The following is a 115,343-nucleotide window of genomic DNA, read 5'->3' on the forward strand; positions in this document are numbered from 1 at the left end:
GACGTCGAGCGCCTCTGCGCCACCTACCGGATCTCCGGGGTGCCGGTGACCGACGCGAGCGGCGTGCTCGTCGGCATCGTCACCAACCGTGACATGCGCTTCGAGAGCGACCACAGCCGTCCGGTGCGCGAGGTCATGACCCCGATGCCGCTGGTCACCGCGCCGGTCGGGGTCTCCACCGACGACGCGTTCGACCTGCTCAGGAAGAACAAGATCGAGAAGCTCCCGCTGGTCGACGCCGGGGGGCGGCTGCGCGGGCTCATCACCGTCAAGGACTTCACCAAGAGCGAGAAGTACCCGCTCTCGACCAAGGACGCCAACGGCCGGCTCGTCGTGGGGGCGGCCGTCGGCGTCGGCGGTGACGCGGATAAGCGGGCGAGCGCGCTGATCGAGGCCGGGGTCGACGTGATCGTGGTGGACGTCGCGCACGGCCACTCCAAGGGCCTCGCCGACATGATCGCCAAGATCAAGGCCAACAGCAAGGTCGACGTGATCGGCGGCAACATCGCCACTCGCGCGGGCGCCCAGATGCTGGTCGACGCGGGGGTCGACGCGGTCAAGGTCGGTGTCGGGCCCGGCTCCATCTGCACCACCCGGGTGGTCGCCGGCGTCGGTGCCCCGCAGGTGACGGCCATCCACGAGGCGTCCCTCGCCGCGGGCCCGGCCGGGGTTCCGGTGATCGGCGACGGCGGCCTGCAGTATTCGGGTGACATCGTCAAGGCCATCGCGGCCGGGGCCGACTCGGTCATGCTCGGATCGCTCCTGGCGGGCTGCGAGGAGTCCCCGGGTGAATTGATCTTCATCAACGGCAAGCAGTTCAAGTCGTACCGGGGGATGGGCTCGCTCGGCGCGGTCCGCAACCGGGAGCGCGGCGGCGCCTCGTTCAGCAAGGACCGCTACGCCCAGGCCGATGTCGGCACCGAGGACAAGTTCATCCCCGAGGGCATCGAGGGGCAGGTCCCCTACCGCGGCCCGGTCGCCGCGGTGGCCCACCAGCTCGTCGGCGGCCTGCGCCAGGGCATGTGGTACTCCGGATGCCGCACGATCCCCGAGATGCACGTACGGTGCGAGCTGATGCCGATCACGTCGGCGGGCCTCAAGGAGAGCCACCCGCACGACATCCAGATGACGGTCGAGGCCCCCAACTACCACGGTCGCTAGAGCGGCGCGTACCGCGCACGCGTGAAAACGTGGCGTGCGCCATGCACGCCACGGAACGGAAAAGACAGACATATGACTCAGGTGGAGATCGGCCGCGGCAAGAACGGCCGTCGTGCCTACGCGCTCGACGATATCGGCATCGTTCCGTCCCGTCGTACCCGCGACCCGGAGGAGGTCTCGATCGCCTGGCAGATCGACGCCTACCGCTTCGAGCTGCCCGTCGTGGTGAGCCCGATGGACAGCGTGGTCTCGCCGAAGACCGCCATCGAGGTCGGCAGGCTCGGCGGTCTCGCCGTGCTCGACCTCGAAGGGCTGTGGACCCGGTACGAGGACCCGATGCCGCTGCTGCAGGAGGTGGCCGAGCTCAAGGGAGAGCCCGCCACCAGGCGGCTGCAGGAGATCTACAACGCGCCGATCAAGGAAGAGCTGATCGGCCGCCGCATCGAGGAGATCCGCGCGGCCGGGGTGGCCACGGCGGTCCGGCTCTCCCCGCAGCGCACGGTCCAGTACCACAAGGCGGTCATCGACGCGGGCGTGGACATCTTCGTGATCCGCGGCACCACGGTCTCCGCCGAGCACGTCTCCGGCAGGGCCGAGCCGCTCAACCTCAAGCAGTTCATCTACGAGCTCGACGTCCCCGTGGTCGTCGGGGGGTGCGCCACCTACACCGCGGCGCTGCACCTGATGCGGACCGGCGCGGCCGGGGTGCTCGTCGGCTTCGGCGGCGGCGCCTCGCACACCACCCGCACGGTGCTGGGCGTGGCGGTGCCGATGGCCACCGCGATCTCCGACGTGGCCGCCGCCCGCCGCGACTACATGGACGAGTCCGGCGGCCGTTACGTCCACGTCATCGCCGACGGCGGCATGGGCACCTCCGGCGACATCGCCAAGGCGATCGCGGTGGGCGCGGACGCGGTCATGGTCGGCTCGCCGCTGGCGAGGGCCGTCGAGGCCCCCGGCCAGGGCTTCCACTGGGGGTCGGAGGCGCAGCACCCCGAGCTGCCCAGGGGCAAGCGGGTCGAGTTCGGCACGATCGGCACGCTGGAGCAGATCCTGCACGGCCCCTCCTCGGTGGCCGACGGTTCGATGAACCTGATGGGCGCGCTCAAGCGCACGATGGCCACCGCCGGATACTCCGACCTCAAGGAGTTCCAGCGGGTCGAGGTGGTCGTCGCCCCGCAGGCCGGCTGAGATCTCGCGCGAACGCCCGGCCCGGTGGCCGGGCGTTCGTCGTTTCTCAGCTGTCACCGGTCGCCGAGCCTCGGCTGCGGGACCGGCCTTCCGGCCGGATGGATCCGGGCGGTGGGGGGATTCAGCGGGGCTCGACGATCCAGGTGCCCCTGCGCATCACGCCGGAGACCTCCAGCTCCTCGGTGAGCACCACCAGGTCGGCCTGCTTGCCGACCGAGACGGACCCCAGGCGGTCGGCGAGGCCGAGCACCCTGGCGGGGGTCAGGGAGGCGATCTCGGACGCCTCGGCCAGTGACAGGCCCACCTCGCGCACGGCCCGCCGGAACGCGACGTCCATGGTCAGGGTGCTGCCGGCGATGGCGCCGCCCTCGGCCAGCCGGGCCACCCCGTCCACCACGTCCACCTTCATCGGGCCGAGCCCGTAGACGCCGTCGCCCATCCCGGCCGCCGCCATCGCGTCGGTGATCAGCGCGGTCCTGCCGGGACCGGCGACCTCGAAGGCCAGGCGGGTCATGGCCGGGTGCAGGTGCACGCCGTCGTTGATCAGCTCGACCGTGACGCGCTCGTCCTGGAGCAGTGCGGCGATCGGCCCCGGGTCGCGGTGGTGCAGCGGCGGCATCGCGTTGTAGAGATGGGTCGCGACGCTGCCGCCCGCCGCTATCCCGGCGATCGTCTGGGTGTAGGTGGCGTCGCTGTGGCCGAGGGCGGCGATCACGCCGCTCGCCGTCGCCTCCCGTACGGTGTCCAGCGCGCCGGGCAGTTCGGCGGCGATGGTGACCATCCGCACGTGGCCGCGCCCGGCCTTGATCAGTCCGGCGAGCTCCTGGGGCGAGGGGTCGCGGAGCAGCGCCGGGTTGTGCGCGCCGCACCGGGCCGCGGAGATGTAGGGGCCCTCGAAATGGATCCCGGCCAGCAGGCCGTCCTCGCACAGGTCGGCGAGGGCGGCGGCGGCCCCGGCCAGGTCGTCAAGGGAGGCGGTGACCAGGCTGGCCATCAGCGTGGTGGTGCCGTGCCTGGCGTGCAGCTCGATGGCCCGGCTCGCCTGCTCCGGATCGCCGGTGGGAAAGGAACCGCCCGCCCCGCCGTGGTTGTGGATGTCCACGAAACCCGGCACGACATACCGGCCGCCCAGCCCGAGTCCTGGCCCCGGCGCGGAGCCCTGGCCCACATGCGTGATGCGGCCGTCCTCAATGGTGAGCCAGCCCCCGTGGACACCTTCGGGGGTCACGATGCGTGCGTCAGCGAGTGTGATGCTCATGGTCCCCATCCTCTCGGGTCCCCGGCAGAAGCCGCCCCCGACGCGACCGTGGGGTGCCGTCGGTTCGCCGGTCCCCTGATTTATCGACGATGAGAGAAAGGCTCTCCGCTGATAAGGTAGTCGGTCAGTAACGGCGGAACGGAGCATGACATGGCAGGCGAAGAAGACATCTCCGGGTGATACCGGATCCCATCGCCATCGGTGACGCGCCCATCGCGGGGCCGCCGATCGGTGATGTCTTCGTGCCCTGACCATTTCGCCGGGCGGTCCTCACCGTGCCGGCCGAACGCGGAAGCGATTCGATGTCCGACGCCCTGATCGTGGTTTCCAACCTGTCCTTTTCCTGGCCCGACGACACCCCGGTGTTCGAGGACCTCTCGTTCACCGTCCCCGCCGGGCACACCGGCCTGGTGGCGCCCAACGGCGCCGGCAAGAGCACGCTGCTCAGGCTGATCGCCGGTGAACTTCGCCCGTCCGCGGGCTCGGTCACGGTACGGGGGATGCCGGGCTACCTGCCCCAGACGCTGCCCCTGGTCGGCGACCTGACCGTGGCCGAGGTCCTGGGGATCGCCCCGGTGATCAGCGCGCTGGACGCCATCGAGTCCGGGGACGCGAGCGAGGAGCACTTCACCACCGTCGGCGACGACTGGGACATCGAGGAGCGCACCCGCGCCCAGCTGGACCGGCTCGGCCTCGGGGACGTCTCCCTCACCCGGCGCCTGCACACCCTCAGCGGTGGCCAGGTCGTCTCCCTCGGCCTGGCGGCACAGCTGCTGAAGCGGCCCGACGTGCTGCTGCTCGACGAGCCGACCAACAACCTCGACCTCGACGCGCGCAGAAGGCTCTACGACGTGCTCGCCGACTGGAACGGCTGCCTGCTGCTGGTCAGCCACGACCGGGCACTGCTCGACCGGATGGACCGCATCGCCGAGCTCGACCGGGGTGAGATCCGCTCCTACGGCGGGAACTTCACCTTCTACGAGGAGGCCGTGCGCGCCGCACGGGAGGTCGCCGAGAAGAACGTCCGCAATGCCGAGCAGGAGGTCAAACGGGAGAAGCGGGAGATGCAGCAGGCCCGCGAGCGGGCCGCGCGCCGGGCCGGCAACGCCGCCCGCACCCTCAAGGACGCCGGTCTGCCGAAGATCGTCTCCGGCAGGATGAAGCGGAACGCCCAGGAGTCGGCGGGGAAGGCGGACGAGACGCACGCCGCGCGGGTCAGCGGGGCCAGGGCCCGGCTCGACGAGGCGGGCCGCGCCCTGCGCGACGAGCAGAGGATCTCGCTGGAGCTGCCCGGGACCAACGTCCCGGCCGGCCGTATGGTCTTCCTCGGCGAGCGGATGCAGGTCCGTCACGGTGAGCGGGCCCTTTTCGCCGGGCAGGGGGCCGACCTGACGATCCGGGGACCCGAGCGGATCGCGTTGACCGGCCCCAACGGCGCCGGCAAGTCCACCCTGCTGCGGGTGATCGGCGGCGAGCTGGAGTCGGAGGGCGGCGGGACCAAGCGGGCCGACGGCCGGGTCGCCTACCTGTCCCAGCGGCTGGACCTGCTGGATCTGGACCGCACCGTGGCGGAGAACCTGGCCGCGTTCGCGCCGGGACTGCCGGAGGCGGAGCGGATGAACCTGCTCGCCCGCTTCCTGTTCCGGGGCTCCCGCGTTCACCTTCCGGTCGGGGTGCTCTCCGGTGGCGAGCGGCTGCGCGCCACCCTGGCCTGCGTCCTGTGCGCCGAACCGGCGCCCCGGCTGCTGCTGCTGGACGAGCCGACCAACAACCTCGACCTGGTCAGCGTCGCCCAGCTGGAAGGCGCCCTGCGCTCGTACGAGGGCGCCTTCGTGGTGGTCAGCCATGACGAGCGGTTCCTCGCCGAGATCGGCGTGAACCGCTGGCTACGCCTGTCCGAGGGCCGCCTGCTCGAAACGAGCGCCCCTGACGTGTGAGGTGACGTCTCGGGCTGGGTGGTGAACCGCTGTCACCGAGGCCGACGGTCACGCGGACAGCGAAATATGGCAGTGTCCAGCTAATGTCCGGGATGCTAGCTTTTGATCACTTTGGTACCCGGCACGCTGGAGACGAGACAGGTGGGCTTGCAGCCAGACACGGCCGAGCGGGCGAGCCTCCGGTCGGCGATCCCCAGGGCGATCCCCACGGCGCTCCGGCTGGCGGCACGGAGGCGGCACGTGATCGCCCTGACCGCCATGGTCGTCTCGGCCACCGGGATCTACTGCCTGCTGGGGCTGGTCAGGTACGACCTGTTCCGGGCGACCAGCATGGACCTGACGCTGTTCGACCAGGCGGTGCGGGGTTTCGCCTCCTTCGGTGCCCCGACCAGCCCGGTACGCGGCGTCAACCTCGGTCTGGGCATGGACTTCGTGCAGCTGGGCGAGCACTTCTCACCGATCCTGGCGGTGCTGGCCCCGCTGTACTGGCTGCACGACGGCCCCGAGACGCTGATCGTGGCCCAGGCGGTGCTGTTCGCGCTGGCCATACCGCCGCTGTGGCTGTTCACCCGGCGGACGCTCGGCATCGGCCCCGCCTACCTGGTCGCCGTCGCCTACGCGCTGTCCTGGCCGATCGCGAGGGCGGTGAACTTCGACTTCCACGAGGCCGCGTTCGCCCCGCTGCTCACCGCCCTCATGATCGAACGCTTCAGCGCCGGCAGGCACGGCCACACCGCGCTGGCGGCGGCGGCACTGCTACTGGTCAAGGAGGACATGGGGCTGATGCTCGTCGGGTTCGGCGGGTACGTACTGCTCCAGATGCGACGCCGGCACGGGACCTTGCACGGGGTCGTGTACGGGGTCATGTACATGGGGGTCGGTCTGGCGTACACCGGTCTCGTCCTCGCCATCCTCATCCCGTCCGTGGGCGGCGACTCCACCATGTACTGGGCGTACGGCCACCTCGGTGGCAACATGTCCGCGGTGGTCGTGCACGTCCTCAGCGACCCGCTGGGCGTCCTCGGCAGCCTCTTCAGCCCGCAGGTCAAGCTCGACACGCTGGCCTTCCTGCTGTGGCCGACCCTGCTGGCCTGCCTGTTCTCCCCGCTGACGCTGATCGCCCTCCCCCAGTTGCTGGAGCGGATGCTCTCCGACCGCGCGCAGTGGTGGGTGACCGACTTCCATCACAGCGCCATCACGGTGGCCGTCCTGTTCTGCGCGGGGGTCGACGGAGCCGCCCGGGTGATCCGCTGGGCACGACGTCGCGAACCCGGCCTGAGCGAGCGCGGCGCGTCGCTGCTCTGGGCGGCCGCGGTCTGTGTCGTCGCGCTCACCCTCGTCCCACGATTCCCCTTCGACCAGCTCATCAGGCCCTCCTTCTACGAGAAACAGCCCGACGTGGTCGCGGCCGAGCAGGCGGTCGCGGCCGTGCCCTCCGGCGTGGTCGTCGAGGCCGTCAACCACGTGGGCCCCCGCCTGTCCGCCCGCACCACCGTCCTGCTGTGGGAGGACAGACCCCCTACCGCCCCCTGGATCGTCGCCGACACCGCCCGCGCCGCCTACCCCTGGGCCTCACTCGACCGCCAACGCCAGCACATCGACGAACTGAGGAGCCAGGGCTACCGGGTCGTCTACGACCGCGAAGGCTACGTGGTCCTGCACCGCGCCTGATCTTCTGGATGTCGCCCCCGAGGGTCTCCGCTCCCCGCGACGTCGCTACCGCGACCGCCTCCGAACGAATGACGGACACGGGTCGTGGCAGGACCCGCTGATCCGAAAATCGGATCCGGCCCAGAGCGTGTTCAGGAGGTGATCGCGGGTCTCGGCGAGCCCGTTCGAGGGGCGAGGTCCGGACCATTGACGCGCTCCCCGGCCCGAAGGTGTCGCGGCCGGGGCCGTAGCCGGCTCCGGTGACCGGAGCTCAAGCCCGAGTGAAAGTCCGGCGGGCCGGATAGGGGGCCGGAGTTCGGGGAAAGGCTTGTTCGAGGGCCCGCTCAGCGCCAGCCTGCCGGGCCGGAGCACTCACGTAGTGGGCACTGGTGGTCAGGGTGCGGGGAACGCCTTCACCGCCTGGTGCCCCTTCTGTCGGACCGGACATCGAAACAGGTCACCGCTTGTGGTCATCGCGATCTCGCTGGGTGCGGCGTGCCTTCTCGGCCTAGGCTTCGTCGCACAGCAGCATGCGGCGTACCGCCAGCCCCTGGAGGACATGCTGCGCCTGCGCCTGCTGCTGGACCTCATCCGCACGCCGTTGTGGCTGGCCGGGGTCGGGCTGATGCTCTGCGGCCAGATCCTCGGCGCCCTCGCGCTGCGGGAGGCGGACGTGGCGAAGGTGGTGCCGCTACTGGCGATGAACCTGCTGTTCGCGCTGACCGCGGCCCATGTCATCTACCAGGAGCCGTTCGGCCGCATGCTACAGCTGGGCGCGCTGCTGGTGGGCGGAGGAGTGGCGCTGTTCCTGTACGGCGGTCGGCCCCATGGCGGGACTCTGCCTGAACCGGGTTCCATGCGGTGGCTGGCGGTGCTTTCGGTGATCGTGGTGGCGGGCGGGCTGGTCCTGTTCGGTCTGCGGCGTTCCCTGCATGTCAAGGCGATGTTGCTGGCGGCAGCCGCCGGGGTGCTGTACGGGCTGCAGGACGTGCTGACGCGCAGCTCCCTGCTCACGCTGGCCAACGGGCTGAACCCGGCCGGTACCTGGCAGCTGTACCTGCTGCCCTGCGTCGCCGTGGTGGGGCTGCTGCTCAACCAGAGCGCGTTCGACGCCGCCCCGCTCCGGATCTCGTTGCCGGCCACCACGGCCGCCGAGCCGATCACCGGGATCGTGCTGGGCGTGGCGATCTTCTCCGAGCGTCTGCGGGTCACTCCGGAGGCGCTCGCGGCGGTGGTGGCCGGCTTGATCGCGTTGGTGACCGGCATCGTCATCCTCGGCCGCTCCTCGTTTCTGGCCAAGCCGACGCGGAATGCTCCTCGGCGCCCGGACGGGGAGCGGCAGTGATCTCCGCGGTCCCGGTGTCGCCCGCGGCGACCAGCGATGCTCTGGCCTCGGTGCTGCGGTGCCGCGCGGCACGATCGGCGCTCCAGCACAAGGCGTTCCGCCCGGCAGGGTGCCGTCCAGTAGCGCTCCTGATGGTGAACAGCCTTGCCGGGGTCGGTGATCCGGTGACGCTTTGGGATCATGATGGGATCTGCGCCGGCAGCGGCATTTTTGTCGGAGACGATCTCTAGTGTCCGGCCCATGACAAGTGCGACGCAGGCGTACAGTTACGCCGCGCCTTCCAGTTTGGTAGACGGGCGTCTGGGGTTGTCGACGTCCGGTGGCAGAGCCCTCAGCGGCCCCGCTCTCGCGCCCAGGTTCTTCAGCGGGATGGTGACGCAGGCGGCGCCCGCGGCCGCGGCCCTGCTGGGCATAGCCGACGTGGCCCTCACCCGCTACCACCAGCCGCGTCCGGGGTGGACCCGCGACCCGGTCGTGACGTGCGGCGGTGACCGGCTCCGGTTCGAGTCGTTCTCCGCCTGCGGCGGGGTCTACGCCCGGCTCGACGTGCTCGACGGTGCCCTGGACGGCGAGGTGTTCGACAGGGGGACGACCAACGTCGACGTCAACGGGCCGCTCCGCGAGGCGCTGGCCAGGGTGGGCGCGCGCGACCCGCTCCACCTCGGCGTCGGCGCCGACGAGCTGACGGTGACGACGCTCGACGGCGCGGTGGTGGAGAAGAAGGTGCCGCTGCCCGAGCGGTGGCTGCGGGGCTTCGCCGAGGTGCAGGTGATCGCGGCGGGTATGGACCTGAGGGCCGAGCTGGCGGGTATGAGCGCGGTGCGGTTCCTGCGCTCCCTGCCCAAGCGGGCGACGGCCGATCTCTGGGTCGTTCCCGCGGGCCGTGACCTGCGGGTCGGTGACCGGCCCGGCGCGGGAGCGGTGTGCCTGTCCGGCGTGGGACGCCTGGCGACGCTGCTGCCCCTGCTCCGCTTCGCCAAGAGCCTCAGGGTGTACGGTCCGGCCGAGACCGGCGACGCCGCGTCGAGCGCATGGGAGCTCGAACTGCCGGGGATGCGCTACACGCTCGCCCTGTCGCCGCAGCGCTGGCGCGGCTTCTCCGGAGAGGGCGCGGTGCTGGCCGATCTCGCGACCGACGAGGCCGAGGCCGACGCCGATCTGGTGGGCATGCTGCTCAACTTCGAGCCCGAGGTGGAGATCGGCCTGCTGGCCGACCGTGCCGGTCTGTCCACCACGCGGGTCCGCGCCGCGCTCACCCAGCTCGGTACGGCCGGCCGGGTCGGCTACGACTTGGCCGAGGCCGCGCACTTCCACCGCGAGCTGCCCTATGACAGGGAGCACGTGCAGCACCTCAACCCCCGGCTGACCGCCGCGAGGGCGCTGGTCGAGGCCGGTGCCGTACAGATCGACGGTGACTCGGCGCGGGTGCGGACCGAGGGGGGAGTGCGCGAGGTCGGTCTGGCCGAGGGGTCGTGCACCTGCCCGTGGTGGTGGGACCATCGCGGCTCGCGCGGGCCGTGCAAACACGTGCTGGCCGCCAGGATCGTCGCCCGCACCGCCGTAGAGGTGGCCCCGTGACCGCCTGGCAGGAGGTGCGTGACCTGGTCACCGAGCACAGGGCCGGGGCGCCGGTCGACCGCGTGGTCGCGGTCGGCCGGCGACTGCGGCAGCCGTTTCGCCCGTGAGTGCGCGCGCCTGCGCGACCGGCTCCGCTGACCGCGGTCCGGCCGAGCTTGTCCGCCTACTGAGGGAACAGGGCGTCAGCGGCCGGTTTCCATCAGGGCCAGGTAGCCGTCCTCCAGGGTCGGTTCGGCCGGGCGGGCATAGGGGTCGGGGGCGGTGGCGGCGATGAGCCGGTAGCGCATTCCGGTGCCCTCGGGGACGGCGGCCACGACCCTGCCGTGCGAGGGGGCGGGGCCGGGGGTGGTCAGGGTCCACACCCGGTGGTCGGCCTGGGAGACCAGTTCGCCGACGTCCCCGGTGAAGGCCAGGCGTCCCTTGGTGAGCACCGTGAGGTAGCGGCAGGTCTGGGCCACGTCCTCGACGATGTGTGTGCTGAGCAGGACCGTGCGGTCGCCGGCGAGCTGGGAGAGCAGGGTGCGGAAGCGGATTCGCTCCTCGGGGTCCAGGCCGGTGGTCGGCTCGTCCACGATGAGCAGTCGGGGGTCGGCGAGCAGCGCCTGGGCGATGCCGGCCCGGCGCAGCATGCCGCCGGAGTAGCCCTTGAGCCTGCGGTCGGCGTCCTGGGTGAGGGAGACCACCTCCAGCAGCTCGCCGATCCGGCGTCGCCGGGCGGGGCGGGAGTCGATCCCCTTGAGCAGGGCGATGTAGTCCAGGAACTGCCGTGCGGTCAGGTCGGGGTAGACGCCGAGGTCCTGGGGGAGATAGCCGAGCGTCCGCTGGACGGCGAGACGTCCGTCGGCGGTGGCGATGTCGTGCCCGCCGATACGGACCGTCCCCGAGGTGGGCTTGAGCAGCCCGGCCAGGATGCGCATGAGCGTGGTCTTGCCCGCCCCGTTGGAACCGAGCAGCCCGTACATGCCGGTCGGCACGTCGAGGTCGAGCCCGTCGAGGGCGTGCACGCCGCCCCTGTAGGTCTTGGTCAGGCGGGAGATCTCGATGCGCATGTCAGGACTCCGTCCGGGTGGCGTGGAGACGGGCGAGGGAGAGGACGAAGACCGCGAGCACGAGCATCACGCCTATCCACAGGAGGGCGACGGCCGCGTCGGCTTCGGGCCGCAGGAAGTTCAGCGCGGCTTCGGAAACGGGGCCGTAGGTGTAGTAGTCGGGTTCCACGAGGACGTTCGGTGGTTGCTGCGCCGGCCTGTAGCCGAGGAGGCCGTAGGCCACGTGCTGGCTGTTGGGCGAGAGGATGGTGTCGGCCAGGGTGGGCATCATCCTGGGAGGGATGAGGTTTCCCCAGAACCAGTAGACGACGAACAGCACCTGGAACAGCATCGGCGGCATCAACAGCGGACCGGCCAGGGCGAGCGCTCCGACGAAGAGCAGCGCGGGGACGGTGGTCGTCACGAAGACCGCCACCGCCCAGCCCAATGCGGAGGGCTCGCCCTCGACGATCGCGTAGACCACGGCCCGGCCGAAATAGGCGAGTGCGAACGGTACGGCGGTGGCCGCGCACGTGCCGAGATACTTGCCGATCAACCGGGCGGTGGGAGCGGTCGGGGTCGCGTCCAGGACCCCGACGACGCCGAGCCGCCGGTCACGGACGAGCCGGTCGGCGAGCAGGCATCCGTAGACGATGGGCAGCAGGAGCATGAGCAGGTCGGCCGACACGATCATGGCCGTCGTCGGGTCGTCCCTGTCGGCGCCCCGCTGCAGATCCACATACGCCGGGTTGAGGGTGATGACGATCACCGCGTAGGTCAGCCCGTAGACGATCCACAGGACGCGGCGGCGGATCTGCATGCGGAACTCGTAGCGGAAGGTCGCGATCATGCGGCCTCACCTCCGAGGATCCGTTCGGCGTCGCCGAGCAGCGGCCAGGCCGCGGCGGCGAGCAGCGGAGCGGTCGCCAGCAGAGTCAGCCGGTTGGGCAGCCAGTCGCCGGGCACTGTCCCGTACGTGGTGGCGAACATGTGGAGCAGCCGGAGCATCAGGTTCTCCTGGAAGAGATATGCGAGCATGTGTTCGAACAACCAGACGAACGAGATGATCGCGGTGGCGGCGGAGGCGCTGCGGAGCGTGGCCGAGGCGAGCAGGCCCAGGGCCGTCAGCCAGAGCATGGGGGACAGCCAGGCGAGCTGCCCGGCCAGGCCGTGGGACGCGGCGGGCAGCAGGTCCCACCAGCCGGTGACGATCAGCAGCGCCGAGGCGATCAGGGCGCAGAGGGCCGTCCAGCCGACCAGCACGGCCAGGCGGCGCAGCAGGGTCGAGCGGTATCCCCTGGGCAGGGTGAGCTGCAGCTCCACCGCGCGGTCCCGGCCGATCAGCGAGGCGGCGGCGATGCCGGGCAGGAGCGGGACCCCCGTTTCCAGGATCGTCATCAGGAACAGCACGGTGTTCCCCTCCCGGGACCCGAGCCGCGTGCCGAAGGCGACGAGAAGCACGATGAGCAGGACGAGGACCGGTGGGGCCAGCAGGGCCGCGGGACCGGCCCTTTTTATCTCGTGCGACCAGAGGTCGAGTGATCTCATGACCGGTGAGTAGCGTGGGTACGCCGGATCGGTTCATCTGATCTTCACCGTGAGCGTTTCCGCCGTGAGCGCGAAGGCGGGAAGTCATGGCCGGTGGGTCGCGCGGGCGCGGCGGATCGGCTCACCCGTGCCCGCCGCGATCACGGCGGCCAGGAGGAGGGCCAGGGCGAGGGCGACCGTGGCCGGGGTGGTCGTCCAGAGGGGTCGGAAGACGTCGATCACGGGAAGTTCGGTGGTGGTGCACAGGGCGTAGGCAGTCCACACGGCCAACCCGCTGCTCATCGCGCCGGTAGGGTTCCAGCACACCGAGAGTAACAGGGTGAACGCCGCGAGCAGCACCATGGGCCCCAGCCACGACATGATCAGCGACGTCAGCCCCGCGGGGGCGGCCCCCCGCGATGACAGCACCGTCGAGGCGGCCAGCGCCAGAACCAGGTCGTAGCCGAACACCAGTGTCACCCGGGCCAGCAGGATGACGCGCGGTGACGTCGGCGTGACGGCGACCAGTTCGAAGGCGTCGTCGTGCCCGGGGCCGTACGATGCGGCGGCGCCGACCATGGCGATCAGCGAGGCGGCGAGGGCGAGCAGGGGCCCCGCGTCCGGGCCCTTGGTCAGGGTGAAGAACACGCTGATCACCACGGTCACCACGGAGACCAGCCAGATCATCGGGTGCACGAGCCGGGCCTCCATCGCCAGCAGGGCCCGCGCCCTGTGCAGCCCCCGTACGGCCGCTTCCAGGTGTGGTGACGAGGTCCTCTGCGATGGCCGTGACGCCCGTGACACCCCTGACGGCTCCGGCGCGGCCGGGGCCTCCAAGCCGTCGAGAGCGGCCCTCATCAGGGCGGCGCGCACGATCTCGGGGCCGGGCGGCGGCGGGATGTCGTCGCGGATCTCCCGCAGCTCGGGCCAGTCGTGGATTTCCGCGAGCTGGGGCCGGTCGTGGGGTTCTGTTGGCTCAGGACGGTTGTTCATCGAGGCACCCCCTCAGGGTCGCTCGGGCGTGGTGCAGGCGGCTTTTCACCGTGCCGACCGGGATTTCCAGCACTTCGGCGATCTCCCGGTGGCTCAGGTCGTCGAGGAAGGCGAGTACTACCACCTCGCGTTGGGCCAGCGGCAGCCGGGCCAGCGCCGCCCGCACCCGGTCGTCGCCCACGGCCAGCTCCTCGGGGCCCGGCAGCGGATCGGCCCCGTCGGACGGTTCGGCCGCCAGGGGAGGCGGGACGCCGCGCAGTCGGTTGTGCGCCTGCCTGCGCGCCACCCCGAACAGCCAGGTGCTGACGCTGGAGCGGCTCTGGTAGGTGCCCGCCGAGCGCCACACGGCCAGCAGCGTGTCCTGGAGGATCTCCTCGGCCGTGCCCCGATCCCCGGCGAGCCGGTAGATGAAGGCGAACAGCGGCCTGGCGTACCGCTCGTACAGCTCGGTCAGCGCGCCCGCGTCGCCGTCGGCCACCCTGGCCAGCACGCAGGTGTCGTCCTCCCGCGTGCCGGCACGCCGACGTGCGGCGCCGAACCAGCGCGGTGCCATCCTCTCGGTTCCCCCGTCCACGCCAGGTGGGTAGCGTCGGCCTCGGCCCGGGGTTCAATCGAACTTTGAGGATCGTTTTCCCAATGTAAATGGGGATATAGCGTGAATCTCGTCCGCCGCTTCCTACTGGTCAGTAATGGTGCCTAGGGTAGATGGGTAGATATACCGCGTAAGGCGACAAGTCGCACCCCAGGGGGTTGCAGGATGACGGCGCGAATGGGCACCGCACGGCTCGGTCCTGCCGAGCGGTCCGCCGCACTGGCGCAGCTGAGCGCCGAGGAACTCGACGTGGTGGTGATCGGAGGCGGAGTCGTCGGAGCGGGGGTCGCGCTGGACGCGGCGACCCGGGGGTTGTCGGTCGGGCTGCTGGAGGCGCGCGACTTCGCCTCGGGCACCTCGTCCAGATCCTCCAAGCTCATCCACGGGGGGTTGCGCTACCTGGAACAGCTCAACTTCGAGCTGGTCAGGGAGGCGCTCCAGGAGCGGGCCCTGCTGCTGCAACGGATCGCCCCGCACCTGGTGCGGCCGGTGCCCTTCCTGTTCCCGCTCAAGCACACGGGCTGGGAGCGGCCCTATGTCGGCGCGGGCCTGGTGCTGTACGACACGATGGGCTTCTCCGCCGGCCTCACCCGGGGCGTGCCCGGCCATCGGCACCTGTCGCGTACCAGGGCGCTGCGGCTCGCGCCCGCGCTGCGGAAGTCGGCGTTCTCCGGCGCGGTGCAGTACTGGGACGCCCAGGTCGACGATGCCCGCTACGTCATGACCATGCTGCGGACCGCGTCCACCTACGGGGCCAACGTCGCCTCGCGGGCGCAGGTGGTGGGCTTCCTCCGCGAGGGGGAGCGGGTCACCGGCGTCCGGGTGCGTGATCTGGAAAGCGGCCGTGAGCTGGACGTACGGGCCCGCCAGGTGGTCAACGCCACCGGCGTGTGGACCGACGACATCCAGGAGTTGGTCGGCGGGCGCGGGCAGATCCACGTGCGCGCCTCCAAGGGCATCCATCTGGTGGTGCCGCGCGACCGGATCCACTCGCTCACTGGGATCATCCTGCGCACCGAGAAGTCGGTGCTGTTCGTCATCCCCTGGGGCCGTCACTGGATCATCGGCACCACCGACACCGCGTGGGAGCTGGACCGGGCACACCCGGCGGCGTCGCGGTCGGACATCGACTACATCCTCGACCACGTGAACGAGGTGCTCTCGGTCCCGCTCACCCACGAGGACGTCGAGGGCGTCTACGCGGGGCTGCGCCCGTTGCTGTCGGGGGAGTCCGAGGAGACCTCCAAGCTCTCCCGCGAGCACGTGGTGGCCCACCCGGTCCCGGGGCTGGTCATGGTGGCCGGAGGGAAATACACGACATATCGCGTTATGGCGAAGGATGCGGTGGACGCGGTGGCGCACGGCCTGGACCAGCGGGTCCCGCCCTCCTGCACCGACCGCGTTCCGCTGGCCGGGGCCGAGGGCTACCAGGCGCTGTGGAACTCCCGGCAGCGGCTGGCCCACTCCTCCGGGCTGCACGTGGCCAGGATCGAACACCTGCTCCAGCGGTACGGCTCGATGATCGACGAGGTGCTGGAGCTGATCGAGCGGGACCCGTCGCTGGCCAAACCGCTGGCCGGAGCGGACGACTACCTCCGGGCGGAGGTGGTCTACGCGGCCACCCACGAGGGGGCCAGGCACGTGAACGACGTGCTGACCCGGCGCACGCACATCTCGATCGAGACCTTCCACCGCGGCGTGGCCGTGGTCGAGGAGGCCGCCCAGCTGCTCGCCGGGCCGCTGGGCTGGGACGCCGAGCAGATCAAGCGTGAGGTGGAGTACTACACCAAGCGCGTCGAGTCGGAGCGACTCTCCCAGGAACAGGACACCGACCAGGAGGCCGACGCCATCCGCCTCGGCGCCCCGGAGATCGTGCCGGTGGCCGGACCGGACGTCCAGCCGGTCCACCCGATCTAGGCCCTGTCCTGCGGATCTTGCCGTGGCGAGGATCGGTCAGGTGGTGTCTCGCAAGGCGGAGGAGGGAGCCGCAGCGTGCTGCGGTGACCGACGACAACGCGGCGAGGCGCCGCCTGACCGACCGCAGTAGGCAAAAGGTCCGCAGGACAGGGCCTAAGCCGATGTGACCGTCCGGAGCGCGCCTCAACGCCGGACACCAGCCCGCGGACCGCGCGGTCACGCAAGCCGCCGTGTCGGGGCCAGGGTGGTCCCGGGCCGGCACGGGCGTAGATCGGGCGCAGCCCTCAGCAGATCGTCCACACGCACCTAGAGCACGGTTGCCAGGGTGTCCGTCTCGGCTGTCACGAACCGGGCGCGCACCCCCTCGTCCGCTCTCCGCGGCCATGCCTTTGTGCCACCACCTCTGAACATCGGTCACGGGGAGGGGTGCGGGCGAACCTCCGCGCGGGTGGTCGGCCTGGGCCGGCCGACACGGTTCCGGCGACGCCCACCGTGGCCGTCGCGGTCACCGCCGGACCCTATCCGGTCGTGATCCATGTCACAGTCCAACCAGATGAGAACCCACGGCGGTCCCGCCGGCTACTCACCGAGTAGATCCCGAAACGACAAGGGATCATCACGGCCGTACGGGCCGGAGAGACTTTCACAAAGGAGCCACCGTGAACAAGAAAATGATCGCTGCGATCGTCGGGGCGAGCTTGACGGTCGGGGTTCTCGGACTGGGTGCCGGCAGCGCGTTCGCCAGCGACAAGGTCGGCGCGACCGGCAAGATCGCAGCCGAGGCGGCGGCGCCGAAGCCGCCGAAGGGGGCCAGGGCCGTCGTCCAGGTCAGCCCCAACCCCACCGCCAAGCGAGGCGAGGAGCTGACGATCACCGGCCACTGCGGCGGGGGTAAGGGGCTCAAGGCCGTGGTCAGCGGCGCGTATGGCGGCGTGCCGTCGCTGGAGAACATCCGTATCATCGACGACAACCCGAAGGGATTCGTGGCCAAGGCGACCCTTTCCCACAAGATCGGCAATGGTGTCGGCCCCGTCTTCGTCGACTGCGGCGGCGAGGCCGGCGTGACCCTCCTGGTCACCCACGTCTGATCCGATCCTTCCCGCACGGGTCTGTGAGCAGGAGACGAACCATGGGCTCGTCGCGGCCTGGGTAGCCCCAGGACCTGGGCTTGTCCGCCGGCGCTCCGGCTTCTTCGGGGAGTGATCTGCCGCGGCCCGCCCGCGAGGACGAACCTTCGCGAGCGGGCCGCGGTCGTGCACACCGTTGCGTCAGGTCGAGTCGGTCGATCAGACCGTGAAGGGCCGACTCGACCTGGAACGCCACAGTGGTCGTACTCCTGAGGGAGTGATCATCCGCATCCCGCGATGTTTTCTCGCGCTGACCGCCGTTTCGTGGCACGACCACACCACCGGCCAGGCCGCACCGCGCTCACGGACCACCTACGATCACTGATTCCCCTTGGACTCGATCACTTAGCGGGTGAAGGCCTGGAACTCGGCGGCGCGCAGCTGGTCCCTGGCGGGGCTGGCGGTGCCGCAGTCGGTGGCGGAGTTGGGGTCGGCGTCCTGCTCACCGGCGTAGAGCGGGTTGCCGGTGCACTGGGTGGAGACGGCCCGCAGGGTCAGGTGGGTCGCGGTGGTCGTCGGGATCTTGAAGGACTTGATGAGCAGGTCGGCGCCCCGGGGGCGCGGCAGGCGGGTCTGGAAGGCGTCGGCGGGGCTGGTGTAGACGACCGAGAAGGACGCGGGCGAGGAACAGTCCTTCTTGGTGGCGTCGCAGGCCAGGACCTCGAAGGCGCGCAGGGCGCTGAAGCGGTTCTGGCCACCGGGGTCGGCCGAGTCGTTGACGCTGGGCCGGAGCATGGCGCTGACCTGCACCCGGCGGACCTTCACCGGGGCGGTCCCGGCCAGGTCCACGGTGACGGTCTTACCCTTGACCGGTCCGGTGAGCGAGGCCCAGTTCGTCGCCTCGGTCTCGTCGATCAGCTTGCCGTGGTTGACGCCGTCACCCGTCGCCGTGGCGCCGAGCGCCGCGGAGGCGACGTTCTTCGGCACCGCCAGCGGCAGCGGCAGCTTCACGCCGGGCAGCACCGCGTGCTTCACCCGGGTGTGCCCGAACCCGTTGCCCACGACCACGAAGTCGTAGACCCCCGGGGTCATCTCGACGGTGTCGCCGAGCTCGGTCGCCGGGTCGGTGTCGGCCACCGGCACGACGCGGCCCTCGTAGTCGCCGACGTACAGCCGAAGCGCCGCGTCCTTGGCCTCGGCCAACGGCTTGAGCTGGAGCTTCCCGTTCTTCCCGGTGGGGTCGACGAAGCTCGGCGTCGGATCGGGGTCGTTCGGCCCGGTGCTCGCCGCACCCTGGCCGAGGCCGTGCTCGGCGAACGCCCGCCACATGATCGCCTGGTTGGCGCCGCCGAACCGGATGGCGTCGGCCGCGAGCAGCGCGTCGCGGTGGTCGACGTAGCTGACCGCGCCGGAGGCCATCAGCAGCAGCGCGTCGAAGGAGACCTGCGCCCAGCGGCGGTTGCCCGGGCACTGGTCGAGCGGGGTCTGGCCGTCGGCGCACGCCTTCTGCTTGGCCGGGGTGCCCTCGCCGTACTTCTTCAGGAACGCCTTGCGCACGTCGTACTGGGTCGCCGACCAGATCTCGCCGTCGGCGTGCACCTGCTGGCCGACGAGGTCGTAGGCGATGTCGCTGTAGTTCAGCGGTGAGGTGGCCATGTCGTAGTTGCGGATGCCCGCCTTCTTGTCGCCGGTGACGTAGCCGCCGGTGACGGAAGGGGTGTCGCCCGCGGGGCGGAAGCCGTACTCGGCGAGATACTCCATCGCGAACAGGTCGGAGGTGCTCTCGTTCATGGCCCCGGCCTGGGCGCCGCTCCACCCGGCGTTCGGGCCGGCGATCATGCGGCCGGAGATCGCGTGGGTGTACTCGTGCCCGATCACCGACATGTCGTAGTCGCCGTCCACGCAGGGGGAGTAGAACGAGCCCGCGATCGGCTGCCACAGGTACATGTTGGTGATGGGGGCGATCCCGTCGGGACCGGTGATCTGGTTGGCGTTGTCGCGCACGCTGAGCACCCGGGCACCCGCCTGCGCGTTGCCCTGCTCGGGGTCGCCGCCGAGACCGCCGCGCCCGCCGTTGTCGTTCTGCATGTTCCAGGCGGTCTCGGTGAACCCGAGCCGGTAGGACCAGTCGTGCATGCGGTTGTGCATGACGTGCAGGTTGGTCATGGCGGCTTCGAGGTCGGCCTCGCCGGGCTCGTCCAGCGCCGCCGGGTCACACTTGGCGGTGTACCACCTGTTGGTCCACGGATAGGCGTACTGGCGGTTCGGCGTGGCCACGTTGCTCCGGGTGCCCACCGAGAACGCGTCGCCGCTGGCGCGGTTCTCCACGGTCTTGGCGGCGTTGCCGACGCTGGTGCTCGTCGAGGTGTCCGTGGCGTGGGTCAGGTCCCAGGCCTTGCCGGTGGCCGGGTCGGCCCCGACCAGGTCGCAGCCGGGGCCCGCGGCGGGGCACCAGGTCTTGCGGGTGTCGGTGGAGGAGTAGTCGCCCGGCGGGTTGGCGGGGAACGCCTTCCAGGTGGGGTCGTCGGGCGCGCTGTGGTGGTCCACCAGGTTCTCGCGGGTCAGGATCTCGCCGCTGACCGCGTCGACGTGTGTGGTGTACGCGGCCGGTTCACCCTCGCCGCCGCCGATCAGGACGACCTGGAACGCGTTGTGCGTCCCGTCGGGGGCGGGCACCGCCGTGGCGGTGGCCTTCTTGACGGTGGCCGTGGCCAGGTCGATCCCGCCGTCCCTGGCCGCGATCTCCAGCGCCTGCTGCTCGGTGAGCCTGGCGGCGGGAGGGGCCTCGGAGGAGCGGGAGAGCGTCGAGGTGACGTGCAGGACCTTGCCGTCCTTCACGCCGACCGCGACCTGCCCGTCCACGCCCGCGGGCAGGTCGCCGAACCTCTGCCTGAGCAGTACGGCGTACCCGTCCCCTATCGGGTTGACGGCGATCTTCTCCAGCGCGTCCACCGCCTCGCCGGAGAGGCCGAAGAGGTTCTCGTTCGCTTTGAGATAGGCCCGCGCGGCCTGTTCGGGGTCGGTGCCGAGGCCCTCGGCGAGGGGAGCGGAGCCGGTGACGACGGCGGGGGTGCCGAGGGCGTTCCACCGGATCGTCGCGGCGCTCGCCGCCGACCTGGAGAGCGAGGCCGGGGGCGCGACGCTGCCGCGCCGGTTGTCCAGGTCGGGCTTGGCGCCCTGTTCGGCCTGGAAGTCGTGGGCCTTGGGGGGCTGGGCGCCGGGTTCGCTCTGGGCGATTCCCGGCAGCGGAAGGGCGAGCGCCGCGGTCGCGGCGGCGATGACGGTGATGCGTAACCAGGGTCTGGTCGACACCGATCCTCCTGCGGAGAGATGGCCGTCGTTGGCCATGCCACACGCGGATCACGTGTGTTGCGCAAGAGGTAACACTTATTCAAGTGTCATGACAAGATCTTGTAAAGGCTGACATGTCGGTGTAATAGGGACGTTCAGCGCGCCCCCGCCGGTGGGGCGGGGGCGCGGGGCGGGTGCTTTCGAAAGGTCAGGAGAAGGGAATCCAGGCCTGGTCGGCCAGGTCCTTCAGGTCGCTGACCTTGAGGCCGAGGTCGGAGACCGTCCACAGGCTGTCGCCGATCACGACCGAGCGGCGGATGCCCGGGTCGTAGGGGGCGAAGCGGGTGTCGTTGACCGGCTTGGGCTTGGGGTGGACGATCGTGCCGGTCCTGGTGATCGCGGAATCACCGATGTTGAGGACCAGGGCGACCCCGTTGGTCTGCTCGGTGCCCGTCCAGGAGTTCAGCGGGAGGACCGCCGTCCCGGTCTTGGCCCAGTACAGGAAGGCGTGCGGGTCCCACTCGGCCTCGGAACCCGAGTCCTTCTGGAACATCTGCGACAGGCGGCGCGGGTCGGCCGGATCGCTGACGTCGAACAGGGAGACCTGGGTGCCGAGCGTGCGGCCCTTCTCGCTGGCCTCCTGGCCCACGCCGATCAGCCGCCCGTCACCCGCCGGGTGCAGGTAGGCCGAGTAGCCGGTGATCTTCAACTCGCCGGTCTTCCTCGGCGCCGCCGGGTCGCGCAGGTCGAGCGTGTAGAGCGGGTCCACCTGCTTGAACGTCACCACGTAGCCGACGGGGCCGATGAAGCGGACCGAGTAGATCCGCTCGCCCAGCCCCAGATCGCCGACCCTGCCGGTCTCGGCCAGGGTGCCGGCGTTGAGCACGTAGACGGCGCTGGAGCTGTCCTGCCCGACGGTCGAGGTGGTGGCGACCCGCAGGTGCCCCTCGTGCTCGGACAGGGAGTACTGGTTGAGCAGCCTGCCCGGCACCTTGCCCGAGGCGACGTAGCGGGGGGCTCCGGCCACGGTGATGTCGAACCGGTGGACCTCGGTCTCCTCCGGAGGCTCCTCCGGTGTCGCCGTCGGTGTCGGCGAGACGGTGTCACTCGGCGTGGGGGTCGGGGCCGGTTCCGGGAGCAGGGTCGGAGCGGGGTCCAGGCTCGAGACGGCGGCCGGGGTCGCGGCGACCGTGGGAGTGGCGGCCGGGGCCTCCTCGACGATCGCCGGTTCGATCGGCCTGGGCCACCACCAGTGCGGGTTGCTGGTCACGTACAGGCTGGAGCCCGTCCCGTAGACGGTGTCGCCGTCGGCGGCCACGCTGATCGGGGCCGTCTCGGCGAGCGCCTGCGACAGGTCGAGGGTGTGCACCGTCAGCATCGACGTCCCGGTGTACTCCGCGGGGTGGCTGACCCGCTCGCAGTCGACGGTGTGGTCCGAGGTGACGCCGGTCGCCGACGTCAGTTCGTACTTCGGCAGCCACGCCTCGATCGGTGCCCTGGCGACGACCTCCGTGTTCCGCCGGGTGCGCTCGTTGTCCGAGATGTCGGACCCGGTGTCGGGGAAGTCGATCCGCGGCTGGCTGCGGACCACGATCCGTACCGTCGAGCCGACCATCCTGGCATCCACGTGGGAGCCGTCCGGGGTGAGCGAGCCGATCACCTTCGGCTCCCCGGACAGGTCGACGAGGACGTAGCGCGGCCCCGGGCTCGGCGCGCGCTTGGCCACCGCGCCGTACGGGATGATTCCGCCGCCGGAGAAGAGCACCAGCGCCCTGTCCCCGCTGACCAGCAGGTCGGCCGGGGCCCACGCCTGCTCGGCGTCCACCAGCTTGAGCGTGCCGGTGACCTTCCTGGTCGCGCTGTCCACCACCCTGAGCACGCCGCGGTTCACGGTGATCACCCGGTCGCCGTCGGTCTTCACCAGGTCGGGCTCGTCGACCCCGGCCTCGTGCGTGTTCGTGGTGGAGTGCTCGGGCGGCGCCGCGCCGCCGACCTTGGCGGCGGCGGCGTCCGACCGCGCCTCCGCCTCCGCGTACAGGATCGGGGGGCCGCCGAGGCCCCACGGGCCGACGTTCTTCGCCGTCGCCGCGCGCAGCCCGGCCAGCATGTCGTCGCAGCCGCTGTAGGAGACCAGCCTGATGTTCCCCAACGTGACCGGTGCCGCGGGTCCGGCACCGCTCTTCGTCTCCGTAGAACTGCACGCCGTGGCGAGCAGGGCCGCGGCGAGGGTGACCGCGCCGGCTGTACGAATCGATGTCCTCATGCCACTACGACGGATCGGAAGGGGGTGTGGTTCAATGCTTCGCTACCCGTGAGTAGCCACGGCCCGCCTCCCGCGATTACCCTGCGAACATGGCCGTTCCCCCTGAAATGACACGGGCCCTCGACCCCCGCATGATCGAACGTGTCGTACCGCACGTGACCTCCGCCGGCAAGACGCAGGAGATCACGGCGCCGTTCACCGGCGAGGTGCTCGCCGAGTTGCCCATTTCCACAGCCGACGACGTCCGCGCCGCGCACGCCGCGGCGCGGGAGGCGCAGCGGGCGTGGGCGGCGCTGCCCGTGAGGGAGCGGGCCGAGCCCTTCCTCCGCCTGCACAACGCCATCCTCGACCGGCGCGAGGAGATCCTCGACGTGGTCCAGTGGGAGACCGGCAAGGCGCGCAGGCACGCCTTCGAGGAGGTGCTCGACGTCGCGGGCTGCTCCCTCTACTACGCGCGGCGGACCCCCGGCCTGCTGGAGACCAGATCGCGGGCCGGGATACTGCCGGTGGCCACCAGGACCGTCGAGGCGCGCCGGCCCCGGGGAACGGTGGCCCTGATCTCGCCGTGGAACTATCCGCTCTCGCTCGGTGTCACCGACGCCGTCCCCGCGCTGCTCGCGGGGAACGCGGTGGTCCACAAGCCCGACACCCAGACCGCGCTGTCCACGCTGTGGACCATCGACCTGCTGGTCTCCCTCGGCATGCCCCGCGAGATCTGGCAGGTCGTCCTCGGCGAACCCGCCGAGGTGAGCGACCCGCTGATCGACGGCGCCGACTACGTGGCGTTCACCGGCTCCACCCGGGCCGGCCGGAAGATCGCCGAGGAGGCCGCCAGGCGACTGATCGGCTGCTCGCTGGAGCTCGGCGGCAAGAACCCGATGCTGGTACTCGACGACGCCGACCTCGACACCGCGACCCAGGGCGCGCTGCGCGCCTGCTTCACCAACGCGGGGCAGCTCTGCCTGTCCATCGAGCGGCTCTACGTCCACGACTCGGTGCACGACGCCTTCGTGGAGAAGTTCGTCCGGCAGGTCAGGAACATGCGGCTCGGCGCGGGACTCGACTGGAGCGTGCAGATGGGCTCGCTCTCCTCGCTGCGGCAGCTGGAGGCGGTCGGCGCCCAGGTGGACGACGCCGTCGCCAAGGGCGCCAGGGTGCTGGCCGGCGGGAAGGCCCGCCCCGACCTCGGCCCGCTGTTCTACGAGCCCACCGTCCTGACCGGCGTCGACGAGAGCATGGAGCTCTGCCGCGCCGAGACCTTCGGCCCCGTGGTCGCGATCTACCGCTTCGGCGACGACGACGAGGCGGTCGAGAAGGCGAACGACACCTCCTACGGGCTCAACGCCTCCATCTGGACCCGCGACCTGTCACGCGGGCGCGCGCTGGCCTCCCGGATCAAGGCGGGCACCGTCAACATCAACGAGGGGTACGCCTCGGCCTACGCCTCCTACGACGCGCCCATGGGCGGGATGAAGGCCTCGGGGCTCGGCCGCCGGCACGGCGCCGAGGGGCTGCTGAGGTACACCGAGGCGCAGACCGTCTCCAGCCAGGCGTCCTGGCTGGGCTTCGAGCCGATCCTCGGCATGGCGTACGAGAAGTACGCCGACACCCTCGCGGGCGCGCTCAGGGTCATGAAGGCGCTCCACCTGAAGTGAGGCATGGATCGCGCGAGGCGTCCCCGGAGGTCGTCATCGAAGGCCGTCGTCTGAGAGGGAGTCGCCGTGTTCGACCATGACGTGCTGGTGATCGGCTCCGGCTTCGGCGGGAGTGTCTCCGCGCTGCGGCTGACCGAGAAGGGCTACCGGGTCGCGGTGCTGGAGGCGGGGCGCCGCTTCGACGAGGGCACGTTCCCCAAGACCTCCTGGCGGGCCCGCGACTTCCTGTGGGCGCCGGGGCTGGGCATGAAGGGCATCCAGCGCATCCACCTGCTCCGCGGCCAGAAGGGCACCGGCGTCATGGTCCTGGCGGGTGCCGGGGTCGGCGGGGGCTCCCTGGTCTACGCCAACACCCTCTACGAGCCGCCGGAGATGTTCTTCCAGGATGCCCAGTGGTCGGGCATCACCGACTGGAAGGCCGAGCTCGCCCCCTACTACGACCAGGCCAGGCGGATGCTGGGTGTGGTGCTCAACCCGACGGTCACCAGGGCCGACGAGGTGATGCGCACCGTCGCCGAGCGGATGGGCGTGGGCGACACCTTCCACCTGGCCCCGGTCGGCGTCTTCTTCGGCCCTCCGGGCGTCGAGGTGGACGACCCCTACTTCGGGGGCGCGGGGCCACGCCGCAGGGGCTGCACCGAGTGCGGCGAGTGCATGACGGGCTGCCGCCACGGGGCCAAGAACATGCTGGTCAAGAACTACCTCTACCTGGCGGAGGGGGCTGGGGCCACGGTCCTGCCCGAGACCACGGTCACCTCGGTCGTCCCGGCCGGCGGCGGCTACCGGGTCGAGACGCACCGGACGGGCGCGCCCTGGCGCCGCCGCGCGTTCACCGCCGAGCACGTGATCTTCGCGGCGGGGACGTACGGCACCCAGCGCCTGCTGCACCGGCTCAAGGCCACCGGGACCCTGCCCCGGCTCTCCGACCGGCTGGGCACCCTCACCAGGACCAACTCCGAGGCCCTGCTCGGCTTCGAGCGCCCGTCGGTCAAGGGGGAGAAGCTCAACCACGGGGTGGCGATCACCTCCTCCATCCATCCCGACGCCCACACGCACATCGAGCCGGTCCGCTACGGTGACGGTTCCAACGCGATGGGCCTGCTCCGCACCCTGCTCATCGACGGCGGCGGAGCGCCGCGCTGGCTCAAGTTCCTCGGCGAGGCCCTGCGCAGGCCCCACCTGGTGCCGAGGCTGTTCGACCACCGCCGCTGGTCCGAGCGCACGATCATCGCGCTGGTCATGCAGGCCAAGGACAACTCGATCACCCTGTCCATACGCAGGGGGCTCTTCGGCCGCAGGCTCCGCTCAGGGCGAGGCCACGGCGAGCCCAACCCCACCTGGCTGCCCGCCGGGCACGAGTTCGTCCGGCACGCGGCCGAGGAGATCGGCGGCATGCCGGGCGGCACCTGGCTCGACCTGTTCGACATCCCGGCCACCGCCCACTTCCTGGGCGGCTGCGCCATCGGCGCCGGGCCGGAGACCGGGGTGATCGACCCCTACCACCGCGTCCACGGCCATCCGGGCCTGCACGTCGTCGACGGCTCCGCGGTCTCCGCCAACCCCGGCGTCAATCCCTCCCTCACCATCACCGCCCAGGCCGAGCGCGCGATGGCCTTCTGGCCCAACCGGGGAGAGGCCGACCCCCGCCCCGCCCAGGGCTCCCCGTACGCCCGCCTCGCGCCCGTCGCCCCGGCGAACCCTGTCGTCCCGGCCGCCGCCCCAGGCGCCCTCCGCCTCCCCATCGTGGACATCACCTGAGGGCACTTGGTGAGGTGCGCGTTCGGCTCGGTTGGCGGGGGGTGGTGAATTCGAGCAGTATCCCGATGTGATGTGGAATGTCGAGGAGTTCGCGCGCGCGGCCGGGGTGACCGTCGATGAGCTGGCCGCCTACGTGGCGGAGAGCCAGGCGGGGGCGGCGCCGGTCATCCGGCGCAGGCCCCCGGGCGAGCTGGCCGAGCGGCTCGGGCTCGCCCGGTGGATCCGCGAGGGCGGGATGACGGCGGAGAGCCACGGGGAGTTCCTGCGCGGCTACCTCGCCGAGGGCACCCGGATGCATCACCCGGCCTACCTGGGACATCAGATCGCCGCGCCCGACTTCCCCGCCGCCCTCGCCGACTTCGTGCACGGCGCGACCAACAACCCGATGGCGGTCTACGAGATGGGCGCCTCGGCGGCGACCGTCGAGTTCGAGGTGCTGCGCTGGATGCTGGGCAAGGTCGGGTTCGGCGAGGCGGGCGGCGGGGTCCTCACCCACGGTGGCTCGCTGGCCAACCTCACCGCGCTGCTGGCCGCGCGGGCGGCGGTCGCCCCCGACGCGTGGACCGACGGCGTCCCCGGTGACCTCGCCCTGCTCGCCCCCGCCGCGGCGCACTACTCGCTCAGCCGCGCGGCCGCGATCCTCGGGCTGGGGGAGCGCGCGGTCATGCCACTGGACGTGGACGGGCTCGGCAGGGTCGACGTCGCCCGCCTGCCGGATGCCCTGGAACGGGTACGCGAGGCCGGGCGGCGGCCGATGGCCCTGGTGGCGAACGCCTGCGCGACCGGGACCGGGCTCTACGACGACCTGCGCGGGATCGGCGAGTTCTGCGCGGAGAGCGGTGTCTGGTTCCACGTGGACGGCGCCCACGGCGCCTCGGCGCTGCTGGCCGCCGAGCACCGCCACCTGCTCGACGGGATCGAACTCGCCGACTCGCTGATCTGGGACGCGCACAAGATGCTGCGTACCTCCAGCCTGGCCGCCGCGGTGCTGACCCGGCGTGAGGGCGACCTGGACGCGGCCTTCCAGCAGCGGGCCAGCTACCTGTTCTACGGGGAGCAGGGCTTCGACCTCATCGGCAGGACCGTGGAGTGCAGCAAGGCCGAGCTGGGCCTGAAGATCTTCCTCAACCTGGCCTGGCGGGGCGAGCGCGGCCTGGGCGAGCACGTCGCGCGGCAGTACGCCACCGCGCACCGCTTCTGGGAGCTGGCCCGCGAGCGGCCGGGCTTCGAGTGCCCGTACGAGCCGGAGAGCAACATCGTCTGCTTCAGGTACGGCACCGCCGACCCGGCGGACGTCCGCGAGCGCCTGATGGCGGACGGCGCCTTCCAACTGACCTCGGCGGAGATCGGCGGGGTCCGCCACCTGCGGGTGACCGTCATGGCCCCGGCCACGGACGACAAGACGCTGGAGGCACTGCTCGACCGGATCGCCGAACTGGGGAATCCCTGAATCCAGCAGGGCCGGTCCCCGGTGAACGGGTGAATCCCGGTGCGGACGCCGTGCCAGGTCCCCTGGAGCCCGTCCTGATATAGCGTCGCGACCATGACCGAACTCGACGGCCGCCTTCGGGCGGTGTGCGACCTCAATGTCTCCGGTGTCCGGGAAATGGCCGGGCGGCACGAGTACGACGGCCTGATCCAGGACCTGTCACCGGCGGGGGTGCGCGCCGGGCTGGCCGCGCTCGGTCAGGGGCCGCTGCCCGAGGATCCCTATGACGCGGCGCACCTGCAGATCTTCGAGGAGGCCGCGCGGGTGCAGTTCGCCGAGCTGGAGCTGCACCGGCGTAGCCCCATGGAGCACGTCGGCAACCTGGACCTGGCCACCTACGACCGTGAGTACGCCCCCGAGGCCGAGCGGAACGCCGCCAAGCAGGCCCACCTCGCCCGCTGGCCGGAGGCGGTGGACAACGCGGTCGCCTCGCTCGACCTGCTCAGCGCCCCCGTCGCGACCGCGCTGCTCGGGGCGGTACGCGGCCTGGCCGCCGGGGTGCCCCGCGACGCGAAGGAGAGCGTGCGCGAGGCGGCGTTCAGGGCGCACGCCCGGCTGGTGGAGCACGTCGAGAAGGCCGCGCACTCCGGCGACCCGGACGCCTCGCTCGGCGCCGAAGGTCTCGCCCGGCTGATGGGCGCGGGCGACGGCCTCCCGGTCGACCTGGGACGGCTGGCCGAGCGGGCCGACGCCGAGCGCGACCGGCTGATGGCCAGGCTGGCGGAGTCCTGCGCGGCGCTGGGATTCGGGGATCGGCCGCCGCTGGACGTGGCGCGCGAGCTCGTCAAGCAGCACCCCGGCCCGGAGGGCGTGATCGAGGCGGCCAGGATCGGCACCGAGAGCGCCATCGCCTTCACCAGGGAGAGGGACCTGGTGCCCTACCACGACGGGGAGTGCCTGGTCGGCATCGCGCCCGAGTCGCGCCGGTGGGCCATGGCCATGATCAGCTGGTCGGCGCCCGGCGAGCCCGACGGCCCCTCGTGGTACCACATCACCCCGCCCGACCCCTCGTGGCCGCAGGGCGACATCGAGGAGTGGCTGGAGGTCTTCAGCGAGACCACGCTCCCCGCGATCAACGTGCACGAGGTCGCCCCCGGGCACTTCTCGCACGGCCGAGCGCTCCGCCGCGCCCGCTCCGACGTGCGGCGGACGCTGATGTCGCTGGCCTTCGTCGAGGGCTGGGCGCACTACGCCGAGGAGCTCTGCGTCGAGGAGGGCTTCGCGCCGGAGGACCCGCGCTTCGAGATCGGCGTCTGGCTGGAGGCGCTGATCAGGGTGACCCGGCTGGCCTGCGCGATCGGCGTGCACTCCGGTGCGATGACCGTCGAGGAGGCCGCCCGCCGTTTCGCCGCCGACACCCACATCGTCGGCTCGGCGGCCGGCTCCGAGGCGGCGCGGGCCACCTTCGACCCCACCTACGGCCGCTACACCTGGGGCAAGCTGGAGATCCTCGACCTCCGCGACCGCGCCAGAACCGCCTGGGGCCCCGACTTCGGCCTTAAACGCTTCCACACCGCGATGTTCGACCTCGGCTCCCCACCCCTGGGCCTCCTCGACCACGCCCTTCACTCTCGCCCCGGCGATCGTCACTCGAAGCCGTCAACGACCCCCTCCTGAAGGAGGGGGCTTGAGGCGCAGCGATGCGCTTCGAAGCCCCGCGTTGACCAGCCCTAGCCATCACGAACTGGAGGTGTGATCCAGATGGCTACGTTTCATGTAGGTGAGCAGACCCACCGGCAGGTGCTTCCTCAGCCTGCCGCTCTGGAATCCGTGGGAGCAGACACGCCCGAGGGTGGGCACGAAACGGCTCACGGACTCCCGGCGACGCCGGGCACTGGCATGGAACCTGGGCGAGGGGAGATCGGTTCGGCCGCACCACCGGATCGGCGTCACCCCGAGGGCGCTTCGACGCCTGAGGGAGCGAACCGTGAGGTTCACCCGGCCGTGTTCGTCCTCGACCGCCACGGCCACCCGCTTGACCCCTGCCATCCTGCCCGTGCCCGTCGCCTGCTGGCGGCCGGGCGGGCGGTGGTGGTGCGTCACACCCCGTTCGTCATCCGCCTCAAAGACCGGTCGGCTGCCGACTCCGCCGTGGCAGGCGTACAGGTCGGTATCGACCCCGGCTCCAAGCACACCGGCCTGGCCGTGTTCACCGACCGCGACGGGAGCCGGACAGGGAGGTACTCAATCCGGCTCGACCACCGAGGCGGAGCGATCCGTGACAGGCTCGCCTCGCGGGCCGCACTGCGCCGGGGGCGCCGGGGGCGGAACCTGCGCTACCGTGCCCCCCGGTTTCTCAACCGCACCAGGCCGAAGGGGTGGCTGGCACCGTCGTTGCGACACCGCGTCGACACCACCATGTCGCAGGTGGTGCGGCTGGCCCGGTGGGCGCCCGTGGCCGCCGTCCACGTGGAGAAGGTCTCCTTCGACACCCACGCCCTGTCGGCCGGGCGGCCGCTCGAAGGAGCGGAGTACCAGCGGGGCACTCTCGCCGGGTACGAGGTCCGCGAATACCTGCTGGCCAAGTGGGGGCGCACCTGCGCCTACTGCGGCGCGAGCGGTGTGCCGCTCAACCTCGACCACATCCGCCCCCGCAGCCGGGGCGGCTCTGAGCGCGTCAGCAACCTGACCCTGGCCTGCATCGGCTGCAACCAGACCAAGAACGCCACCCCCATGGAGGATTTCCTCAAGGGCAAGCCCGCCCTCCTGGCAAAGATCCTCAAGCAGGCGAAGGCTCCGCTGCGCGACGCCGCCGCCGTCAACACCACCCGCTGGGCACTGTGGCAGGAGCTGAAGGCCACCGGCCTACCCGTGGCAGGCGCCTCCGGCGGGCGCACCAAATGGAACCGCTCCCGCACCGGCGCACCGAAGTCGCACACGTTGGACGCGCTGCACGTCGGCTCGCTCGACACCGTGACCACCTGGCCGTCCACCGTGCTCGTGGTCAAGGCGACCGGGCGCGGCACCTACTGCCGTACCCGCACCGACCGCTACGGCTTCCCCCGGCTACGACTCCCCCGGATCAAGCACGTCAAGGGGTTCGCCACCGGCGACCTGGTCCGCGCGACCGTCCCGACCGGCAAGAAGGCCGGAGTTCACACCGGGCGGGTCGCGGTCCGCTCCACCGGAAAATTCAACATCACCACCCGGCACGGCACCGTGCAGGGAATCGGCCACCGCCACGTCCGCCTGCTCCAGCGAGCCGACGGCTACGGCTACACCACCCACCCGGAAACGCGGCACCGTGCCGCGTTTCCTCCCCCGCCTGAAGGCGGGGGTCTCCACGCTGGAGGCATCGGATGACCTCGGTGCCACGGCCGGTTCCGGCGGGTCCTCGGCGCCGCGTCCGCCGGGCCGAACGGCGGATCGAACCGCGTCACCCGCGGGATCAGCGGTCGACGGCCGTGGCGCCGCCGTCGACGACCAGGTGGGTGCCGGTGATGAAGGACGCCTCGTCGCTCAGCAGGAACCGTACGGCCGCGGCGACCTCCCCGGGGCGGCCGAGACGGTGGAAGAGGGACTTGCGCTTGAAGGACTCCATGAAGCTCTGGTCGCCGCCGGTGGCTTTGACGAGCATGGGGGTGTCGATGTAGCCGGGGCAGACGGCGTTGATCCGGATCGGCGCCAGTTCGTGGGCCATGGAGCGGGTCAGGCCGAGCATGCCCGCCTTGGAAGAGCAGTAGGCCGGGATGAACGCCTGCCCGACCAGGCCCTCGACCGAGGAGATGCCGACGACCGCGGAGCCCTCCTGCTTGCGCAGGTCCGGAAGCAGGGCCTTGACCAGCAGGGCGTGGGCGCGCAGGTTGACGTTGAGCACCGCGTCCCAGGCAGCCTCGGTCAGCTCGCCGACGCCCAGGGGGGCCGCGATCCCGGCCGCGTGCACGAGGCCGCCGATCGCCCCCAGGGCGTCGCGGCTGGTGGCGACCGCGGCGGGAAAGGACGAGGCGTCGGTGACGTCGACGGTGACGGAGATCGCCGGGGCGCCGTTCATGGCGACGAAGGAGGCGGTCTCCTTGGCGCCCGTCTCGTCGAGATCCCAGATCGCGACCGGGCGCCCGGCCTCGGCGAGCGCGAGCGCGCAGGCCCTTCCGATCCCTGACGCTCCGCCGGTGACGATGACTCCGGTGCCGGTCATGGCCTGCCTCCTCGACTGGTGGTGAGCTTAACGTTAGTTTTGTGCCCAACTGGTCGCTAGGTAAGGCAGCAGGGGAGGCGGCGCGATGCGTGAACTGTCAGGCAAGGTCGCGGTTGTCACAGGGGCGGGCAGCGGGATAGGCCGGGCGCTCGCGCTGGGCCTGGCAGCGGAGGGGATGGCCCTCATGCTCGCCGACATCGATCCGGGCCCTCTCGCGGAGACCGCCTCGCTGGTGGAGGGGGCCAAGGTCATCACCGAGATCACCGACGTCTCCGACCAGGCGGCCGTGCAGCACCTCGCCGACCGGACCTTCGGCGAACTGGGCGCGGTCCACGTACTGTGCAACAACGCGGGGGTCTTCCAGGGCGGTCAGATGTGGACGAGAAGGCCCGAGGACTTCGCCTGGCTGCTCGGGGTGAACCTCTGGGGTGTGCTCCACGGGATCCGGGCCTTCGTCCCCCGTATGATCGCCCAGGACACCGAGGGTCACATCCTCAACACCGTCTCGGTGGCGGGGCTGTTCGCCGCGCCGTTCTCCGGCGCCTACTCGGTCTCGAAGTACGCCGCGTTCGCCGCCTCGCTGTCCCTCGCCCAGGACCTCGCGGTAGCCGGTTCCAAGCTCCGGGTGACCGCGCTCTGCCCGGGCGGGGTGCGGACCGGCATCAACCGCTCGGAACGGGTCCGGCCGGAGAATCTCGCGGTCGCCAGGCCCACCGAGGACGAGGCGGCCTCCGTCGGGATCATCGACGGCCTGGTGGAACGGGGCATCGACCCCGAACAGGTGGCGCTCGCCGCGGTGGCGGCCATCCGCGAGGAGCGTTTCCTGGTCTTCACCCATCCCGGCTACGCGGCGGGCCTGCGCGACCAGACCGAGGCCCTGCTCGCGGGGAAACTGCCCCCGTTTCCCATCCACGAGTAGCGCGCTGACGGGCGCCGATAGACTGGCAACACCGCTCTGTTCCTTTTGGGGGTCTTGGTGTCTGAGTTCGACACGGTCCTGGTCGTCGATTTCGGCGCGCAGTACGCGCAGCTGATCGCGCGAAGGGTGCGTGAATGCCACGTCTACTCCGAGATCGTCCCGTCGACGATGCCGGTGGCGGAGATGATGGCCAAGAAGCCCAAGGCCATCATCCTGTCCGGCGGTCCCTCGTCGGTGTACGCCGAGGGCGCCCCGGCCGCGCCCGAGGGCCTGTTCGACACCGGTGTGCCGACCTTCGGCATCTGCTACGGCTTCCAGGTCATGGCCCAGGAGCTGGGCGGAGAGGTGGCCAGGACCGGCACCGCCGAGTACGGCGGTACCCACCTGGAGGTGAGCGACCAGGGCGTGCTCTTCGCGGGGCTGCCCGCAAAGCAGTCGGTCTGGATGTCCCACGGGGACAGCGTCTCCGCCGCCCCCGAGGGCTTCACGGTCACCGCCGCGACCGCCGAGACGCCCGTCGCCGCCTTCGAGAACCCCGAACTGGGCCTGTACGGCGTCCAGTTCCACCCCGAGGTCCTGCACTCCGAGCACGGCCAGGCGGTGCTGAAGCACTTCCTGGACGCCGCGGGCTGCCGCCCCTCCTGGACGATGCTCAACATCGTCGAGGACGCGGTCGAGGCGATCCGCGCCCAGATCGGCCCCGAGGGCCGCGCCATCTGCGGGCTTTCCGGCGGCGTCGACTCCGCGGTGGCCGCCGCCATGGTCCAGCGGGCCATCGGTGACCGCCTGACCTGTGTCTTCGTCGACCACGGGCTGCTGCGCAAGGGGGAGGCCGAGCAGGTCGAGCGCGACTTCGTGGCCGTCACCGGGGTCAAGCTCCGGGTGGCCGACGCCCAGGAGCGCTTCCTGAAGGCGCTCGAAGGGGTCACCGACCCCGAGGAGAAGCGCAAGATCATCGGGCGCGAGTTCATCAGGGTCTTCGAGGACGAGCAGCGCGCCATCATCGCCGACGGCCCCGTCGACTTCCTCGTCCAGGGCACCCTCTACCCCGACGTGGTCGAGTCGGGCGGCGGCACCGGCACCGCCAACATCAAGTCCCACCACAACGTCGGAGGCCTCCCCGACGATCTTCAGTTCTCGCTGGTGGAGCCGCTCCGCGCGCTGTTCAAGGACGAGGTCCGCCGGGCCGGCGAGGAGCTGGGCCTGCCCGCCACCATGGTCTGGCGCCAGCCGTTCCCCGGCCCGGGGCTGGGCATCCGCATCGTCGGCGCGGTCAGCCGCGAGCGCCTGGAGATCCTCCGCGAGGCGGATGCCATCGCCCGCGAGGAGCTCTCCCGCGCAGGTCTCGACCGGGAGATCTGGCAGTGCCCGGTCGTGCTGCTCGCCGACGTCCGCTCGGTGGGCGTCCAGGGCGACGGCCGCACCTACGGCCACCCGATCGTGCTGCGCCCGGTCTCCAGCGAGGACGCCATGACCGCCGACTGGTCCCGCGTCCCCTACGACGTGCTCGCCCGCATCTCCACCCGCATCACCAACGAGGTCCGCGAGGTCAACAGGGTGGTGCTGGACGTGACCAGCAAGCCCCCGGGCACCATCGAGTGGGAGTAGGCGCTCTCGCCGGAACGTGGTCGATCGGCGGGCCGGTGTCCCCGGCCCGGAAGGCGCAGGTCTCGGCCTTCCCACGGTCGGGGACACGCGCGGGAACCGTGGCCGGTGCCGGGCTGACGGCGACCCGGCGGACGGGACGGTCGTCACGGGCCCACCGCTACGCCGTACGGGTTGCTGCCGACCGTGACGGTCGTGACGACCTTGAAGGTTCTCGGGTCGATGACCGCGAGGGTGCCCGCCCCCTGCTGCGTGACGTAGACCGCGCCGGGAGTGACCGCCACGTTGAACGGGTCGGTGCCCGGAGGCCCCACGGAAACCGTCGCCGAGACGCGGTGGCTACGGGTGTCGATCATGGATACCTGGCCGGGTCCGAGAGCGGTGACGTAGGCCGACCGGCCGTCCGGTCCGAGCGCCACGTCGAAAGGGCCCTCGCCGACCGGCACGGTAGCCGTGATCGTGCCGGTACGGGTTCCGACGACCGAGACGCTCGCCGCCACCTCGTCGGCGACGTAGACCGACCGGCCGTCCGGGGTGACGGCGACGCCCACCGGGGAGCGGCCTGCGGGAAGGACCCGGGTGGTCCGACGCGTACGGGTGTCGATGACCGACACGCTGCCCGATCCGGCGTTGGCGACGTAGGCCTCGGCGCCGTCGCGACTGACGGTCACGCTCACCGGGGAGATCCCGACCGGGACGGACGCGGTCACCCGGTTGGTCCGGGTGTCGAGCACCGAGACGCTGTTCGAACCGCCGTTGGCCACGTAGAGGAACCCGCCGTCCGGACTCAGCTCGACACCGCTGGGGGCCTTTCCGACCGGTACGGTGGCGACGATCTTTCTGGTCCGGGTGTCGAGCACCGAGACCTCGGCCGATCCGTTGTCGGCGATGTAGGCGTGCCTGCCGTCCGGGGCGACCGCGATGCCTTCGGGCGCCGTACCGGCCGGCACGGTCGCGATGACCTTGTTCGTTCGGGCGTCGATCACGGAGACCGTGTTGTCGAGCTGGTTGGTGACGTACACGTGGCCACCGGCGCCCGGGAGGACGACCGCGGGGGGCGCCGAGGCCGGACCGGCCGGCGCGGCGGGCAGGCCGGAGGCCGGCAGGAGCCCGAGGCCGACCCCCAGCGCCGTCCCGAGTGCCCTTCTTCGCCGCCGACCGGCGGTGCCGGCCCGGACTCGCCGGAGGAAACGCATCTTGCCTCCCGTGCGCATCGCAAAGGTTCGGTCTGTGGCCCGGACCGCCTCTCGCCGGAGGTGGCGATCAGGTCAGGAGTCCACGGGCGTAGTAGTCCCGGTCATCGCGCACGCCCGGAGGGGCGAAGAAGTAGCCCCCGCCCCGCGGGCTGATGAACGGCACCAGTGCCTCGCCCTCCAGCCGGGTCTGCATGGTGATGTAGGTGTTCAGCTCGCGCTGGAAGCAGCAGAACGCATGCCCCAGGTCAAGGCCACCGTGTACGCCGAGAGTCTGGTTGTAGTCGTAGCTGCGACGCAGGATGGTGCTGGTCGCCGCGGTCTGCGGGGTCTGCGGATTGGCCAGGCGGACATGCGAGTTCAGCGGGGTGATCAGCCCCTGCGGGTCGTTGGTGTAGACGGGATCGAGGAGGTCGGAGGCGTTCTCGGACATGGCGTACATCGGGGCGCCGCTGGCCTTGCGGCGGCCGAAGATCCGCTCCTGTTGGGCAAGGGGCAGCTTCTGCCAGGCTTCGAGGTTGAACCGGACGATGCGCAGCACCTGGTAGGTACCGCCCGCCGCCCAGGCGGGTTCGGCGGTGTGCGGCTGCACCCAGACCAGCCGGTCCATCTGGGCGGTGTTCGTGGTGTCCGGGTTGGCGATGCCGTCCTTGAAACCGAACCAGTCCCGCGGCGTACCGGCGGGGCGCGGCGGATTGCGCTGGCAGTCGATACGCCAGCGCGGCTTCATCACGCCGTCGGTGTGGGCAAGGATGTCGAGCAGCGCGTGCACCGTCGTGTCGCGGTGATCGGCGCACATCTGTACCAGCACGTCGCCCTGGGACAGCCCGGGGTCCAGGTCGTCGTGACGGAAGGGCTGCATGGTGATGAGCTGGATCGGCTTGCGCGCGCCCAGTCCGTAGCGGCCGTCGAAGAGGGTCGCGCCGAGGGCGACGGTGATGGTGAGGTTGTCCGGCACGATCCTGGGTCCCAGGATGTCGTTGTCCGGTGGCGGTGACCCCGGGGGCGCCTTCGGTGGCGTGCCGCCGGTGGTGAGGAAGCGGGCCCGCGCGGTCAGCGTGCGGAACAACTCGATGAGTTCTCCGCGGTCGGCGGCGGTCACGTCGAAGGAGGCGAAGCTCCCGACCGGTTGTGGAGGATCGGCGATGCCCGCCTGGTGGTAGCCGTGGAACGGAATCGCACCCGTGCTCGCGTTGCCGCCCGCCGATCTGTCGGCGAGGGGCGCGTCGCTGCCCGGTGGGCTTCTGTCCGCCGCTCCGACGAGGCCGGTGACGAGTGTGCCCTGAAGAAACGACCGCCGCCCAAAGGCACCTGCCGGACATTCTCCGCTGGGCCGGCTGTTTTCTGGGTTACGGGGTTTCTCGTCGGTCATGGTTTCTCTCCCGGAGCGAACCCGGTGGTGCCTTGCCGGTGCCGTGGCTTGATTTCCCCGGGCCGACCGGGGCGAGCGATTGCCACTGTTGGCGGTGATTTCCAAGCAGTGTCTGGGCTGCGGCCATAGATAATCGGACAAAGATCCTAATATCGCAATATAATGGACGCCCGGTCCGGTGAATACTTGATTCGCGCGCCATCGGCCGACTTTGGCGCATCCTTTACGGAGCGTTACAAATCACTACCTCTTGGTAGTCGGAGCGATGCCGGTCTCCGTCCACCGGGGACGGTTACCGCTGATGGCGGGGTTTCACGGGGTGCCGAACGGTAAGTTGGGGCGGGTGTCCTCCTCCACCCTGACCGGCGCAGGCTCCACCAAGACTTCCGTCCCCCGCCTGGCGTGGCTCGACGCGCTGCGTGGGATCGGCGCGGTCGCCGTGTTGCTGGAGCACATGCTGCCCTGGTTCATGCCCGCCCTGCGGCCGTACTGGTTCAACCTCGGGATGTACGGCGTCCTGGTGTTCTTCCTGGTCAGCGGGTACATCATCCCGGTTTCGCTGGAGCGGCGCGGTGATGTGCGGGCCTTCTGGATCAGCCGCGTGTTCCGGCTCTACCCGATCTACCTGCTGGTCGCGGTGGGAGTCCTGGTCATGGCGATCTGGATGCCCGTCCGCGAGCAGGTGCCCAGGGACCTGGCCTCGGTGTCCGCGCACGCCACGATGCTGCTGGACGTGGTGCACCTGGGCGGCCTGGCCGACACCATGTGGACGCTCTCGTACGAGATGGTCTTCTACCTGATCGTCACCGCGCTGTTCGTCGGCGGGGTGCACCGCGCGAGCGGTGCCTTCGCCATCGGCTTCGGGGCGGTCGCGGTCGTGGCGGGGCTGGTGTTGACGGGGCCGCTGCTGAAGGGCTCCGGGCCCGCGTACGTGTCCGGCGTGCTGTTCTTCGCGGGCCTGGCCTGCCTGATCGGCGGACGGTTCACGAAGATCGCCGCATATGTCCTCGGTGCGATGGCCGTGGTGCTGCTGATCTTCTCCGGTTTCGTCCCGTGGCTGGGGGCGGCGATTCTCGCGGTGATGTTCGCCGGGACCGCGATCCGCCGCTGGGAGCACGGGGAGGGAGCCCTCTGGCCGGTGGCGGCCGCGACGGTGTTCGTGGCGCTGGCCCCGGTCTGGTCGGAGCAGGCCGGCTGGTGGTGGGTGCAGCCGGGGCCGTGGTTCGTCACCATGGCGCTGGCCGGGGTGTCGTTCGCGGGCGCGATGGCCCTGCGCGAGCGCCGGCTGCCCAGGTTCCTCGTCTGGCTGGGGCTGGTCAGCTACTCGGTCTACCTGCTGCATCACCCGCTGCTGCGGATCGCGCACGCCGTTGTCGGGGACGTGCGGGCCGCGGGGCCGGTGGTGCAGCTCTCCCTGTCCGCGGCGTTCGTGCTGGTGGTGCTTGGCCTGAGCCTGCTCACCCACCGCTACGTGGAGCTTCCCATGCAGCGGCTGGGCAGGCGGCTGGCTCGGCGGCGGTCCGCGGACGAGATCACCGAGAGGACGCCCTCAGCTGAGATGGCCAAGAGGGCGTCCTCGGGTGAGGCGGCTCAGCTGCCGTCCGCGGGTGACTCCGCCCAGTCGCCCGGGTCGCCGGTGGGCGACTCGGAGGTCAGGTCCTCGTTCTTCTCGGAGCCGACGGGGTAGACCTCTCCGGCCTTTGTGGCCTTGGCACCGCGCAGCGAGGAGACCGCCACCACGTGGTAGCCCTGCTTCTGCAGCGCGGTCAGCAGCTTCGGCATCACCTTGACCGTCTGCTCGACCCAGTCGTGCATGAGGATGACCCCGTCACGCTTGGCGTTCTTGAGCACCTCGTCGTAGATGGCCTTCTCGTTCTTGGTCGCCCAGTCGCGGGAGCCGCCGTTCCACAGGACGATCGGCATGCCCATCTCGGTGGCGATCGCCGTGACCCGCTGGTCGAACTCGCCGTAGGGCGGCCGGATCGTCGTCGGGTACTTCCCGGTGGACTTCTTGACGATGTCCTGGGTCTTGGTCAGCTCTTCGCGGATCTTGTCCTCGGACAGCTCCCGCAGGTGCGGGTGGCTGTAGCTGTGGTTGCCGATGTCGTGGCCCTCGGCGACCATCCGCTTGGCGAACGCGGGGCGGGACTTCACGTACTGACCCTCAAGGAAGAACGTCGCCTTGGAGTTGTACTTCTTGAAGGTGTCGAGCAGCTTGTCGGCGTACTTGCCGGGGCCGTCGTCGAAGGTCAGCGCGATGCACTTGACCTTCGTGCAGTCCACCGGCACGGGCTTGGGGGCGGGCTTGGCCTTGTCCGCCGACTTGGCCGTTGTTTTTGGTTGTTCCGCACTCCACGCGGCGGTCGGGGTGGCGATCATGGCCAGCGCACAGGATGTGGCCAGCAACATTCGGACAGGAGACTTCATGAGGGGATCTCCGGGTCAAATCGACGTCGGTCGAGTGGGCATCCTATCGAGGCGCCTGATGGCTCCTGGGGCTGAAGCGTCACAATGTCCTGTGAAAGCCCATGTGTTCCGGTGACCGCGCCACGGTGCGCGCCCTACCGCAAACTTGACGTCTCCCCAGGTCATGGCTGTGTATAGCGGCATGGACGCGCCCCGCTGCTGCCCGATGATGGGCAACGGCCCCCTGCCGGAAAACGCTGGGGAGAGCATGACGATCGCTACGGTGGGGCCGCCCTCGGTCGAGAGGGAACGGGGCGATGTTCGCGACACCCGCGACCGGTGGTTCACGCTCGCCTGCTACGCGACCGGCCAGCTCGTGCTGCTCGGCTGGTGGCTCGCCTTCCACCCCGGGCTGATGAGCCCGGACTCCGTCACCTACGTCGCGCACGTCACGACGGGCCCCTGGGTGGCCGGCCAGTCGGTCGCCTACGACGCCCTGCTCGGCCTCTCGCTGAGGGTGACCGGCGACCTGTCCCCGGTCACCCTCGCGCAGACGGCGGCGATGGCCGCCGCGCTGGCCCACCTCGCGGGCGCGCTCAGGTCGCTGGGCGTGCGCGGGCGCGGGCTGCTCGCGGCGCTGGGATGCGCGGTGCTGTCACCGCCGCTCGGCGCCTTCACGGTGACGATGTGGAAGGACGTGCCGTTCACGGTGTGCGCGGTGCTGGCCGCGGGCACCGCCGTACGGCTCGCGACCGGGCCCGCCGCGGTACGGCGCGCGGCCGGGAGCGGGACGCGGGGCACGCTCAGGAACAGGGTGCTCAAGGGCGGGTGGACCTGGGATCCGCGGCTGGCCGCCCTCGGTGCCGAACTCGCCGGGCTGGGGTTGTTCAGGAACAACGGCTTCCTCGTCGCGCTGATCGCCGCGATCCTGCTGCTCCCGCTGCTGCCCGCGGCCCGCCGCCCGCTGGCGACGGTGGCCGCGGCGGCGGTGGCGGCGCCGCTGCTGTTGCTGGGCGTCGGCTACCCGGCGATGGGCATCGCGCCGCCGTCCCGCTCGTTCGCCTACCAGACGGTGTTCGGCGATCTCGCCGTGGCGTACGGGGAGCGCCCCCGGCTCTTCGACCGCGAGCAGCGGGCGCTCCTCGCCACGATCGCCCCGCTGCACGCCTGGCGGCGGGGCGCGACCTGTCAGACCATGGCGCGCGTCTTCTTCGACCCCGCCTTCAGCCACTCGCGGGCCGAGCAGCGGATCTCCGACGTGCTGGAACTCTGGCGCGGGCTGCTGGTCCGCGCGCCCGGCGTGATGCTGAGCGCCCGGATCTGCCGTGCCGCGCTCGCCTGGCAGGTCGGTTCGACCTCGGGCGAGCCGGGCGGCGAGCTCTATCGCTTCTCGCTGCGCGATCCCCGGCTCCCCGACGGCTGGGCGGGCACCCCGGCGGCCTCGGCGATGCGGCAGCGGCCGTTCTCCGCCGGTCTGCGGGCCGCCGGGCTTTCCGCGCTGGACGCGAGCACGGTCAGGCAGCTTGAGTGGCTGCTCTGGCGGGCGCCCTTCTGGTGCTACCTCGGTTACGCGGCGGCCGCGCTCGCGTGGCGGCGGACCGGGAGCGGGGCGGCGCTCGCGGGGGCGGCCGTGGTCGCGGGGCAGCAGCTCGGCGTGATCCTCACCAACACCGCGCCGGACTTCCGGTTCATGGTGGCGCCGATCTTCATCGGTGTCCTGTTCGTGCCGCTCCTGCTGCGGGAGGTACGAACCCTGCCGCCCCGGCGATGAGCGCCCGCGTCAGCGGTCGATCTCGTCGAACAGCGCCTCCCAGCGGTCCAGGACGCGGGGCAGCCGGTAGGCCCTCATCCGTTCCCTGCCCCTGGTCCCCATCCGCCGGCGCAGCTCGGCGTCGGACATGAGGCGCTCCAGGGCGGCGGCGAAGCTCCCCGCGTTCCCCGGTTCGGCCAGCACGCCGTTGTCACCGTCCGAGACCAGGGTCCTGACCCCGGCCGAGGCGTCGCAGGCCACGGCGGGCAGCCCGCAGGCCGCGCCCTCGGCGAGGACCAGCCCCCACCCCTCGAAGTCGCTGCTCAGAGTGACGATGGAGGCGTCGAGGTACTCGGCCTCGACGTTCTCGACCCGCCCGCGGAAGACGATCCGGCCGCCGAGTCCGGTCTCGGCGGCCTGCGCCTCCAGCGCCGCCCTGAGCGGCCCGTCGCCGATGATGTGCAGCTCCCACGGTTCGGCGACGGCGGGGGCCGCGGCGGCGAAGGCGTCGATCAGCAGGTCGATCCGCTTCACCCTGACCAGCCGTCCCGCCGAGACGATCCGCGGGTTGCGCAGCGCGGCGGCCTGCTCGGGAAAGACGCTGACCGGGTTCAGCATGGTCCCGCAGTTGGCGAGCCGGTGGTTGGTGAAGGACGCGGCGTAGTCGTCGCAGAGGAAGAGCGCCTTGTCGAGGGGCGCGTAGTGCTTCTTGATCAACCGAAGGTTCGGGGAGTCCACGGCCTCGGCGTACGACTGGTGGTACTGGCCGATCTTGGCGATGTGCGGCATGGGCAGGTCGGCGATCCAGTGGGCGGCCCAGGGTGAGGCGATGACCATATAGCCGCCGTCGATCCGGTCCGTCAGCCGGAGCAGCCGCTGCCTGGCGGTGGCGATCTCCTCCGGGGTCCGCCGCGCCTTCGCCCTGCGCCACGGGAGCGAGCGGGGGGCGGCCTCGGGGGCGGGTGTGTCGTACAGCGTGGCGTGCCGGTAGACCGGGTCGGCGAAGTAGGCCTGCGGCTGCCTGGAGGGGTTGATACTGACCAGGGTCACCCGGTGCCCGCGGGTGGCGAGGCCCTGGGCCAGGGTGTGGATGACCCGCTGGGACCCGCCCATCGAGTCGCCGTCGGTGCTGAGGAAGATGACGTTTCGCGCTCTCATCGCACGACCTCCGGGAAGAAGGAGTCCACGACCTTGCCGCTCGCCTGCCCGTCGTCGAGGCCGCACCAGCGGTCGCGGAACTCCGCGTAGCGCCGCCCGTACCGCTCGGTGATCTCACCGAGCTCCTCCAGCGCGGCGGCGAGCTCGCCCGGGTCGCGCAGCAGCGGCCCGGGGGCGACCTCGGCCAGGTCGAAGCAGACCCCCCGCTGGGCGGAGGCGTAGCGTTCGTGGTCGTCGACGTAGTAGAGGATCGGCCGGCCGAGGCAGGCATAGTCGAACATGATCGAGGAGTAGTCCGTCACCAGCGCGTCGGAGGCCAGCATCAGGTCGTTGACCTCGGGATACGCCGAGGCGTCCCGGGCCAGCCAGCCGAGCGGGTCGGGCACCGTGAAGCGGTCGTAGGGGTGGGCGCGGACGAGGACCACCCAGTCCGGGCGGAGCGTGGCGGCGAGGGCCGGCAGGTCGATCCGGAGTGATTCGCCGCTGAAACGCCCGTTGTCGCGGTACGTGGGCGCGTAGAGGACCACCCGTTTTCCGGCCGGGATCTCGAAGAACTCCCTGACCCGCCGCGCCCGCTCGCGTTGCGTCGGTTCGGCGTGCCGCACCAGCACGTCGGTACGCGGGTAGCCGGCGTGCAACAGCTCGCCCTTGAAGCCGCTGGCCTCGGCGAAGTCCCGGCGGAAGTCGCGGCCCGGGGTGAGCAGCATGTCCCAGCGCGCCACCGCCTCGGTGTACTTCCTGGCCAGGGCGGGCTGCGTCCGGTGGCGGGGCTCGTCCAGCCCCATCTTCTTGAACACCTGGCCGTGCCAGGTCTGCAGGTAGCGGGTGCCCTTGCGCTTGCGGTAGCAGTAGGGGAGGTTGTGGCTGTCCACCCAGTAGCCGGCGCGCGCCAGGGTCCAGGCGTAGCGGAAGGTGTCGCGCTGGACGAGGTCGACGTCCTCGGGAAAGCGCTCGGGGACGCCCGCGTGGGACCAGACCGCGCGCAGGCCGCCCGCGCGTCGCTGCAGCTCCTCGTAGACGTAGCGCGGGTTGCCGGTGTAGCCGCTCCCCTCGGCGGACTCGAAGAGCACCAGGCGGCGGTTGACCGGCACCGTCGCGCTGACCAGCCGGTAGAAGCGGCCCAGGTTGCGGGGGGTGGCCAGGTCGGACAGCAGGTGCTGCCAGAGCTCCGCCATGCTCGGCAGGCGTCGTGTGGGCACGTGGCCGAGCCTGCGCGCCACGAGCCGGAACGGGATGTCGGCGGACGCCTCCAGGACCAGGCGGCCCGTGCCCACCGTGCCCACGGAGGTGAACGACAGGCCGGGGGACGCCAGCAGGGGCCTGGCGTTGCGGCGCTCACCCTCGTGGAGCGAGATCGTGACCGCCTGCGGCCTGACGGCGTTGTCCGGCCAGTCCAGCTCGGGCAGGGAGATCGACACCGTCGCCTCCAGGATGCCCGTCCCCTCGGGGATCTGGGTGCCCTCCGCCTCCTCCGGGTCCCACTGCCCTTCCAGCCCCCGCCGCTTCCGCACTCCCTCAGGCGGCTCGGTCACGACGGGTGCCGGCTCGAAGGGGATCGAGGCGATCGTCTTCTTCCTGCCGCCGATGTGCAGCCAGGCGGTCAGCGAGCGGCCGTCGAGCACCCGGCCGGGGTCGTAGGTCCGCAGACGCAACCGGACCTCGTCCCTGGACGCCTGCAGGTCGACGAGCTCGTGCCGGAGCAGCGCGCCGGCCAGTGGTTGCTCCGCCAGGTGCAGCTCGGTGACGTCCAGCTCGCTCCTGCCCTGCTCGCTCAGCGGGAGCGTCGCCCCCCAGAACACCCGCCCGCCTGCCGTGGTGACCGCCCGGGGCGGCACCGAGTGCCTGGCCCCCAGCTCGACGGCGGCGAGCGCCGCCTCGGCGCCGCGCCGCTCGCGGACGAGCTGGAGGCAGACCCGCTCGGCCCTGCTCAGCCGCCCGATCGCCGCGGGTTCGAGCGTGTCCACGTACGGGATGACGAGGTCGGCGAACTCGGCGATCCACGCCGGGTCACGCTGGGGCAGGTCGCCCAGGTAGAGGCGGAGGTCGTGGGAGAGGAAGCGGAAGTCCTTGTCCTCCTTGAGATCGAGGGAGTGGGTGGCGGCCAGCACGCGATCGCTCAGCACGGCGGCCGTGACGCGCTGGCGCACGTTCTCCAGCTCGTGCCGCCGCGACGAGATCGACCTGGTCGCGGGCGTGGCGGCGAGCAGCCAGCGGTAGACGGGCCACGGTACGACGGCGAACAGCTTGCTGCGGCAGAACAGCTCCGTCGACCAGACGATGTCCTCGTGGTGGATGTCCTCGTGGAACCGGATGCCGGTGCCGTCCAGGAAGGTCCGCCGGTACAGCTTGTTGGTGGCCAGGCAGTTGAAGAGGAGTTCGGGTTCGGCGCGGATGTCGTCCACGATCCGGCGCTCCGCGAACAGCCGGGGGTACCAGAGGGTGACGGCGCCGCTCGCCTCGTCGACGCGTTCCACGGTGCCCATGACGAAGTCGGCGCCGGTCGCCTCCGCCTCCAGCAGCAGGCTCTTGCAGGCGTGCCTGGGCAGCTCGTCGTCACTGTCGAGGAACATCAGGAAGGGTGCGCGGGCGGCGTCCATGCCCGCGTTGCGGGGGGCGCCGCAGCCGCCGCTGTTGGCGGGCAGCCGCAGGTAGCGGACCCGGTCGTCCTCCTCGGCGAGCGCCTTGGCCACCGCGGGGGTGTCGTCGCCCGAGCAGTCGTCCACGACGATCACTTCGAGGTTCTTGAGCGTCTGGTCGAGTACGGAGCGCACGGCCCGGGGTAACCGGGGTGCGTCGTTGTAGGTGATGACGATCACGCTGACGTCCGGGACCGTGTAACGCTGTGTCATGATGCGCAACTCCAGGGCGGCTGGGAGGAGAGCCTTGACCCGCAACGGCCGGCAGCGGCCGGGCAAGGCGTCATGGGATTGCCGGTTTCGGTGTTCCGCCGGTGTCTGTCGGCGTCCGTCGGTGACGGGTGGTGGATGAGCGGCCGTCAGGTCAGGGAGCCGTCGGGCCGAGGAGGACGGGGGCGTCACGGCCGGTGCCCCTCGCGGTCCGGTGGCCCGCGCGCTCCTCGTGGTACTCCGCGTCGACGTTGACCTCCCAGACGTCGTGCCTGGCGCCGTCGACGAGGTTCTCCACGGTCAGCATCGCGGTGAGCATGGAGTGGTCCTGGTTGTTGTACCGGTGCATGCCGTTGCGGCCGACCGGGTGGATCCGCGGCCACTCCACGTCGAGATACTTCCTGAGCACCTCCACGTTGTGGACGTAGCCGGCGTCGTAGACCGGGTAGGCCTTCGGCATCCGCACCACGTAGCCCCGCTGGACCTCACCGGGGGTGACCAGGCCCAGGTGCTCCAGCTCCCGGGTGCCGAACGCGACGAGGTCGTCGTCGGGCATCCGCCACAGGTCGTCGCCCTCGTTGACGAAGTACTCCAGGCCGAGGCAGGTCCGTCCGGCCCGGACCAGGTACGGCGACCAGGAACCGTAGTTCTGCACCCGGCCGAGCCGTACCTCGGGGGAGTGGATGTAGATCCAGTTGTCGGGGAAGGAGAACCGCTCGGGGACGACCAGCGCGACGGTGAGGAAGTCGCGGTACCTCAGCCCCGCGGCCGCCTCGGCGACGATGTCCGGCACGTCGGGCCCGAACGCGTGGATCAGGGTGCTGAGCGGCATCGAGGAGATGAGGTTGTCGCAGTACACCTCGCGGGTGGTGCCCTCGCCCTCGCCCGTGCGGACGGTGAGGGCCAGCCGGCCCCGGTGGCGGCGGACGCGCTCGACCCGGGTGCCGAGGCGCACCGTGGAACCCAGCTCGCGGACCCGGTCGGCGCAGGCCTCCCACATCATGCCCGGCCCCAGCTTGGGGTAGCGGAACTCCTCGATGAGGCTGGTGACCTCCTTGCTGTTCCTTCCGGGCAGCAGCGCGCCGGCGATCGCCCTGCCCAGGGAGAGGTTCCTGATCCGCTGCGCGGCCCAGTCGGCCTGGATGCTCTCCGCGGGGACGCCCCACACCTTCTCGGTGTAGGTCTTGAAGAAGATTCCGTAGAGCCGGCTGCCGAACCTGGCCGTGACCCAGCCCTCGAAGGTGGACTGGTCCGCGGGCGGCCTGATCCGGGCCCAGGCGTAGGAGCCGACACATCGTGCGGATTCCAGGACACCGAGATTGCGCAGGGCGTTGGAGGCCCTGAGCGGGTAGTCGTAGAAACGGCCCCCGTAGTGGATGCGGCTCATCCTCGGGCGGAGCAGGAAGTCCTCCTCGTCGAGGATCTCGTTCCAGAAGTCCGTCACCCGCGACACCTTCGTGAAGAAGCGGTGTCCGCCGATGTCGAAGCGCCAGCCGTCGCGTTCCTCGGTCCGGCTGATCCCGCCGACCACCCGGTCGGCTTCGAAGACCTCGCACGGGTGTCCTCGCCGGGCCAGCTCGTAGGCCGCGGTGAGCCCGGCGGGCCCCGCTCCCACGACGACTGTTGAGTCCATGCGCTTCCCCCCGCGAATGCCGTTTCCTGCGATCTCGCCCGTCTCGGTCACCCGATCGTGTCGGACGGTCAGGGGGGACCGAAGGGTCATTACGACTTACTAGGACGTGTGCATTCCCAGCCTTGACCAGGACATGGCGTAGGCGTTGCCGCACCGCGGGCCGGAGGCGGGGGGCGGCCGGGTGCGAGAGATGGTCAAGTCTCGGTCTGCTCAGTCCATCGCGGTCATATTTTGGGCGCGCCCCATCGGCCGCGAAGCCATGCTGCTGACGTGACGTCCACCTCGCGCGCCTGGCCGCCGGGTCGTGCCGGCGGGCACCCGGGTCTTCCGCCGAGCCCCGCCACGCGCCCGGGACGTCCTCCACGATGAGTGGATCTTCACCTGCGTGGCGTGTCCGGTGTTCGCGCGGACGGACCGGACTGTGAGCTTTCGACTACCGGAGGACCGATCGTGGCCCCAGTGAGCATCATCGTGCCCATCTACGACGTGGAACCGTACCTTGAGGCGTGTCTGGAGTCGTTGGTCGCGCAGACCTGGAGTGACATCGAGGTCGTCATGGTGGACGACGGTTCTCCCGACTCCAGCGCGGAGATCGCCGAGGCGTTCGCCGCGCGCGACGCGCGGTTCCGGCTGATCCGGCAGGAGAACGCGGGCCTGGGCACCGCGCGCAACACCGGCATAAGACACGCCAGCGGCGAGTTCCTCGCCTTTGTCGACAGCGACGACATGCTCCCGCTGACGGCGATCGAGACGATGGCGTGCAGCCTTCAGGAGAGCGGTTCCGATTTCGCCACCGGCAACGTGCTGCGTTTCAGCGGGCAGGGGGTGCGCCAGTCGGCGATGCACAAGACGATCTTCGCCGACTCCGCCCGGCGAACCCACGTGACCCGTGACGAGATCCTGCTCAAGGACCGGCTGGTCACGAACAAGCTCTGGCGCCGCTCCTTCTGGGACGAGCACGGGCTGAACTTCCCCGAGGGGGTGCTCTGGGAGGACATCGCGGTCTCCCTGCCCGCCCACTTCCTGGCCGGGGCGGTGGACGTGCTCTCCACCCCGGTCTACCTGTGGCGGGAACGGGAGGGGGAGAGCGTCTCGATCACCCAGAACCGGGGGCACGTCAAGGGGATCGAGGACCGGTTCGCCGCCGTCAACTCCGTGCGCCGCTTCCTGACCGACACCGGCAGGGCCGAGCACCTGCCCGCGTGGGACCGGATGGTCCTCGACAGCGACCTGCCGAACTTCCTGCAGGTGCTCGACCAGGCGGGCGAGGAGTTCCAGCAGCGCTTCCTCGACCTGGCCTGTGCCTACCTCGACCAGGCGGGGCCGAAGGTCCTCTCGCGCATCCCCGCGCAGCGCCGGGCGAAGTGGGCGCTGGTACGACAGCGCCGGATGGACGACCTGGTCCAGCTGCTGGAGTGGGACAGGACGGTCAAGCCGACGGTCCGGGTCGGCGGCGGCGGCATCCGCGGGTACCACCTCAACAGTCCGGTACCCGTCGAGCGGTCCGCAATCCGGATGCGCGAGGAGCTTGACCTGCGGCAGCGGGTGGACGGCCTGGCCTGGAAGGACGACAGGCTGATCGTCGAGGGCAGGGTCTCGCTGCGCTACCTGCGTCCCCGCCGGCGGATCCAGCAGCACGTCTTCGCCTGGCTGGTCCCCGAGGGGGCCGGGCGCAGGATCCGGCTCCCGGTCACGGTCAAACGTGGTCTGTCGCTGGTGGACACGGGTCCGCGCAGGCGCAAGGACTGGTGCGGGTTCCGGCTGGCCGTCGACCCGGCCGGGCTTCCCGCCGGCTCGTCCTGGCATGTCGACCTGTGCGTACTGTCCCGGGGCCTGCTGCGGAGAGGCAGGCTGGCCCAGCCGAGTCCGGCCGCGCGGCGGCTGGAGCTCACCGATGACGAGTCGGGGAGCGTGGCGTGGACGGAGTGGACGCCGGCCGAGGAGTTCAGGCTCAGGGTGGAGCAGCCCGGCGGCCGGGTCACCGGTCACCGGGTGGCCGAGGGCAGGCTGCGGGTCACCGGCCGGTGCGGCGACGACCTCGGCGCCGCACCGGTGCTGCGGCTGACCCGGCCGCAGGGCGGCCGCGACCGGCGCTACCCGATGGCCATCTCGGACGGCACCTTCGAAGCGGTGATCGACCTTGACGAGGTGCTGTCCGAGCGCTGGCCCGACCTGGACCCGGCGAGCCTGGAGATGAGCGCGCTCAACCCCGGGGCCGAATGGCACTTCGAGGTCGTCCCGGAGCAGGGCGACGCCCGGCCGCTGATCGTCGAGCGTGACGTGGAGCGCGGCCTGCACCGGCTCCGCGGCCGGGACGTGGTGCTCGACAGGTCGCGGACGGGCGGGCTGGTGCTGCGCGAGCAGCGGCCGACGTTCTACGTGGAGCGGGTGGAGTGGACCGAGCGGGGGCACCTGGCGCTGACCGGGGCCGCGATGCGCCCCATCGACGGCCAGGCGTGGCTGGTCCTCACCTCGCGCAACCGGTTCAACGAGCGGCTCTTCCCGATCGTCGGCGGCAGTGCCACGGTGACGCCCGAGGGGACCGCCACGCTCGGCGGGTGGCTACCGCTGCCGGCGGGCACGCACGGTTTCGCGATCCGTACCGACGCGGGCGACATGCGGGTGGAGTTCCGGCTGTCCGCGCCGCTGGAGCACGTCTCCGCCACCCGTACGTTCACCTTCGACACCGACCTGACCTCCGAGGCCGTCTTCACGGTGAGTGACGACCTGCGCGCCTCGGGCAGGCCGAAGCAGCAGCGACTGCTGCGCGAGGACTTCTATCCGGCCAAGCGCCAGGAGGCACTGCGGCCCGCCGTCCTCTTCGACAGCTACGCCGGCAGGCAGTTCTCCGACAGCCCGAAGGCGATCTACGAGGAGCTGGTGCGGCGGGGCGCCGACCTGGAATTCATGTGGGTGGTCAGGGACGGGCAGGTGGAGCTGCCCGAGGGGGTGGCGCCGATCCGGCGGTACGGGCGGGAGTTCTACGACGCGCTGGCCCGCTGCCGGTACATCGTCACCAACAGCCACCTGCCCTCCTGGTTCGAGCGCAGGCCGGACCAGACGGTGCTGCAGACCTGGCGCGGCACCCCGCTGAAGCGCGTCGGCTTCGACATCGAGAAGGTGCTGTTCGCCAGGCCCGACCATCACGAGCGGCTGGCCAGGACCGTCGCCAGGTGGAGCCATCTGATCTCGCCGAGCCCCTGGTGCACCTCGGTCCTGGACAGCGCCCTGCGGTTCGAGGGGGAGATCCTGGAGATCGGCTCTCCCCGAGCCGACCTGCTCCGCCGCGACGGAGCCGCGGAGATCCGGGAGCGGCTCGGCCTGCCCGAGGGCAGGAAGGTGATTCTGTACGCCCCGACGTGGCGCGACGACAAGTTCTACAGCAGAGGGCGCTACCGGCTCGACCTGCGTCTGGACCTGCAGCGGATGTCCGAGGAACTCGGTGACGACCATGTGCTCATGATCCGCAAGCACCCGAGCGTCACCGACAGGGTGCCCCGGATCGGCAGGGACTTCGTCCTCGATGTCTCGATATATCCGGATATCCAGGAGCTTTACCTGGTCGCGGACATGCTGATCACGGACTACTCGTCGGCGATGTTCGACTTCGCGGTGACCGGCAAGCCGATGCTGTTCTACACCTATGACCTGGAGCGCTACCGCGACGAGGTGCGCGGCTTCAACTTCGACTTCGAGGCCGAGGCCCCGGGCCCGCTGCTGCGCACGACCGAGGAGGTGGTGGAAGCCGTACGGGACGTCGACGAGGTGCGCACCAAGTACCTGAGGCTGTACGACGCCTTCACCGCCAGGTTCTGCCCGCTGGAGGACGGCGGCGCGGCGGCGCGGGCGGTGGACCGGGTGTTCCGGTAGCCCGCCCGCCTCGCGAGAACGGCGGCCCCGGAGCGAAGGCGACCGATGGTTCCGGAGAAAGGCCGGGGAACCCCTCCCCGGCCTTTCATGTCTCCAAAGCAGCCGATCACTGTGGCGCGGGTCGGTCAAGAAGTGGCATGGAGATCTTCCAGTAGTTACAGAGCGTAGATGACAGGAGGCGTGGCGTGGCCATGCTGGGACGCATGAGGGCCTATTCGTTGGACGACGTCCACGCGACCCGGAAACGAAAAGACTCCTGGTGGACCGTTTTCCTGGTTGACCCGGTGGCGTGCAGGCTCACCCTGCTCGTCGCCAACCACACGTCCATCACCCCCAACGGGCTCACTCGCTTCTCCCTGATTCTCGGGATGTGCTCGGCGATCTGCTTCGCGGCCGGACGGCTGGTGCCGGGGGCACTGCTGTTCTACCTGAGCTTCATGGTCGACTGCATGGACGGGAAGATCGCCCGACTCAAGGGGACGGGCACCGCGTTCGGACTCTGGCTCGACTACGTGGGCGACCGGATCAGGGTGGTCTGCTGCGCCGCGGGGCTGGCGTCCGGGCAGTACGCGGTGACGGGGGACATCGCCTACATCCTGCTCGGCGCGGGGGTGGCGGTGCTCGACCTGTTCCGTTACGTGAACGCGCCGCAGATGAAGCGCGTGCGCGAGGTGGTCAAGGAGAACCGGCTCGGCCGCCTGGCGGCCGTCGAGTCCGTGGTGGCCCCGGGACACGTCAGGCCCGCGGAGGCCGTGGTGGCCGCCGGACACGCCGGGCACGTCAGGTCCGTCGAGGTCGTCATGCCCCGCGAGGCCATCACGCCCCGCGAGCCGATGCGGATCGTCCCCTTCGAGGGCCGGCGGCCGGGGCCGCGGGGCGGCAAGCGAAAGAAGCTGCCCCGCAGGTTCGGCCGCCTGCTGGCCCGCCACCGGGTGCGGAGCCATCTGATCAGCGGCATCGAGTTCCACGCCGCGGTGTTCGTGGTCGCCCCGCTGGTCGGGAGGGTCGCCCTGGTGCCCCTCGCGGTCGCCTCCGGGACGCTGCTTCTGCTGAACGAGGTCTTCCTGATCTATCGAATGTGGCTCTTCTCCCGGGTGGTGCCCGCCGCGCCGCTGGTGGAGAAGGTGCCGCGCGTATCTGTTTGACCAAGCTTTACGGGGGTTCGTTGTCATGCAGTCCGACCGCCCGATCTTCGTGATCGGTTGTCCACGTTCAGGCACCACCATGTTGCAGCTGATGCTGCACTCGCATCCACGTATCGCGGTGCCTCCGGAGACACGGTTCGTGGTGCCCGGCTACTACCGCAGGTTCTCCTTCGGGGACCTGCGCGAGGAACGGAACCGGCGCAGGGTCGGCCGGTGGATCGTGAGCGACAAGGACACCAAGTTCAAGGAGCTCAAGCTCGACGGGGACAGGCTGATCGACGACATCGTCGCGGGGCCGCCGACGCTGGGCTCGGCGATGGGCATCACCTTCCGCTCGTACGCCGAGCAGTACGGCAAGAGCCGCTGGGGTGACAAGCGGCCCAGCTACTACCACCACGTGGACCTGTTGACCAGGCTCTTCCCCGACGCCCAGTTCGTGCACCTGATCAGGGACGGCCGCGACTGCGTGGCGTCGCTGAAGGAGATGCCCTGGTACACCAAGGACGTCTTCCACGCGGTGGTCAACTGGAGTGAGGCGATCGACTACGGCCGCCACCATGCCAAGAAGCTCCCCGCGGACAGCTACTACGAGCTGCGCTACGAGGACCTGACCGCCTATCCGGAGACCGAGCTGAGCAAGCTCTGCGAGTTCCTCGGCGAGGACTACGACCCGGCGATGTCCGAGCCGTACCACGTCGCCAGGGTGGCGATCCCGCAGCACAAGGTCTGGCACAGCAACACCCACGGCGATGTCACGACCGCCAGGGCGGGGTCGTGGAAGGCCAGGCTGGAGCCCTGGGAGATCTCGGTCTGCGAGACGGTCCTGGCCGAGCGGCTGACCGCCAACGGCTACGAGCTGAGCGGCGCGCCCAAGGCGGGCAAGGCCCACATCCAGGCGTGCGAGAAGGCCGCTTCCAAACGACGCTGGGCGCGCAGGCGCAAGGAGTTCCGCGACCGCGTCAACCGGTTCCGCGAGCCGAGCCCGGTGGCCGCGAGGCTCACCAGCCGGCAGCTCGGCGAGCTGGCGAAGGTCTGACGTGAAGCCCGACCGCCCGATCTTCATCCTGGGCTGTCCCCGTTCGGGGACGACGATGCTGCAGCTGATGCTGCACGCCCACCCACGCGTCGCCATCCCGCCGGAGACCCGGTTCATGGTCTCCACCTACCAGCGGCGGCTCCAGTTCGGCGACCTCAACGACGCGGAGCACCGGCGCGAGCTGGCCGAGTGGGTGGTCGACCGGCGCCAGACGCGCTTCCACGAGCTGAACCTGGACCGCGACGAGGTGCTCGGACAGATCGTCGACGGGCCGCCGACGCTCGGCTCCGCGCTGGGCATCGTGCTGCGCGCCTACGCGACCAGGCACGGCAAGGCGCGCTGGGGTGACAAGCGGCCCTCGTACTTCCAGTACACCGACGTGCTGCTCCGGCTCTTTCCCGACGCCCAGTTCGTGCACCTGGTCAGGGACGGCCGCGACTGCGTGGCGTCGCTGAAGGAGATGCCCTGGTACAACGGGAGCGTCTACAGCGCGGTCTCCGCCTGGGCCGAGGCGATCGACTTCGCCAGGCACGGCGCGCCGAGGCTTCCCGAGGGCAGCTACCACGAGCTGCGCTACGAGGATCTGACCGCCGAGCCGGAGGCTCACCTGCGCAGGCTGTGCGAGTTCCTCGGCGAGGACTTCCACCCGTCCATGTGCGACCCGGCCGCGGTGGCCGGCATCGCCGTACCCGTCAGAAAGACCTGGCACGCGCGCACCTACGGCGAGGTGACCACCGCGCGGACCGGCTCCTGGCGCGAGCGGCTCGACCCCGGCGAGGTCTCGCTCTGCGAGAGCGTGCTCGGCGACCGCCTGGAGACCTACGGGTACGAGCTCAGCGGGGCGCCGAGGATCGAGACCTCTCGGCTGGTCTCCTACGAGCGGACCGCGGCCAAGCGGAAGCTGGCCCGGGTCAAGCGGGTCACCTTCGACCGGCTGATGCGGCTCCGCGAGCCGAACCCGCTGGGGGCGCGGCTCACCTCCGCCCAGATCGTGCTGGCGGGAGTGCCGATGCCACGCAACGAGCCGGTGGCGGTCACCGGGTGACCTGCTCGAACAGGGCCTCCCACCGATCCAGCACGTGATCGGGCCGGAACGTCTCGACGTGAGCGCGGGCGGCGGCTCCCAACCGCCGCCGCTCCTCGGCCGAGGCCATCAGCTCGGCCAGCGCGGCGGCGAGCGCGGTCACGTCGGCCGGGGGCACCAGCACCCCGGTCTCCCCGTCCAGTACGAGTGACCTGAGCCCCCCCGACACGTCGAACGCCACCGAGGGCACCCCGTAGGACGCCGCCTCGCCGATCACCAGCGGCAGCCCCTCGTGCTCGCTGGCCAGCGCCAGCACCGACCCGCCCAGATACTCCTCGCCCATCAGGGGCGCGGGCACCGTGCCACGGAAGACCACCCGGTCGCTCACCTCGCATTCCGCGGCGTGCGAGGTGAGCCGCTGCTGCTCGGTCCCCTCACCGATCAGGTGCAGCTCCCAGCCCTCGCCCGCCTCGCGACGGGCCTCGGCGAGGTCCGCCCGCAACTCGGGCTCGCCGGGGGCGGAACGGCCACAGGCCTGGGCGAAGGCCGAGATCAGCCGGTCGAACCGCTTCACACCCTCCAGCCTGCCGATCCCGAGCACCCGGCGGGCGGTCAGCTCGGCGGTCCCCGACGGCCAGGCGAACAGCGGGTTCGGGATGGACCAGGTGTTGGGCAGCAGCGCGTGCTCGGCGAAGAGCCACGCGTCCCGCTCGCTGAGGAAGACCGCCTTCTCCAGGGTGCCGTAGTGGTCGCGGACCGAGTCGAGGTGCCAGGAGCCCCGCGCGTGCTCGTACGACCCGTGGTACTGCCCGATCGGCAGCAGCCGCTCGGGCAGCAGGGCCCTGATCCGGGCGACCACGCTGGGCGAGGAGAGCACGGCGAACCCCGGCCCCACCTCGCGCAGCAGCCTGCCGAGCTCCCGGTGCTCACGGCGCCGGCCCAGCGGTGACAGCCTGCTCACCGGAGTGCGGTGGATCACGTGGCTGGTGTAACGCGGCCGCTCCACGTAGCGGAACGGGCTCCTGGCGCGGTGCAGTCCGATCACGTGCACCTCGCGGCCCCGTTCGGCGAGCCCCTGAGCCACGGTGTGGGTGACCCGCTGGACACCGCCCAGGGTGTCGGCGTCCACGCAGGCGAACACGACCGCCCCCGCGCGCCCGCCGCTCACCCTGACCACCTGGGCAGTTGGATCGGCCGCCGCACCCCCGGCAGATGCCCCAGCCCGCCAGGGGGGCGCCGCTCCCGCCCGCCGGGCGCCCGGGGAGCCTGCGCGGGCACCTGGACCGAGGGGAGGTCGAAGAAGGCGTCCACCACCTTCGCCGAGGCGTGGCCCTTCTCCTCCGCGCACCACATCCTGCGGAACGCGATGTACCTGGCGGCGAAGGAGACGGTCACGCCGTCGAGGTCGCGCAGCGCCTCGATCAGCTCCTCGGTGGTGGTCAGGCAGGGGCCGGGGGCGATCGCGGGCAGGTCGTGGTAGACCCCGCGTTCCACCCTGCGGTACTCGTCCCAGTCGTCGATCAGGAACAGCATCGGCCGCCCGGTGATCGCGTAGTCGCACATCAGCGACGAGTAGTCGGTCAGCAGCGCGTCCGAGAGCAGTATCAGGTCGTTGACCTCGGGGTACGACCCGGCCTCGCGGACGAAGTGGCGCAGCTGCTCGGGCACCTCGAACCGCTCGACCGGGTGGGTGCGCAGGACCACCGTCCAGTCGCCGGCCAGGGCCTCGGCCATCGCGGACAGGTCGGCCCTGACCGACTCGCCGGACCCCTTGGCCCGGTCGCGGTAGGTGGGGGCGTACAGCAGCACCCTGGACCAGTGCGGGATCTCCAGCCGCTCCCTCGCCCGCCTGGCCGCCTCCCGGTCACCGTGCACGAGCACGTCGCAGCGGGGCGAGCCGTGGCGCAGCAGCCGCCCCCGGTAGCCGTTGGAGGGCACGAACACCCGCTCGAACTCGGCGCTGGGCGAGACCAGCGCGTCCCAGCGCTCCACCGCGGCCCGCCAGGTCGCCCTCGGCCCGTCGAAGTCGGCGCGCAGGTCGGGCGCGTCGAAGCCGACCGACTTGATGCCCTGGCCGTGCCAGGTCTGCAGGTAGCGCGTGCGCGGCGGCTTGGGATAGGCCAGCGGCATGCCGTGGCTGTCGACCCAGTAGCCCGCCCTGGCCATGGTCCAGATGTGCCGCCAGCTCATCCGCCGTACCAGCCTGGCGTCGGGAGGAAAGCCGTGCGCGGTCCCGGCCGCCGACCAGACCACCCGCAACGGCGTGCCCCGCCGCCTGAGCTCCTCGTAGATGTAGCGCGGGTTCCCGGTGTACCCGGCGCCGACGTCGGACTCGAACAGGGCCAGATCCCGGCGGGGTGGCAGTACGGAGATCAGCCCTTTGTAGACGCGAAGCTTCACCTCGGGGCCGTCCATCCTGCGCAGCAGCCTCAGGCCGACCCGCCCCACCCGGGCCAGCTGCCTGAGCGCTCCCCGGCGGCGCCAGCGCAACCGCAGGAACGCGGCGATCCCCTCCGCGCCGACGGTGACCTCGTGCCACGGGACGACGACGACGAACGGCGGGCTGGACGAATCGACCAGCAACTGGTCGGAGGTGATCCTCCCGTCGGGGTTGACGATCTCGACCACCGGCTCGTGGCGGCCGTCGCAGCCCAGACGGCCGGGGCTGAGCGCGGCGAGGTCGATCGTCGCCTCGCTCAGCAGACCGCCGTCGTCCCGCTCGCGCGGTGCCAGCCGTATCCGGTGCCTCCCGGCGCGCAGGAACGCGGTCCAGCCGGGGGTGGCGGCGAGCACCCCGAACGGGTCGTAGGTCCTGATCACCAGCCTGAGCACGGTGCCCTCGCCGGTGACGACCGCCTCGTGGCGCAACCTGGAGGCGCTGTAGGGCAGCTCGGCCATCCGGAGCGAGGTGATCTCCCGCATCTCGTCGGGGACCGTGCCCCAGTAGGTGCGTCCCTCCTCGCGCAGGGCGGCCCGCGGCGGTGCCTTCGGCCCGTTCAGCGAGGCGGCGGCCACCAGGAGCTCGTCAGGCCGGTCGGCGAGGATGAAACTACAGCAGACCCTGATGAGCGGGTCGATCGTCTCGAACACCACCGGGTCGAGCTCGGACAGGTAGGGGCGGATCACCGAGACGAACTCCTCGACCCACGCGAGGTCCCGCGCGGGCAGCGGGTTGAGGTAGACCCGCAGGTCCTGGCGGAGGAACCGGCGCTGCCGCTCGTGCACCAGGCCACCGAGGCCGTTGTCGCGCAGGATGTCGTCGCTCAGCCGGGCCGCCCTGATCCTGGAGCGGACGTTGGACATGTCGGTCAGGCTCAGCGAGATCGACAATCGCGCGTCGCTCTCCGCCGAGGCCCGGTGCCAGAGGTAGACCACCCACGGAACCACGGCGAACCGCCGCGCCGCGCAGTACAGGGCGGTGCTGAAGACGTGGTCCTCGTAGTGCATGTCCTCGGGGAACGGCAACCGCCGCAGCAACTCGGCCCGGTAGAGCTTGTTGGTGCTGAAGGAGTCGAGGAACATCTCCGGCTCCTCGGTGATCCCCTCGACGGTCCTGCGTCTGGCGAACAGGGCCGGGTAGTAGCGCGCGGTCTTCCCGCTCTTCTCGTACAGCCGGGCGATCTGCCCGGTGACGAAGTCGGCGCCGGTCCGCTCGATCTCCAGCAGCATGCTCTTGCAGGCGTGCCGGGTCAGCTCGTCGTCGCTGTCCAGGAACATCACGTACGGCGCTCGCGCCGCCGCCACGCCCCTGTTCCGCGGGGTCCCGCACCCCCCGCTGTTGACCTCCCCGCGCAGGTAGCGGACCCGCGCGTCCTTCCGCTGCAGCTGCCGGGCGACCTGCTCGGTCTCGTCGGTGCTGGCGTCGTCGGCGATGATCACCTCGATGTTGCGCAGCGACTGCCGGAGCACGGACCGCACGGCCCTGGGCAGCCGCGCGGCATCGTTGTAGGTAATCACCACAACACTGCACTCCGGGACATTGATCACACCCCGAGGTATCCCCGAGAAAAAGTAACCGGTTGTCCCACTTGTCCACTGATAACACTCTTTTTGATGCTCTATGAGACAGGCAGTCCCGCTTCTACCGGCCCGCCACCGTCTGACGCCGGCCAGGATCAAGGCGCGGCGAGGGCGGGTCGGGGGCCGCTCATCGGTACAGGTCTGTGCGGGGTGGAAGGTCGAAAGCGGCGTACCCGAGGAGCCTGTGGTCCCTTACTGCAGGGACATCCTGTGCAGGGCGTCGATGGCGAGGCGGTAGCCGTCCACGCCGAGGCCGACGATGGTGCCGCGCGCGACGGGGGAGATGTACGAGTGGTGGCGGAAGGACTCGCGGCGGTGCACGTTGGAGATGTGCACCTCGACGAGCGGTAGCTCGGTGCCCTCGATGGCATCGTGCAGGGCGATCGAGGTATGGGTGTAGGCCCCGGGGTTGAAGACCGCGCCGATGACCTCACCGGCCTTGACCCGCGCCCCGGCCTCGTGGATCCAGTCGATCAGCTGGCCCTCGTGGTTGGACTGACGGAAGACCAGGTCCAGGCCGAGCCGAGTGGCCTCCTCGCGGCACAGCTCCTCGACGTCCGGCAGCGTCATGGTGCCGTAGACCTCGGGTCTGCGGGTGCCGAGCAGGTTCAGGTTCGGGCCGTTGAGCACGTGTACGCCGGTCACGGGGATCATTCTCGCTCATCCGCAGGGCCGGCGGTGCCGGCAGGCCGAGGGGCGATCTCCCGTTTCCACGGCATCCCTGCGGATCGGGCGCCGTGCCCGATCAGGTGCTCAGCGATTCCTGTCGTGTCGTCGAGCGACCAGCCACAGCGCGGCCATCACGGCCAGCGCGGCCACGGCCATTCCGGTGAGCGCACCCAGGATGGTGTCGAGGCTCTCGTCGATGGGGTCGAACTCTACTCCGACGACCTGAAGCATCAGCACCAGGGCCCCCGCCGCCAGTGCCGTCGTCGCCAGCAGGCCGGCGATGAAAGCGTGGTACTTCGGACTGAGGAAGATGCTGCGCCCCGGGGGGCGCGGCGGCGCGGTCAGCTCCGCGGCGGGCCCCAGGCTGGCGGCCTTGGGCCGCTTGAAGTACTCGAAGCACACCCACCTGCCGCACGGCTCCCAGCCGTCGGGGGCGAGCAGGTCGAGCACGCTCTGGCGGCGGCCGGGCGAGACCAGCTCTCTGCGGTACTCCCACTGCTGGGGGTGCTCGGGGTCTCGGGCGCTGACGAACAGGCCCTTCGCATCGACCCCGTCGACCTCCCAGCCCTGGGCGCCGTACTCGTTGAGCATGCTGACGTCGTGGAACAGATCGGCGGTCCAGCGCCAGGTACGGGCATCCGCGGCGGGCGGGGGCGAGGTGACGGCCAGCTCGCGGGCCAGCTCGGCCACCGGGCCGAACTCCTCCTCGGGGTCGCCGCTGCCGCTCTCGGCGAGGTAGCCGGCGAGGTCGTCCAGCATGGCCCTGACCCGGTCGGTGGGCATGCCCGCCTCGGCCAGAACCACGGCGAGCTCGTCGAAGTAGTCACCTGCGGTCTCGTTGACGTAGTCGTTCATCGAACTCTCCCTTCGGGTGAACTCGTGGGCTCAATGTGGCCCTTGGCCAGTACGGTGCGTACCGATTCGTTGAAGTTCAGCCAGAGCCCGCCCTGCTCGGCGAGTGTTCGCCTGCCCTGTTCGGTGAGCCGGTAGTAGCGGCGGCCGGGCCCGCGCTCGGTCACCCGGAACTCGGCGGTGACCAGCCCCGCCTCCTCCAGCCGGTTGAGCACCGGGTAGAGCGTGCCGCCCTTGATCTGACCGAGACCGGCCTCGGCGAGGTCTTTGGCGATCTCGTAGCCGTAGTTCTCGCCGGCCGTCAGGCTGGCGAGAACCAGCAGGTCGAGTACGCCCTTGAGCCAGCTCGCACGTCGGTCGCTCGTCATGGTAGCGATCCTATCTAGCCTGCGTGCCCGACTAGCTCACGTCGCGGCTGCGGGGTGAACACCAGGCCGCGAAGGTCGATCAGCGCGTGCAACAGGATCGGCATGAGCAGGCTGCCGGTCCTCAGGTAGAGCAAGGTCAGGCCGAAGCCGACCAGGGTGACCGCGAGCATGCCGCGCCAGCCCTGGTAGAGGTGGCCGGCGACGAACACCGCCAGCGCGCCGAAGGCCGCGACCTCCGTGCTCAGGCCGAGCGCGCCCGTGCCGACCGCGATGAGCAGGCCTCGGTAGACGATCTCCTCGGTGATGCCGGCGGTCACCGACAGGCCCGCGGCGTACCAGCGCTCGGCCGTGGTGCGCGGCAGCAGGTGGTTGAAGGCCTGCTGGCCGGGGATGGGCTTGCCCTTGGCGGCCAGCCGCCTGAAGACGAGCACGCCGGCCGTGGCGGCGACCAGGAAGCCGACGATCGTGCCGAGGGTGTCGTCCAGCGGCTCCGTGATCACCAGGCCGATGTCCGCGGCGTCGAGGTTCGGCTCCACGGCGACGATGAGCAGCGCCACGGCGGCCAGCGTCCACAGCTCGGCGCTCCAGAGCGTGAACATCCGGCGGTAGGCCATGGGGTCCTGGTCACGAGTGCGGGCCAGCCTGTCGTAGGTGTGCTTGCCGAGCAGGGGGCTGGCGACGGCCAGGTAGCCGACGAGGACGACTGCCAGGACAAGCGTCAAGGGGGATGACAAGGGGGACCTCCAAAGGTGCTCTGCTACCTAGACCGTAGAGCAAGATAGTTAGATATACAACCTAGGTTGCGGTGAAGGGATGCAAGGGGGCGGACTCGGCGAGGGCACCCCGCTCTTCGGGACCGCGGTGGGCAGGATCGACCTGAGACTGCTGTCCGGTAAGGACCGGATCACTTTCTGCCGGGGTGAGCGTCCCCGCTGTGGCGGGCTCTGGGGCGCCGCCCTCACCGCGGCGCGGTCCAGGTGGCGGTCATGTCCGCCGCGACGTCGCGCAGGACGTCAGGCTGCGCGTCCGTGCGGACCTCGCCGGTGGCGCCCAGGGAGTCGACCACGAACGTCGACCGATCCCTGTCCGGGTGACACGCATCGCCATACGACTGTTCGTGCGTGCGCGCACGCTTTACGCATATAACCATCTGACCAGGTCTTTTATCGAACAGTGAGTCTGTACGGTGGGTGATTGTCCGGAATCAAGGGATCACACAACGCTGGTCCTGGAGGGGGCGATCCCATGAAAATAGGTTTCGGCCTGCCGGTAAGCGACCCCGTGTGCCTGCTCAGCTGGGCCCGGCGCGCCGACGTCGGCCCCTTTTCGACCCTCGGTCTGCTCGACCGCATCGTGTACGACAACCCGGAAGCGATGGTCACTCTGGCGGCCATCGCGGGGGCCACCTCACGGATCCGCGTGCAGACCGAAGTGCTGATCCCGCCCTTGCGCGCGACCGCCCTGCTCGCCAAGCAGACCGCGACCCTGGATCGGATTTCCGGTGGTCGCTTCACCCTCGGTGTGGGGATCGGGGCACGCGAGGACGACTACCGGGCCGTGGACGTCCAGGTCCGTGGCCGGGGGAGCCACCTGGATGAGCAGATGGCAGCTCTCCGGCGCGTCTGGGAGGGCGAGCCGTACGCCCAGGGCATCGGACCGATCGGCCCCGCCCCGGCCCGCCGGGGCGGACCTGAAGTGCTGTTCGGAGGCTTCGTTCCCGCCACCGTCGAGCGCATCGCTCGCTGGGGCGACGGATTCCTCGGTGCTCATCTCACGCCGGAACAGATGGGGCAGTTCTACCGAGCCGTCGAGGCATCGTGGCAGGCCGCCGGGCGTGCCGGTCGTCCTCGGCTGGTGGCCCAGTCCAACGCCGCCCTCGGCCCCGAATCAGTCGTGGACGAGGCGAAACGTGCCCTCGGTGACTATTACCGCTTCATGGGGGACGGCGCGAAGGAGGTGGTCGACGAGATGCTCACCACACCGGAAGCGATCAGGCAGGCCGTCACCGCGTACGGCGAGATCGGCGCCGACGAGGTCATGCTCTACTGCTGGTCCTCCGACGTGGACCAGATCGACCGTGTCGCCGACACCGTCACCTGACGGGGTCCTTGGCGGTCCAAGCTTGGGGAAGGCCGGGGGGTTGTTTGGGGCTGAGGTGGGGGCGGGGGCGGTAGACCGGGAATATCGCGGCATGTGCACGCATGTCGGGCTCGACTGCGCCACCCCGGGGGGGACCACTCATGGCCGACGACATTCTTGCCTCAGGAGAGAACTTCGGACAGGGGATGCCGGGGGTTCCGGCGCGGGGGCGCGGACCCAACACCGGCGCGCCCTTCTCCAGGCGTGACTACCGGCACCCGGCGGCGGGCTGGGGCGCGGCGCTCAGCGTCGGGAAGGTGCTGGCCAAGACGCGGGAGCCGGTCGAGGGGACGCGGGCGATCTTCCGGATGAACCACGAGAACCACGGTTTCGACTGCCCGGGATGCGCGTGGCCGGACAACAGGAAGGGCCTGCGCCTGGACATCTGCGAGAACGGCATCAAGCACGTCACCTGGGAGATGACCTCCAAGCGCGTCGGGCGCCGGTTCTTCGACGAGCACACCGTCACCGAGCTGTCCGGCTGGAGCGACTTCGCGCTGGAGGACCAGGGCAGGCTGACCGAGCCGATGGTCTACGACCCGGACTCCGACAAGTACCGGCCGATCTCCTGGCCGGACGCGTTCGAGCTGGTCGGCTCGACGCTCAGGAAGCTGAGCAGCCCGGACCAGGCGTCGTTCTACACCTCCGGGCGGCTGAGCAACGAGGCCACGTTCCTCTACCAGCTCTGGGTCCGCGAGTTCGGCACCAACAACCTGCCGGACTGCTCGAACATGTGCCACGAGGCCAGTGGCCGGGCGCTGAAGGCCGCCCTGGGCACCGGCAAGGGCACCGTCGACCTGGACGACTGGGGCAAGGCCGACGCGATCTTCCTTCTCGCCTCCAACGCGGCCTCCAACGCGCCGCGCATGCTGACCGCGCTGGTCGAGGCGTACCAGCGCGGCGCCCAGATCGTGCACATCAACCCGCTGATCGAGGCGGCGGCCGGAAAGACGATCGTGCCCCACGACCTCCTCTCGATGGGCACCTTCCACGCCACCAGGACCGGCACGCTCAACGTGCAACCGAGGATCGGCGGCGACCTGGCGCTGCTGCGCGGGGTCGCGAAGGCCGTGTTCGAGGAGGCGAAGATCGACCCGAAGGCCATCGACCACGAGTTCATCGACAACCACACACACGGCTTCGAGGACTACCGGCGGGCATGCGCCGAGGCCGGCTGGCCGCAACTGGAGCGCCAGTCGGGCGTGGCCGAGGCGAGGATCCGCGAGCTCGCCGACGTCTACCTGCGTTCCAGGCGCACCATCATCAGCTGGTGTCTGGGCATCACCCAGCAGGAACACGGCGTCGACACCGTGCGAGAGATCGCCAACCTGTTGCTGCTCCGGGGCAACGTGGGCCGTGAGGGCGCGGGTCCGTGCCCCATTCGCGGGCACAGCAACGTCCAGGGCAACCGCACCTGCGGGGTCGACTCCCATCCGAGCGAGCGGCTGCTCTCCCGGCTGGCCGAGGTGTGCGGCATCGACCCGCCGCGGGCCTGGGGCCTGGACACCGTCGGCACCATCGAGGCGATGCGCCGCGGCGACGTCAAGGTGTTCGTGAGCATGGGCGGCAACTTCGCGCTGGCCACGCCCGACACCCCGCACACCTTCCAGGCGCTGCGCAACTGCGAGCTGACCGTGCAGGTCAGCACCAAGCTCAACCGCAGCCACCTGGTGCACGGCGAGAAGGCGCTGATCCTGCCCTGCCTCGGCCGTACCGAGAAGGACTGGCAGCGCCGCAGGCTGCAGGGGGTCACGGTCGAGGACTCGATGAGCATGGTGCACCTGTCGATCGGCATGCGGAACCCGGCCTCCCGGCAACTGCTCTCCGAACCGGCGATCATCGCCGGGATGGCGCGGGCGACCCTGCCGGACAGCGCCACGCCCTGGCAGGAGTACGTCGACGACTACGACCGCATCCGCGACACCATGGCCCGGGTCCTCGACGGGTTCGAGGACTTCAACCGACGGGTCCGGATGCCGCTGGGCTTCCGGATCCGCCAGCCGGCCCGCGAGCGGGTCTTCCTCACCGAGTCCGGGCGAGCGGAGTTCTCCACCGCCCCGGTTCCGAACGTCATACCGGAGGCAGGACGCCTGACGCTGGGCACGGTGCGCTCCCACGACCAGTGGAACACCACCGTCTACTCCGACGACGACCGCTACCGGGGCGTCGAGAACCTGCGCACCCTGGTGCTGATGAACCGCGACGACATGCGGGACCGGGGCCTGGCCGAGGCCGACCTCGTCGACATCACCAGCATCGCCAAGGACGGCAGCAGGCGCAGCGTCTACGGCTACCGGGCCTTCGGCTACGACATCCCGCGCGGCAGCGCGATCGGCTACATGCCCGAGCTGAACGTGCTCTGCGCGCTCACTGACTTCAGCCCGCAGAGCGGGCAGCCACTGGCCAAGCACCTCACCGTCGAGATCACCCCGATGGCGGGACGCGCGGCGGGCGAGGACCGGCGCGAGGCCGAACGCCCGATCGGCCACGGTGTGGGCGGGTCGCGGAAACCTCGCGGGTAAGGGTTCTAGGGAAGTGCCGCACCTCCCGGCAGGGAAATGCTCGACACGGTCGTCTGGATCGTCCGACCAAGCCAGATAGCTGAATATCCATGTAGGAAGAGGACGTCGCTAGCCTTGGGCGTATGCCGCGCCTGGTGTTCTCCGACTCGGATCTGGGCCGTGTCCGATTCGCCATCCTGCCCTTTCAGGAAACGCTGAAGGCGGCGCGTGGTCTCGGACTGCCGAAACCGCCGCCCGGCCTGGCCGCGTGGCGTCATGCCAGTCGTGCGGCGTTGCCTGCGGTGGCTCGGCCGGTGGTGACACTGTGCTCGGCGCACACCCGGCATCTGCCGGACTTTCTGACGCCGCAGCCTTCTGCTGACTCGATGTCGTTCGAGGATGAACTCCACGCGGCGCTTGACGACCCATCCGTGCCGGTGCAACAGGACACTGCCGCGTTCGCCGGCATGCTGGAGACCGTTCCGGTGGTCGTCGACACGCTACTGCACCATCCCGACCGCGGTCGGCGAACGTTAAGGCACGCTTTCACGGCGTTCCACCAAGCGGTGCTGGCCACCGATTGGCCACGGCTGCACGTCCAGTTGGCGGCGGATGTGGCCTATCGTGCACGGCTCGCGGCACGGCACGGTGTGGATGCCATGCTCGCCACTTTGTGCCCTCCGCATGTGCGTTGGAAGTATCCGTATCTGGGATTCGACGGGCCGGGCGCGCCCGATTTCGCTCTCGGCGGCCGCGGGCTGGTTTTGGTGCCGAGCATGTTCCTGACCGATGGTGTGCACCGGCAGCTCAACGACCGGCAGCAGCCGATGCTCTTCTATCCGGCGCGCACGGCCGGGGCGTTCTGGCGTGACAACGGTGGGCGCAACTGGCCGGATGGGCGTTTGGCCGGGGCGATCGGTGAGCGCCGGGCGGCGGTGTTGCGGGCTCTTGCCGATCGCTCCGGCTGCGGCACCACGGACCTTGCCGCGGTGTTGGGCGTCACGCCGGCAACCGCCTCGACACATGTGGCGAATCTGCGACGTGCCGGGCTGGTCGTCACCACCCGGATGGCACGAACGGCTCGGCACGAGCTGACTCCGCTGGGCCGGCACCTGCTGGACACGCACATCGGGTAATCGGTCACTCGACGGCGATCGCCTCAATTTCCAGCAGCCATTCTTCGGAATAGATGTCGGTGATGATGATGGTAAGAGCAGGACGGTGGTCTCCGAGAATCTCTTGGCGGATGCGGCCGTTGGCTTCCCGGTACATGCGGTCGGAGAGGTACGTCGTGACCTTGGCGAGGTTTCGTACGCCCATGCCGGCCTCGGCCAGTACGGCGAGGACGTTGTGCCACGTCAAGCGGCACTGGGAGTCGAAGTCTTCGGGAACCGCGCCCTGCCTGGCCCAGGGGACCTGGCCGCTGACGAACACGGTGCGGCGGGCATCGGCCACCAAGGTGCCATGCGTGTAGTTGCCCGTCGCGTCCGGGAGCGTCGCGGGGTCGATGGGTTGTGCCAGGGAGATTTCCATGGCGGCGACGATAGGTACGCGGCCACCCGGGTCGCAAACACTTCGAGGATTCATCGAATCGTTCGGGGGGGGGGCTCCCAGGTGACTCGTAAGCATCCACGCCCAAAAGACGATCACACCCCGCGACCATCCAGCGCCGGAATACGCAGGGCGTGAATGCTTACTCCCGGTGCTGGTGATTCTCCCGGTATGGGGTGAGCATCCGCGCTGGCGGATGACTTTTAGAGCCGTACGGTTTTCGCAGCCCCCAGGCGGAAGATGTGGGCCAAATCAAGCCAGGAAAGTATGAACTCATGAGAAATGCCGCGGCGAAAAAAATGAAGTCGCTGCTTCGTGACGCCCTACTGGTAGTCGAGCAGGATCTGGATGACGAAATAAAAAACTCGCATACATTTAAGATCGTAACGGGCTTCGGTGGAACTAAATTCGTTGGCCTGGGTGACGGAAGGTATTGGGGTGGGGGAACGAATCTTTGGGCGGCCGACAAGAGTGAGGCCGTTTTAGTTGTCGCTGAAGGGCTACAAGAATGCTTGATGGAGGTCCTTTGGGTGCTCTGGCCCGAGTGCCCTGAACATCCTTTTGGACTTCACCTGCGGGCCGATGCCGAAGGTCGTGCAGTGTGGTTATGCAAGAGCGAAGGCGCGCACATCGTTGCTCCGGTAGGCCAGTTGAAAACTGTAAAACAAGAGGATGGATCCAATGGCGATAATTAAGCAAAGCTCTTCGCTGAGGTGATCTCGGCGACTTTCATTTCAGGTAGCCGTGTTCGAAATGGGTGAGAACGAGCGCGGCTTTGACGATGTCGCCGATTCTGCTGGGGCCGGCGGTGATGCACTGGAGGGTGCGCCGGCGTTGTGTGAGCAGCTACGGATGTTGCCCACTGCTGTGGGTGAGGCAGGACTGTCGGTGGCGGGTGCGAAGATGAGCGCATGGTTACGGCAGTGGGTGGTCAGGGGCCGGGCGTTCAGAGTTGGCTGGACGGTTTTGATACGCGTGTCCGTGGCCAGGTGGAGGAGCTCTCCGAGCTGGTTCAGGGGGCCGACCCCGGGCTGGAACAGTCGATCAAATGGGGGCGGCTGACCTTCACCGTCGCAGGAAACTGGCATCACTGGCTGTGCGGCATCGCGGTGACAAAGAAGGGCGTGAAGCTGGTCTTTCACAAGGGGGCGTTGCTGGAGGACCCGCAGCAGATCCTGCTCGGTTTCGGACGCTATCTCCGGGAGGTGCCGTCCGAGGCTGCGATGCGGCATGCCGGGGCGGTCGTCGGCATCGTGCGCAGTTCGATCGCGCATCAGACCGACATGCTGGACTGACCGTATGGATGTGTCGGGGGGAAGACGTCCGCGTGTCATCGCGCACAACTCCAGTTCGGTGGACGGGCGGATCACGCTATCGCCGGGTGTGCTACTGATGATCGACGAGCGCTGGCCGGTCTTCACCGGTTCGGGATACGCCGACGTCAAGCGACGCCATCATCCGCAGGCCATCCTCGAAGGCAGCGGATCGTTCGTCACCGATGACCATGTCGTTGAGGAGCTGCCGCCACCGACGGAGCCGACGGATGCACTGCAGCGGCACTACCTGCCGGACCACATCACGGCCCTGGCCACGAGCGGCTGGCTGGTCGTGCCGGACAGCCGCGGTCGGGTCCGCTGGACCTACAAGCAGTTTCCAGGGCCGAGCTGGGCGGGGTGGCACCTCCTTGTGCTGGTGGCGGCGGCCACGCCTGCGGCGTACCTGTCGTTCCTGCGGCGCGAGGGCATCCCCTATCTGTTGGTCGGCGATCAACGCGTCGATCTGTCGGTAGCGCTGGAGGAGCTTCGGGACCGGCTCGGGGTCCGGACCGTGGTCTCCAACGGTGGGGGGCGTTTGAACGGTGCGCTGCTGCGTGCTGGGCTGCTGGACGAGATCGAGATCGAAGTGGTTCCGATCGCCGTCGGCGGAACGACGACTCCAGCCCTGTTCACCGCCGCTGATCTGACACCGGATACTTCTGCGACGTCGTTACGCCTGCTGGCGGTCGAGCGACGGTCTCGCGACCGGGTGCTCTTGCGTTACGAGGTGATCAATGGCGACCCTGATCTGTGAGTTCAGCCCTCCCACTCACGCCCGGGTCGCTTCTACCGCATTGCGGTGGCATTCCACATAGCGGCTGCCGACGTCCGGGCCGACGTCGAATCGAGCGACCGCGACCGTCGAGGTGGTCGACTCCGGCGCGGCGACGTTCCCCGAGCCACGCGAACCGGATCCGGAGAGCTTCGGCGGGCGTGGCCTGTGGCTGGTCAATCAGTGCTCGGCCAAGTGGGGAGTACGCGAGATCGACGGCGGCTGCCGCGCGGTGTGGGTACTGCTGCCCTCCGCAGGCGGCCAGCAGTACGTCCGGCATCCGGCGGGGCAACACGCGATCTTCCGGTGAGAGTGCGAGAAGGGCGGCGGGCAGGTGAGAAACAAGGGAAGGGTGGGGTGGTCGCCGGGCAAGAAGGGGTGTCCTGTCCTTCCGGCAAGGGAGTCCCTTGCATGATCGTTGTTTCTGAGGTGGCCTCGCTGGTCGACCGGGAGCGGTTCGCCGCCGTCTTCGACGCCCACTACGAGGAGATCCGCCGCTACATCGGGCGGCGGCTCGACCTCGATGTCGCCGAGGACCTGGCCGCCGAGACCTTCCTGGTCGCCTTCCACCGGCGTGGCCGGTTCGACGCGGCCAGGGGCGGGGTCCGGCCCTGGCTGTACGGCATCGCCACCAACCTGATCGGCCGCCATCGCCGGGCGGAGATCCGCCGCTATCGGGCGCTGGCCAGGACCGGACCGCCTCCCGACGACGACGGCCATGATCAGCGGGTCGCCGAGCGGGTCACGGCGGGGGTGACGGTCAGCCGGTTGTCAGGGGCGCTGGCCCGGCTGTCCAAGGGTGAGCGGGATGTGGTGCTGCTCATCGCGTACGGCGGGCTGACCTACGAGGAGGTCGCCGAGGCGCTCGGGGTCGCCTACGGCACGGTGGCCTCCCGGCTCAGCCGGGCCAGGACCAGGCTGCGCGACACGCTGGGAACGGAGATCTGATGAAGGAGTTCAAGCTCATCGACGAGGTGATGCCGGATGCGCCGCTCGCCGATCCCGCGAGGACGGCGGAGATCAGAGCCAGGGTGCTGAACGGCGGCCGGCGGCCCCGGCGGAGGTCCACGGCACGCTTCGGAGTGCGGCTCGGGTGGGTGATCACGGCGGTGGCCACGGCGGCGGTCGTCGTGACGGTGACGGTGTTGCCACGGCTGGGGGCGACCACCGTCTCTCCGGCCGTGGGTCCGAGGGCGGATCTGGAGGTCGCGGCGGACCTGATGGCTGGGCGGACCGAACCCGAGAGCGGTCGTTACTGGCGGACGGTGACGGAGGTCACCAGTCGCCTGAAGATCGACAAGAGCTACTTCGTGGATGAACGTGACCGCCGGACCGCGTGGCTGAGCAGCACTGACCTGCCCAAGGTCGCAGAGCGTCGGCTCATCGGCGTAAAACCGGTGACATCGGCTGATCTGGCCAAATGGAAGCGCGCGGGTTCGCGGGAGCTCTGCGAGGGCGGTGCGGACTGTGCGGGCGGCTTCCTGCGGCCGGGTCAGACGGAGTATGTGCCGTCTTCGGGGCAGAAGGCGAAATACCTCCGCAACGGCCTGCTCGGGGCCGACCTGAACATGCTGGAGTTCATGAGGCTGCCGGACGATCCGGTGGCGCTCAGGTCGGAGCTGCTCGGCTCATGGCCCGCCTTCCTGGCCAGAACGACACGAGCGGGGGGGAAACCGGTCATGACCAGGGATGAATGGCTCTGGGCGGTGGGCACCGGCATCCTGGACGAGGCGCCGATCTCCCCGGCCGTGCGGGCCGCGCTCTATCGCATGCTGGCGGATGTTCCCGGTGCCCGCGTCCTCGGTGACGGGCGGACGGTGACGGTGGCCAGGGCGTTCCAGAACGGTTTCATCGACAGTCACGTGGTGATCGACCGGGCCACGGGAGAACTGTCGGCCATCCGGAGCGTGCTGCTGAAGCCGGATCCGCAGCAGAAGGGCTCGCTGACCGACTTCAGGGGGCTGCCGCAGAAGTCGGTCATATTCGAGGTCGTGTTCCTGGCGATGGGCTGGACCGACGAGGCCCCCGTGCTCCCCGAAGGCTGCGAGCGGCGGAGGTGTGTCCGTTAGCGGCTTGCCGCCACGTTCTCACCGGAGGTCGTTCGACGGGAGGGTGAGGGTGACGTGCGCTTCCCGTCGAACGATCAAACCGGATACTCAGCGGCGGCGCAGGGCGCGGCTGACCAGCCAGGCGATCAGGATGAGGCCTGCCAGGGCGGCGACCAGTGGGGCGATGCGTTTGAGCAGCGGCAGGCCCGCCACCTCCAGAAGGTTCATGGCCTCCTCGTCGGGGCTGAGCGAGGTGCGTGAGGTGCCCGCCGGATGGCTCTGGCGGGACCCGGACTTCTCGTCGACGACGAGGCCGGGCGGTGTCGGCACCGCGCTGAGATGCCGCCCGGACGCGCCCGCTCCTGCCCCGCTCAGCTCCTCCCAGCCTGCCTGGGTCGCGGGGCCGGGGCCCGAGGCCGCCGAGACCACCGGAACCTCGTCGTCCGGGCCGGGCTGGGAGGGAGCACTCCAGCCGCCCACGCCCGGCGTCTCGGAAGGTGTCTCGGCGGCGGTTTCCACGCCGGGGCTCTCGCCCAGCAGCAGGGATAGGTTGGCCGCGAACCTGTCGATCAGCTTCTCGCCGACCTCGGACATCACCCCCCGGCCGAACTGGGCCGGGCGGCCGGTCACGTTGAAGGAGGTGTCGACGGTGACCCTGGTGTGCCGCCCCTCGGGGTGCAGGCGCGCGACGACCGTGGCACCGGCGGTGCCCGAGCCCCTGGCCTCCTTGCCGGCGGCCTTGATGGTCATGGAGTGGGTGTCTGAGTCCACCTTCTCGAAGGAGGCCCGGCCCCGGTAGGTCACCGTGATCGGCCCGACCTTGACCTTCATCCTGCCGGTGAAGGAGTCTTCTTCGACCTGTTCCACGGTGGCACCGGGCAGGCAGGGGCCGATCCGCTCGACGTCGAGTAGCACCGGCCACGCCTGCTCGACCGGCACGGGAACCGTGAACTCGTGCTCGAACCGCATCGCCATCGATCCGCTCCTTGTCGGTCGGTCGCTGTTGCGACATTACGACTACACGGGGGCGTATTACCAGTATGCCGCCACGGGGCCGGTTGACCGCCACACGTCGGTACGTGTCGGTCGGCGTCCGTTCCTCCCTGCCCCTCCGGATGGGGATGATGCCTCCGCCCTCCCGCGAGGCGCTCTCGGGCTCCCGGGTGAGGGGGGCTCATCTGCCGCCCTCCCCGCCGTTCATGGCGAGGACACTCGCAGGCCCGCCGTGACGGGGTGAGAACCCGCCTGGTTCTCACCCCGTCACGGCGGGACTCAGCCGCTCGCGGCCCGGACCGCCCTGCGGGTCAGCACCCGGGCCAGATGGCGGCGGTAGTCGGGTCTGGCGTGCAGGTCCGCGGGGGGCGAGGTGCCGTCGTCGGCCTCGGCGCACGCCTCCCCGACGGGGTCGGCGCCGGTGGAGCCCACGGGCGCGAGGTCCACCCCGCGCAGCGCCGTCTCCACCGCACTCGCCCGCACCGGGGTGGGACCCATGTTGGTCAGCGCGATCCTGGCCTCCTCGACGGCCCCGCCACTCCGCCGTACGGCCGCCGCGACGCCGACGATCGCCCACGCCTGCGCCGTCCGGTGGAACTTCTCGTAGTGGAAACCCCACCCGGGGCCGAGTACCGGCACCCGGGCGCCGATCAGCACCTCATCGGGTTCGAGCGCGGGCTCCAGGTAGTCGACGAAGAAGTCCGCGGCGGGGATCTCCCGCTCACCGTCGACGGAGCGGGCGACGAAGACGCAGTCGAGCGCCAGGGCCACGGCCGGCAGGTCCCCCGCCGGATCGGCGTGGGCCATGGAACCGCCGAACGTGCCACGGTGCCGTACCGCGGGGTCGGCCACCGTGGCCGTGGCCAGCGCGAGCAGCGGGACGCGCTCCCTGATCACCCCGGAGCGCAGCACCTCGTCGTGGGTGGTGAGCGCGCCGATGAACACGTGGTCGCCACGGTCGGAGATGCCGCGCAGGCCGGGCAGGCGCCCGAGGTCCACCAGCGCCGACGGGTAGGCCAGCCGCAGCCGTAGCAGCGGTAGCAGCGACTGGCCGCCGGCCAGCACCTTGACGTCGTCGCCGGAGGCCGCGGCCGCACCGAGCACCTGGCACGCCTCCTCCACCGAGGAGGGCCTGACGTAGTCGAACGACGCGGGGATCATCGGTCTCCTCCCTCGGCGGCCGCCTCGGTGACGATCCGCCAGATCCGCTCCGGGGTGCAGGGCATCCGCACGTCGTTCACCCCGTACGGGCGCAGCGCGTCGACGATCGCGTTGACCACGGCGGGGGTGGAGGCGATGGTCCCGGCCTCGCCGACACCCTTGACGCCCAGCGGGTTGGTCGTCGCCGGGGTCTCGGTGCGGTCGGTGACGAAATCGGGCAGGTCGGCCGCCGAAGGGATGAGGTAGTCGGCCATCGTGGTGGTGAGCAGGTTGCCCTCGGTGTCGTAGACCGCCTCCTCGAACAGTGCCTGGGCGATGCCCTGGGCGATGCCGCCGTGCACCTGGCCCTCGACGATCAGCGGGTTCACCACCGAGCCCACGTCGTCGACCGCCACGTAGGTCCGGATCTTCGAGGCGCCGGTCTCGGTGTCCACCTCGATCGCGCACAGGTGGGTGCCGTGCGGGAAGGAGAAGTTGTCCGGGTCGAAGGTCGCGTCGGCGTCCAGCGCGGGTTCGAAGCCGTCGGGCAGGTCGTGCGCGGCGAAGGTGGCCAGCGCCAGTTCCTGGATGGTCCTGCCCGCCTCGGTGCCCCGGACCTTGAACGTGCCGTCGGCGAACTCGATGTCGTCGGCGGAGGCCTCAAGCAGGTGCGCGGTGAGCTGTTTGGCGCGGTCCTTCACCTTCTCGCAGGCGGCCAGCACGGCGACGCCGCCCACCACCAGGGAGCGGGAGCCGTAGGTGTCCATGCCCCTGTGCGAGACGGACGTGTCGCCGTGCAGCACGGAGACGTCCTCGAACGGCACGCCCAGCGCGTCGGCGACGATCTGGCTCCAGGCCGTCTCGTGTCCCTGGCCGTGCGGCGAGGAGCCGGTGACGACCTCGACCTTGCCGGTGGGCAGCATCCTGACCGAGGCGTGCTCCCAGCCGCCCGCGCCGTAGCTGAGGCTGCCGAGCACCCGCGAGGGCGCCAGCCCGCACATCTCGGTGAACGTCGAGACGCCGATGCCGAGCTGGACCGGGTCGCGCCGGTCGCGCCGGTCCGCCTGCTCGGCCCTGAGCTTGTCGTAGCCGAGCAGGGCCAGGGCCCGCTCGGTCGCCGCCTCGTAGTTGCCCGAGTCGTAGGTCAGCCCGCAGATCGTGGTGTACGGGAACTCCGCGTGGGTGATCCAGTTGCGGCGCCGCAGCTCGACGGGGTCCATGCCCAGCTCGTGGGCGAGCTCGTCCATGGCGCGTTCGATCGCGAACGTCGCCTCGGGGCGGCCCGCGCCCCGGTAGGCGTCGGTCGGCATCTTGGTGGTGAAGACGCCGGTGCACTTGAAGTCGTAGGCGTCCATCTTGTAGATGCCGTTGTACATGAACGCGCCGAGCAGCGGCACGCCCGGCGTGACCAGCATCAGGTAGGCGCCCATGTCGGCGAGCAGGTCCACCTTGACGCCCCGCACCCGCCCGTCCCGGTCGGCGGCGACGGAGATCCGCTGGAGCTGGTCGCGGCCGTGGTGCACCGTCAGGTTGCCCTCGGAGCGGGACTCGGTCCACTTCACCGGCCTGCCCAGCCTGCGGGTCAGCAGCAGCGCGAGCACCTCCTCGGCGGTGACCTGGAGCTTGGAACCGAAGCCGCCGCCCACGTCGGGGGCGACCACCCGCAGCTTGTGCTCGGGGATGCCCGTCGTCAGCGCGAGCATGACGCGCAGGATGTGCGGGATCTGGGTGGACGAGTAGAGTGTGAAGGTGTCGCCGTCGGTGGTGGCCACGACCGCGCGAGGCTCCATGGCGGTCGGGATGAGCCGCTGCTGCACGTAGGTGCGCTCGATCACCACGGGGGCGTCGCGGAACGCCTCCTCGATGTCGCCCCCGGCGAACTTCCAGGTGAACGCCTGGTTCCCGGCCTCGTGGACCTTGGGGCTCCCCTCGGCGAGCGCCTCGGTCATGTCGAGCACCGCTTCCAGCGGCTCGTAGTCGATCTCGATCGCCTCCAGGGCGTCGGCCGCCCGGTAGCGGTCGGTGGCGACCACGCAGGCCACCGCCTCGCCGACGTAGCGGACCTCGTCCACCGCCATGGGCGGGTGGTCGGGGATGACGATGTCCTCGCTGACCGGCCAGGCGCAGGGCAGGCTGCCCTGCTCGCCGGCGAAGTCGCGCCCGCTGTAGACGGCGACCACGCCCGGCTGGCCGCTCGCGGCCGAGGTGTCGACGCGGGTGATCCTGGCGTGGGCCATCGGGCTGCGCAGGAAGGCCACGTACATCATGCCGGGGAGCTGGATGTTGTCGGTCCAGGTGGTCCTGCCGGTGACCAGCCGGGCGTCCTCCTTGCGCCTGCGCGCCCTGCCGACCTCGTGGGCGGCGGACGGGTCGTTCGGCCGGTCGCTCTCGATGAGCTGCTCGGTCATGGCGCCGCCACCTCCTGCCCGGACGTGCTCCGCCGGGACATCTCCGCCGCGCCGCGCCGCACCGCCCTGACGATGTTGCAGTACCCCGTGCAGCGGCACAGGTTGCCCTCCAACCCCTCGCGGACCGTCTCCTCCGACGGGTCGGGGTCGTCCCTGAGCAGGTCGATCGCCGCCATGATCATGCCGGGGGTGCAGTACCCGCACTGCAGGGCGTGCTCTTCGTGAAAGGCCTGCTGCATGGGATGCCACTCGCCTCCCTGGGCCAGGCCCTCAACCGTGACGACGTCGCTCCCGTCGGCCTGCACGGCGAGCACGGAACAACTCTTCGCGCTCCTGCCGTCGAGCATCACGGTGCAGGCGCCGCAGTTGCCGGTGTCGCAGCCGATGGGCGTGCCGGTCTTGCCCAGCCGATCTCGTAGCAGATGGACGAGGAGAAGGCGCGGCTCGACCTCCTCCTCGTATGCGATTCCATCGACGTTGACGGTGATTCGGGGCATACGTCCTCCAAAAGCAACCACAGGGGTATAGGAGAAGTGAGAACCGATAAATGAGAACTTACGCCCCAGTTCTCCCCGGTCAACCCTTTGGTCTCAGGCCAACGGAAGTTCCTCGGGTTCGCGGTCGCCGAGAATACGGCGGTCCGTTTCGTCGATTCTGAGGTCGTTGATGCTCGCCTCGCGGCGCCGCATCAGCCCGTCGTCGGCGAACTCCCACAGCTCGTTTCCGTAGCTGCGCCACCACTGGCCGCCCGCGTCGTGCCACTCGTACTGGAACCGCACGGCGATGCGGTTGCCACCGAACGTCCACAGCTCCTTGCGGAGCCGGTAGTCCTGCTCCCTGGCCCACTTGCGGCTCAGGAACTCCCTGATCTCCGCGCGCCCGGTGAGGAACTCGTCCCGGTTGCGCCAGCGGGAGTCGGGCGTGTAGGCGAGCGAGACCCGCTCGGGGTCGCGCGTGTTCCACGCGTCCTCGGCGGCCTGGACCTTGGCCCTGGCCGTCTCCTCGGTGAACATCACACTTCCTCCATGGGTTCCGCGGCCTCCTCGACCGCGTCGATCAGTGGGTCGTCGGGTCCGGCGAGGTACGTCAACCGATCATCGTCCAGGTCGGACGGCGCGGGCGTGACGAACACGCCGCCCGGTCCACGATGATCCCGATGACCCCGTCAAGGGTTTCCCCGCGCCCCGTTCGCGGCGCGGGCGGCGTGCGCCGGCGGGTTGTGGCGGGAGTACTCCCCGAGCCGCCAGCGGAGCGGGCTGGCTCCCCGGACCCGGACGATCCGGTCCACCTCGAACCCGACCAGCCGCTGTGCCCCCGGGACGTCGCCCGGCTCCCAGTCGACGCGGGCCCGCCCGGTCAGGTGCAGCGCGTCGCCGTTCTCCCAGTCGAGGAAGAGCAGGCCGCAGTGTTCGTCCAGTTCCAGGTTGCCGAGCGTCATGTACATCAGGTTGCCGGCGTAGTCCGGCCAGACCAGCCGTCGCTCGTCCAGCACCCGGACGAACCCCGGGTTGCCGCCCCGGTGCGACAGATCCGCACCCAGGCCGGGGGCCGAGGTGGCGACGAAGAACGTGTCGGCGCCCTCGATCCACGCCCGGTCGCCGTCGCCGAACACCGTCGCCGAGGAGGAGCCGGTGGCCGGCCCGGTGACCTCCGCGACGATGTCCCGCGTCTGGATGTACTTGGGACAGTTGGCGTACGCCTGCTCGGTGTGGACGACCAGTCGCCCGCCGTCCCGCCGGACCGTGCCGTTGACCCGCATCCTGCGCCTGGTCAGGGGCTCGATCGCGAGCATCCCGATCTCGCCCTCGTCCAGTCCGGCCAGCGGATCGTGCTCACCCGGCAGCGTGTCGATCACCACGGTCCGTTCGTCCGCGGCCCTGGCGAACCCCTCGGGCCCGGTCAGGACCGTCGCCCACGGGAGCCCGTCCCGCCCCGCGGCTCCGATCAGCAGCATCCGCTGCCGCCCCAGGAACTCGGCCGCCACCGCCGGGATCTCCGGCCGGGTCCTGGCCGAGCCCAGTGCCACCGCGCGGACCCCGGTCCTGCGCTGTACCGCGATTTCTCCCCCGTGCTCCATGGTCGTCTAGAAGAAGCCGCAGGTGGGGGCGCCGGTGGTCGGCGCGGGGCGCTCGTCGGCGCCGCTGGGCGCGAAGATCTCCAGCCGGATGCCGTCCGGGTCCTCGAAGAACACGCCCCCCGAGGACGCCCCCTCGCCGTGCGGGACCACGCCGTCGTGGTGGAGCGTGGCCCCGAGTCCCCGGATCACGGTCTCGGCTTGGCGGACCGCCTCGATGTCCGGCACCTGGAAGGACAGGTGGTGCAGGCCCGGCAGCCCGGTGGCGAAGCTGCCCTCGCTCTGCTGCCAGAGGGTGAGCACCAGCTTCCCGTCGAGACCGAGGAAGGCGTAGCGCCGGTCCGGCTGGTCCGACTCGCCGAAGATCTCGAAGCCGAAGACCTTCAGGTAGAAGTCCTTGGACCTGTCGAGGTCGGAGACGTTGAGGCCGACGTGGTCGGTCTGGAAGGTCATTTGATCTCTCCTCCACGTTTTCTAACGGCTCGATCCGTTAGCTCTACTGCCCGCAATCTAACGCAAAATCGGCATTTGTCACGTTAGAAAAATATGGCGTAAATCACTCTTGGTGGGCTGGGGGTAGGCCCGGATGAGGAGAGCCCGCCGAATGGACGCGCGACAGGTGGGAGCGGGTAACCACTGGAGGCGACGTCACCTTGGTGCGCGGTCAGGAAAGCGCGACGTTGCCAGGCGTACGGGCAGACGTCACCGGATGCGGCGACATGAGAGGTGGGCGGCCTGGCGCCGGGGTGGGTCAGCCGTTCCGGCGCTGGCGGTAATGGCGGGCGGCTCGGGCCCGGTTGCCGCAGCCGAGCGAGCACCACTCCTGCCGGGCGTGCTCCTTGATGAAATAGAGCACGCAGCGGGGGGCGGGGCAGACGCGGATCTGCTCGCGCCGGGGGCCGGCCAGCAGCTCGATCGCCGACGTCGCGAGGGTGGCCCGGATCCGTTCGGACTCCGTGACCTCGACGCCCGGAACCGTCCGCGCCCGGGGCGCCTCGCCGGCGGGCCACTCCAGCCGCGGGGCCGAAGGCATGGCCAGTGCCGTGGCGTTGACCAGGTCGAGCGACTCGGCGAAGTCCGGGAGCCGGTGCGCGTCCGCGTCGCTCGCGGCGCCCGGCGCCACGGCCCTGGCGAAGAGCGCCCGTACGGCCTGCCGCAGCTCGACCACTTCGCTCCGCAGTTCCTCAGAGGCGGTGAAATCCGGGGCGATCCCCAGCTCGGCGGCGTGCGCCCGGCCCCACGCGGTCATGCCCTGCACGTCGGAGAGCAGGTCCGTCAGACCGGTCCGCGTCGCGCGAACGGTGCTGACGAACTCCAGGGCTGACATGCTCCGAGCCTAATGCCCGATATGACCTGTTGCTCTGACGTCCGGGCGGCCCCGATCTCCCTAGCTCCGGGTGACCTTGGCCAGGATGGCGACCAGGCCCGCCAAGCCCAGGCCGCTCACCAGGACCGTGAGCATGACCAGCGGCTGGACGGCCGGTCTGCTGATGAAGACGACTCCGATCGCGATGAACAGCATGCCGCTGAGCAGGGCCATCCAGTCGGTGCGGTGTACGCGCCGGGACACGGGCCGCTGTTCGGGCCGGTCGTGCTCAGGCAGCACGGCGCACCTCCACATCCCCGATGCCGACCTTGACGTTCAGCACGATGGTCGCCACGTCGCCCTTGGGGGTCACCTCGGGCTCCAGGATCCTGTCATGCCGGATGTCGGCACCCCCCTCCACCGTGTGGTCGATCTTGACGTCGCCGAACTTGGTATGGCCCTGCACCTCGATCCTGGCCGTCGCCGGCAGGATCACGCTGATCGCGCCAGCCGAGACCGAGACGTCCACGACGGTCCGCGAACCCGGCGGCAGGGCCACCTCGCTCAGGTCCAGCACCCCGTCGCCCACCCCCACCGAGTAGCTGCGGGCCATCTCGGACAGGGTGGTGGGCTGCCAGTGATAGCTGCCGAACTTCTTCGGCATGCCGCCCAGCATGGGCCCCGCGACCAGGGCGATCGACAGGATGGTGCCGGTCGCGACCAACCCGGCTCCCCGGCCGAACCAGGCGGCGGCCAGCAGGCCGGCGCCGATGACGACAAGCGCCGCGCCGCCCGCGACCGTCATGTTGACCGGTCCTGAAGCGGACTGGATCGCCACGATGATCCCTCCAACGATCATGGCCAGGAAGATGGTGACGCCCCCGACGAACGATCTGGGCCGCCGCGGCCTGGGCGGCGCTGTCACCGTCGCGCCGTACCCGGACGGCATGTAAGGGGCGTAGGGGGAGTACGGTTGCTGCCGCTTCCGGGGGTCCAGCGGCTGGTAGGGGCCGTACGGCGAGAAAGGCGCACCGGAGGAGTCGAACGACGGCCTGGCGGGGCGGTACGGCTCCGGTGGGATGTCTCCGCGGGGTGGGGCGGGACGGGGAGGTGCACCCGGGGCAGGCCCGGCGAAGGTCTCGGCGACGGGGTCGGGGGCGGGGGGCGTGTCCGGGGCGGGCTCGGTGCGGGTCTCCGAGACGGGGGCCGGGGACGGCCGCTCCGCCGTGGACCACGGTCCCCCCGTCTCGACCCTCGTCTCAGCTCCCGAGGCGGGCGCGTACCGCTCCGTGACCGTCTCGCCGCCCGGGCGGGCGGCGTACGCCACGGGGCCCGAGGCCGGCGGCGCGGCGGTGCGGGCGGCCGGATCCTGCTCCCCGACGGGACGCCGGCCGTCGGCGCCACCCGGCCCGTGGGCGAACGGGTTCGGCCACTGATCGGCCGGGTACGGCGCCCGGCGCCCGCGCAGCCGGTCGGGCAGTGACCTGGCGGTGGCCAGCAGGTCCACCCCGCGGGAGTGGGCGGTGAGCAGGGCGATGGCGAACACCGTGCCGACCACGACCGTGGCGGTGCCGACGCCGTCCGAGGAGATGTTGACGATGAGCCCGAGGGCGAACAGGCCGGCCAGCAGGGTCAGGACCGTCTCGCTGTCGAAGTCGCGCCGGCTCCACTGCTCCACGTAGCCGGGGCCGCCGTTGGCCTCACGCATCAGCAGGAACGCCGCGATGTAGAGCATGATGCCGATCCCCGAGCCGAGCACCAGCACCGCGAAACCCACTCGCAACAGCACTGGATCGACCCCGGCGTACCGCCCCAGGCCCGCGCAGACGCCGGTCAGCATGCGGCCCTCGTCGCTGCGCCGCAGACCGCGATCCTCGGTGGGGAAGCCGGGCCGCGAGCCGGACGTGGCGCTCGCCGGATCGGTATCGTTCATGTACTTATCGTGGCCTTTCCTCGGCCCGTGCCGCATCCGGGACACCCCTGAGTCGTCCCGGAGGGGAAACGCCTCTCTCAGGGTCGCTTCAGGGGAACGCCTGATGCGCAGGCATGGTGGTTCGTGTGACGATGCTGACGATATGGCTGACCGAACGACAATTCATGACACGGCGCCCGTGACCTCCGAAGACGCGCCTCTCCCTCGGCTGATGAGGCCGGTGGAGGGGCGGCTGGTGGCCGGGGTGGCCCAGGGGGCCGCCGCCCAGCTCCGGCTCGACCCGGTCGTGCTGCGGCTGGCCTTCGTGCTGCTCACCGTCCTGGACGGGTTCGGAGCCGTGGCGTACGCCGCCCTGTGGATGTTCACCCCGCGCGAGCCGTACGAGGGCAAAGAGCCCGCCAGGGACTGGAGCCAGCTCACCGCGTACACCGCGATCGGGCTGGCGCTGCTGGCCCTGGGCTGGCTCACCGGAACCTCGGGGGGCGGGATCGGGGCCTGGCCGATCGCGGTGGGCGGCATCGGCTCGCTGATCCTGTGGCAGCAGGCGGATCCGGACCGGCGGCAGCGCTGGATGACCACCACCGTCGGACAGGTCCGCCAGAACCGGGTCCGCACCGTCGCCGGGCTGGTGCTCGTCATGGTCGGTGCGATCGGCTTCCTGGTGGCCAACGACGAGCTGGTCGAGGCCCGGTCCGGCATCATGTTCACGCTGGTGGTCGTGGGCGGTGTCGCGCTGATCGCGGCCCCCTGGCTGGCGGCCCTGTGGAAGGAACTGCAGCGCGAGCGCCGCGAGCGCATCCGGCAGGAGGAGCGCGCCGAGGTGGCCGCCCACGTCCATGACTCGGTGCTGCACACGCTGACCCTCATCCAGCGCAACGCCTCCGATTCGCGCGAGGTGATGAGGCTCGCCCGCTCCCAGGAGCGGGAGCTGCGCAACTGGCTCTACCAGCCCCAGCAGGACGCCGACGCGTCGGTGGCCGCGGCCGTGCGGCGGGTGGCGGCCGAGGAGGAGGACGCGCACGGGGTGCCGATCGAGGTCGTCTGCGTGGGCGACTGCCCGCTGACCCCCGAGCTGTCCGCGATGGTGCAGGCCGCGAGGCAGGCCATGGTCAACGCCGCGAAATACTCGGGGTCCGAGGTCATCTCCGTCTACGCCGAGGCTGAGCCGGAGGAGGTCACCATCTTCGTCAGGGATCGGGGGGTCGGGTTCGACATGGAGGACGTGCCCGAGGATCGTATGGGTATCCGCCAGTCGATCGTCGGCAGGATGGAGCGCCACGGGGGCAGCGCCCGGGTGCGGACCGAGCCCGGCGAGGGTACGGAAGTGATGTTGACCATGAAGCTGGAGAAGGTGTGAGCAGCGAGCGAGCCACGACAGAGCGAGCCCTCGGCCGGGCCGCGCGGTGTGACGGCGGACGGACGCGACCGGCGGGAGGGGCCCGATGAGCGCGGTGAAGGTCCTGATCGTCGACGACCACCGGTTGTTCCGCTCCGGCGTCCGGGCCGAGCTGGGCGACTCCATCGAGGTGCTCGGGGAGGCCGAGGACGTGGAGTCCGCGGTCAGGGCGATCGCCGAACTGGGGCCCGACGTGGTCCTCCTCGACGTGCACATGCCCGGTGGCGGTGGCCAGGAGGTGCTGCGCCGGGTCCTCGGCGCGGGCTCCACGGTCCGCTTCCTCGCCCTGTCGGTCTCCGACGCCGCCGAGGACGTCATCGGCGTGATCCGGGGCGGTGCCCGGGGCTATGTGACCAAGAACATCAGCGGGCGCGAGCTCACCGACGCCATCCGCAGGGTGGCCGACGGGGACGCGGTCTTCTCCCCGAGGCTGGCCGGGTTCGTGCTGGACGCGTTCGCCTCCAGTGAGGCCCCGCCGATCGACCCCGAGCTCGACTCGCTGACCCAGCGCGAGCGCGAGGTGCTGCGGTTGATCGCCAGGGGGTACGCCTACAAGGAGATCGCCAAGGAGCTGTTCATCTCGGTGAAGACCGTGGAGACCCATGTCTCGTCGGTGCTGCGCAAGCTCCAGCTCTCCAACCGTCACGAGCTCTCCCGCTGGGCCACGGCGCGGCGCCTGGTCTGACCGGCCGGCCGGTGAACCGGCCACTCCTGTACGAGCAGTGACTTATGTGCGACTCTGCGAAGTATGGGACGCGACGTACCTGCGATGGTGTTCAGTCGCGAGGACCGGCGGCGCTACCGGGACAAGGTCCGCCGGTGCCTTGACGTCTTCGCGCAGATGCTCCACGAGTCCAGGTTCGAGTTCGACCGGCCCAGGGCCGGGCTGGAGATCGAGCTCAACCTCGTGGACGACCGTGGCGAGGTCGCCATGAAGAACGCCGAGGTGCTGGCGGCCATCGCCCAGCCCGACTGGGCCACCGAGCTCGGCCAGTTCAACGTGGAGATCAACGTCCTGCCCGAGTCCCTGGAGCAGGAGGGCGCGGTCCGGCTGGAGAAGGTGATCAGGGACCGCCTCAACCACGCCGAGGCGCGGGCCCGTACCGTCGGCGGGCACATGATGATGGTCGGCATCCTGCCCACGCTGCGGGAGAGCGACGTCCACGAGGGCACCCTGTCGGCCAACCCCCGCTACAAACTGCTCAACGAGCAGATCTTCGCGGCCAGGGGCGAGGACATGCACCTGTCGATCGAGGGGGAGGATCTCCTCGAGACCTACGCCGACAGCATCACCCCCGAGGCCGCCTGCACGAGCCTCCAGCTCCATCTCCAGGTCAGCCCGGAGACGTTCGCCGCCAACTGGAATGCCGCCCAGGCCATCGCGGGCCCGCAGGTGGCCATGGCGGCCAACTCGCCGTTCCTGTTCGGCCGCAGGCTCTGGCAGGAGACCAGGATCCCGCTGTTCGAGCAGGCCACCGACACCCGCCCGGTGGAGCTGAAGGTCCAGGGGGTGCGGCCCAGGGTATGGTTCGGCGAGCGGTGGATCACCTCGGTCTTCGATCTCTTCGAGGAGAACGCCCGCTACTTCCCCGCGCTGCTGCCCCTGTGCGACGAGGCCGACCCGCGCGAGGAACTGATGCGCGGGATCACCCCTCAGCTCGGCGAGCTGACCCTGCACAACGGCACCGTCTACCGGTGGAACCGGCCGGTCTACGCGGTGGTGGACGGCATCCCGCACCTGCGGGTGGAGAACCGGGTGCTGCCCGCGGGCCCCTCGGTGGCCGACATCGTCGCCAACGCGGTGTTCTACTACGGGCTCATGGGCGTCCTGCCCTACGCCGAACGCCCGGTGTGGACGCGCATGTCGTTCGCCGCGGCCAGGGACAACCTGCACGCCGCCGCCCGGCACGGCCTGGACGCCAGGCTCTTCTGGCCGGGACTCGGTGAGGTGCCGGCCTCGGAGCTGATCCTGCGCCGCCTGCTGCCGCTCGCCCACGAGGGGCTCGACCTGTGGGGCGTGGCCCCCGCCGTCAGGGACCGGCTGCTGGGGATCGTCGAGCGGCGCTGCCTGACGGGCAGGAACGGGGCGAGCTGGCAGATCGACGCGGTGAACGCGCTCGGCGACCTCGAAAGACACGAGGCACTGCGCCGGATGACCCTGCGGTACATGGCGAACATGCACACCAACGAGCCGGTCCACGGCTGGCCGACCCTCTGAGCGCACCGCCCCCGAGGGCGTGGCGAGCCTCGGTGCGAAGGCCGGCGGAATGTTCTCCCCGATCCGTCGAGATGAGTACGCGTGAATCCGCCGAGAGGTTGATGTCCCGACGCCGCGATCCACCTAGTCTGAGGGCCGAGCCATCAGGGGGTGATGACGTGCGGGCAATGGTCGAGGAGATCGGCTGGGCCGCGCGAGGTGCCTGCCGCACCAGCGATCCCGAGCTGTTCTTTCCGCTGACCCAGTCGGCCGAGCAGGAGGCGCGGGCGAAGGCGGTCTGCGAGCGGTGCCCGGTCCTCAAGGAGTGCCGGGCGTACGCGGTCCGGGCGGCCGAGCCCGAGGGGATCTGGGGCGGCCTGACCGTGAAGGAACGCCGCGGCCTGCGCTTCCCGGCCGGCTGGCGCCAGGCCGCCACGGATCCGGCCCCGGTCGCGTAGCCTCGAACCGGATTCGAGTGGGATCTCCACGGGCTCGGGCGGAAGGACACCGTCCCAGGGGTCGCGGTCCCCGGCACGCGGGGTGTGGAACCGAGGTCCGAGGGGGCTGAAGGGGTGGAGCGGAAGCCGACGCGGGACACCGGTGCCGGGTTTCCACCGGGGACGTCGACGGGGACGTCGGCGGGGACGGTGACAGGGGCGGTGGCGGTGCTGGCGGGGGCCAACGTGCTCAACAACCGCCTGGCGCCGAGGTTGGCACCGCTGACCTCGGCCGTGGCCACCGGTGCGCTGCTCGTGCTGGCCCGCCGTGCCGGGATCTCCTGGTCCGAGCTGGGGTTCCACCGGCGCTCGCGTGGCCTGCGGATCGGTGGCGCGCTCGCCGCCGCCGTGGCGGGGGCCTACGCCGCGGGCGTGGCGGTCCCGGCCACCCGCCGCCTCTTCCGCGACGAGCGCGCCCTGTCGCTCTCCCGCGCCCGCGCGCTGGAGGAGGCACTGATCCAGGTGCCGGTCGGCACCGTACTGCTGGAGGAGGTCGGCTTCCGCGGGGTGGTGCACGCCCTCGTCGCCCGCTCCCACGGCCACGGCGCGGCGACCGCCGTCTCCTCGATCCTTTTCGGCCTCTGGCACGTTCTCCCCGCCGTGGACATGACGGCCGCCAACCCCGCCCTGAGCCGTCTGGCCTCCGGGGAGGCCGCCGGCGGCGGCTCCGGCGTGCCCGGATGGCAGGTGACGCGCGTCGTGGCCGGTTCCGTGGTCGCGACGGGCCTCGCCGGGGTGCTCTTCACCGAGCTGCGCAGGCGGGGCGGCCTGGCCGCGCCCGCGATGTTCCACGTCGCGACCAACTCCCTGGGCTACCTGTTCGCCCGCCTGGCCCCGCCGGACCCCGCGTCCCGGGAGGCTCCCGCCCCGAACCGCTGACCCGCTTCTACTTTCTTCGCCTGCCCGGTCGCCACGCCGGTTCACGGGTGCGCGAGCCGGGCGACGGCTCGTGGGTGCCGAAGCGGCCACGGGCGGCGAGTTCGATCGTGACGACCACGGCCACCGCCTCCGCGGCCAGCAGCGCGACCAGCACGACGAGCTGTACCACTCCGGCCTGGAGCGGACTGGCCCCGCCCAGGAGCATCCCCACGAAGGCGCCGGGCAATGTGACCAGGCCCACGGTTCTCGTCTGGTCCAGTGCGGGCACCAGGGCCTGCGCCGCGGGCGGCCGGCAGATCTCCAGTGCCGCGTCCCGGTCCGAGAAGCCCAGGGAGAGCGCCGCCTCCACCTCGCCCCGCCGGTGGGCGAGCTCGTCCAGGGCCCGCCGTCCCGCGAGCGCCGTGGCCGTCAGGCACCCGCCGAGCAGGATGCCCGCGATCGGGATCAGCGTGATGCCCCGCGGCGGGACGATGCCGCCGCCGAACAGCAGCGCCAGCACCGGCAGGGCCCCGGCCGCGATGGGCACCGCGGCCCACCAGGCGGCGCGGCCCGAGGTGATCCTGCGTCCCGCGGTCAGGCTCGCCACCCCGTACATGATCAGCACGAAGACCGCCACCACGGGCGCCCGTTCGACCGCCCACACGATGACGAGCGAGACCGCGACGAGTTGGACGGCGGCGCGCAGGGAGGCCATGAGTATCCCGGGTGCGTGCCCGAGGTGGCCGAACCAGGCGACGGCGGCGGCCCCGACGGCCAGCAGGACGATGACGGCGGCGGTGGCGAACGACAGGTCGACGGTGTTCAAGGGGCGCGGTGTCCTTGTGGCCTCATGCGAGGTCAGGCGGTGGGGACCCGCTGGAAGGACTCGACATAGCGGCCCTCGCCGAAGCCCGCCTCGACGGCTCGCTGGGAGAAGCGGTCCCGCAGGAAGCTCTCGAAGTCCTCCAGGTGGCCGATCTGGCTGACGTGGGCGCGCAGCGCGGCCAGCTTGCGGTCGAAGGTGTCGGTGATGTCCACGTGGTGGTCGGCTACCGGGCCGCCGTTCAACCAGACCTCGCGGACGGTCCACGCCTCAAGGCCCTCGTCGAGCAGGAGCGAGGGGAAGGTGTAGGGGTTGCGCGCGTCGGGGTAGACGGCGTCGAGGGCGCAGCCGCCGACCGCGCGGTGGTCGGGGTGGCTGGGGGCGATGAACCGGTGATTGCGCTCGGGGCTGTGGGTGATCACCAGGTCGGGCTTGACCTGGCGGATGACCCGGGTGATGTCACGCCGCAACTCCAGGCTCTGCACCACCGTCCCGTCGTGGTAGCCGAGGTAGCGCACATCGGTCACGCCGACGGCCTTGGCGGCGTTGGACTGCTCGGCGCGGCGGAGTTCGGCCATGCCGCCGTTGTCCAGCTCGCGGTCGAAGCCACCCGCGTCGCCGTCGGTGACCACGCAGTACGTCACCTCGACGCCCCGGTCGGTGAATCGCGCGATCGAGCCCGCGGCGGCGAAGTCGACGTCGTCGGGGTGTGCGGTGACCGCGAGTACGCGGCTGATCTCGCCTTCGGACAGCATGGGAACCCTTCCGTCTTCTCCGCGTACGTTCGATCGTCACAACCGCAGCGGGGTCCGCCCACATTCCTTTACGACCGTTGGACCCGGTTGTCGGCCAGTCGTTCTAACCTAGGGGACGTGTCGATCCCAGCCTCCTCTCTGACCCACCCGTTGCTCGACGGGCTCAACCCTCAGCAGCGCGAGGCCGTCGTGCACCACGGCAGCCCCCTGCTCATCGTCGCGGGCGCGGGTTCCGGCAAGACCCGGGTGCTGACCCACCGCATCGCCTATCTGCTGGGCGAGCGGGGTGTGCAGCCGCAGGAGATCCTGGCGATCACCTTCACCAACAAGGCCGCACGGGAGATGAAGGACCGGGTCGACAAGCTCATCGGCCCGCGTTCGGCGGCGATGTGGGTGATGACCTTCCACAGCGCGTGCGTGCGGATCCTGCGCCGTGAGGCCAAGCGCCTGGGCTTCCCCTCGGGCTTCTCCATCTACGACCAGTCCGACTCGCAACGCCTGATGGCGATGGTCTGCCGCGAGATGGACCTCGATCCCAAGCGTTACCCGCCGAGGTCCTTCTCCGCCCAGGTCAGCAACTTCAAGAACGAGCTGATCGACTACGAGACGGCGGCCGCCCAGGCCTCCACCCACCTGGAGCGCAAGCTCGCCGAGGCGTACCGCAACTACCAGCAGAAGCTCACCGAGGCCGGAGCGATGGACTTCGACGACCTCATCATGCTGACGGTGACGCTGTTCCAGATCTTCCCCGACGTGGCCGAGCACTACCGGCTCCGCTGGCGCCACATCATGGTCGACGAGTACCAGGACACCAACCACGCGCAGTACACCCTGATCCGCGAGCTCGCGGGCCGTCCCGAGCTGCGCACCGCCGACGGAGACCTGGTCAGGGAGGGGGGTGTCGCCCCGGCCGAGCTGTGCGTGGTGGGCGACGCCGACCAGTCGATCTACGCCTTCCGCGGCGCGACGATCCGCAACATCCTGGAGTTCGAGCGCGACTACCCGGAGGCCAGGACGATCCTGCTGGAGCAGAACTACCGCTCCACCCAGACGATCCTGTCCGCCGCCAACGCGGTGATCTCTCGCAACGAGAGCCGCAAACCCAAGAACCTCTGGTCCGACCAGGGGGCCGGGGCGAAGATCATCGGCTATGTCGCCGACAACGAGCACGACGAGGCGATGTTCGTCGCCCAGGAGGTCGACAGGCTCACCGACCACGAGGACGTGGTACCCGGCCAGGTAGCCGTGTTCTACCGGACCAACGCCGCCTCCCGGGTGTTCGAGGAGATCTTCATCAGGACCGGCCTGCCGTACAAGGTGGTGGGCGGGGTGCGCTTCTACGAGCGCAAGGAGGTCCGCGACCTGCTGGCCTACCTGCGCTTCCTGTCCAACCCGAACGACGTGGTGTCGCTGCGCCGCATCCTCAACGTGCCCAAGCGCGGCATCGGCGAGCGGGCCGAGGCGATGGTCGAGGCGTTCGCGAGCAGGGAGCGGATCCCCTACTGGGAGGCGCTCCGCCGGGCGGACGACGCGCCGGGCATGGCCACCCGCTCGCTCAAGGCCATCGCCGAGTTCGTCGATCTGATGGACGAGCTGATGGTGAAGGCCGACGACCTGTCGCCCTCACAGCTGGCCCAGGAGGTGCTGGGGAGCACCGGATACCGTCTGGAGCTCACCGCCTCCAACGACCCGCAGGACGAGAGCCGCCTGGAGAACCTGGACGAGATGATCTCGGTCGCCTCCGAGTTCGAGGAGGCCAACCCTGAGGGCACGCTGGTGGAGTTCCTGGAGCAGATCTCCCTGGTCGCCGATGCCGACCAGATCCCGGCGGCCGACGGGGGCCAGGGCGTGGTGACGCTGATGACGCTGCACACCGCCAAGGGACTTGAGTTCCCCGTGGTGTTCCTCACCGGAATGGAGGACGGGGTCTTCCCGCACATGCGCTCGCTCGGCGAGCCGAAGGAGCTGGAGGAGGAGCGCCGCCTGGCCTACGTCGGCATCACCCGCGCCGAGCAGCGCCTCTATGTCTCCCGGGCCGCCGTCCGCAGTTCCTGGGGCTCGCCCGCGTTCAACCCGGCCTCCCGGTTCGTCGCGGAGATCCCGGCCGATCTGGTCGACTGGCGCGGCAACCCGGAGAAGAGCGCCTGGAGCGCCGCCACCCGCCGCGACTCCCGCCCCGCCCCGGTCAGGAAGTCCGAGGGCAGGCAGATCCCCAACCTGGCCCCCGGCGACCGGGTCACCCACGACAAGTTCGGCCTGGGCACCGTGGTGTCCGTGGACGGCGTCGCCGAGAAGACCAAGGCCAAGATCGACTTCGGTGGCGGAGTGGGGGAGAAGGTCCTGCTGCTGGCGTACGCGAAACAACTGGAGAAACTCTGAGATCTCCGGAGCGTCCGGTGGCCCCTTGCCGCCGGTTCCGGACTCGGGGGAAGGGGAAGGGCACGGCGGCCGTCGCTCGCCGTGCCCTTCCCGCGCTCCGGTCCCCGGATCAGTTCGTGAGGAGTTCCCTGATGGGGTCCTCGGGCTGGTCGGCGCCGACGGTGAGCTCGTCGAAGTCGGCCACCTGGTCGGCGGGCGGTGCCTTGACGGTGACCTTGGTGCCCCAGCCGGTGTAGCGGGTGTCGTTGACGTAGGTCAGCTCGGTGCTGTTGAGGCCCTGGGTGGACTCGGTGTACGACGACACGACCCGGCGGACCAGCTGGTCGGAGCCGATGTAGATCTTCCAGGTCACCGGGAGGGTGGCGGACCTGCCGGTGGGCTTCGTGCCCAGCATCGCGCGTACCGAGGGGGAGACCTTGAAGAGCTCGCCCAGCGTGATCGTGCCCGAGTGGACGGTGGTCCGGGTGCCGTCCCAGGTCCCGCCGGGGCGCCTGGCGCCGGTGTGGGCCAGGGTCGCCTTCAGCGTTCCCGGTTCGACGGTGCTGATGATCTGCTGAACGGCGCTGACCAGGGAGAGGGAGTCGCCGCGGACGCGCAGCCACTTCTTGCCCTCGGGCATGGAGTCGGCGAAGAAGCCGCCCGAGGTGTAGGAGACGCCCTTCAGCGAGATCGTCCGCGATGGGGTGAACAGGCCCTTGAACTCGCCGTCCTGGGTGGGCAGGTTGAACTTGGTGGTCAGATCCGAGGCGACCAGGCCCGACTTGCCGAACTCCAGCACGCCGTTGCGCCTGGTGAAGATCGTCCGCTGCTTCTTGCCCGCACCGACGATCTTCGTGTTCTCGGTGAGCTTCACGCCCCTGTGGGTTCTGAACTGGCGCTTCAGCGCCGAGACCGGGTCGGACTTCGCGGCCTGGGCGGTCTTCGTGGTCTGAGCGGTCTGGGCGCTCGCCGGGGCGACGGTCACCAGCGTGGGAACCATCAGGGCCGCCACGGTGGCGCCGGTCAGGGCGGCGATCGTTCGCCTCATTGGGGTCCTCCCGTATGTGTCCTCGCGTCGTCGCGGAGGGGGAAGAAGATTCTTCCCTATATGCCGAAATATTGGATCAAGAATCACCGGCGCCCGGTGGGCGAAGCGCGGCCGTGCCCGGCAGGTGCAGCCTGCCGGGCACGGCCGTCCGGTGCCGGGTGTGATCAGCGCGGAAGGATCACTTGACGGTCAGCAGCGGGATGGGCGTGTCGGCTTCGAAGCCCGCCTGCAGTTCCTTCACCGTGGCGACCTGGTCGGCCGGCGGGGCGTCGATCGTGACCTTCGAACCCCAGTTGGTGTAGCGGGTGTCGACGGTCCAGGTCGGCCCACTTGAGAACTCCGTGTACGAGGTCGACAGCCTGCTGGGGAGCCGGTCGGCGTTCAGGAACAGCTTCCACTTGATCGCGGTCTTGGCCTGTTCGTCGGAGAGTTTCGGCTCATCCTGTGACGCGCGGAACCACGGCGAGATCTTCTGCAGCTCACCGAAAGTGATCTTCCCGGCATAGGCGGTCGGCTTCTTGACCGTGGCGTGCGCGAGGAGGGCCTTGAGGGTCGCGGGCTCGGCGACGTTGACGAGCTGGCCTAGCGAGCCGGTCACGCCGAGCGTGTCCCCCGGGTACCCGAGCCAGGGCTTGTCCTGCGGCAGAAACTGGCCGAAGGGCCCGCCTGAGAGGTACGCCTTTTTCTTGACCCGGACGACTCGTTCGGGCTCGGCCAGTCCGGCGAGCAGCTTGCTGAACTTCTTCTGCTCCTCGGTTTCCTCGGTGCCGCCTTCTCCGGTGCCGAATTCGAAGGCACCCTCATCGAAACGCAGCTGGGTGGTGTGGTCCGACGCGCTGACCCCGGAGGTGCTGAACTGCAATTCACCCTTACGGCGGCCGGCAATCGTGTTCTTGGAGCTGCCCTGCGTCTTCAGGATGTCGACGTAGGTGACGCCATGGCCGTCTTTGAGCTGACCCTTCAGCGCGGTGATCGGATCGGCGGCCTGTGCGTGCGCGGTCGATGCCAGCGCCGGAGCGCCGAGTACGGCCGTTGCGGCGCACGCCAGTCCGGCGATGTATCGCTTCAAAGGAAAATCCTCCTGACTGACCCCTCCGCCCCGTCGGGGAGGGGGTGACACACTCTCGCTGTGCAAGATCACGAAAGGGTAGCGCATTTGGAGGATTGCCTTGAATTAAACGTGCATATTTCGTGCAGAGACGTCTCCCCGGGCGTCGGAAGGCGGTGCGGATATTTGGTTTCCGGTCAATCACGGACCGTCAGATTTGTTTTTTCGCGATTCAGCCGATCGGCAGGACCGCCGGCTCGGGGAAGTCGGCGCCGACCCGGCCGGCGTCGGCGGTGTCCTCGGGAGGCGGCGGAACGAGGGTGACGGACGAGCCCCAGCCGGTGTAGCGGGTGTCCACCACTGTGGTCGTGTACTTGCCGGGACTGCCGCCGAGCGGCTGCCGCCAGGTGGTGCTCAGCCTGCGGACCAGGTTCGAGCGGTCCAGCCAGAGCCTGAAGCCGACCGGGATCCTGGCGCTCCTGCCCTTGGGCGGCCCGGCCAGCCTGTCGCGGAGCGAGGGGGAGGCCTTGTAGAGCGTGCGCAGCGTCACGGCGCCCTGCAGGAACGTGCCCGAGCGCAGCTTCCTGCGCACGGCGGTGTGGGACAGCAGGGTGCCCAGGGTGGCGGGCTCGAAGATGTCAACGATCTGCGGCAGGGCGGCGGTCTGCTTGATGTTCGCCGGGCCGATCAGCCCGAGCCAGGTCTTCCCCTCGGGCAGCCACGTCTCGTAGCCGGGTCCGGAGAGGTACGCCTCGTTCGGGAAACAGATCACCCGGGTCGAACCGAGCCGCCGGCCGAGCTGCCGCTCCAGCTCCTTCACGGCCCCTCTGCCCAGCTCGGTCCGTCCCACCGTGTCCGTGCCGTACACCCCGGTCTCGTCGAACTCCACCCGGCCCCTGCGCCAGATGGTGACCACCGCCTTGCCGCCCCGATAGACGCGCCCGACGTCGGAGATCCGCAGCCCCGTGTGCTCGCCGAACTGCTGCCTCAGCCTCGTCACCGGAGACGGCGGCGGTGCCACCCCCGCGACCCCGGCCCCCGCCGTTCCCGCCGCCTCCGCCGCCTCCGCCGCCGACATGGCCAGCACCGAACCGGCCAGTACGACCGCGAGCAGAGTGACCCACCGTCTCATCGGATTCCTCCCCAGGAGTCAAGATCCGCCAAGCTAGCCAACCCCCGGCCCGCGGGCTATGGCGCGCACCAACAACTCGCGTCCATGGATTGCGCGAGTTTGAGCCGTACGGCACGCGAAGGCTCCGCGAGACCGCGACGGCGGATTCGAGGGGCCGAGAATCGCGGTGGCGGGAAGGCTCCGGCGAGATGAGGCCGGTTACGCTGCGAGGAGAGCGCGGAGGAGGAGGTCTGGATGGACGCCATGCCGAGGATCCGCGTCGTCATCGCCAAGCCGGGGCTGGACGGCCACGACAGGGGGGTGAAGATCGTGGCCAGGGCGCTGCGGGACGCCGGGATGGAGGTCGTCTACACGGGCCTGCACCAGACCCCGGAGCAGGTGGTGCGCACCGCGATCCAGGAGGACGCCGCGGCGATCGGGCTGTCCATCCTGTCCGGCGCGCACATGACGCTCTTCGCCAGGGTGCTGGAGCTGCTGAGGGAGAACGACGCGAGCGACATCGTGGTGTTCGGCGGCGGGATCATCCCCGAGGCCGACATGCCCGCGCTCCAGGAGATGGGCGTCGCGCGGATCTTCACCCCGGGCGCCACCACCCAGGAGATCGTCGACTGGGTACGGAGCGCGATCCCCTCGCCCGTCTGACGAGATCCGGCGAGTTCCGACGCGGTTCGGGGCGCCCGCGACCCCTCTCGCCGGCGGGTCCTTCCGCGGACGACCATGCCACACCGGTCTGGCGACAGGTGCCGGACGACGTCCGCTCATGGCGACGCGAACAACATTCGGGATGCGCGATCTGGGACCCGGTTACCTGGCCATGCCATGAGGCGGGCTACGCTTCATTGGCGCAAAACCGCCGCGCTCCCCCTTCGATCGTGGAGCCGGCCCACTCAGATCTATACACCAGCCGGACAAGCAAGGACGGACCCTCGTGGACCTGTTCGAACATCAGGCGAAGGAGCTCTTCGCGGAGTACGGCATCCCGGTGCCGCGCGGTATCGTCGCGCACACCGTGGAGGAGGCACGGGCGGCAGCCGAGCAGCTGACCGGCCGTGTTGTCGTCAAGGCCCAGGTCAAGACCGGTGGCCGCGGCAAGGCCGGTGGCGTGAAGGTGGCTGACGACGCCGCCGACGCCGCAAGCAAGGCCACCGACATCCTCGGCATGGACATCAAGGGCCACACGGTCCACAAGGTCCTGGTCGAGGAGGCCAGCGCGATCGCGGAGGAGTACTACTTCTCCTTCCTGCTCGACCGCGCGAACCGCACGTTCCTCGCCATCTGCTCCGCCGCGGGCGGCATGGAGATCGAAGAGGTCGCGCACACCAACCCCGAGAAGGTGGCGCAGGTTCCGATCTCCCCCCTGGACGGCGTCGACCGGGCCAGGGCCCGCGAGATCGCCCAGGCCGGCGGCCTGCCGGAGGCGTCGCTCGACGGCGCCGCCGACCTCATCGAGAAGCTCTGGTGCGCCTTCGTCGACGAGGACGCCTCGCTCGTCGAGGTCAACCCGATGATCCTGTCCGCGGACGGCCAGGTCAAGGCCCTCGACGGCAAGGTCACCCTCGACGACAACGCGTCCTTCCGCCAGGCGGACCACGAGGCCCTTGAGGACAAGGCCGCCGAGGACCCGCTGGAGGCCGCGGCCAAGGCCAAGGACCTCAACTACGTCAAGCTCGACGGTTCCGTCGGCATCATCGGCAACGGCGCGGGTCTGGTCATGTCGACCCTGGACGTCGTCGCCTATGCCGGCGAGGCCTTCCCCGGCCAGCCCAAGCCCGCCAACTTCCTCGACATCGGCGGCGGCGCCTCGGCCGAGGTGATGGCGGCCGGCCTGGAGATCATCATCTCCGACCCCGCGGTGAAGTCGATCTTCGTTAACGTCTTCGGCGGCATCACCGCCTGTGACGCGGTCGCCAACGGCATCGTCTCGGCCTTCCAGCTGCTGGAGTCCCGCGGTGAGGCCGTGAGCCGCCCGCTGGTCGTCCGGCTGGACGGCAACAACGCCGAACTCGGGCGGCAGATTCTCTCCGACGCCAAGCTTCCGGGCGTCGAACTGGTGGACACCATGGACGATGCGGCCAAGCGCGCCGCCGAGCTCGCCGCGGTAGGTGCGTAATGGCCATCTGGCTGACCGAGAACAGCAAGATCATCGTCCAGGGCATGACCGGCGGTGAGGGCACCAAGCACACCCGCCGCATGCTCGCCTCCGGTGCCCGCGTCGTCGGCGGTGTCAACGCCCGCAAGGCCGGCACCGTCCACGAGGGCCTGCCCGTCTTCGGCACCGTCGCCGAGGCCATGAAGGAGACCGGCGCCGACGTGTCGGTCGTCTTCGTGCCCCCGGCGTTCACCAAGGACGCGGTCAAGGAGGCCATCGACGCCGAGATCCCGCTCTGCGTGGTCATCACCGAGGGTGTCCCGATCCACGACACCACCGAGTTCTGGGCCTACGCGATCGCCAAGGGCGGCAAGACCCGCATCATCGGGCCGAACTGCCCCGGCATCGCCTCGCCCGGCGCCTCCAACGCGGGCATCATCCCGGCCGACATCACCAGCGCCGGCCGCATCGGCCTGGTCTCGAAGTCGGGCACGCTGACCTACCAGCTCATGTACGAGCTGCGTGACATCGGCTTCTCCACCGCGGTGGGCATCGGTGGCGACCCGGTCATCGGCACCACCCACATCGACGCGCTGCAGGCCTTCCAGGACGACCCGGGCACCGACGCGATCGTGATGATCGGCGAGATCGGCGGCGACGCCGAGGAGCGCGCGGCCGCCTACATCGAGCAGCACGTCACCAAGCCGGTCGTCGCCTACGTGGCGGGCTTCACCGCCCCCGAGGGCAAGACCATGGGCCACGCGGGCGCGATCGTGTCCGGCTCGGCCGGCACCGCCCAGGCCAAGAAGGACGCTCTAGAGAAGGTCGGCGTCCGCGTCGGCAAGACCCCGAGCGAGACCGCCCGCCTGATGCGCGAGGTCATCGAGTCCCTCTGACGAGGGTCCGGGACGCGAGTCCCGGGTGAGCGAACGCGGCACGGTGCCGCGCGAGCCGGCGGCGCCCCCGCCGCCGGCACCGCGCGGGTTCCGCCGCACCGAGTACGACCGAGGGCGCCCGGCATCCCGCCGGGCGCCCTTCGCCGTCCCGGATGTCACCGATGTCCGGCCGACTGTCCCGTATCGGTGACCGCCGGGATGGCACGGGCGGGATGGCACGGGGAAGACCGCGCGCGGCGCGCGGGGTGTCCCGGACCGGCTTCGCCGGAATACCACAGGCCGCTTCTGGCACGCCGTCCGCGACACGCGGGGCGTGGAAGTCTCTTCCGCACCGAAGATCCTGAGACCATCGACTACTGTGACGGCCCTCTTCGATCAGCTCCGGACGGCTCCCCGCAACGTCCTCAGCCGTATCCCCCTGCCCGGCCTCACGGGTGACGACGACGACGTCCGCCGGCCGCTTCCCGTCTCCGGGATGCTCGCGGCCGCCTGGACGCTCGGCGTGGGCCTGGCGGTGCTCACCACGCTCACCCTGGTCGGCTGGATCGCCGCACCGCGCGGCGCGCTCGGTTCCGGTCTGCCCGCGGTGTTCCGTACCGCCTCGCAGCTCTGGCTGGCCGCGCACCACGCGGGCTTCGCGATCCCCGGCGGCTCGGTGGGCCTGCTCCCGCTCGGGCTGACGGTCCTGCCCGCCTTCCTGCTGTACCGCGCCGGGATGTGGATGGCCAGGGACGCGGACCTGCGGCTCCGGCTGCCCGCCCGGCTGCCCAAGAACACTCCCAAGGAGGTGTCCAACGCCCGCCGCAGGGCACAGCTGATCCTGGTCGCCCAGGCGGGCATCTCACTGGCGGCGCCGTACGCGCTGCTGGCCGGGATCATCGCGCTGGTCGCCAGGAACGAGATCACCCAGCCCTTCCTCGGTGAAGTGCTGGTCAGCCATCTGGTGCTGGCCTTCATCGCGGGCTCCGTGGCCGTCGCCAGGACGATCGGGCCCTGGCGATCGATGCTGCGCCTGCTGCCCGAGCGGCTGCGCTCGGTGGTGGTCGGCACGTCCGCCGCACTGATGATCATGCTCGTGGCGGGCGCCGTCATGGTGCTCGGGGCCGTCGCGGTCAACTTCGGGCAGGTCGGGGAGCTGTCCGGGATCCTTTCCCCGGGGTTCGTCGGCGGGCTGCTGCTCCTGCTGATCCAGGGGCTCTACCTGCTCAACGCCGTCATCTGGGGCATGGCCTACATCGCGGGACCCGGTTTCGCGATCGGCACCGGCACGCTGGTCGCGCCGACGGGCGTGCAACTGGGCACGGTGCCGAGCCTGCCGATCCTGGGCGCGCTGCCGGAGGCGGGCCCGACCCCCGCCTGGGTGATGGTCGTGATCGCGGTGCCTTTCCTGGCCGGCGCGGTGGCGGGCGTCCTGGTCGTCCGGATCTCGCCCTCCCCCTCGTACGAGGGAGCACCGCTGTGGGGGTTCGCCTGCGGGCTGGCGACCGGGGCGGTGGCGGGCCTGTTGGCGGCGCTCTCCGGTGGCTCGCTCGGTGGCGCGAGGCTGTCCGCGGTGGGACCGGCGGGGTGGGAGGTGATGCTCTCGGTGACGCTGGAGGTGGGTGTCGCGGCGGGGATCGCCGCCGGGCTGGCCAACTGGTGGCTGATCTTCCGGGGGCACAACGCGGCGGTCACCAAGGCGGCGGCCAGGGTGGGCACGGCCACCGCGCCGGTCCGCAAGGCCGGAGTCAAGATCGCCAAGGCCGCCGGCTCGGTGGCCAGCAAGGTCGGCTTCGCCGAGTCGGAGGAGCTCCGCAAGCTCCCCGGTCACTGGCTGGACGCCACGGAGTGCGACACCCAGCCGATCCCGGTCATCAGGGACGACTGGGAGGACGAGCACGCCTCGGCCGCCGCGGAGAGCCCGCCGAAGGCCCACCGCCCCGAGCCGCCGCGCCCGCCCCGGCGCGACATCGTCGACGAGACCGACGACAAGGGCGGCCATGTGATCTACGTCGACCCCTACGCCTGGGACCGCGACTGAGCGCTGCCGCGGATCACCTGCCCGGCCGTCTCGTCCCAGGCGTGTCGATCAGGCGACCCGCTCAGGCGACCCGCTCAGGGAGGGAAGGGGAACTGCAGCTGGCCGGGCTGGACGAAGGGCATCTTCTTCTCCATGGCCCGCTCAAGCCGCTCCACGCAATCGTTCTGCGCCGAGATGGTGCCCGCTCCCTTACCGCACTCGGTATAGGCGGCCAGCTCGTCGCTGAAGTAGAACTGCATCGCGGTCACCCCGGCCGACACCAGCAGCGCCCCGGCGGAGAGCACGATGCCCGCCACGGCGGTGCCGATGGGTTTGGGGACGGAACGCAGCGTGGGGATCGCACGGATTGAGGTGACAAGGGCGAAAATCGCCATGACGACTCCCGCGAGGGGGAGCACCAACGTCATCACCACCGCGGTGACCGCGAGCCACAGGGCCCTTCGACCGGCGCTCTCGGTGGACCGTACCTGGACCGGCAGTGTCACCTGACCTCCTTGCATCGTTCGTGCGGACAGGCCGATACCCTTGCAGCGGCGTGAGTCCCCGTCCGAATGGAGTGCGTCGGTGTCATCCCAGGCCGTTCGGCTTGTGGTCCTCGTGTCCGGTTCTGGAACCAACCTACAGGCCCTTCTGGACGCTGTGGCAGACGAGACCTACGGCGCCAGAGTGGTGGCCGTGGGTGCCGATCGAGATGGTGTCGAGGGGTTGGCACGCGCGCAGCGCGCGGGGGTGCCGACCTTCGTGGAGAGGATGGCCGACCACCCCACCCGCGAGGACTGGGATCGGGCGCTCGCCGCCCGCATCGCGGCGTACCGGCCGGACCTCGTGGTCTGCGCGGGGTTCATGAAGATTCTCGGCAAGCCGACGCTGGAGGCCTTCCCGGTCCTCAACACCCATCCCGCGCTGCTGCCATCCTTCCCGGGCGCGCACGGTGTGCGCGACGCGCTCTCGTACGGCGTGCGCGTCACCGGCTGCACCGTGATGCTCGCCGACGCGGGTGTCGACACCGGGCCGATCATCGCCCAGGAGGCCGTGCCCGTGCTGGACGACGACGACGAGGCGGCACTGCACGAGCGCATCAAGTCCGTCGAGCGTCATCTGCTCGTCGACACCGTCGGCCGGATGGCCCGCGAGGGCTGGACCGTCATCGGCAGGACTGTTCGATTCGGACGACCCGGTGGATGAGCCGGGCGCCCCGGAGAAACCGGAACCAACCAGGAGGAGCACGAAGTGACCCGCATCGCCATCCGGCGCGCGTTGATCGCGGTGTATGACAAGAGCGGGCTGGAGGAGTTGGCCCGTGGGCTCGACGCCGCGGGTGTGGAGATCGTCTCCACCGGGGGCACCGCCGCGAAGATCACCTCTTTCGGCGTCCCCGTCACTCCCGTCGAGTCGCTGACCGGCTTCCCCGAGTGCCTCGACGGCCGGGTCAAGACGCTGCACCCGCGCGTGCACGCCGGCCTGCTGGCCGACGGTGGCAACCCCTCCCACGTCAAGCAGCTCGAAGAGCTGGAGATCGAGCCGTTCGAGCTGGTGGTGGTCAACCTCTACCCGTTCCAGGAGACCGTGGCCTCCGGCGCCTCCGGCGCCGAGTGCGTGGAGCAGATCGACATCGGCGGTCCCGCGATGATCCGGGCCGGGGCCAAGAACCACGGCACCGCCGCGGTCGTGGTCGACCCGGCCTCCTACGGTGACGTGCTCGCCGCGGTCGCCGCGGGCGGCTTCACCCTCACCGAGCGCCGCCGTCTGGCCGCCGCCGCGTACGCGCACACCGCCTCCTACGACACCGCGGTGGCCACCTGGTTCGCGGACGTCTACGCGGCCGAGGAGGGCGTGTGGCCGGGCTACCTGGGCGCGGCCTGGGAGCTCAAGTCGCCGCTGCGCTACGGCGAGAACCCGCACCAGGGCGCGGCCCTGTACTCCAGCGGGAAAGCCGGCCTGGCGGACGCCGAGCAGCTGCACGGCAAGGAGATGTCCTACAACAACTACCTGGACGCCGACGCCGCCTGGCGGGCGGCGTGGGACTTCGACGGGCCCGCCGTGGCGATCATCAAGCACCAGAACCCGTGCGGCATCGCGGTCGGCGCCGACGTCGCCGAGGCGCACCGCAAGGCACACGCCTGCGACCCCGTCTCCGCGTACGGCGGCGTGATCGCGGTCAACGCGGAGGTGACCGAGGAGCTGGCCCGCCAGATCGCCGAGGTGTTCACCGAGGTCGTGGTGGCTCCCTCCTACACAGCCGAGGCGCTGGCGCAGCTCACCGGTAAGAAGAACATCCGGCTGCTGGCCTGCCCGCGGGGGCCGTCCAACCCGCTGGAGTTCCGCCGGATCGACGGCGGCCTGCTGGTGCAGAACGCCGACCGGGTCGACGCCCCGGGCGACGACCCGTCCACCTGGGAACTGAAGGCGGGGCCCGCCGCCTCCGCCGAGGTCCTCGCGGATCTGGCCTTCGCCTGGAGGGCGTGCCGCTCGGTGAAGTCCAACGCGATCCTGCTGGCCGCGGACGGCGCGAGCGTGGGCGTCGGCATGGGCCAGGTCAACCGGGTCGACTCGGCGCGGCTCGCGGTCTCCAGGGCGGGCGAGCGCGTCCAGGGGGCCGCGGCGGCCTCCGACGCGTTCTTCCCCTTCGCCGACGGCCTGCAGATCCTCATCGACGCGGGAGTGAAGGCGGTCGTGGAGCCGGGTGGCTCGATCAGGGACGAGGAGGTCATCGCCGCGGCCGAGGCGGCGGGAGTGACCCTCTACTTCACCGGCACCCGTCACTTCTTCCACTGATCTCCTCTCCCGGGTGCGGCTGCCGCACAGGTGTGGCAGCCGCACCCGGGAGATAGGAGAGTGGCGAATTAGACAGGATTACTTGGGGGAAAAAGGTTTGACCTGCGATTAGTCTGAAGCGTCCCTTTCGTTCCTGTCGCGGAGACCCCTCATGCCACTGCTCGACCACGCTCTGTACTCCTTTGTGATCATGCAGGATTTCTGGGGTAGCCCATGGATGATGATCATCATCGCGCTCGGTGCGGCCTACCTCGGCGGGCGGGTCGTGGAGTGGATCCCCTTCACCCGCAGGATCATCGAGCGGAGGGAAGCGGAGCGCGATCCGTCCTCGTGAGAGGGTTGGCGGTATGAGTGCGCGGATTCTCGACGGCAAGGCCACAGCGGCAAAGATCAAGGCAGACCTCACGACGCGGGTGACCGCGCTGAAGGAGCAGGGCGTCGTCCCCGGGCTCGGCACGGTTCTGGTGGGAGAGGATCCGGGCAGCCAGATCTACGTGGCGGGCAAGCACCGCGACTGCGCGGAGGTCGGCATCTCCTCCCTCCGCAGGGACCTGCCGGAGAACGCCACCCAGGCCGAGGTCGAGGCGGTCGTCGACGAGCTCAACGCCTCCGCGGAGTGCACCGGCTACATCGTCCAGCTCCCGCTGCCCCGTCACCTCGACACGCAGGCGTTGATCGAGCGGATGGACCCGGCGAAGGACGCCGACGGCCTCCACCCGGCCAACCTGGGCCGTCTGGTCCACATGGTCGACGCGCCGCTGCCCTGCACGCCGTACGGCATCGTCGTGCTCCTGCAGGAGTACGGGGTGCCGCTCAAGGGGGCGGAGGTCGTCGTGGTCGGCCGCGGTATCACCGTGGGCCGCTCGCTCGGCCTGCTGCTGACCCGCCGCTCGGAGAACGCCACGGTCACCCTCTGCCACACCGGCACCCAGGACCTCGCGGCCCACACCAGGCGCGCCGACATCGTCGTCGCCGCGGCCGGAGTGCCGCATCTGATCACCGCGGACATGGTGAAGCCGGGCGCCGCCGTGCTGGACGTCGGCGTCTCCCGGGTCGACGGGAAGATCGCCGGTGACATCGCCCCCGGCGTCGAGGAGGTCGCGGGCTTCCTCACCCCCAACCCCGGCGGTGTGGGCCCGATGACCCGGGCCATGCTGCTCACCAACGTGGTCGAGGCCGCGGAGAGGCGCGCCCGCGAGCGGGGCTGACCCCGCGGGCAGGCAGGATCCCGCGTACGGACCGGTCTCATCGGGCCGGTCTCATCTCGGGCCGGTCTCATCTCGGGCCGGTCTCACGAGGCCGGCTTCGCGGGACAGACCTCATCGCGGAAGTCCCACCGGACAGGCCTCGCCGAGCAGGCCGATATCCCCGGGTGACCGGTCCCGCCCTGGGACCGGTCACCCGGGTGCTGCCGGTCTCTCGGGTGGCCCGGCTACGACGCCCTGCGGTTCGCGGCGGTGGCCGCCGGTTGGGACTCCGGGGCACCGGTGGCACGCTGCGAGGGCACCACGGGGGTGGGCCTCACCAACCCCAGGGCGACGACCTCGTTCGCCAGCCTGGTGCGCCGGTTGGTCCCCTCGGGGATCCGGAACTTCTGGTAGAGACGCAGGAGGTGCTGCTTGACGGCCGCCTCCGTCACCACCAGGTCGTCGGCGATCTCCCTGGCCGTGGCCGGTGCGACGAACGCCTCGTCCGACAACGCCGGACGGCAGAGCGACGTCAGGACGTCCACCTCCCGCCTGGTCAGCTCCGGTGCCGCGGCGCGGCGGAGCTCGACCTCCGGGGCGAAGTCCTCGCGAGGCACCCCGCCGATCCTGCCTCGTGCCGCGCCGAAGGACACCACGTCACCGTCGTCAAGCACCCTCCGGGCGATCGGTCGGCCGTTGACCCGAGTGCCGTTGCGGGACAGGCCCAGATCAACGACATACAGGTAGGGTCCGCGCCGGACGAATTCCGCGTGCAGCCGGGACACACTCGGATCGGTCAGCCGGATGTCCACTCCACGGCCACGTCCGATCGTCGTGATCTCGGGGCGCAACGGGACCACTTCACCGGTGTCCTCGATGCGTATGAACGGCCCCTCCACGGCAGTTCCTCCCCAGGTAGCCCGCCGTAACTATTCCTACAGCTCCGGCTTACCCAAACGAGGTGATGGGGAATCGCCTTTGCCAGAAGGAGAATCATTCCTGAAATTGGCCTGGACCTCTCGGGAGGGTTTCCGCTGCTCACAGGTAGACTTCGGGCACAGATAAGCGGAGGAAACACTCATGGCGGACAAGCCCACCAAAGGTCTCGCCGATGTCGTAGCCGCGTCCACAGCGCTCAGTGACATCGACGGTCAGGCCGGTCGCCTCTTCTATCGTGGCTACGACATCCACGATCTGGCCGGCCGCACCACCTTCGAAGAGACCGCGCACCTGCTGCAGTACGGCACGCTCCCCACCCGGGAACAGCTCTCGGCCTACGAAGAGGAGCTGGTTCGAGGGCGTACGCTCGGCACGCTCGTCGAGGCCAACATCTCGGAGATCGCGGAGAGACAGGCCCCGATGGAGGCGCTGCGCACGCTGGTCTCGCTGGCCGGAGGTGATGATCCGGACAAGGAGTCCAACGCCCCCGAGGCGAACCTGCGCAAGGCCGCCAGGTTGACCGCGCAGCAGCCGATCCTCGTCGCCCGTTACCACGCGGCCAGGACCGGTGCCGTCATCCGTGACCCGGACCCCTCCCTGAGCGTGGCGGCGAACTTCCTCCTCCAGATCACCGGCCGTACCCCCGGTGAGCGCGAGGTCGAGATCTTCGACACCTGCCTGGTCCTGCACGCCGACCACACGATGAACGCCTCCACGTTCGCCGCCCGGGTCTGCGCCGCGACCCTGTCCGACATGCACTCGGCCATCGTGGCGGCCATCGGCACCCTCAAGGGTCCCCTGCACGGCGGCGCCAACGAGCAGGTCATGCGCACCCTGGAGTCGCTCGACGCGGGCGCCGTCGCCCAGTCGGTACGCGACAGGCTCGCCGCGGGCGAGAAGATCATGGGCTTCGGGCACCGGGTCTACAAGACCGAGGACCCGCGCGCCACGCACCTGCGCCAGATGTCGCGGGAACTCGGCGAGGCATCCGGTGACGACACGTACTACCGGATGTCGAAGGAGATGGAGGAGGTCGTCTTCGAGACCAAGGGCCTCTATCCGAACGTCGACTTCTACGCGGCGACGGTCTACCACTACCTCGGCATCCCGACGGACCTGTTCACCCCGGTCTTCTCGGTCAGCCGCATGTCAGGATGGACCGCACACGTCATCGAGCAGCATGCCGACAACAGGCTGATCCGCCCGGACAGCGAGTACATCGGCGAGCGGGACCAGAAGTGGAAGCCGATCGCCGAGCGATGAGTCGGAATCAGAGGCGAGAGCGGAGGGTGGGTCGATGAACGCGCGAGCGGTGAACGCGAGCGAGGAACGTTGGGGACCGTATCCGCTGGTGGTGGCCGGCGCGGTCGCCGCGATGGTCTTCGCGGTGCTGCTGGACATGCCCGAGTGGGGCGGTTTCGCCCTCGGTGCCGTCATGACGCTGGGGGCACTGGCCCGGCTGGCCGGAGGTGGGCGGCTCGCCGTGCGCCGCAAGGCCACGGACGCCCTCACCCTCGCCGTTCTCGGAATCGCCCTGATGGCGGGCGGGCTGATCCTCGAATTCCCGGCGCTCATGCCGATGCGATAGGTCAGACGAGCGGGTACGCCGCAAGGCGGTTTGCCCGGTCCGATAGCCTCAACGGCCAGTGAGCCTCAAAAAGGACTGTCTGGCCAATTTAGTTCAGAAGGGGAACCACACGCATGCCCAAGATCAAGGTAGAGGGCCCCGTCGTCGAGCTTGACGGCGACGAGATGACCCGGATCATCTGGCAGTTCATCAAGGACCAGCTGATCCTTCCCTACCTCGACGTCGATCTGAAGTACTACGACCTCGGGATCGAGCACCGCGACGCCACCGACGACCAGGTGACGATCGACGCCGCCAACGCGATCAAGCAGTACGGAGTCGGCGTCAAGTGCGCCACGATCACTCCTGACGAGGCTCGGGTCGAGGAGTTCGGCCTCAAGAAGATGTGGAAGTCCCCGAACGGGACCATCCGTAACATTCTCGGCGGTGTCATCTTCCGCGAGCCGATCATCATGTCCAACGTGCCGAGGCTCGTCCCCGGCTGGACCAAGCCGATCATCATCGGCCGTCACGCGTTCGGCGACCAGTACCGCGCCACCGACCTGAAGATCCCCGGCGAGGGCACCCTGACCCTCACCTACACGCCCAAGGACGGCTCGGAGCCGATCAAGCTCGACGTCTACGACTTCCCCGGCCCCGGCATCGCGATGGCGATGTACAACCTGGACGACTCGATCCGCGACTTCGCCCGCGCCTCCATGCGGTACGGCCTGTCGCGCGGCTACCCGGTCTACCTCTCCACCAAGAACACGATCCTGAAGGCCTACGACGGCCGCTTCAAGGACATCTTCGCCGAGGTCTTCGAGACCGAGTTCAAGGCCGACTTCGAAGCCGCCGGAATCACCTACGAGCACCGCCTGATCGACGACATGGTCGCCGCGGCGCTCAAGTGGGAGGGCGGATACGTCTGGGCCGCCAAGAACTACGACGGCGACGTCCAGTCCGACACCGTCGCCCAGGGCTTCGGCTCCCTCGGCCTGATGACCTCGGTCCTGCTCACCCCCGACGGCCGGACCGTCGAGGCCGAGGCCGCCCACGGCACGGTGACCCGTCATTACCGTGAGCACCAGAAGGGCAACCCCACCTCCACGAACCCGATCGCCTCGATCTTCGCGTGGACCCGGGGTCTCCAGCACCGCGGCAAGCTCGACAACACCCCCGCGGTGATCGACTTCGCGGACAAGCTGGAGCAGGTCTGCATCGAGACCGTCGAAGGCGGTCAGATGACCAAGGACCTCGCCCTGCTGGTCGGCGGCGACGCCAAGTGGCTGACCACCCAGGACTTCCTGGCGGCGCTGGACGAGAACCTGAAGAAGAAGATGGTCTGACCGCGTCAGGTCAATCCCCGACCGCGAGAGAAGGGCCGCCCCTATGGCGGCCCTTTTCCGTGTTTTCCCGCTGGTCGTACGGGATCACGGGGCCGCCGTGCTCCCGGGGCGGGGCGGCTCTTTTCTGTGTTGTGCGGCTGGTCGTACGGGGTTGCGGGGCCGCCGTGCTCCCGGGGCGGGGCGGCTCTTTTCCGTGTTGTACCGCTGGTCGTACGGGATCACGGGGTCACCGCGGCCCCCAGCACGATCGGGGCGTCGGCGGGGAGGCCGGGCAGGGGGCGCGCTCGTCCGGTGACGGCGTCCACCCGGAAGAGGCCGAGGGGTTCGCCACCGTCCCTGGCACTCATCCTGACGACCACCTCGCGGGTGTCCAGCCAGCTCACCACCTCGGCGGTGGCGGGCCGCTCCGTCTCGGGGAGCGGGAGCCGCCTGAAGACCCGCCGCGACTCGGCGTCGATGACATGGAGATTGTGGGGGTCCTCGCCCTTCCCCGCGACGATCGCGGCGGAGTACCTACCGCTGGGAGAGTCGGCCCAGGTGCCGTACCTCTTGCCAAGCCAGGCGGCGACCTTCTCGGTCGGCGGCAGCTGCTCCGTGGGTACGGACGTCAGGTCGCCGGTCGTGAAGTCGGTTCGCAGCCGCCGCTCGCCGAGCGTGACCGTGAAGTGGCGGCCGTTGGAGGAGACGCTCACCAGCGTGCCGTTCTCGGTGTCGGCGGAGGCGAGAACCGGCGACAGGTAGCGCTTCACCCCGCTGCCGAGGTCGTGGGCGACATAGCGGCGCTCCGCCGCGCTGAGGTAGGCGATGCGGCGCCCGTCATGGCTGATGGCGGGAACCAGCCGAGGGTGCTCCCCGCCGTCGCCGCGCGCGAGGCGCTGAGCGGCGTCGGGAACGCTCAGCGTCGACTCGCAGGGATCTGTGCCCTCGCACGGGGGAAGGCCGGGAGCGGAGTTCTCAGAGCCGCTGGGGACCAGTTTCAGGGTCCAGCCCGCGCAGGTCACGTCGCCGGCCCGTGCCGGGGACGTGCCGTCCGCCTGGACGCCCTGGCCGGGACAGCGGCCGGGGATCGCGTAGCGGATCACCGAGGAGGTCCGCGGCGCCTGCCACGGTGCCGGGGTGGCGCTCGGCGCGGGGCTGGAGGCCCGTACCGGCTCCTGGGCCTGCGCGGCGTGCGGCCGGTTCCGCTCGCCCAGCGCCGAGTTCCACACCTCCGCGCGCTGGAACATGACGAAGGCGGCGATCAGGCCGACCGGTACCAGCGTCGCCGCCACGGCGAGGAGGGCTCCCCGGTTGCGACGCCGCCTGAGCGTGCGCATGGACCGGGCGCTGAGGTCGGGAACCGACGCCTCGCCCGCCGCCGTGGCCATCCTGTTGACAAGGCGGGTCTCGTTCCCCTTGGTGAGGGTGTCGACCGCCTCGGTGATCTCCGCCTCCACCGTCTTCTCCGGCAGCCCGAGGACGGAGGCCATCTCGGCGCGGCTCCTGCCGTCGTGCAGGCAGGCGACGACGAGGAGGCGCTGCCGGGGAGGCAGCCGCACCAGAGCCGTCGGCCCGGCGGCGCTCGGCCGCGCCAGGAAGCGGCGGTAGAGCGCGATCTGGGCGTGCGTGGTGGGGTTCTCCCACACCGGTGGCGGCCAGGAGAGGGCGACCGTGTGGAAGGAGCGCAGGGCGAGGCGGATGGCCTGCTCGTGGCTGCCGGTGAGAAGGAGGGCGGTGCCGACGAGGGAACGCTGATCGCGCTGTACGAACTCGCGATAACCGATATATCGGCGCATGGAAGTTTTTGCTCCGGCTTGCCTGAGGGACGTACAACGGTAACGATCTAAGCGGCTGGAGCGCCAGATTGGGGTGAATGTCGGAGATTGGGGAGTGAACGTGTCTGGCATCTCACCATGACGGGGGCTGTGGACATGGCCACGTTGTAGGAAAACTGAGGTCACGTCGGGATAACAAAGGGAGGGTATGAGTCGTGGCGCCGTAAAGTTTGCCACGTCGGAGATTACGAGACCGTGGGGACGATGATGTCGGAGATCGCGCCACTGGAAGCGGGAGAGCCGCGCCAGCTCGGGCCGTTCCGTGTCGTCGGGAAGATCGGCGAGGGCGGGCAGGGCATCGTCTACCTCGGGATCAACGCCGCGGGGGAGCGGGCGGCGATCAAGTTGCTGCACGTCAAGTTCTCCGGCGACGCCATCGCCAGGTCCAGGTTCGCCAGGGAGGCGCGGGCGGCCCAGCGGGTCGCGTCCTTCTGTACGGCGGCCGTCCTGGACGCCGACCTCAAGGGCGACACCCCCTACATCGCGAGTGAGTACATCGAGGGCAGGTCGCTGAGCGAGGTCGTGGAGACCGACGGCCCCCTGCGGGGCGCCGCGCTGCAGCGGCTGGCGATCGGCACGGCCACCGCGCTCACCGCGATCCACCACGCCTCGATCGTGCACCGCGATTTCAAACCGGACAACGTGCTCATCGCCGCCGACGGCCCGAGGGTCGTCGACTTCGGCATCGCCCGCATCCTCGACTCCACCGGCACGATCACCAGCCGGGCCATCGGCACCCCCGCCTACATGGCGCCCGAGCAGATCTCCGGCTCCGCCGTCGGGCCGCACACCGACGTCTTCGCCTGGGGAGCGACCATCGCGTTCGCCGCGACCGGCGAGACGATCTTCGAGGGGAGGTCGATCGCCGTGGTGCTCAACCGCATCCTCAACCACGAGGTCGACCTCGGCTCGCTGCCGCAGCCGCTGCGCGGCGTGGTCACCTCGGCGCTGGCCAAGTCACCCGCCGACCGGCCCTCGGCGGACCAGATCCTGCTCAGGCTGCTCGGCCACCCCGAGACGGTGAACGCCTCGCCCGCGATCCTCACCCAGGGGGCCAAGGTCGCCGCCCCCGACGAGCTCCGCTCCCGCACCCGGGACCGCGACGAGTCCCAGGCTCGTGATCAGGGCCGCGACCGGCCCCGGTCCCGTGCCCAAGGTCCGGGCCCCGACGACGACGCGACCAGTCTGATGCGCACCCCGACTCACCGGACGAACGCCCCGGGTGAGCCGGTCCTGCCGTCCACCGGGTTCCGGATGGGAAACCCCGCCCAGGACCCGCCCCTCCGCCCTGGTCAGGAGGGCGCCGGTGCCGAGGGGCAGGAGGGCCGGACCAGGCGGCCGGGTCAGGGCGAACGCCGGGAGACCTCCGGCCGGGGCGACCTCCCGTCCGCGCACGGTCCCGCGGAGAACCCGTCCCAGCCCGACCACCGATCTCCGGAGCACCGCCCGTCGAGCTACCGGGAGTACCCCTCGTCCCCCGGGTACGGCGAGTACCCGTCCTCTCCCGGCTACCGGGAGTACCCCTCGTCTCCCGGGTACGGCGACAGCGTGGCCTCCCCGGAACAGGCGGGGGAGGTGCCGCCGCCCAGCTGGCAGGTGTCCGCGACCCTTGTCGGCGGGCCGGCGGCGCCACCGGCCCGCCGACAGGGGAGGCGCTGGATCGCCATCGGGGTCGCCGTGCTGCTGATCGCGGGGGCGGCGTTCGCCGCGGTCCGCTGGTGGCCGAGGACCGTCTCCCAGGGCGAGCCGGAGCCGGCCGAGACCGCCCGCCCCTCGTACACCTCGGTGGTCGACAAGGCCGCCAAGACGGGCAGGCTCACCATCGGCGTGCGCGACTTCCTGCCCGGCATCGCACTGAACAACGGCGGGAAGTGGGGCGGCTTCGAGATCGACCTGGCCCTTGAGATCGCCAAGGCGCTGGGGGTGCCGGAGAGCGGCGTCACCTTCAGGTCCACCGCCCGCGCGGAGCGGCCGAAGCTGCTGGCGGACGGTGACATCGACCTGGTGCTGGCGACCTACTCGATCAACGACACCGACGACGTCACCTTCGCGGGGCCCTACTACCTCGCCCACGTCGACGCCCTCGTCAAGGACGGCTCACCGATCGTGACCGTGAAGGGCCTGGAGGGCAGCCGGATGTGCGAGCCGGCCGCCAGCGTCTCCGTGGCCGTGATCCAGGACGTGGTCGAGCGGCTCACCCTGGTGCCCGCCAAGACCTACTCCGAGTGCGTCGACAAGCTGCGGGCCGGTGAGGTCGACGCGATCCCCGGCGACGACCTGCTGCTGGCCGGCTTCGGCAACCGGGAGAGCATCCGCTACAAGCTGCTCGGCCTCAAGCTCACCGACGAGCGCTACGCGGTGGCGCTCAAGAAGGGCGACAGGCGCACCTGCGAGGCCGTCAGGGGAGCGATCGCCGCCCTCTACAAGGACGGCACGGTCCGCAGGCTGCTCGACAAGCACTTCTCCAGGGTCGAGTTCCCCGGACGGGAGAACGCCCGCCCCGCCATGGCCACCTGCGCCTAGTAGGGCGGCCGGGTGTCCTGTCCCCCGGGCGGAGGCCAGGGCTGTACGCGTGGCCGAGCTGGGTCAGTCCTCGTCGGCGGGTAGGGCGAAGAGCCGGATGTACAGGGGCGCGCGTCCGGCGGAGCGTCTTTCGCGGTCGCCGCGCTTCTCACCGCGCCGGCCTGGCACCGCGCCCGCGGGTCCGTGCCCGCCACGCCGATTCCGCCGCCTGGAAGCCGGATGGGGGCACTCGCCCGACGGTCGTTCGTCGTGTGCGGGTAGCATCCGAGCGTCACAATTCATCCTTCGAGTGGGGGAAGGTCATGGCCCAGACTCCCGTAAAGGTCACCGTCACCGGCGCCGCCGGTCAGATCGGCTACGCGCTGCTTTTCCGCATCGCCTCGGGCCAGCTGCTGGGCGCCGACGTCCCGGTCAAGCTGAGCCTCCTGGAGATCCCGCAGGCGGTCAAGGCCGCCGAGGGCACCGCGATGGAGCTCGACGACTGCGCGTTCCCGCTGCTGAGCGGCATCGAGGTCACCGACGACGCGAACGCGGCGTTCGACGGCACCAGCGTCGCCCTCCTGGTCGGTGCCCGCCCCCGGACCAAGGGCATGGAGCGCGGAGACCTTCTCCAGGCCAACGGCGGCATCTTCGGCCCACAGGGCAAGGCGATCAACGACAACGCGGCGGACGACATCCGCGTGCTGGTGGTCGGCAACCCGGCCAACACCAACGCGCTCATCGCCCAGCAGCACGCCCCGGACGTCCCGGCCGAGCGCTTCACCGCGATGACCCGCCTCGACCACAACCGCGCGCTCTCCCAGCTCGCCGCCAAGCTCCAGGTCCCGGTCAGCGAGATCAAGAAGATGACCATCTGGGGCAACCACTCCGCCACTCAGTACCCCGACCTCTTCCACGCCGAGGTCGGTGGCAAGATCGCCGCCGAGCTGGTCGACGAGGCCTGGCTGCGCGACACCTTCATCCCCACCGTCGCCAAGCGCGGCGCCGCGATCATCGAGGCCCGTGGCGCGTCCTCGGCCGCCTCCGCCGCCAACGCGGCGATCGACCACGTCTTCGACTGGGTCAACGGCACCGAGTGGACCTCGGCCGCGATCCCCTCCGACGGCTCGTACGGCGTGCCCGAGGGGCTCATCTCCTCCTTCCCGGTCGTCTCGCGCGACGGCAAGTGGGAGATCGTCCAGGGTCTGGAGATCGACGCCTTCTCCCGTGAGCGGATCGACGCCACGGTGCGCGAGCTCGAGGAGGAGCGTTCCGCGGTGCGTGAGCTCGGTCTCATCTGAGCGGACGCCTCCCAGTCAGCGCTCGAAGGGGGCCCCGGTGAACCGGGGCCCCCTTCGCGTCCCGGCTCACCGGAGCACGTCCGGCTCCCGGAGAGCACGGACGGCAGAGGGAAAAGGCGGCGTGTCGATCATCGCGGAGCGGTGTGTCCCGGCGTTCAATGATCACTTATGGTCGGGGGATCGCTGTTCAGGGAGCACGTCGCGGTACGGATCGTCGCAGGGGTGATCTGTCTCGTGCTCGCGACGGTACCCCGGGCGGCGTCGGCCTCGCCCGGCGACGAGGGCTGGGGCGGCGCCGACCTGTCGGTGCGGCTGACCGTCTCCCCGAAGCGCGCGCAACCGGGACAGCCGCTGACCTACCGTGCCGAGGTGCGCAACGCCGGCCCCGGAGACGCGGTGCTGCCGCTGCTCACGGTCCGGCTGCCCGACGGGGTGGAGGTGATCGGGGTCAACGTCGCCGAGTGCCTCCCCGGTGCCACCGCCGGTGAGGTGGTCTGCGCCGCGACGAAGGACGTCCCCGCCGGGCAGACCGGTGGGGTGACGATCAACGGGGTGGTCAAACCCGGCGCGCGGGGCCCGCTGACGGCGAGCGCGACGCTCTCCTCCGAGGTCGTGGACGACGACGAGACGAACAACCACTCCCAGACGCTGACCGAGGTGGACGACGGTACGGACCTCGCGGTCAGGCTCTCGCGCGCGGCGCGCGCGGGCCGTCTGGTCACCGTGTCCGCGGTGGTGCGCAACCGCGGGCCGCGGCGTGTGCACGACGCCGGGGTCTTCTTCGACACCGGCGGCGCGCGCCTCATGTCGGCGAGGGGCGCGCGGTGCGACTCCCATCCCGCCTACGTCGGCTGCAGGCTGCGTACGGTCGGCGCGGGCAGGAGGGTGAGTTTCATGCTCGCCTTCGTGGCCCGCGGGCACGCGCCGCGGGCCGAGGCGACCGTCTACTCCCTGCGGCTGGGCGACCGCCGTCCGGCCAACAACACGGCCCGCTTCAGCCTGAGGTAGGCGTGGTCCTCCGAGTCGGCGGGTGGCGGTCAGCCGATCAGGGCGGCCCAGGCGTCGGCGACGATGTCACGGAGCGACGGATGCTCCGGCTTCCAGCCGAGCTCGCGCCGGACCTTCTCGGCGGAGGCCACCAGCACGGCCGGGTCACCGGCGCGGCGCTCGCGCACGACCACGGGGATCTCGTGGCCGGTCACCTCGCGGCAGACCGACAGCACCTCGGAGACCGAGAAGCCGGTCCCGCTACCCAGGTTGTAGATCTTGTGCTCGCCCGGCGAGCAGGCGTCCAGCGCCAGCAGGTGGGCCCTGGCGAGGTCGGCCAGATGGATGTAGTCGCGCACGCATGTGCCGTCGGGGGTCGGGTAGTCCGTGCCGAACAGGCTGACGGACTCGCGTCCGCCGAGCGGGACGGCGAGGATGTTGGGGATCAGGTGGGTCTCTGTGGCGTGACGCTCGCGGTAGACGTTGCCGTCCCCGGCGGTGTAGGCGCCGCCCACGTTGAAGTAGCGCAGGCTCACCGCGGCCAGGCCGTACAGCCCGGCGAACGTGCTCAGCGCGGTGTCGACCGCGAGCTTGGACGCGCCGTAGGGGTTGGTGGGCCGGGTCGGGTCGGTCTCCAGGATCGGGGAGCGCTCCGGCTCGCCGTACGTCGCGGCGGTGGAGGAGAAGACGATCCTGCCCACCCCGGCGCCCCGCATGGCGTCGAGCAGGGCCAGGGTGCCGCCGAGGTTGTGCGCCCAGTACAGGCCGGGCCGCTCCACGGACTCGCCGACCAGGGACTTCGCCGCGAAGTGCAGCACTCCGTCGATGCCGTTGAGCACCCCGGCGGCCTCGGTGATCGACCCCTCGACGAAGCGGGCGCCCGGTGGCACCGCGTCGGCGTGGCCGGTGGAGAGGTCGTCCAGCACGGTGACCTCGTGGCCCGCCTCGACGAGTTGTGCCGCCACGGCGCTGCCTATGTATCCGGCGCCTCCGGTGACGAGCAGCTTCACGGAGCCTCCTGTTTGATGTTGTTTGTACTTGTTTGTTTTTGTAACCCTACGCCAGCATATGCTGGCACATCAAATATCGGCCACCGCCGGAACGGGCGACCGCCATGACGGAGACGATCTCGTGAACAGCGTCCTGGCGAACATTGCCTTGGTCATGCTCTTCGTACTGATCGGAGGCTTCTTCGCCGCGGCCGAGATGGCCATGGTCTCCCTCAGGGAGAGCCAGGTCAGGCGGCTCGGCACCCGGGGGCGCCGGGGGGTGAGGGCCGCCAGGCTCGCCCGGGACCCCAACCGTTTCCTGTCCGCGGTGCAGATCGGCGTCACCGTGGCGACCATGCTCTCGGCCGCCCTGGGCGCCGACACCCTGGCCAGGGACCTCATCCCGGTGGTGACGGGCTGGGGGGTGCCGGAGGCCGTGGCGGACCCGCTCGCCCTGGTACTGGTGACGCTGGTGATCTCGTACACCTCGCTGGTCCTCGGCGAGCTCGCGCCCAAGCGGATCGCCAGGCAGCGGGCCGAGGGGATCTCACTGCTGGTCGCGCCGTTCCTCGACAGGATGGCCGCGCTCTCGCGGCCGATCATCTGGGCGCTGTCCAAGTCCACCGACGGGGTGGTGAAGCTGCTCGGCGGCGACCCGGGCACCGACCGCGAGGAGATCTCCACCGAGGAACTGCGCGAGATGGTGGTGGGCCACCAGGAGCTCACCGACGACGAGCGCCACCTGATCGGTGAGGTCTTCGCGGCGGGCAAGCGGCAGCTCCGCGAGGTGATGCTGCCGCGCACCGAGGTGGAGTTCATGGCCGCCGACACGCGGCTGGCCGAGGCGGCGATCCTGGCCGCGGCCATGCCGCACTCCCGCTTCCCCGTCTACCGGGACTCCTACGATGACATCGTGGGCTTCGTCCACATCCGTGACCTGCTCGACCCGGTGCTGACCGGCTCCATCGAGCCGATCAGCGAGCTGGTGCCGATCCGCCCGGTCAAGCTGGTCCCCACCAGCAAGCGGGTGATGGCCACGCTGTCGGAGATGCGCAGGGAGGGACACCACCTGGCGATCGTGGTCGACGAGTACGGCGGCACCGCGGGCATCGTCACCCTGGAGGACCTGGTCGAGGAGCTGATCGGCGACATCCGCGACGAGCACGACGTGGCGGACGAGCACGTCGCGCTGCCCGCGGGGGAGGTCGAGCTCGACGGGCTGGCCAACCTCGACGAGGTGGCGGCCGAGAGCGGGATCCGCCTGGCCGACGGCCCGTACGAGACCCTCGGCGGGTTCGTCATGTCGAAACTCGGCCACCTGCCCGCGCTCGGGGAGCGGGTGGAGATCCCCGGGTTCGAGTTGAAGGTCACCGACATGGACGGCCGCAGGGTCGCCAGGGTCAGGATCAAGCGGAGCACTTCACGGACCGAGGCACCGACCACTCCCGACAGCTGACAGAATTGGTGGCTATGGCCAGCCCTCGCGTCCTGTCGGGAATCCAGCCCACCGCCGACTCCTTCCACCTGGGAAACTACCTCGGTGCGGTGCGGCAGTACGTCGCGATGCAGGAGGGTTACGACGCCTTCTACTGCGTCGTCGACCTGCACGCGATCACGGTGGACTACCGTCCGGAGGAGCTGCGCAGGCGCTCCAGGGTCGCCGCCGCCCAGCTCTTCGCCGCCGGCCTCGACCCTGAGCGGTCCACGGTCTTCGTGCAGAGCCACGTCCGCGAGCACACCGAGCTGGCCTGGGTGCTGATCTGCCTCACCGGTATGGGCGAGGCGGGGCGGATGACCCAGTTCAAGGACAAGTCGGCCAAGCACGGCGAGAGCTCGGCCAGCGTGGGCCTGTTCACCTACCCGATCCTGCAGGCCGCCGACATCATGCTCTACCAGGCCAACAAGGTTCCGGTCGGTGCCGACCAGAAGCAGCACCTGGAGCTCACCCGCGACCTCGCGCAGCGCTTCAACCACCGCTTCGGCGAGACCTTCACGGTGCCCGAGCCGTACATCGTCAAGGGGGTCGAGAAGATCACCGACCTCCAGGAGCCGACCGCGAAGATGTCGAAGTCCTCCTCCTCGCCCGCCGGCATCCTCGACCTGCTGGAGCAGCCGGGGCCGCTCCGCAAGAAGATCATGCGCGCGGTCACCGACACCGGTTCCGAGGTCCTCGCCGACGACGACAACAAGCCGGGCATCACCAACCTGCTGCGCATCCAGTCCGCGCTGAGCGGGACTCCCATCGGTGAGCTGGAGGCCCGCTACGTCGGGCAGGGGTACGGCACCTTCAAGAAGGACGTCGCCGAGCTCGTGGTCGACACCTTCACCCCGATCCGCGAGCGGACCGAGAAGCTGCTCGCCGACGAGGCCGAGCTCGACAGGATGCTCGCCGTCGGGGCCGCGCGGGCCCGCGCGGTGGCCGCCGAGACCATGGCCAAGGTCCGCGACCGGGTGGGCTTCCTGCCCACCCCGTGACCCTCCGGGTACGCACAGCTGCTTTTTCGCCGCCGTCCACGATCGGGACGGCGGTGACTGGGTAGGGGGCGCACGTGGCAAGTGTGATGGAACGTGTGCAAGCGGGTCGTGAACGGTTCAGAGCGGTGCTGGGCACGGCCCGGATCAGGTGGCCCTGGTTCGACCATCTGGTCAGGACCTTCCAGCGCTACCAGATCCAGTCCGGCGACCGGCTCGCGGGAGCGATCAGCTACTTCGCCTTCCTGTCGTTCTTCCCGATCATCGCGCTGGCCTTCGCGGTGTTCGGCTACTTCCTCTCCATGAGGCCCGACGCCACCGAGACCCTGCGGAAGGCGATCAACCAGTACCTGCCGGGTCTCGCCGACAAGCTGCCGATCCAGGAGATCGCCGACTCGCGGACGAGCGCGGGCGTCATCGGCCTGCTCGGGTTGCTCTACGCCGGGCTCGGCGTGATCGACG

95 protein-coding genes and 1 pseudogene (2 of these 96 cut by a window edge) are annotated in these 115,343 nt (G+C 70.4%); 55 read left to right on the forward strand and 41 right to left on the reverse strand.

Annotation, left to right across the window (positions count from 1 at the left end; genetic code table 11):
- Window positions 1-1,161: the 3' portion of an IMP dehydrogenase gene (gene guaB / locus ABT061_RS01495; RefSeq protein ID WP_350911449.1), read on the forward strand. 321 nt of this gene lie to the left of the window's left edge; the window shows 1,161 of its 1,482 coding nt (coding positions 322-1,482); its start codon lies beyond the left edge, outside the window; it ends in the stop codon at window positions 1,159-1,161.
- A gap of 72 nt (window positions 1,162-1,233) precedes the next feature.
- Window positions 1,234-2,352 carry a GuaB3 family IMP dehydrogenase-related protein gene (locus ABT061_RS01500; RefSeq protein ID WP_350911451.1) on the forward strand — a complete coding sequence of 373 codons (1,119 nt, stop codon included), beginning with the start codon at window positions 1,234-1,236 and terminating at the stop codon, window positions 2,350-2,352.
- A 121-nt stretch (window positions 2,353-2,473) separates the two neighbouring features.
- On the opposite strand, the gene nagA is transcribed toward ABT061_RS01500, so the two are convergent.
- On the reverse strand, window positions 2,474-3,610 hold the full coding sequence (gene nagA / locus ABT061_RS01505) for an N-acetylglucosamine-6-phosphate deacetylase (RefSeq protein ID WP_350911453.1): 1,137 nt from the start codon (window positions 3,608-3,610) through the stop codon (window positions 2,474-2,476).
- Between the two features lie 302 nt (window positions 3,611-3,912).
- Here nagA and abc-f point away from each other — a divergent pair, with 302 nt between their 5' ends.
- The 5 genes from abc-f (at window position 3,913) to ABT061_RS01530 (ending at window position 10,120) form a co-directional block, all read left to right on the forward strand.
- Window positions 3,913-5,547 (forward strand): ribosomal protection-like ABC-F family protein, encoded by a 1,635-nt coding sequence (gene abc-f, locus ABT061_RS01510; protein ID WP_350911455.1) that lies wholly within the window; start codon window positions 3,913-3,915, stop codon window positions 5,545-5,547.
- A gap of 141 nt (window positions 5,548-5,688) precedes the next feature.
- Window positions 5,689-7,218, forward strand: a complete 1,530-nt coding sequence (locus ABT061_RS01515; RefSeq protein ID WP_350911457.1) for a DUF2079 domain-containing protein — start codon at window positions 5,689-5,691, stop codon at window positions 7,216-7,218.
- Between the two features lie 358 nt (window positions 7,219-7,576).
- Window positions 7,577-8,542, forward strand: a complete 966-nt coding sequence (locus ABT061_RS01520) for a DMT family transporter (protein WP_502991313.1) — start codon at window positions 7,577-7,579, stop codon at window positions 8,540-8,542.
- Window positions 8,539-8,772 (forward strand): hypothetical protein, encoded by a 234-nt coding sequence (locus ABT061_RS01525; protein WP_350911461.1) that lies wholly within the window; start codon window positions 8,539-8,541, stop codon window positions 8,770-8,772. Before ABT061_RS01520 ends, ABT061_RS01525 begins: the two co-directional genes overlap by 4 nt.
- 10 nt (window positions 8,773-8,782) lie before the next feature.
- Complete coding sequence (locus tag ABT061_RS01530) at window positions 8,783-10,120, forward strand: SWIM zinc finger family protein (protein WP_350911463.1); 1,338 nt, start codon at window positions 8,783-8,785, stop codon at window positions 10,118-10,120.
- A gap of 182 nt (window positions 10,121-10,302) precedes the next feature.
- On the opposite strand, the gene ABT061_RS01535 is transcribed toward ABT061_RS01530, so the two are convergent.
- The 5 genes from ABT061_RS01535 to ABT061_RS01555 form a co-directional block, all read right to left on the reverse strand.
- Window positions 10,303-11,169: an ABC transporter ATP-binding protein gene (locus ABT061_RS01535; protein ID WP_350911465.1), complete on the reverse strand. Its 867-nt coding sequence runs from the start codon at window positions 11,167-11,169 to the stop codon at window positions 10,303-10,305.
- A 1-nt stretch (window position 11,170) separates the two neighbouring features.
- Window positions 11,171-11,998 (reverse strand): ABC transporter permease, encoded by an 828-nt coding sequence (locus tag ABT061_RS01540; protein ID WP_350911467.1) that lies wholly within the window; start codon window positions 11,996-11,998, stop codon window positions 11,171-11,173.
- Complete coding sequence (locus ABT061_RS01545) at window positions 11,995-12,696, reverse strand: hypothetical protein (RefSeq protein WP_350911469.1); 702 nt, start codon at window positions 12,694-12,696, stop codon at window positions 11,995-11,997. Before ABT061_RS01545 ends, ABT061_RS01540 begins: the two co-directional genes overlap by 4 nt.
- A gap of 84 nt (window positions 12,697-12,780) precedes the next feature.
- Window positions 12,781-13,668 carry a hypothetical protein gene (locus ABT061_RS01550; RefSeq protein ID WP_350911471.1) on the reverse strand — a complete coding sequence of 296 codons (888 nt, stop codon included), beginning with the start codon at window positions 13,666-13,668 and terminating at the stop codon, window positions 12,781-12,783.
- Window positions 13,652-14,242: an RNA polymerase sigma factor gene (locus tag ABT061_RS01555; RefSeq protein WP_350911472.1), complete on the reverse strand. Its 591-nt coding sequence runs from the start codon at window positions 14,240-14,242 to the stop codon at window positions 13,652-13,654. Before ABT061_RS01555 ends, ABT061_RS01550 begins: the two co-directional genes overlap by 17 nt.
- Before the next feature lie 183 nt (window positions 14,243-14,425).
- On the opposite strand from ABT061_RS01555, the gene ABT061_RS01560 reads away from it, so the two are divergent.
- The 3 genes and pseudogenes from ABT061_RS01560 to ABT061_RS48300 form a co-directional block, all read left to right on the forward strand.
- Entirely contained in the window at window positions 14,426-16,177 is a 1,752-nt protein-coding gene (locus tag ABT061_RS01560) for a glycerol-3-phosphate dehydrogenase/oxidase (RefSeq protein ID WP_350911474.1), read from the forward strand.
- A 659-nt stretch (window positions 16,178-16,836) separates the two neighbouring features.
- On the forward strand, window positions 16,837-17,265 hold the full coding sequence (locus ABT061_RS01565; protein ID WP_350911476.1) for a hypothetical protein: 429 nt from the start codon (window positions 16,837-16,839) through the stop codon (window positions 17,263-17,265).
- Window positions 17,266-17,381: 116 nt separating this feature from the next.
- Window positions 17,382-17,629: pseudogene (locus ABT061_RS48300) on the forward strand (IS982 family transposase); the annotation flags it as partial.
- A gap of 20 nt (window positions 17,630-17,649) precedes the next feature.
- Here ABT061_RS48300 and ABT061_RS01570 read toward each other — a convergent pair.
- Both ABT061_RS01570 and ABT061_RS01575 read right to left on the reverse strand, forming a co-directional pair.
- Window positions 17,650-20,556, reverse strand: a complete 2,907-nt coding sequence (locus ABT061_RS01570; RefSeq protein ID WP_350911478.1) for a M36 family metallopeptidase — start codon at window positions 20,554-20,556, stop codon at window positions 17,650-17,652.
- Between the two features lie 187 nt (window positions 20,557-20,743).
- The gene (locus tag ABT061_RS01575; protein ID WP_350911480.1) at window positions 20,744-22,798 is read right to left on the reverse strand and encodes a beta-propeller domain-containing protein; all 2,055 of its coding nucleotides are present in this window, start codon (window positions 22,796-22,798) and stop codon (window positions 20,744-20,746) included.
- 89 nt (window positions 22,799-22,887) lie between these two features.
- Here ABT061_RS01575 and ABT061_RS01580 point away from each other — a divergent pair, with 89 nt between their 5' ends.
- From ABT061_RS01580 to iscB, 5 genes are all read left to right on the forward strand, one after another.
- A complete protein-coding gene (locus ABT061_RS01580; protein ID WP_350911482.1) occupies window positions 22,888-24,453 on the forward strand; it encodes a succinic semialdehyde dehydrogenase in 1,566 nt (521 codons plus the stop codon).
- A gap of 66 nt (window positions 24,454-24,519) precedes the next feature.
- Window positions 24,520-26,211 (forward strand): GMC oxidoreductase, encoded by a 1,692-nt coding sequence (locus ABT061_RS01585; protein ID WP_350911484.1) that lies wholly within the window; start codon window positions 24,520-24,522, stop codon window positions 26,209-26,211.
- 70 nt (window positions 26,212-26,281) lie between these two features.
- Window positions 26,282-27,661 (forward strand): pyridoxal phosphate-dependent decarboxylase family protein, encoded by a 1,380-nt coding sequence (locus tag ABT061_RS01590; RefSeq protein ID WP_350911486.1) that lies wholly within the window; start codon window positions 26,282-26,284, stop codon window positions 27,659-27,661.
- Between the two features lie 93 nt (window positions 27,662-27,754).
- A complete protein-coding gene (locus ABT061_RS01595) occupies window positions 27,755-29,317 on the forward strand; it encodes a DUF885 family protein (RefSeq protein WP_350911488.1) in 1,563 nt (520 codons plus the stop codon).
- Between the two features lie 327 nt (window positions 29,318-29,644).
- Window positions 29,645-31,003 carry an RNA-guided endonuclease IscB gene (iscB, locus tag ABT061_RS01600; RefSeq protein WP_350911490.1) on the forward strand — a complete coding sequence of 453 codons (1,359 nt, stop codon included), beginning with the start codon at window positions 29,645-29,647 and terminating at the stop codon, window positions 31,001-31,003.
- Between the two features lie 85 nt (window positions 31,004-31,088).
- On the opposite strand, the gene ABT061_RS01605 is transcribed toward iscB, so the two are convergent.
- Entirely contained in the window at window positions 31,089-31,835 is a 747-nt protein-coding gene (locus ABT061_RS01605; RefSeq protein WP_350911492.1) for an SDR family NAD(P)-dependent oxidoreductase, read from the reverse strand.
- 85 nt (window positions 31,836-31,920) lie between these two features.
- On the opposite strand from ABT061_RS01605, the gene ABT061_RS01610 reads away from it, so the two are divergent.
- Entirely contained in the window at window positions 31,921-32,754 is an 834-nt protein-coding gene (locus tag ABT061_RS01610; RefSeq protein ID WP_350911494.1) for an SDR family NAD(P)-dependent oxidoreductase, read from the forward strand.
- Between the two features lie 36 nt (window positions 32,755-32,790).
- Window positions 32,791-34,362: a glutamine-hydrolyzing GMP synthase gene (gene guaA, locus ABT061_RS01615; protein ID WP_451935412.1), complete on the forward strand. Its 1,572-nt coding sequence runs from the start codon at window positions 32,791-32,793 to the stop codon at window positions 34,360-34,362.
- Window positions 34,363-34,505: 143 nt separating this feature from the next.
- Here the strand turns inward: guaA and ABT061_RS01620 are convergent, their stop codons facing one another.
- Window positions 34,506-35,555 (reverse strand): YVTN family beta-propeller repeat protein, encoded by a 1,050-nt coding sequence (locus ABT061_RS01620; RefSeq protein ID WP_350911498.1) that lies wholly within the window; start codon window positions 35,553-35,555, stop codon window positions 34,506-34,508.
- A 67-nt stretch (window positions 35,556-35,622) separates the two neighbouring features.
- A complete protein-coding gene (locus ABT061_RS01625) occupies window positions 35,623-36,924 on the reverse strand; it encodes a Dyp-type peroxidase (protein ID WP_350911500.1) in 1,302 nt (433 codons plus the stop codon).
- 343 nt (window positions 36,925-37,267) lie between these two features.
- Here ABT061_RS01625 and ABT061_RS01630 point away from each other — a divergent pair, with 343 nt between their 5' ends.
- On the forward strand, window positions 37,268-38,611 hold the full coding sequence (locus ABT061_RS01630; RefSeq protein ID WP_350911502.1) for an acyltransferase family protein: 1,344 nt from the start codon (window positions 37,268-37,270) through the stop codon (window positions 38,609-38,611).
- Here the strand turns inward: ABT061_RS01630 and ABT061_RS01635 are convergent.
- Complete coding sequence (locus ABT061_RS01635; protein ID WP_350911503.1) at window positions 38,515-39,333, reverse strand: polysaccharide deacetylase family protein; 819 nt, start codon at window positions 39,331-39,333, stop codon at window positions 38,515-38,517. The two genes, ABT061_RS01630 and ABT061_RS01635, sit on opposite strands and share 97 nt — an antisense overlap.
- A gap of 265 nt (window positions 39,334-39,598) precedes the next feature.
- On the opposite strand from ABT061_RS01635, the gene ABT061_RS01640 reads away from it, so the two are divergent.
- Entirely contained in the window at window positions 39,599-41,101 is a 1,503-nt protein-coding gene (locus tag ABT061_RS01640; RefSeq protein ID WP_350911505.1) for a hypothetical protein, read from the forward strand.
- A 9-nt stretch (window positions 41,102-41,110) separates the two neighbouring features.
- Here the strand turns inward: ABT061_RS01640 and ABT061_RS01645 are convergent, their stop codons facing one another.
- The 3 genes from ABT061_RS01645 to ABT061_RS01655 all read right to left on the reverse strand — a co-directional run bounded on the left by ABT061_RS01645 (window position 41,111) and on the right by ABT061_RS01655 (window position 46,717).
- On the reverse strand, window positions 41,111-42,238 hold the full coding sequence (locus ABT061_RS01645; RefSeq protein WP_350911507.1) for a glycosyltransferase: 1,128 nt from the start codon (window positions 42,236-42,238) through the stop codon (window positions 41,111-41,113).
- On the reverse strand, window positions 42,235-45,087 hold the full coding sequence (locus ABT061_RS01650; RefSeq protein WP_350911509.1) for a CDP-glycerol:glycerophosphate glycerophosphotransferase: 2,853 nt from the start codon (window positions 45,085-45,087) through the stop codon (window positions 42,235-42,237). The genes ABT061_RS01645 and ABT061_RS01650 overlap by 4 nt, the downstream gene beginning before the upstream one ends.
- Before the next feature lie 151 nt (window positions 45,088-45,238).
- Entirely contained in the window at window positions 45,239-46,717 is a 1,479-nt protein-coding gene (locus ABT061_RS01655; RefSeq protein ID WP_350911511.1) for an NAD(P)/FAD-dependent oxidoreductase, read from the reverse strand.
- 459 nt (window positions 46,718-47,176) lie between these two features.
- Between ABT061_RS01655 and ABT061_RS01660 the strand changes: the two genes are divergently transcribed.
- The 4 genes from ABT061_RS01660 (at window position 47,177) to ABT061_RS01675 (ending at window position 53,813) form a co-directional block, all read left to right on the forward strand.
- Complete coding sequence (locus ABT061_RS01660) at window positions 47,177-50,587, forward strand: bifunctional glycosyltransferase/CDP-glycerol:glycerophosphate glycerophosphotransferase (protein ID WP_350911513.1); 3,411 nt, start codon at window positions 47,177-47,179, stop codon at window positions 50,585-50,587.
- A gap of 203 nt (window positions 50,588-50,790) precedes the next feature.
- Window positions 50,791-51,732 (forward strand): CDP-alcohol phosphatidyltransferase family protein, encoded by a 942-nt coding sequence (locus ABT061_RS01665; RefSeq protein WP_350911515.1) that lies wholly within the window; start codon window positions 50,791-50,793, stop codon window positions 51,730-51,732.
- Between the two features lie 25 nt (window positions 51,733-51,757).
- A complete protein-coding gene (locus ABT061_RS01670) occupies window positions 51,758-52,768 on the forward strand; it encodes a sulfotransferase family protein (protein WP_350911517.1) in 1,011 nt (336 codons plus the stop codon).
- 1 nt (window position 52,769) lies between these two features.
- Window positions 52,770-53,813 (forward strand): sulfotransferase family protein, encoded by a 1,044-nt coding sequence (locus ABT061_RS01675; RefSeq protein WP_350911519.1) that lies wholly within the window; start codon window positions 52,770-52,772, stop codon window positions 53,811-53,813.
- Here the strand turns inward: ABT061_RS01675 and ABT061_RS01680 are convergent.
- The 6 genes from ABT061_RS01680 to ABT061_RS01705 all read right to left on the reverse strand — a co-directional run bounded on the left by ABT061_RS01680 (window position 53,803) and on the right by ABT061_RS01705 (window position 60,435).
- Window positions 53,803-54,960: a glycosyltransferase gene (locus ABT061_RS01680; protein WP_350911521.1), complete on the reverse strand. Its 1,158-nt coding sequence runs from the start codon at window positions 54,958-54,960 to the stop codon at window positions 53,803-53,805. The genes ABT061_RS01675 and ABT061_RS01680 overlap by 11 nt on opposite strands.
- A complete protein-coding gene (locus tag ABT061_RS01685; RefSeq protein WP_502991317.1) occupies window positions 54,957-57,749 on the reverse strand; it encodes a bifunctional glycosyltransferase/CDP-glycerol:glycerophosphate glycerophosphotransferase in 2,793 nt (930 codons plus the stop codon). The genes ABT061_RS01680 and ABT061_RS01685 overlap by 4 nt, the downstream gene beginning before the upstream one ends.
- 255 nt (window positions 57,750-58,004) lie before the next feature.
- On the reverse strand, window positions 58,005-58,466 hold the full coding sequence (gene aroQ / locus ABT061_RS01690; RefSeq protein WP_350911525.1) for a type II 3-dehydroquinate dehydratase: 462 nt from the start codon (window positions 58,464-58,466) through the stop codon (window positions 58,005-58,007).
- 99 nt (window positions 58,467-58,565) lie between these two features.
- The gene (locus ABT061_RS01695) at window positions 58,566-59,336 is read right to left on the reverse strand and encodes a hypothetical protein (protein ID WP_350911526.1); all 771 of its coding nucleotides are present in this window, start codon (window positions 59,334-59,336) and stop codon (window positions 58,566-58,568) included.
- Window positions 59,333-59,701: a PadR family transcriptional regulator gene (locus ABT061_RS01700; RefSeq protein ID WP_350911528.1), complete on the reverse strand. Its 369-nt coding sequence runs from the start codon at window positions 59,699-59,701 to the stop codon at window positions 59,333-59,335. The genes ABT061_RS01695 and ABT061_RS01700 overlap by 4 nt, the downstream gene beginning before the upstream one ends.
- Before the next feature lie 14 nt (window positions 59,702-59,715).
- Complete coding sequence (locus ABT061_RS01705) at window positions 59,716-60,435, reverse strand: CPBP family intramembrane glutamic endopeptidase (RefSeq protein ID WP_350911530.1); 720 nt, start codon at window positions 60,433-60,435, stop codon at window positions 59,716-59,718.
- Between the two features lie 511 nt (window positions 60,436-60,946).
- Here ABT061_RS01705 and ABT061_RS01710 point away from each other — a divergent pair.
- The 3 genes from ABT061_RS01710 (at window position 60,947) to ABT061_RS01720 (ending at window position 65,477) form a co-directional block, all read left to right on the forward strand.
- Window positions 60,947-61,801: an LLM class flavin-dependent oxidoreductase gene (locus ABT061_RS01710; RefSeq protein ID WP_350911532.1), complete on the forward strand. Its 855-nt coding sequence runs from the start codon at window positions 60,947-60,949 to the stop codon at window positions 61,799-61,801.
- Between the two features lie 140 nt (window positions 61,802-61,941).
- Complete coding sequence (locus ABT061_RS01715; protein ID WP_350911534.1) at window positions 61,942-64,362, forward strand: FdhF/YdeP family oxidoreductase; 2,421 nt, start codon at window positions 61,942-61,944, stop codon at window positions 64,360-64,362.
- A 122-nt stretch (window positions 64,363-64,484) separates the two neighbouring features.
- Window positions 64,485-65,477: a DUF5937 family protein gene (locus tag ABT061_RS01720; RefSeq protein WP_350911536.1), complete on the forward strand. Its 993-nt coding sequence runs from the start codon at window positions 64,485-64,487 to the stop codon at window positions 65,475-65,477.
- Window positions 65,478-65,481: 4 nt separating this feature from the next.
- On the opposite strand, the gene ABT061_RS01725 is transcribed toward ABT061_RS01720, so the two are convergent.
- Entirely contained in the window at window positions 65,482-65,874 is a 393-nt protein-coding gene (locus ABT061_RS01725) for a RidA family protein (protein WP_350911538.1), read from the reverse strand.
- A gap of 260 nt (window positions 65,875-66,134) precedes the next feature.
- On the opposite strand from ABT061_RS01725, the gene ABT061_RS01730 reads away from it, so the two are divergent.
- From ABT061_RS01730 to ABT061_RS01755, 6 genes are all read left to right on the forward strand, one after another.
- The gene (locus tag ABT061_RS01730; RefSeq protein ID WP_350911540.1) at window positions 66,135-66,587 is read left to right on the forward strand and encodes a hypothetical protein; all 453 of its coding nucleotides are present in this window, start codon (window positions 66,135-66,137) and stop codon (window positions 66,585-66,587) included.
- A 216-nt stretch (window positions 66,588-66,803) separates the two neighbouring features.
- Window positions 66,804-67,187 carry a DUF1801 domain-containing protein gene (locus ABT061_RS01735; RefSeq protein WP_350911542.1) on the forward strand — a complete coding sequence of 128 codons (384 nt, stop codon included), beginning with the start codon at window positions 66,804-66,806 and terminating at the stop codon, window positions 67,185-67,187.
- 4 nt (window positions 67,188-67,191) lie between these two features.
- Entirely contained in the window at window positions 67,192-67,962 is a 771-nt protein-coding gene (locus ABT061_RS01740; protein ID WP_350911544.1) for a RibD family protein, read from the forward strand.
- Between the two features lie 112 nt (window positions 67,963-68,074).
- A complete protein-coding gene (locus ABT061_RS01745; protein ID WP_350911545.1) occupies window positions 68,075-68,290 on the forward strand; it encodes an ATP-binding protein in 216 nt (71 codons plus the stop codon).
- Window positions 68,291-68,391: 101 nt separating this feature from the next.
- A complete protein-coding gene (locus ABT061_RS01750) occupies window positions 68,392-68,928 on the forward strand; it encodes an RNA polymerase sigma factor (protein WP_350911547.1) in 537 nt (178 codons plus the stop codon).
- Complete coding sequence (locus ABT061_RS01755) at window positions 68,928-70,049, forward strand: hypothetical protein (protein ID WP_350911549.1); 1,122 nt, start codon at window positions 68,928-68,930, stop codon at window positions 70,047-70,049. Before ABT061_RS01750 ends, ABT061_RS01755 begins: the two co-directional genes overlap by 1 nt.
- Window positions 70,050-70,136: 87 nt before the next feature.
- On the opposite strand, the gene ABT061_RS01760 is transcribed toward ABT061_RS01755, so the two are convergent.
- From ABT061_RS01760 to ABT061_RS01805, 10 genes are all read right to left on the reverse strand, one after another.
- Window positions 70,137-71,003 carry an SRPBCC family protein gene (locus tag ABT061_RS01760; RefSeq protein WP_350911551.1) on the reverse strand — a complete coding sequence of 289 codons (867 nt, stop codon included), beginning with the start codon at window positions 71,001-71,003 and terminating at the stop codon, window positions 70,137-70,139.
- 297 nt (window positions 71,004-71,300) lie between these two features.
- On the reverse strand, window positions 71,301-72,182 hold the full coding sequence (locus tag ABT061_RS01765) for an FAD binding domain-containing protein (RefSeq protein ID WP_350911553.1): 882 nt from the start codon (window positions 72,180-72,182) through the stop codon (window positions 71,301-71,303).
- Window positions 72,179-74,569 (reverse strand): xanthine dehydrogenase family protein molybdopterin-binding subunit, encoded by a 2,391-nt coding sequence (locus tag ABT061_RS01770; protein WP_350911555.1) that lies wholly within the window; start codon window positions 74,567-74,569, stop codon window positions 72,179-72,181. The genes ABT061_RS01765 and ABT061_RS01770 overlap by 4 nt, the downstream gene beginning before the upstream one ends.
- Complete coding sequence (locus ABT061_RS01775) at window positions 74,566-75,066, reverse strand: (2Fe-2S)-binding protein (protein ID WP_350911557.1); 501 nt, start codon at window positions 75,064-75,066, stop codon at window positions 74,566-74,568. Before ABT061_RS01775 ends, ABT061_RS01770 begins: the two co-directional genes overlap by 4 nt.
- Before the next feature lie 93 nt (window positions 75,067-75,159).
- Window positions 75,160-75,582: a nuclear transport factor 2 family protein gene (locus ABT061_RS01780; RefSeq protein ID WP_350911559.1), complete on the reverse strand. Its 423-nt coding sequence runs from the start codon at window positions 75,580-75,582 to the stop codon at window positions 75,160-75,162.
- A 152-nt stretch (window positions 75,583-75,734) separates the two neighbouring features.
- On the reverse strand, window positions 75,735-76,646 hold the full coding sequence (locus ABT061_RS01785; RefSeq protein ID WP_350911561.1) for a pyridoxamine 5'-phosphate oxidase family protein: 912 nt from the start codon (window positions 76,644-76,646) through the stop codon (window positions 75,735-75,737).
- Window positions 76,647-76,652: 6 nt separating this feature from the next.
- Window positions 76,653-77,096: a VOC family protein gene (locus ABT061_RS01790; protein WP_350911562.1), complete on the reverse strand. Its 444-nt coding sequence runs from the start codon at window positions 77,094-77,096 to the stop codon at window positions 76,653-76,655.
- A gap of 298 nt (window positions 77,097-77,394) precedes the next feature.
- Window positions 77,395-77,970: a CGNR zinc finger domain-containing protein gene (locus ABT061_RS01795; protein WP_350911564.1), complete on the reverse strand. Its 576-nt coding sequence runs from the start codon at window positions 77,968-77,970 to the stop codon at window positions 77,395-77,397.
- A 60-nt stretch (window positions 77,971-78,030) separates the two neighbouring features.
- Window positions 78,031-78,249, reverse strand: a complete 219-nt coding sequence (locus ABT061_RS01800; RefSeq protein WP_350911566.1) for a hypothetical protein — start codon at window positions 78,247-78,249, stop codon at window positions 78,031-78,033.
- Window positions 78,239-79,882 (reverse strand): PspC domain-containing protein, encoded by a 1,644-nt coding sequence (locus tag ABT061_RS01805; protein ID WP_350911568.1) that lies wholly within the window; start codon window positions 79,880-79,882, stop codon window positions 78,239-78,241. The genes ABT061_RS01800 and ABT061_RS01805 overlap by 11 nt, the downstream gene beginning before the upstream one ends.
- A 142-nt stretch (window positions 79,883-80,024) precedes the next feature.
- Between ABT061_RS01805 and ABT061_RS01810 the strand changes: the two genes are divergently transcribed.
- From ABT061_RS01810 to ABT061_RS01830, 5 genes are all read left to right on the forward strand, one after another.
- A complete protein-coding gene (locus ABT061_RS01810) occupies window positions 80,025-81,239 on the forward strand; it encodes an ATP-binding protein (protein ID WP_350911570.1) in 1,215 nt (404 codons plus the stop codon).
- 85 nt (window positions 81,240-81,324) lie between these two features.
- Window positions 81,325-81,963, forward strand: a complete 639-nt coding sequence (locus ABT061_RS01815) for a response regulator (protein WP_350911572.1) — start codon at window positions 81,325-81,327, stop codon at window positions 81,961-81,963.
- A gap of 63 nt (window positions 81,964-82,026) precedes the next feature.
- Window positions 82,027-83,496, forward strand: a complete 1,470-nt coding sequence (locus ABT061_RS01820) for a glutamate-cysteine ligase family protein (protein WP_350911574.1) — start codon at window positions 82,027-82,029, stop codon at window positions 83,494-83,496.
- Window positions 83,497-83,663: 167 nt separating this feature from the next.
- Entirely contained in the window at window positions 83,664-83,933 is a 270-nt protein-coding gene (locus ABT061_RS01825) for a WhiB family transcriptional regulator (protein ID WP_350911965.1), read from the forward strand.
- A gap of 189 nt (window positions 83,934-84,122) precedes the next feature.
- On the forward strand, window positions 84,123-84,851 hold the full coding sequence (locus ABT061_RS01830) for a CPBP family intramembrane glutamic endopeptidase (RefSeq protein ID WP_350911576.1): 729 nt from the start codon (window positions 84,123-84,125) through the stop codon (window positions 84,849-84,851).
- A gap of 7 nt (window positions 84,852-84,858) precedes the next feature.
- Here the strand turns inward: ABT061_RS01830 and ABT061_RS01835 are convergent, their stop codons facing one another.
- Entirely contained in the window at window positions 84,859-85,656 is a 798-nt protein-coding gene (locus tag ABT061_RS01835) for an ABC transporter permease (protein WP_350911578.1), read from the reverse strand.
- Window positions 85,657-85,688: 32 nt separating this feature from the next.
- Entirely contained in the window at window positions 85,689-86,408 is a 720-nt protein-coding gene (locus ABT061_RS01840) for a PIG-L deacetylase family protein (protein ID WP_350911580.1), read from the reverse strand.
- 123 nt (window positions 86,409-86,531) lie between these two features.
- Here ABT061_RS01840 and pcrA point away from each other — a divergent pair, with 123 nt between their 5' ends.
- Window positions 86,532-88,787 carry a DNA helicase PcrA gene (gene pcrA / locus ABT061_RS01845; protein ID WP_350911966.1) on the forward strand — a complete coding sequence of 752 codons (2,256 nt, stop codon included), beginning with the start codon at window positions 86,532-86,534 and terminating at the stop codon, window positions 88,785-88,787.
- 109 nt (window positions 88,788-88,896) lie between these two features.
- On the opposite strand, the gene ABT061_RS01850 is transcribed toward pcrA, so the two are convergent.
- The 3 genes from ABT061_RS01850 to ABT061_RS01860 all read right to left on the reverse strand — a co-directional run bounded on the left by ABT061_RS01850 (window position 88,897) and on the right by ABT061_RS01860 (window position 91,994).
- Complete coding sequence (locus tag ABT061_RS01850; RefSeq protein WP_350911582.1) at window positions 88,897-89,814, reverse strand: hypothetical protein; 918 nt, start codon at window positions 89,812-89,814, stop codon at window positions 88,897-88,899.
- 178 nt (window positions 89,815-89,992) lie between these two features.
- Window positions 89,993-90,883: a hypothetical protein gene (locus ABT061_RS01855; protein ID WP_350911584.1), complete on the reverse strand. Its 891-nt coding sequence runs from the start codon at window positions 90,881-90,883 to the stop codon at window positions 89,993-89,995.
- Window positions 90,884-91,094: 211 nt separating this feature from the next.
- Entirely contained in the window at window positions 91,095-91,994 is a 900-nt protein-coding gene (locus ABT061_RS01860) for a hypothetical protein (RefSeq protein ID WP_350911586.1), read from the reverse strand.
- A 234-nt stretch (window positions 91,995-92,228) separates the two neighbouring features.
- Here ABT061_RS01860 and icmB point away from each other — a divergent pair, with 234 nt between their 5' ends.
- The 4 genes from icmB (at window position 92,229) to ABT061_RS01880 (ending at window position 96,999) form a co-directional block, all read left to right on the forward strand.
- A complete protein-coding gene (gene icmB / locus ABT061_RS01865; RefSeq protein ID WP_350911588.1) occupies window positions 92,229-92,636 on the forward strand; it encodes a coenzyme B12-dependent isobutyryl CoA mutase small subunit in 408 nt (135 codons plus the stop codon).
- Between the two features lie 286 nt (window positions 92,637-92,922).
- Window positions 92,923-94,104: an ADP-forming succinate--CoA ligase subunit beta gene (gene sucC / locus ABT061_RS01870; RefSeq protein WP_350911589.1), complete on the forward strand. Its 1,182-nt coding sequence runs from the start codon at window positions 92,923-92,925 to the stop codon at window positions 94,102-94,104.
- Complete coding sequence (gene sucD, locus ABT061_RS01875; protein ID WP_350911591.1) at window positions 94,104-94,979, forward strand: succinate--CoA ligase subunit alpha; 876 nt, start codon at window positions 94,104-94,106, stop codon at window positions 94,977-94,979. The genes sucC and sucD overlap by 1 nt, the downstream gene beginning before the upstream one ends.
- Before the next feature lie 358 nt (window positions 94,980-95,337).
- Window positions 95,338-96,999, forward strand: coding sequence for a cell division protein PerM (locus ABT061_RS01880; protein WP_350911593.1), 1,662 nt, complete (start codon window positions 95,338-95,340; stop codon window positions 96,997-96,999).
- A gap of 74 nt (window positions 97,000-97,073) precedes the next feature.
- Here ABT061_RS01880 and ABT061_RS01885 read toward each other — a convergent pair whose 3' ends face one another.
- Window positions 97,074-97,484: a hypothetical protein gene (locus tag ABT061_RS01885; RefSeq protein WP_350911595.1), complete on the reverse strand. Its 411-nt coding sequence runs from the start codon at window positions 97,482-97,484 to the stop codon at window positions 97,074-97,076.
- A 79-nt stretch (window positions 97,485-97,563) separates the two neighbouring features.
- On the opposite strand from ABT061_RS01885, the gene purN reads away from it, so the two are divergent.
- The 4 genes from purN (at window position 97,564) to ABT061_RS01905 (ending at window position 100,982) form a co-directional block, all read left to right on the forward strand.
- Window positions 97,564-98,184 (forward strand): phosphoribosylglycinamide formyltransferase, encoded by a 621-nt coding sequence (gene purN / locus ABT061_RS01890; RefSeq protein ID WP_350911597.1) that lies wholly within the window; start codon window positions 97,564-97,566, stop codon window positions 98,182-98,184.
- A 45-nt stretch (window positions 98,185-98,229) separates the two neighbouring features.
- Window positions 98,230-99,774 carry a bifunctional phosphoribosylaminoimidazolecarboxamide formyltransferase/IMP cyclohydrolase gene (gene purH / locus ABT061_RS01895; protein ID WP_350911599.1) on the forward strand — a complete coding sequence of 515 codons (1,545 nt, stop codon included), beginning with the start codon at window positions 98,230-98,232 and terminating at the stop codon, window positions 99,772-99,774.
- Window positions 99,775-99,925: 151 nt separating this feature from the next.
- Entirely contained in the window at window positions 99,926-100,108 is a 183-nt protein-coding gene (locus tag ABT061_RS01900) for a hypothetical protein (RefSeq protein WP_350911601.1), read from the forward strand.
- Between the two features lie 13 nt (window positions 100,109-100,121).
- Window positions 100,122-100,982, forward strand: a complete 861-nt coding sequence (locus ABT061_RS01905) for a bifunctional methylenetetrahydrofolate dehydrogenase/methenyltetrahydrofolate cyclohydrolase (protein ID WP_350911602.1) — start codon at window positions 100,122-100,124, stop codon at window positions 100,980-100,982.
- Window positions 100,983-101,206: 224 nt separating this feature from the next.
- On the opposite strand, the gene ABT061_RS01910 is transcribed toward ABT061_RS01905, so the two are convergent.
- Complete coding sequence (locus ABT061_RS01910) at window positions 101,207-101,860, reverse strand: FHA domain-containing protein (protein WP_350911604.1); 654 nt, start codon at window positions 101,858-101,860, stop codon at window positions 101,207-101,209.
- 181 nt (window positions 101,861-102,041) lie between these two features.
- On the opposite strand from ABT061_RS01910, the gene ABT061_RS01915 reads away from it, so the two are divergent.
- The 3 genes from ABT061_RS01915 (at window position 102,042) to ABT061_RS01925 (ending at window position 104,816) form a co-directional block, all read left to right on the forward strand.
- Window positions 102,042-103,163 carry a citrate/2-methylcitrate synthase gene (locus ABT061_RS01915; protein ID WP_350911606.1) on the forward strand — a complete coding sequence of 374 codons (1,122 nt, stop codon included), beginning with the start codon at window positions 102,042-102,044 and terminating at the stop codon, window positions 103,161-103,163.
- Between the two features lie 34 nt (window positions 103,164-103,197).
- The gene (locus ABT061_RS01920) at window positions 103,198-103,488 is read left to right on the forward strand and encodes a DUF3017 domain-containing protein (protein WP_350911608.1); all 291 of its coding nucleotides are present in this window, start codon (window positions 103,198-103,200) and stop codon (window positions 103,486-103,488) included.
- Window positions 103,489-103,601: 113 nt separating this feature from the next.
- Window positions 103,602-104,816 (forward strand): NADP-dependent isocitrate dehydrogenase, encoded by a 1,215-nt coding sequence (locus tag ABT061_RS01925; RefSeq protein ID WP_350911610.1) that lies wholly within the window; start codon window positions 103,602-103,604, stop codon window positions 104,814-104,816.
- 218 nt (window positions 104,817-105,034) lie between these two features.
- Here the strand turns inward: ABT061_RS01925 and ABT061_RS01930 are convergent, their stop codons facing one another.
- Window positions 105,035-106,591 carry a sigma factor-like helix-turn-helix DNA-binding protein gene (locus ABT061_RS01930; protein WP_350911612.1) on the reverse strand — a complete coding sequence of 519 codons (1,557 nt, stop codon included), beginning with the start codon at window positions 106,589-106,591 and terminating at the stop codon, window positions 105,035-105,037.
- A 243-nt stretch (window positions 106,592-106,834) separates the two neighbouring features.
- Between ABT061_RS01930 and ABT061_RS01935 the strand changes: the two genes are divergently transcribed.
- The 3 genes from ABT061_RS01935 (at window position 106,835) to ABT061_RS01945 (ending at window position 111,441) form a co-directional block, all read left to right on the forward strand.
- Window positions 106,835-109,153, forward strand: coding sequence for a protein kinase domain-containing protein (locus ABT061_RS01935; RefSeq protein WP_350911614.1), 2,319 nt, complete (start codon window positions 106,835-106,837; stop codon window positions 109,151-109,153).
- A 302-nt stretch (window positions 109,154-109,455) separates the two neighbouring features.
- Window positions 109,456-110,433 (forward strand): malate dehydrogenase, encoded by a 978-nt coding sequence (locus tag ABT061_RS01940; protein ID WP_350911615.1) that lies wholly within the window; start codon window positions 109,456-109,458, stop codon window positions 110,431-110,433.
- Window positions 110,434-110,601: 168 nt separating this feature from the next.
- Complete coding sequence (locus tag ABT061_RS01945; protein WP_350911617.1) at window positions 110,602-111,441, forward strand: hypothetical protein; 840 nt, start codon at window positions 110,602-110,604, stop codon at window positions 111,439-111,441.
- A gap of 29 nt (window positions 111,442-111,470) precedes the next feature.
- On the opposite strand, the gene galE is transcribed toward ABT061_RS01945, so the two are convergent.
- Window positions 111,471-112,430, reverse strand: a complete 960-nt coding sequence (gene galE / locus ABT061_RS01950; RefSeq protein WP_350911619.1) for a UDP-glucose 4-epimerase GalE — start codon at window positions 112,428-112,430, stop codon at window positions 111,471-111,473.
- 121 nt (window positions 112,431-112,551) lie between these two features.
- Here galE and ABT061_RS01955 point away from each other — a divergent pair, with 121 nt between their 5' ends.
- From ABT061_RS01955 to ABT061_RS01965, 3 genes are all read left to right on the forward strand, one after another.
- A complete protein-coding gene (locus tag ABT061_RS01955; protein ID WP_350911621.1) occupies window positions 112,552-113,865 on the forward strand; it encodes a hemolysin family protein in 1,314 nt (437 codons plus the stop codon).
- Between the two features lie 14 nt (window positions 113,866-113,879).
- A complete protein-coding gene (trpS, locus tag ABT061_RS01960) occupies window positions 113,880-114,884 on the forward strand; it encodes a tryptophan--tRNA ligase (protein WP_350911623.1) in 1,005 nt (334 codons plus the stop codon).
- Between the two features lie 86 nt (window positions 114,885-114,970).
- A protein-coding gene (locus tag ABT061_RS01965) for a YihY/virulence factor BrkB family protein (protein ID WP_350911625.1) crosses the window boundary here: on the forward strand, window positions 114,971-115,343 show its 5' portion. The gene runs 548 nt beyond the window's last position; 373 of the gene's 921 nt are visible here — the first part of the coding sequence; it begins with the start codon at window positions 114,971-114,973; the stop codon falls past the right edge of the window.

This window comes from Streptosporangium sp. NPDC002544 (genome assembly GCF_040295965.1).
Classification (GTDB): Bacteria; Actinomycetota; Actinomycetes; order Streptosporangiales; family Streptosporangiaceae; genus Streptosporangium.

Coding starts and splice junctions, on each gene's coding strand:
- ABT061_RS01500 (WP_350911451.1), top strand. CDS start 1,234: ATGACTCAGGTGGAGATCGGCCGCGGCAAGAACGGCCGTCGTGCCTAC.
- nagA (WP_350911453.1), bottom strand. CDS start 3,610: ATGAGCATCACACTCGCTGACGCACGCATCGTGACCCCCGAAGGTGTC.
- abc-f (WP_350911455.1), top strand. CDS start 3,913: ATGTCCGACGCCCTGATCGTGGTTTCCAACCTGTCCTTTTCCTGGCCC.
- ABT061_RS01530 (WP_350911463.1), top strand. CDS start 8,783: ATGACAAGTGCGACGCAGGCGTACAGTTACGCCGCGCCTTCCAGTTTG.
- ABT061_RS01535 (WP_350911465.1), bottom strand. CDS start 11,169: ATGCGCATCGAGATCTCCCGCCTGACCAAGACCTACAGGGGCGGCGTG.
- ABT061_RS01540 (WP_350911467.1), bottom strand. CDS start 11,998: ATGATCGCGACCTTCCGCTACGAGTTCCGCATGCAGATCCGCCGCCGC.
- ABT061_RS01545 (WP_350911469.1), bottom strand. CDS start 12,696: ATGAGATCACTCGACCTCTGGTCGCACGAGATAAAAAGGGCCGGTCCC.
- ABT061_RS01550 (WP_350911471.1), bottom strand. CDS start 13,668: ATGAACAACCGTCCTGAGCCAACAGAACCCCACGACCGGCCCCAGCTC.
- ABT061_RS01560 (WP_350911474.1), top strand. CDS start 14,426: ATGACGGCGCGAATGGGCACCGCACGGCTCGGTCCTGCCGAGCGGTCC.
- ABT061_RS01575 (WP_350911480.1), bottom strand. CDS start 22,798: ATGAGGACATCGATTCGTACAGCCGGCGCGGTCACCCTCGCCGCGGCC.
- ABT061_RS01580 (WP_350911482.1), top strand. CDS start 22,888: ATGGCCGTTCCCCCTGAAATGACACGGGCCCTCGACCCCCGCATGATC.
- ABT061_RS01590 (WP_350911486.1), top strand. CDS start 26,282: ATGTGGAATGTCGAGGAGTTCGCGCGCGCGGCCGGGGTGACCGTCGAT.
- ABT061_RS01595 (WP_350911488.1), top strand. CDS start 27,755: ATGACCGAACTCGACGGCCGCCTTCGGGCGGTGTGCGACCTCAATGTC.
- ABT061_RS01605 (WP_350911492.1), bottom strand. CDS start 31,835: ATGACCGGCACCGGAGTCATCGTCACCGGCGGAGCGTCAGGGATCGGA.
- ABT061_RS01610 (WP_350911494.1), top strand. CDS start 31,921: ATGCGTGAACTGTCAGGCAAGGTCGCGGTTGTCACAGGGGCGGGCAGC.
- ABT061_RS01620 (WP_350911498.1), bottom strand. CDS start 35,555: ATGCGTTTCCTCCGGCGAGTCCGGGCCGGCACCGCCGGTCGGCGGCGA.
- ABT061_RS01625 (WP_350911500.1), bottom strand. CDS start 36,924: ATGACCGACGAGAAACCCCGTAACCCAGAAAACAGCCGGCCCAGCGGA.
- ABT061_RS01635 (WP_350911503.1), bottom strand. CDS start 39,333: ATGTTGCTGGCCACATCCTGTGCGCTGGCCATGATCGCCACCCCGACC.
- ABT061_RS01640 (WP_350911505.1), top strand. CDS start 39,599: ATGACGATCGCTACGGTGGGGCCGCCCTCGGTCGAGAGGGAACGGGGC.
- ABT061_RS01645 (WP_350911507.1), bottom strand. CDS start 42,238: ATGAGAGCGCGAAACGTCATCTTCCTCAGCACCGACGGCGACTCGATG.
- ABT061_RS01650 (WP_350911509.1), bottom strand. CDS start 45,087: ATGACACAGCGTTACACGGTCCCGGACGTCAGCGTGATCGTCATCACC.
- ABT061_RS01655 (WP_350911511.1), bottom strand. CDS start 46,717: ATGGACTCAACAGTCGTCGTGGGAGCGGGGCCCGCCGGGCTCACCGCG.
- ABT061_RS01665 (WP_350911515.1), top strand. CDS start 50,791: ATGAGGGCCTATTCGTTGGACGACGTCCACGCGACCCGGAAACGAAAA.
- ABT061_RS01670 (WP_350911517.1), top strand. CDS start 51,758: ATGCAGTCCGACCGCCCGATCTTCGTGATCGGTTGTCCACGTTCAGGC.
- aroQ (WP_350911525.1), bottom strand. CDS start 58,466: ATGATCCCCGTGACCGGCGTACACGTGCTCAACGGCCCGAACCTGAAC.
- ABT061_RS01695 (WP_350911526.1), bottom strand. CDS start 59,336: ATGAACGACTACGTCAACGAGACCGCAGGTGACTACTTCGACGAGCTC.
- ABT061_RS01700 (WP_350911528.1), bottom strand. CDS start 59,701: ATGACGAGCGACCGACGTGCGAGCTGGCTCAAGGGCGTACTCGACCTG.
- ABT061_RS01710 (WP_350911532.1), top strand. CDS start 60,947: ATGAAAATAGGTTTCGGCCTGCCGGTAAGCGACCCCGTGTGCCTGCTC.
- ABT061_RS01715 (WP_350911534.1), top strand. CDS start 61,942: ATGGCCGACGACATTCTTGCCTCAGGAGAGAACTTCGGACAGGGGATG.
- ABT061_RS01720 (WP_350911536.1), top strand. CDS start 64,485: ATGCCGCGCCTGGTGTTCTCCGACTCGGATCTGGGCCGTGTCCGATTC.
- ABT061_RS01725 (WP_350911538.1), bottom strand. CDS start 65,874: ATGGAAATCTCCCTGGCACAACCCATCGACCCCGCGACGCTCCCGGAC.
- ABT061_RS01735 (WP_350911542.1), top strand. CDS start 66,804: ATGGTTACGGCAGTGGGTGGTCAGGGGCCGGGCGTTCAGAGTTGGCTG.
- ABT061_RS01740 (WP_350911544.1), top strand. CDS start 67,192: ATGGATGTGTCGGGGGGAAGACGTCCGCGTGTCATCGCGCACAACTCC.
- ABT061_RS01750 (WP_350911547.1), top strand. CDS start 68,392: ATGATCGTTGTTTCTGAGGTGGCCTCGCTGGTCGACCGGGAGCGGTTC.
- ABT061_RS01755 (WP_350911549.1), top strand. CDS start 68,928: ATGAAGGAGTTCAAGCTCATCGACGAGGTGATGCCGGATGCGCCGCTC.
- ABT061_RS01760 (WP_350911551.1), bottom strand. CDS start 71,003: ATGGCGATGCGGTTCGAGCACGAGTTCACGGTTCCCGTGCCGGTCGAG.
- ABT061_RS01765 (WP_350911553.1), bottom strand. CDS start 72,182: ATGATCCCCGCGTCGTTCGACTACGTCAGGCCCTCCTCGGTGGAGGAG.
- ABT061_RS01770 (WP_350911555.1), bottom strand. CDS start 74,569: ATGACCGAGCAGCTCATCGAGAGCGACCGGCCGAACGACCCGTCCGCC.
- ABT061_RS01775 (WP_350911557.1), bottom strand. CDS start 75,066: ATGCCCCGAATCACCGTCAACGTCGATGGAATCGCATACGAGGAGGAG.
- ABT061_RS01780 (WP_350911559.1), bottom strand. CDS start 75,582: ATGTTCACCGAGGAGACGGCCAGGGCCAAGGTCCAGGCCGCCGAGGAC.
- ABT061_RS01785 (WP_350911561.1), bottom strand. CDS start 76,646: ATGGAGCACGGGGGAGAAATCGCGGTACAGCGCAGGACCGGGGTCCGC.
- ABT061_RS01790 (WP_350911562.1), bottom strand. CDS start 77,096: ATGACCTTCCAGACCGACCACGTCGGCCTCAACGTCTCCGACCTCGAC.
- ABT061_RS01795 (WP_350911564.1), bottom strand. CDS start 77,970: ATGTCAGCCCTGGAGTTCGTCAGCACCGTTCGCGCGACGCGGACCGGT.
- ABT061_RS01805 (WP_350911568.1), bottom strand. CDS start 79,882: ATGAACGATACCGATCCGGCGAGCGCCACGTCCGGCTCGCGGCCCGGC.
- ABT061_RS01810 (WP_350911570.1), top strand. CDS start 80,025: ATGGCTGACCGAACGACAATTCATGACACGGCGCCCGTGACCTCCGAA.
- ABT061_RS01815 (WP_350911572.1), top strand. CDS start 81,325: ATGAGCGCGGTGAAGGTCCTGATCGTCGACGACCACCGGTTGTTCCGC.
- ABT061_RS01820 (WP_350911574.1), top strand. CDS start 82,027: ATGGGACGCGACGTACCTGCGATGGTGTTCAGTCGCGAGGACCGGCGG.
- ABT061_RS01825 (WP_350911965.1), top strand. CDS start 83,664: ATGGTCGAGGAGATCGGCTGGGCCGCGCGAGGTGCCTGCCGCACCAGC.
- ABT061_RS01840 (WP_350911580.1), bottom strand. CDS start 86,408: ATGCTGTCCGAAGGCGAGATCAGCCGCGTACTCGCGGTCACCGCACAC.
- ABT061_RS01850 (WP_350911582.1), bottom strand. CDS start 89,814: ATGAGGCGAACGATCGCCGCCCTGACCGGCGCCACCGTGGCGGCCCTG.
- ABT061_RS01860 (WP_350911586.1), bottom strand. CDS start 91,994: ATGAGACGGTGGGTCACTCTGCTCGCGGTCGTACTGGCCGGTTCGGTG.
- icmB (WP_350911588.1), top strand. CDS start 92,229: ATGGACGCCATGCCGAGGATCCGCGTCGTCATCGCCAAGCCGGGGCTG.
- sucD (WP_350911591.1), top strand. CDS start 94,104: ATGGCCATCTGGCTGACCGAGAACAGCAAGATCATCGTCCAGGGCATG.
- ABT061_RS01900 (WP_350911601.1), top strand. CDS start 99,926: ATGCCACTGCTCGACCACGCTCTGTACTCCTTTGTGATCATGCAGGAT.
- ABT061_RS01905 (WP_350911602.1), top strand. CDS start 100,122: ATGAGTGCGCGGATTCTCGACGGCAAGGCCACAGCGGCAAAGATCAAG.
- ABT061_RS01915 (WP_350911606.1), top strand. CDS start 102,042: ATGGCGGACAAGCCCACCAAAGGTCTCGCCGATGTCGTAGCCGCGTCC.
- ABT061_RS01920 (WP_350911608.1), top strand. CDS start 103,198: ATGAACGCGCGAGCGGTGAACGCGAGCGAGGAACGTTGGGGACCGTAT.
- ABT061_RS01925 (WP_350911610.1), top strand. CDS start 103,602: ATGCCCAAGATCAAGGTAGAGGGCCCCGTCGTCGAGCTTGACGGCGAC.
- ABT061_RS01930 (WP_350911612.1), bottom strand. CDS start 106,591: ATGCGCCGATATATCGGTTATCGCGAGTTCGTACAGCGCGATCAGCGT.
- ABT061_RS01935 (WP_350911614.1), top strand. CDS start 106,835: ATGATGTCGGAGATCGCGCCACTGGAAGCGGGAGAGCCGCGCCAGCTC.
- ABT061_RS01940 (WP_350911615.1), top strand. CDS start 109,456: ATGGCCCAGACTCCCGTAAAGGTCACCGTCACCGGCGCCGCCGGTCAG.
- ABT061_RS01945 (WP_350911617.1), top strand. CDS start 110,602: ATGGTCGGGGGATCGCTGTTCAGGGAGCACGTCGCGGTACGGATCGTC.
- trpS (WP_350911623.1), top strand. CDS start 113,880: ATGGCCAGCCCTCGCGTCCTGTCGGGAATCCAGCCCACCGCCGACTCC.